We start from the raw sequence: 98,644 nt of genomic DNA, 5'->3' as shown, positions 1-98,644 counted from the left end.
GCCCTGTGAGGGGTGGAGCTGACTGGTACTAATAGGCCGAGGGCTTGTCCATTGTTGCTCGCGTTCACTGTGTGGTTCTGAAACAACCAGCCCACCACCATGCCCCCTTCACCGGGGGTGTGGGGTGTGTGTTTCATGGTGTTTCGGTGGTCATAGCGTTAGGGAAACGCCCGGTTACATTCCGAACCCGGAAGCTAAGCCTTTCAGCGCCGATGGTACTGCAGGGGGGACCCTGTGGGAGAGTAGGACACCGCCGAACAATTTTATGGAAGAGGCCCGGCCTCGGATCTTAGGATCCGACGCCGGGCCTCTTTTGCGTCTGCGGTAGAGTCTGGCCCGAAACGTCAGGACATACATACAGGAGGGGCCCCGGTGGAGGTCCAGGAGACAAGGGTGCAAACGGATCGGATCTTCACGATCCCCAACATCCTGAGTATGGCCCGCCTGGTGGGCGTACCCGTGTTCCTGTGGCTGATTCTGTGGCCCGAGTTCGGCGGACCGAAGGCTGACGGCTGGGCGCTGCTCGTACTCGCCCTGAGCGGCATCAGTGACTATCTGGACGGCAAGCTGGCCCGGCGGTGGAATCAGGTCAGCAGTCTCGGCCGGGTTCTCGATCCCGCGGCGGACCGGCTGTTTGTACTGTCCACGCTGGTAGGACTCACATGGCGCGACATCCTCCCACTGTGGGTAACGGTCCTGCTGCTGGCCCGTGAGGCCGTGATGGCGGTGATGCTGCTGATTCTGCGGAGGCACGGGTACGGACCTCCCCAGGTGAACTTCATCGGGAAAGCGGCTACCTTCAACCTCATGTACGCCTTTCCGCTGCTCCTCCTGAGCGACGGAAGCGGATGGCTTGCGACACTGGCGTCTATTTTCGGCTGGGCGTTCGCAGGTTGGGGTACAACCCTGTACTGGTGGGCAGGGATCCTCTATGTGGTGCAGGTCCGCCGACTTGTGCGGGCGGACACCACGGCTGACTGAGTCACGAGGAGGACGTTCCGACATGAAGGCGGTTGTCATGGCCGGCGGTGAAGGCACTCGCCTTCGCCCAATGACCTCGAGCATGCCCAAACCTCTGCTGCCAGTGGTGAATCGCCCGATCATGCAGCATGTTCTGACACTGCTCAAGCGGCATGGACTCACTGAGACGGTGGTGACTGTCCAGTTCCTCGCCTCCCTGGTGAAGAATTATTTCGGGGACGGCGAAGAATTTGGAATGGAGCTCACCTACGCCAACGAGGAGAAGCCGCTGGGGACGGCCGGAAGCGTCAAGAACGCCGAAGAGGCGTTGAAGGACGACTCCTTCCTCGTGATCTCCGGTGATGCCCTGACGGACTTCGATCTCACCGAGCTGATCGAATTCCACAAGGAGAAGGGAGCCATGGTCACGGTCTGCCTGACCCGGGTCCCCAATCCCCTCGAATTCGGTATCACCATCGTCGACGACGAAGGCAAGGTGGAACGCTTCCTGGAGAAGCCCACCTGGGGCCAGGTGTTCTCCGACACGGTGAACACCGGCATTTACGTGATGGAGCCCGAGGTCTTCGACTACGTCCAGGCCGACGTGTCCGTCGACTGGTCGGGCGACGTCTTCCCGCAGCTCATGAAGGAGGGCAAGCCCGTCTACGGCTTCATCGCCGAGGGCTACTGGGAGGACGTCGGCACCCACGAGAGCTACGTGAAGGCCCAGGCCGACGTACTCGAGGGCAAAGTCGACGTCGACATCGACGGCTTCGAGATCTCCCCCGGCGTGTGGGTCGCGGAAGGCGCCGAGGTGCACCACGACGCCATCCTGCGCGGCCCGCTCTTCATCGGCGACTACGCCAAGGTCGAGGCGGGCGCCGAGATTCGCGAGCACAGCGTCATCGGCTCCAATGTGGTCGTGAAAACAGGCGCTTTCCTGCACAAGGCCGTCATCCACGACAATGTCTACATCGGCCAGCAGACCAATCTGCGCGGCTGCGTCATCGGCAAGAACACCGATGTCATGCGGGCCGCGCGAATCGACGACGGCGCGGTCATCGGCGACGAGTGCCTGATCGGCGAGGAATCGAACATCGCCGGCAACGTACGCGTCTATCCGTTCAAGACGATCGAGGCCGGCGCCTTCGTCAACACCTCGGTCATCTGGGAGTCGCGCGGGCAGGCGCATCTGTTCGGCGCCCGCGGGGTGTCCGGCATTCTGAACGTCGAGATCACCCCCGAGCTGGCCGTACGGCTGGCGGGCGCGTACGCGACCACGTTGAAGAAGGGCGCGACGGTCACCACCGCGCGTGACCACTCACGTGGTGCGCGTGCGCTCAAGCGCGCGGTGATCTCCGCGCTCCAGACCAGCGCGATCGACGTGCGCGACCTGGAGAACGTGCCGATGCCCGTGGCACGACAGCAGACCGCGCGCGGCAGCGCGGGCGGCATCATGATCCGGACCTCGCCGGGGCGGCCGGACTCGCTGGACATCATGTTCTTCGACGAGCGGGGCGCGGACCTGTCCGCGGCCGGGCAGCGGAAGCTGGACCGGGTCTTCGCCCGTCAGGAGTACCGCAGGGCGTTCCCCGGCGAGATCGGAGACCTGCGGTTCCCCGCCACGGTCTTCGACTCCTACACCGGCGCGCTGCTGCGGGCCGTGGACATCTCCGGGATCGCCGACGCCGGTCTGAAGGTCGTGGTCGACGCGGCCAACGGCAGTGCCGGGCTCGTGCTGCCCAGCCTCCTCGGACGGCTCGGCGTGGACGCGCTCACCGTCAACCCCGGTCTGGACGAGGCCCGTCCGACCGAGACCACCGAGAGCCGGCGGGCCGGACTCGTACGCCTCGGTGAGATCGTCGCCTCGGCGCGGGCCGCCTTCGGCGTGCGCTTCGACCCCGTGGGCGAGCGGCTGTCACTGGTGGACGAGCGGGGCCGGATCATCGAGGACGACCGGGCGCTGCTGGTCATGCTCGACCTCGTCGCGGCCGAGCGCCGCAGCGGCCGGGTGGCACTGCCCGTGACCACGACCCGGATCGGCGAGCAGGTCGCCGCGTACCACGGCACCCAGGTCGAGTGGACGACGACGTCGCCCGACGACCTGACCAGGGTCGGCAGGGCCGAGGGCACCATCTTCGGCGGCGACGGGCGCGGCGGCTTCATCATTCCGGAGTTCAGCAGCGTCTTCGACGGATCGGCCGCCTTCGTGCGGCTGATCGGACTGGTGGCGCGTACGCAGCTCACGCTCAGCCAGATCGACGCCCGTATCCCGCGCGCTCATGTCATCAAGCGGGACGTGCCGACACCGTGGGCCGTCAAGGGTTCCGTGATGCGGCGCGTGGTGGAGTCGGCGGGCGACCGCTCGGTGGACACCACCGACGGCGTGCGCGTGGTCGAGGCGGACGGACGCTGGGTGATGGTGCTGCCCGACCCGGCGGAGGCCGTCACGCATCTGTGGGCGGAAGGGCCCGACGACACCTCCGCGGAGGCACTGCTCGACGAGTGGGCGGAGGTCGTGGAGAGCGCCGGGCGCTGATCCTTCGGCCGAACGGCGCGCCGTGAGGGGGCCATTCGAGTGTGGCGGCCCCGACGTGCGACGATGTGCGGCATGCCGCAGCAGCAACCCGATCGGAGCAGCCCCGTCCCCGGGGCTGCCCGGCGGCGTCCTGACGCCTCGATGTCGTTGCTCACCAACGTCATGGAGCACAGTCTCGACGACGGGTACGCGGAGGCCGCCGCGCGCCGCGGCGAGGTCGGCACCTCCAGGCTGCCGAAGCGGCTGAGCGGAAAGCTGGGCCTGGCCGCGGGTCTCGTACTCGCCGCCATCGTCGTCACGGTGGGCGCGGCCCAGACGCGGGTGGCCGCGCCCACCGAGGCCAAGGAGCGCCAGAAGCTCATCGACCAGGTGAAGACCGAGACCGACAGCGCCGACAAGCTCCAGAGCAGTGTGGACGGCCTGCGCGACACCGTGGCCGCCGAGCAGCGGGCCGCGTTGGAGGACCACGGCGGCGACAGCAGCGCCTTGGTCGAGTTGCTGTCGGGCGCGACCCCGGTGGACGGTCCCGGCGTCAAGCTGGTCGTGGACGACGCCAAGGAGGCGTCAGAAGGCGGCACAGGCGGCCCGCGGGAGAGCAGCGGCTTCTCCGACACCGGCAGGGTCCGCGACCGCGACATGCAGCGCGTGGTGAACGGGCTGTGGTCCTCGGGAGCCGAGGCGATCACCGTCAACGGCCAACGGCTCACCGCACTGTCCGCCATCCGGGCCGCCGGTGACGCCATACTGGTCGACAACAAGCCGCTGGCGCCGCCGTACACGGTGCTGGCGATCGGGGACGGGGAGCGGTTGAGCGCGGCATTCCAGGACAGTGCGGACGGTCAGTACCTGCACGTCCTGGAGCAGAACTACGGCATCCGCGCGAGCATCTCCGTCCAGGGCACGCTGCACCTGGCCGCCGCGCCCAGTCTGATCGTGCGGTATGCCAAGCCGGTCCCCGGCCAGCAGAAGGCGGACTCCGCCACAACAGGGAAGGGTTCGAAGTGATCGCCGTACTGGGCCTCGTCGTGGGAGTCGTGGTCGGGCTCGTGGTCCGTCCCGTGGTGCCGACCGGGGTCGAGCCGTATCTGCCGATCGCCGTCGTCGCCGCTCTCGACGCGGTCTTCGGCGGCCTGCGGGCGATGCTGGACGGGATCTTCGACGACAAGGTCTTCGTGGTCTCCTTCCTGTCCAACGTGGTGGTGGCGGCGCTGATCGTCTTCCTCGGCGACAAGCTCGGGGTGGGCGCGCAGCTCTCCACCGGCGTCGTGGTCGTCCTCGGCATCCGGATCTTCTCCAACGCGGCGGCCATCCGCCGCCACGTCTTCCGGGCGTGACGACGGTATGAGCGACGAGCACCACGGGTCCGCGGACGACGGGCGGGACCGCCAGCAGCACGGCCCGGCCCACGCCGCGCACGATCACGAGCCCGCCCACGCCGCGCACGCCCATGAGCCGGAGCACGCCGCGCCGCCGGTCACCGGGCGGCAGCGCCTGGTCGCCGGGCTGTGGCCGCCGAGGCTGTCACGCGCCCAGCTCACCGTGGCCGTCCTGCTGTTCGTCCTCGGCCTCGGGCTGGCGATCCAGGTCAGCTCCACGAGCGACAGCGGCGGCGCGCTGCGCGGCGCGCGCAAGGAGGACCTGGTCCGCATCCTGACCGAGCTGGACAACCGCACCCAGCGGCTCGAGGACGAGAAGCGGGGTCTGGAGAGCCAGCGGTCGGAGCTGGAGACCAGTTCCAACCAGGCCGCGGAGGCGCTCAAGCAGACCCAGGCCAAGGCGCAGCAGCTCGGCATCCTGGCGGGCACGGTGGCCGCCCAGGGGCCGGGTATCACGCTGACGATCACCGACCCCAAGGGCGGTGTCCAGGCAGACTCGCTCCTGGACACTCTTCAGGAACTCCGGGCGGCCGGTGCGGAGGCGATCCAGATCAACGATGTACGGGTCGTCGCCGACACGTACTTCACGGAGGGTACGGACGGTGTGCTCATCGACGGCCACAAAGTGTCCCAGCCGTACGAGTTCAAGGTGATCGGAAATCCGCAGGATCTGGAGCCCGCCCTCAACATCCCGGGCGGGGTCGTGCAGACGCTGGAGAAGGAGCAGGCCACGGCCGATGTCGTCAGGTCGCAGAAGATCGTTGTGTCCGCCTTGCGGCCGTCGAAGCAGCCTGACTACGCTCGGTCGTCATCCCAGTGAGGCGGGGGGTCGGGGCATCTGTGGGGTGCTGTGTGGTGGAAACTGTGTGTAGCGAGGGTTCGTCCTGCCCCACGGGCGGGTCTGTTTCTTTCAAGGGGAATCGCCCGTGAAGTTGTTTGGGAAGTTTTTCGGCAAGAGCGCGCGGCAGTCGGGTGACCCGGCGACGGCGCGCCACCGTGCTCCGCGGAACACCGGGGAGGAGAGCCAGTCCGGCGACCGCCCGCTGTTCCGGCACGAGGACCAGCAAGGCGGCGGTGACTTTTCCGGTGGCCCCGGCGTGGCGCCTGTTGACCCTGCCTCGTCCCCCCGCATAGGTTTCGGGGAACCATCAACCTCAACCCCGGGTGGAGGGTTCGGCTTGCCGGTTTGTACGAGGTGCGGGCACACGAACGCGGAGGCGAGCCGCTTCTGCAACAACTGCGGCGCGCCGCTGCGCGGCTCAGGGGCCGGGCAGGAACGCGCGTCCGAGACCACCTCCACGATCTCCATCTCGGGCCTCGAGGCGTACGAGGCGGAGGTCACCGGCCAGCATGTGACGCCGTCGCTCTCCTCCGAGGCGCAGTCGGCCGTGGACGCCCTGCCGATGGGCTCCGCGCTGCTGATCGTGCGACGGGGGCCGAACTCGGGCAGCCGCTTCCTGCTGGACGGTGAGCTGACCACGGCCGGCCGCCACCCGCAGAGCGACATCTTCCTGGACGACGTCACGGTCTCCCGCCGCCATGTGGAGTTCCGCCGCGGCCCGGACGGCGGCTTCACCGTCTCCGACGTCGGCAGCCTCAACGGCACGTACGTCAACCGGGAGCGGATCGACGCGGTGCCGCTGTCCAACGGTGACGAGGTCCAGATCGGCAAGTACAGGTTGGTCTTCTACGCGAGCCAGCGGGGGATCTAGCTCTTTATCCCCCGGACCCGGTCCGGGGGACCCCAGGGAAGGTGTTCATGCCGAGAACGCAGGGCGGTGCCGGAGACGGCACCGCCACCGCCGACAGCGCGCTGTTGAGCATCGGCGCCGTCCTGGGGCAGCTCCAGGACGAGTTCCCCGAGGTCACCATCTCCAAGATCCGTTTCCTGGAGGCCGAGGGTCTGGTCGAGCCGCAGCGCACCCCGTCCGGATACCGCAAGTTCGCGGCCCGTGACGTCGAACGGCTCGCCTACATCCTGCGCGTGCAGCGCGACCACTACCTGCCGCTGCGGGTGATCAGGGAGCACCTGGACGCGCTCGACCGCGGCGAGCACGTGGCGCTGCCGGGTCCCGCGGAGTCCAGGGAGGCCCAGGAGGCCGCCATCGAACCCCAGGCGCCCGCGGAGCTGCGGATCGGCCGTACGGAGCTGCTGGCGGCCACCGGGGCCGACGGCGAGGAACTGGACCAGTGGGAGTCCTACGGCCTGGTCGAGGCGGGCCGGGACGGCGGATACGACGCCGACACGGTGAACATCGGACGGCTCATCGTCGACCTCGGCCGTTTCGGGCTCGAACCGCGCCATTTGCGGGCGGTGAAGGCCGCTGCCGACCGGGAGGCGGGTCTGGTGGAGCAGGTCGTGGCGCCGCTGCGGCGGCACCGCAATCCGCAGACGCGCACCCACGCCGAGGTCACCGCGCGCGAGCTGGCCGCGCTCTCCGTTCGGCTGCACGCGGCGATGGTGCAGTCCGCGCTGCGGGTCAAGCTCCTCTGAGCGGTTTTTCGGTTTTTCCCACGCCCTGTAAAGGCGCCGGTACCGGGCGGGTACGGGCTTTTCAGCGGTCTCCCGCGGGGCTCGTGCCGACTTTGTGCCGGGCTTCACGAAGCCGCCGAAGTCCGGCCCAGGGGGTGCCCGACTACCCAAACCCGGCAGGCACGTCCTAGGGTTGCTGTGTGAACGAGCTCGACGTTGTGGGTGTCCGGGTCGAAATGCCCTCCAATCAACCGATCGTGCTCCTGCGTGAAGTGGGAGGCGACCGGTACCTGCCCATCTGGATCGGGCCGGGAGAGGCGACGGCCATCGCTTTCGCGCAGCAGGGCATGACGCCTGCGCGACCGCTCACGCATGACCTCTTCAAGGACGTACTCGAAGCGGTCGGACAGACGCTGACCGAGGTCCGTATCACCGACCTGCGCGAAGGCGTCTTCTACGCCGAGCTGGTGTTCGCCAGCGGCGTGGAGGTCAGTGCCCGTCCGTCCGACGCCATAGCCCTCGCGCTGCGCACCGGTACGCCGATCTACGGCAGTGACGGGGTGCTCGACGACGCCGGGATCGCGATCCCGGACGAGCAGGAGGACGAGGTGGAGAAGTTCCGCGAGTTCCTCGACCAGATCTCGCCCGAGGACTTCGGCACGAGCAACCAGTGAGCCGTTCCCGATACCGGGACACGCCAAACCACTCGTGGGGTGAATATCACTCGGCGTGCCGAGTGTGGCGATCGTTGACGCACCCCTGGCGACTGCCTACCTTCGGAGAGGAAAGTCCCGATGGCACGTGCACGCGGCCCCGGGACGCGAAGGGACGGAGGGCGGCGTGAGAAGCACCGGCGACGGTCTGGCGACCGGCGGCCCGTATCCGACCCAGGGGGCACTGGCGCGCGCCACCGCTGACGCGGGCGGCGGCGGGGCGGCACAGGACGTACCGCCCGAGCAGATCGGCTACCGCGGGCCCACCGCGTGCGCGGCGACCGGCATCACCTACCGCCAGCTCGACTACTGGGCCCGTACCGGCCTGGTCGAGCCCAGCGTCCGCCCCGCCTACGGCTCCGGCACGCAGCGGCTCTACAGCTTCCGGGACGTCGTCGTCCTGAAGATAGTGAAGCGGCTGCTGGACACCGGCGTCTCGCTCCAGAACATCCGGACGGCGGTACGGCACCTGCGCTCCGTCGGGCCGACGGAGCTGGCCAGGATGACGCTGATGAGCGACGGTGCCACGGTCTACGAGTGCACCTCGCCCGACGAGGTGGTGGATCTGCTCCAGGGGGGCCAGGGGGTCTTCGGCATCGCCGTGGGCGTGGTCTGGCGGGACGTGGAGAGTTCGCTGTCCCAGATGCACGGGGAGCGGGTGGACACCGGCGAGACCCTGGTCGGCGACAATCCGTCCGACGAGCTGGCGAAGCGGCGCAATCGGGCGGTCTGAGCGGCTCACCGACGCCGTGCCGTACACGTGTACGGCGATTGTCGGTGTCGTGCGGCACGATCGGTACTTGTGAGAAGTGCGCCGACGATCCTGCATCTGGACATGGACGCGTTCTTCGCCGCGGTCGAACAGGCGTCGAAGCCGAGCCTGCGGGGCAAGCCGGTGGTGGTCGGCGGCCTCGGCCCCCGCGGCGTCGTATCGACCGCGTCCTATGAGGCGCGCGTCCACGGCGTCCACTCCGCGATGGCGATGGCCCACGCCCGCCGCCTCAGCCCCAACGCCGCCTATCTCGTACCGCGCTTCGGCATCTACCGGCAGATCAGCGAGGCCGTGATGGCGCTGCTGCACGAGGTGTCACCCCTGATAGAGCCGCTGAGCCTGGACGAGGCGTTCGTGGACCTGGAGGCGGGCGGGCACGGCGCGGACCCGCGGGCGGTCGCCCGGCGGCTGCGCGCCGAGATCCGGGCCAGCACCGGGCTCACCGCCTCGGTGGGGCTCGCCGGGTCGAAGCTGCTGGCGAAGATCGCCTCCGAGCAGGCCAAGCCGGACGGCCTGGTCGTCGTCGAGCCCGGCACCGAGCGCGCGCTGCTCGAACCGATGCCGGTACGCACCCTGCCCGGCGTCGGGCCCGCCACCGCCGAGCATCTGCGGCGCGTGGGCATCACCACCGTCGGCGAGATCGTGCACGCGGGGGAGCCGGAGCTGGTCCGGCTGCTCGGCAAGGCGCACGGCACGGGCCTGCACTCGATGGCCGCCGGCCTCGACAACCGCCCCGTGGTCGCCGACCGCGACGTCAAGTCCATCTCCGTCGAGGACACCTTCGACGCCGACCTCACCGACCGCGCCCATGTGCGGTACGAGATCGACCGGCTCGCCGAGCGCTGCGTGCAGCGGCTGCGCGGCGCGGGCCGCTCCGGGCGGACGGTGGTCGTCAAGGTCCGCAGATACGACTTCTCGACCCTGACGCGCTCCGAGACGCTGCGGGCGCCGACCGACGACCCGGGACTCGTACGGGAGACCGCCAGGCGGCTGATGGAGGCTGTCGACACCACCGGCGGTGTGCGGCTGCTCGGGGTGGGCGTCGCCGGGCTCGCCGACTTCACGCAGGAGGATCTGTTCGCGCACGCGGCGGGGGAGGGCGAGGAGGACGAGAACGCGCCCGAGGAGCTGCCCTCGGCGCCGCCGCCCGCGCCGGAGCGGGCCAGGCTCTGGTGGCCGGGCCAGGACGTGGAGCACGAGACGTACGGCTCCGGATGGGTGCAGGGAAGCGGGGTCGGGCGGGTCACCGTGCGCTTCGAGGTGCCCTCGGACACCGTGCCCGGCCGGGTGCGGACCTTCGCCGTGGACGACCCGGCGCTCGCGCACCGCGATCCGCTGCCGCTCGACCCGGGGGAAGCGGCGGGTGCGGGCCGGGGGAAGGAAGGGGGCGCAGGGCAGGGGGAGGAAGAGGGCGTGGGGCAGGGGGAGGAGGACGCTCAGTCCTCGCCCGCGAGCCGCCCGAAGTCCCGGTCGGGGGGCGGCGGCGGCTCCGAGCCGGACGTCGGCACGTCCATCCCGTAGTGGTGGTAGAGCTGCAACTCCTGCTCCGGCGACAGGTGGCGCCCCACACCGAAGTCCGGCGCGTCCCTGATCAGCGCCTTCTTGTACGGCACCCGCAATTCGTCGTCCACCACTTCGCTGGGCTCCAGCGGTACGAACGCGTCGCGCGTGAACAGCCCGGTCCTGACGGCCGCCCACTCCGGTATGCCGGTCGCGTCGTCGAGGTACACCTCGTCCACCGTGCCGATCTTCGTACCGTCATGGTCGAAGACGCGGCGGCCGATCAGGCTGCGCGGATCGATGTCGGTCTGCACGGTCCCTCCAACCAATGACGAGCGATGTCTGGGTACAGCCAAAGGCACATCCTGGCCGGTGTCGACTCGGGCGGTGATCACCGCCCCCCGCCCCCGCCGGGTCCCGCCGCCTCGCTGGTAGGCTGGTGATCGGCCGCAGACCCCGTGCGGGAGAGCCTCCGAGACAGTGTCGGAGGCGCCGAAGGAGCAAATCCTCCCCGGAATCTCTCAGGCATCCGTACCGCATGGACGAGGTCACTCTGGAAAGCAGGGCACGCACCGGGAGCGGTTTTCCGGCACGGGCCCTCACCGACGGTGAAAGCCGCTCCCACGGGGGCGGTGAAGCTCTCAGGTTCTGATGACAGAGGGGGAGGCCGTACGGGTGTCCGCGCGTCGCGGCACCCCCCGAAGGTCGTCGCAGACCAGGAGGCCTCCGCAGATGACTTCCCGTCGCATTCCCCTCGCCGAGCTGGAAGCGGGCGTGCCGTTCGCCAGGCGCCACATCGGACCCGACGCAGCGGCGCAGGCGAAGATGCTCGCCCAGGTCGGCTACGGCTCCCTGGACGAACTCACCGAAGCGGCCGTGCCCGACACCATCAGGAGCGCGCAGGCCCTGGCGCTGCCCGAGGCCCGCACCGAGGCCGAGGCGCTGGCCGAGCTGCGGGCGCTGGCGGACCGCAATCAGGTGCTGGCCCCGATGATCGGCCTGGGCTACTACGGCACCTTCACCCCGCCCGTCATCCTGCGCAATGTGATGGAGAACCCGTCCTGGTACACGGCCTACACGCCGTACCAGCCGGAGATCTCGCAGGGCCGCCTGGAGGCGCTCCTCAACTTCCAGACCGTCGTCGCCGACCTCACCGGGCTGCCCACCTCCGGCGCCTCGCTGCTCGACGAGAGCACCGCGGCGGCCGAGGCGATGGCGCTGTCCCGCCGGGTCGGCAAGGTCAAGCAGGGCGTCTACCTGGTCGACGCCGACACCTTCCCGCAGACCGTCGCGGTGATCCGGACCCGCGCGGAGCCGACCGGCGTCGAGGTCGTCGTCGCCGACCTGTCCGAGGGCATCCCGGCGGAGATCGCCGAGCGTGGCGTCTTCGGCGTCCTGCTCCAGTACCCGGGCGCCTCGGGCGCCGTACGGGACCCGCGCCCGGTCATCGAGCGCGCGCACGAGCTGGGCGCGGTCGTCACCGTCGCCGCCGACCTGCTGGCGCTGACGCTGCTCACCTCACCGGGCGAGCTGGGCGCGGACATCGCGGTGGGCACCACCCAGCGCTTCGGCGTCCCCATGGGCTTCGGCGGACCGCACGCCGGATACATGGCCGTACGCGACTCCTACGCCCGCAATCTGCCCGGCCGCCTCGTCGGCGTCTCCGTGGACGCCGACGGCAACCGCGCCTACCGGCTGGCCCTCCAGACCCGCGAGCAGCACATCCGCCGCGAGAAGGCCACCAGCAACATCTGTACGGCGCAGGTCCTGCTCGCCGTGATGGCCGCGATGTACGCGGTCTACCACGGCCCCGACGGGCTCGCGCAGATCGCCGGTCGCACCCACCGCTACGCCGCGGTGCTCGCCGCGGGTCTGCGCGCGGGCGGCGTCGAGATCGTGCACGACGGCTACTTCGACACGCTCACCGCGCGGGTGCCGGGACGCGCGGCCGAGGTCGTGGCCGCCGCCCGTCAGGCCGGGGTCAATCTGCGGCTGGCCGACGCCGACCTGGTCGGTATCGCCTGCGACGAGACCACCGACCGGGCCCGCCTCACGGCCGTCCTCGACGCCTTCGGCGTCCAGGGAAGCGCCGCGGACCTCGACGCGCTGGACGCGGCCACCGAGGACGCGCTGCCCGCCGGACTGCTGCGCACCGACGCGTATCTGACCCACCCCGTCTTCCACCAGCACCGCAGCGAGACCGCGATGCTGCGCTATCTGCGGCGGCTGGCCGACCGCGACTACGCGCTGGACCGCGGGATGATCCCGCTGGGCTCCTGCACGATGAAGCTCAACGCGACCACCGAGATGGAGCCGGTCACCTGGCCCGAATTCGGCGCGCTGCACCCCTTCGCGCCGGTCGAGCAGGCCGAGGGCTACCTGACGCTGATCCACGGCTTGGAGGACCAGCTCGCCGAGGTCACCGGCTACGACAAGGTCAGCCTCCAGCCCAACGCGGGCTCCCAGGGCGAACTGGCCGGGCTGCTCGCGGTCCGCGCCTACCACCGCGCCAACGGCGACACCGGCCGTACCGTCTGCCTGATCCCGTCCTCCGCGCACGGCACCAACGCCGCGAGCGCGGTGATGGCGGGCATGAAGGTCGTCGTGGTCAAGACCGGCGAGAACGGCGACGTGGACGTCACCGACCTGCACGCCAAGATCGAGCAGCACCGTGACCAGCTCGCCGTGCTGATGGTCACCTACCCGTCCACGCACGGCGTGTTCGAGGACAACATCACCGACGTCTGCGCGGCCGTGCACGACGCGGGCGGCCAGGTGTACGTGGACGGCGCGAATCTCAACGCGCTGGTCGGTCTGGCCAGGCCCGGCCGGTTCGGGGCGGACGTCTCGCACCTGAACCTGCACAAGACCTTCTGCATCCCGCACGGCGGCGGCGGCCCCGGCGTCGGCCCGGTCGCGGTCCGCGCGCACCTGGCGCCGTACCTGCCGAACCACCCGCTCCAGCCCACCGCGGGACCTGCCACCGGCGTCGGCCCCGTCTCGGGCGCGCCGTGGGGCTCGGCGGGCATCCTGCCGATCTCCTGGACGTATGTACGGCTGATGGGCGCGGAAGGGCTCAAGCAGGCCACCCAGATGGCGGTACTGGGCGCGAATTACGTCGCCAAGCGGCTGGAGCCGCACTTCCCCGTGCTCTACACCGGCCCCGGCGGGCTGGTCGCGCACGAGTGCATCATCGACCTGCGGCCGTTGGCCAAGGAGACCGGCGTCAGCGTCGACGACATCGCCAAGCGGCTGATCGACTACGGCTTCCACGCGCCGACGATGTCCTTCCCGGTGGCGGGCACGCTGATGATCGAGCCGACCGAGAGCGAGGACCTGGCGGAGCTGGACCGTTTCTGCGACGCCATGGTCGCGATCCGCGGCGAGATCGACCGGGTCGGCGCGGGCGACTGGCCGGCCGACGACAACCCGCTGCGCAACGCCCCGCACACCGCGGCGGCGCTCGGCGGCGACTGGGCGCACCCGTACAGCCGCGAGGAGGCGGTCTTCCCCGCCGGGGTCGTCGCGGCCGACAAGTACTGGCCGCCGGTACGGCGGATCGACGGCGCTTTCGGCGACCGCAATCTGGTCTGCTCCTGCCCGCCGCTGGACGCGTACGAGAGCTGAGCGCGTACGAGAGCTGAGCGCGTTGGGCCGACCGGGTCCGGTGGTACGGGCCCGGCGGTCTCGCGCGAGGCTGCCCGCACATGACGAAGCCGGTTCCGCTGTCAGCAGTGGAACCGGCTCTGTGTGTGGGGCGGTGCGCGGTGCGGCGCGGTCTCGTGTGCGGGCGGCCCCGTACCGGTCAGGCCGCGGCGGTGATCTGCTCGGTGCCCAGGGGGCGGTGCGGCGCGATGATCTGCCCGTCGGGCAGCAGCTCGCCGGTGTCCTCGAAGAGGAGCACGCCGTTGCACAGCAGGCTCCAGCCCTGCTCCGGGTGGTGGGCCAGGGTGTGCGCGGCCTCACGGTCGGGGCACTCTGCGGTGGGGCACTGGGGCTTGTGCTGGCACATGGATGGTGTCTTTCGCTGCGAGAGGTGGCTGGTGCGGATGATTGCGCTGCCTGACTGGTTCATATCCGTTCCCCCGTTGGTACGGCCGTTCCCAGTGTTGCTCTACTGACGTCGATCCGCAGGGATTTCACGCAGGCAATCCCTTGGAGGACAGGACGCGTCACTCCGCCGGACGGTTGCGAGGGCGGGACGCGACGGTGCCCCCGCGGCCCAGTGGCTCGCGGGGGCACCGTGGAGAGGCGGCGACAGGCCGTCAGGCGGGCGACCCCAGCAGCGGCGGCGGCGCCATCCGTACCGAGAGCAGCGGCATCAGCTCCGCCAGCCGGTGCAGGCGGTGCGGGGCGATGCCGGGCGGCGCGGGGGCCAGCGGCACCAGCACGTCCGCCGGGGTGGGCTGGGCCGTCGAGGCGTCGGCACGCGGGTCGCAGTGCAGCCACAGCGCCAGCATGTACAGGCTCGGCACGGAGAGCAGATGCGGTTGGTAAGTGGCGGGCAGCGTGTCCCCCTGGCGCAGCGCCCGCTCGGTGGAGGCCAGGAACGGCCCCTCGGAGAAGCGCGAGAAGACCCAGCCGTCAGCCGTCGCCACGGTCTCGCCCGCGGCGACGGTGCCTTGCGGCCAGCCCCCGGCGAGGATGTGGAACCGCCAGCCGGTCAATCGTGCGCGAGGCAGGCCGCCGGGGACGTCCGCCGGTTCGAACACATGCACAGGGAGCGGGTGTTCGGCGGTGAGGGGCCCTTGGGCGTTCCGCAGCGCGGGCGTCCGGGCCTCCTGGACCGCGGTGGGAGAGCTGAGCGCGGCCAGGATGCTCCGCAGGGCGGGAGCAGGTGCTGGGGGGACAAGCAGCGGCATGGTGTCGCCTCTCACTGGGAGACAAACAGTGGTGCGGGGGCAGGGATGCGGACGGCGCATGAGGGCGGAAAGGGGATCGGCTCAGGCGCGTCCGGCGAGGGCGGATGCTTTGCCTTGTTCACGGAGTTTATACGACGTGTGTTCGCTCCGTGTTTCGTCTAGTCGCAGCCAGTATTACGCGCAAGGCGAGAAATCGCCTTCTTCTGCGATGGCCCACGAAGCATTCGTGCAGGGTGCGCGGTGTGTGCCGCTTATTTCTGCCCGCTGCGGACGGCTGGATCCCGCCGGTCGTATTCACGAAGTTTTTACGCCGCGCCGTGACCGTGGTATGTGCCACAGGAACCCACTGTGTTAGCCGTTGTGCACAGCCTAGTGGCAGACGCGGGGCCGCCGTGGCGTTATCGATCATTTGGGTGGGCATCCTCCCGTGAGTATCCGTACGAGGAAGGACGCGTCGATGGGCGAGAAGGTCGTTGCCAACGGGTTCGACCTGGCCGACCGGAGGCTGTACCGGCGCAAGCTGCGGCAGTGTCTCGTGGGGCTGGAGCGGCTGTTGGACGAGAAGCGATTCGACCGGCCGCGCAATCTGATGGGTCTGGAGATCGAATTGAATCTCGCGGATTCCGACGGGCTGCCGCGCATGATGAACGAAGAGGTGCTTGAGCGCATCGCGAGCCGGGATTTCCAGACCGAGCTCGCGCAGTTCAATATTGAAGTAAACATCGCGCCGCACCGGCTTTCCGGCCGGGTCATGGACCGCCTCGCCGAGGAACTGCGGATCGGTCTCGGGTATGCCGACCGGATGGCCCGCGAGGTGGGCGCGCACATCGTGATGGTGGGAATTCTGCCCACCCTGGAGGCCCAGGACCTGGTCTCCGCCAACCTCTCCCGCGCCGACCGGTACACGCTGCTCAACGAGCGGATACTGGCGATGCGCGGTGAGGACATCACCCTCGACATCGAGGGCGCCGAACGCCTGCTCTACACCTCCGCGTCCATCGCGCCCGAGGCCGCCTGCACCTCCACCCAGATGCACCTCCAGGTCACCCCCGGCCGCTTCGCCGACGTGTGGAACGCGGCGCAGGTCGTGTCGGGACCGCAGGTGGCCGTCGGCGCCAACTCGCCGTTCCTCTTCGGCCGTGAGCTGTGGCGCGAGACCCGCGCGCCGCTGTTCCTCCAGGCCACCGACGTCCGCCCGGAGGAGCTGGTGGCCCAAGGGGTGCGGCCCATCACGTGGTTCGGCGAGCGCTGGATCGACTCCGCCGCCGACCTCTTCGCGGAGAACGTACGGTACTTCCCCTCGCTGCTGCCGATCTGCGACGAGGAGGACCCGTTGCGGGTGCTGGACGACGGGGGAGTGCCGCAGTTGCGCGAACTCACCCTGCACAACGGCACGATCTACCGCTGGAACCGTCCCGTCTACCAGGTGGTCGACGGCGTCCCGCACCTGCGCGTGGAGAACCGGGTGATGCCCGCCGGTCCCACGGTGGCCGACGTCGTCGCCAACACCGCCTTCTACTACGGTCTGGTCCGCGCCCTGGCCGAGGCGTCACGCCCGGTCTGGCACAAGCTGCCCTTCGCCGCCGCCGCGGCCAACTTCGAGGCGTCCTGCCGCGACGGCATCGGCGCGGTCCTCCAGTGGCCGCGCGGCCGCAACGGCGGCCTCGCGGAGATCCCCGCCACCGACCTGATCCTCGACGAACTGCTGCCGCTGGCCGCGGCGGGGCTCGACGCGTGGGGCATCGAGGCCGTCGACCGCGACCACTACCTCGGCATCATCGAACAGCGCTGCCGCCGCCGTACCAACGGCGCCGAATGGCAGTCGGCGGTCTTCCACCGGATGCTGGAACGCGGCCTCGACCGGCGGCCCGCGCTCGCCGCGATGACCCAGCGGTACCGCGAACTCATGCTGGACGGCGAGCCGGTGCACTCCTGGCCGGTGGCGTGAGCCGTGGCGCACGGGGGCCTCGTGCGGCGCGGGCCCGTACAGCGGCCTCAGGGCGCCTTCGCGGCGGCGCTGGTGGCCGCCGCCACGACGGCCTTCAGCAGGACCGCCTGGATCTCCGAGGGGTCGTTGACCTGATACGCGGCCCCGCCGGTGGCCTTCGCGATGCGGTCGCAGGCCGCCTTGTCGGCGTTCGCGCCGACCGCGATGGCGATCAGCGGCACCGGCCGCGCCGGGTCGTCGAGCGTCTTCAGCCTGGACGTCAGGGCGTTGAGCGAGATGCTGCCCGGGTCCTCGTTGGCGCCGTCGGTGAGGATCACCACCGCGTTGAACTTGCCGGTCCCGTACGAGGAGACGGCGCTTTGGTAGACCGCGAGCGCCGTGTCGTACAGGCCGGTCGAGCCGCCCGGCACCGGCTGGAGGTCATGGAACGCGCTGTCGAGCTGCTGGCGGCGCGTGACACCCTTGGCGACGGTGCCGCCGAGCGGGCCGGTGCGGACGATCTCCTGGTAGTCGCGCGAGCCGCTGAGCCGGGTGGAGAAGCGCCACAGCCCGATCTCGTCCTTCGGGGTGAACTGCGACAGCGCCTGTCGCAGCGACTCCTTGGTGATGTCGAGGCGCGACCTGCCGCCCGAACCGGGGACGACGTCGGCCATCGACCCGGACACGTCCACGACCGTGGTGATCCGCGCGCTCTGCACGGTGATCTGCCACATCAGCCGGAGCTTTTGGAGCTCGGGCGCGGAGGGTGAGGGCGCGGGCGTGGCCGACAGGGGCTGCGGCGACTGGCCGCCCGCGCGCCGCACGGTCTCCGTGTCCGGATCGCCGCCGGGCGTACGGAAACCCGCGTCCGCGATCGTCCGCACGCCCTCGTCGTTGCCCAGCAGGGTCAGGAAGCGGTTGGCGGCCCGGCCCTGATCGGTGCTCAGATGCAGGTCGTCGACCATCGTGTACGGGTAGTCCAGGGTCGCCGCGCCGTCCGAGGGGTAGAACAGCCGCAGCGGCGGCGCGGAACCGCCGTTGTGCGCGAACGCGGCCTGTTCGGACAGGATCAGCGCCTGGCTCCGCTTGGGGTCGGCCAGCTCCGCAGGCGTCGTGTCGCGCGGCAGCGTCGCGACCGCCTGCTCGTCGCTGGGCTCGGTGCGCTGCGCGAGGGCCTTCGCGGCAGCCGCCGACTCCGTGTCGGAGTCGGTGCCCTCGCTCCCGCCGGCCCGCGCGATCGACGCGTTGATCATCGCCAGCGCCAGCATGCCGGTGGAGTTGAGCGCCGGATCGGCCGTACCGAACCGCAGGTCCGGTCTGCTGCCCGCCACCCCGGCCAACTCCGCCCAGGTGTACGTCTTGGACGGCCAGCCCAGCGTCTTGGCCTGCGACTGGAGCGCGCCGACCACCACCGGGGACTCGGCGACCGACCGCAGCTTCGTCAGCGCCCTCGCGCTGCCGGTGGCGGACGTCTGGGCCACCCACAGACTGTCGTCCGGCACCCACACCGCGAAATCCGGCTTCTTGGTGTTGTCGACCAGTTCCGCGGCGACGTCGGCGGAGTTCCGCGCGGTCACCCGGACGTCCAGACAGCGGCCGTCGGTCGTGTCGTGCTCGCGGCGCGCCCGGTCGGCGACGGCGGTCAGCGCGGGCGCGATGTCGGGCGAGGCGACCGCGCCGATCCGTACCGTGCCGCCGCGGCACGCGCCGCTCAGCGGCAGCAGTCCGCCGCGCAGCACCGCGAAGGTGCCCGCGCCCGCCGTGATCACCAGCGCGGTGGCCGCCGCGGTGGCACGGCGCCGGGTCCTGGCGGGCGGCGCTCCACCCGTCGATTCCCGGCCATCGGATATGCGGTGACGACCCATCGCTCCGTGCCTCTCCTGGGGTGGCTACGAACAGTAGACCCCGGCCTTCGTATCTTTGCCGGAGACCATAGCCATGCGCGGACGGCGCTGAAGCGGGATGACGTAAATGGAGGTCCGCGTGCACGCAGAGTCATACGAGGTGGAGGCAGGGTTGCAGCGGCGGACGCTGCGCAGCGAGACCCTGATCGTCTTGGCGCTGTCGCTGGGAGCGAGCGGCGTTGCCGCGCTGATCGACTTCATCGGTTCCGTGACGAGGCCGGGCGCGCTCAAGGACCAGGCGGCCACCCTCGTCGGCTCCCAAGCACCGGGCCGGCCGTGGCTGGATCTGGCCTGGCAGGTCTTCTCCATCGCCACCGCGCTCGCCCCGGTGGCGCTGGTCGCCCACCTGCTGGCCAGGGAGCGGGTCGGCATGCCCGTGATCGGCTTCGACCGCACCCGGCCGCGGCTCGACCTGGCCCGGGGCGCGGCCGTCGCGGCCGTCATCGGCGGCACCGGGCTCGCCTTCTACCTCGGGGTCAGGGCGGCCGGCTTCAACCTCACCGTCGTGCCCGAGTCGCTGCCCGACGTGTGGTGGAAGATCCCGGTCCTGATCGCCTCCGCCGTGCAGAACGCGGTGCTCGAAGAGGTGATCGTGGTCGGCTATCTGCTGCGCAGGCTCGGCCAGTTGGGCTGGAGCCCGGCCGCCGCGCTGGCCGCGAGCGCGCTGCTGCGCGGCTCGTACCACCTCTACCAGGGCGTCGGCGGCTTCGTCGGCAACATGGTGATGGGCGTCGTCTTCGTGCTGCTGTACCGGCGGTGGGGCCGGGTGGGGCCGCTGGTGGCGGCCCACTCCCTCATCGACACGGTGGCCTTCGTCGGCTACGCGCTGCTGGCCGGGAAGGTGGGGTGGCTGCCCACGGGGTGACGCGCGAGCGGAGCCCTTGCGACAGCGTTTACGGCGTTCACGGTCTTACGGCACCGCGGCCTTACGGCACCGCGCCGTGACGCACCGCGGCCTTACGGCACCGCGTGCAGCTCGCCGTCCACCACGGTGACCGCGGTGCCGGTCAGCAGCACCCGCTCGCCGCGCACCCGGGTACGGACCAGCCCGCCGCGCGGGGACGCCTGGAAGCCGGTGAGCGTCGTGCGGCCGAGCCGCTGGGACCAGAACGGCGCCAGCGCGGTGTGCGCGCTGCCGGTCACCGGGTCCTCGTCGATGCCGACGGCGGGGAAGAAGCCGCGCGAGACGAAGTCGTATCCGCGCGAGTCGTCCTGGGCCGCCGCGGTGGCGATCACTCCGCGCCGCGAGTGCCGGGCGAGCGCCGCGAAGTCGGGCGCCAGTGCCCGTACGGTCTTCTCGTCGGTGACCTCGATCAGCAGGTCACCGCAGTCGGGGCCGGTGTCCAGCACGGTCAGCGGCTTGGCGCCGAGCGCCGCCGCGACACCCGTCGGCGCGGCCACCGGCGTGAGCGGGGCCGCCGGGAAGTCCAAGGTGATCGAGCCGTCCCCGGCCGCCTCCGCCGACAGCACACCCGCGCTGGTACGGAACCAGACCGTGCCCTTGTGCGCGCCGCTGGTGCGCAGCACATGGGCGGTGGCCAGCGTGGCGTGGCCGCACAGCCCCACCTCCGTGACCGGGGTGAACCAGCGCAGCGCCCAGTCCGCTTCCGGCGCGTCGGCCAGCCGGTGCGCGAACGCGGTCTCTGACAGATTCAGCTCCGCCGCGACCTGCTGAAGCCACCGGTCCGGCGGAAACTCCTCCGAGTCGAGCAGCAGCACCCCCGCCGGATTGCCGGTGAACGGGCGGTCGGTGAAGGCGTCGACTATTCGGATGCGCATGGCGAGAGCGTAGCGGCGCGCCCCACGCCCGGCGGGCGGTGTTCGGCGGATTCCGCTTCCGGTGACCGCGCTCGCTCGTGACGCGTGACGCGCCCGCCCCGCGGCCCCCCTGTCGCCCTCCCGTCGCCGCCGTCGACCTGGGGCCTTGCCATCCGAACAGTTCCGATATATCGTTGAGCCATCGCGAACGATCAACGATGAAAGGAGCGTCATCATGCGTTCCCAAGGACACGAACATGGACACCGCGGCCCCGGACATCACGGTTGGGGCGAGCGGGACGAGCGACGGTCGGCCTTCGGGCCGTTCGGACCGCCCTTCGGCGGAGGCCCCTTCGGGCCCGGCGGCCGGGGGCGCGGCGGACCGCGCGGCAGGGCACGGCGGGGCGATGTACGCGCCTCGATCCTGGCGCTGCTGAAGGACCGCCCGATGCACGGCTACGAGATGATCCAGGAGATCGCCGAACGCAGTGGCGGCGCGTGGAAGCCGAGCCCCGGCTCGGTCTACCCGACGCTGCAACTGCTGGAGGACGAGGGCCTGATCAGCAGCGCGAGCGAGGGCGGCAAGAAGCTCTTCACGCTCACCGACAACGGCAGGACAGAAGCCGACGCGGGCCCCGAGGCCCCGTGGGAGGACGCCGGCCGCGGCGTCGACTGGGATGCCATGAACGAGATAAGGAAGGCGGGCGGCGGTCTCATCGAGGCCTTCCGCCAGGTGTGGGCCACCGGCACCCCCGAGCAGCGCGCGAAGGCGCTGACCGTGGTGAACGACGCCCGCAAGAAGCTCTACCTGATCCTGGCCGACGAGGACGTCACCGACCTCACCAAGGAGTGACGTCGGCGGTCACCGGGCGCCCGGTCCCGTACCGGCGCCGCCCGCGAATCATCGAGTCGGCCCGGGGCGTCACGCTCCGGGCCGACTCGATCCGCGTATCAGGAGGCGGGTCGGGATGATCCGCGGCTCCGCCGTGTCGACCGGCGCGGCGTCGATCAGCTCGCGCAGCGCCTCCACGGCCGCCTCACCGAGCCCGCGCTGGTCCTGCGCCACCGTGGACAGCGCCGGGCGCACCAGCGCGGCGGCGTCGATGTCGTCGAAGCCGACCACCGCCAGATCGCGGGGCACCGAGAGGCCGGCGTCCGCCGCCGCGTGCATCGCGCCGACCGCCATCTGGTCGCCCGCCGCGAAGATCGCCGTCGGCGGCTCGGCCACCGCGAGCAGCCTGCGGGCCGCCTCCTCGCCGCTGTCGAGGAAGAAGTCGCCCTCGGTCACGTACTGCGGCGGCACCGGGAGCCCCAGCCGGGCGCAGGCCCGCTCGTAGCCCGCCAGCCGCTCGGCGGCCGGGGGAAGGTGCAGCGGACCGGTGATGGTGGCGATCCTGCGGTGCCCCAGCGCGTACAGATGCTCCACCGCCGCCTCCGCGCCCGCCGCGTTGTCGGAGCTGACCCGTACCGTGCGCGGCCCGGTGAACGCGGTGTCGATGCCCGCGCAGGGCACGGCGGACGCGGCCAGGACGCGCAGGCAGCGGTCGTCGGCGGGGGTGGTCAGCACGATGACGCCTTCGAGATTGTGCCGCCGCACCGCTTGCAGATGCGCGGCGTCCGGGTCCTCGGGTCCCGGCGTCGTCAGCAGCATCAGGTGGTAGTCCGCCTCGGACAGCGCGGTGCGCACCGCGCTCAACAGGCCGAGCAGAAAAGGGTTGTGGAGTCCCTGTGCCTCCTGTCCGCTGTCCCAGATCAGACCGATGGTGTCCGAGCGGCGCCTGACCAGGGTGCGGGCCGGTTCATTGGGCGCGTAACCCAACTCGATCGCCAGTTGCCGGATTCGCGCGCGGGTGGCCTCGCTCACCTCGGCGCGGTCGTTGAGAGCCCGGGACACGGTGGCGGTCGACACACCACTGCGGCGGGCGAGTTCACGAATGTTCACGGCGTACCTGATTCTGCGCGAGGGGAACAACGTGGAAACTTGGGACAGGTGAAAGGTGACTCCTGCGTACAGTCTTGACGATCAGTCAAGGCGAGGACAGACTTCCGGCCGATCGGAAACGTTTACGGCACTAGGTCCCGACAACCGGCCGGGACCCCGACAGGAACGGGACGCCTGCGATGCCTACGAACGCACGACGACGACCACGCCTCAGAGTCATTCTGACACTCGCCACCGCCGCGGCGTGTGTGGCCGCGGTCGCTTCCGTACCGGCGGAGGCCGGGGACAATCCGACGTACACCAACGCGAAAGCACCGGTCGACGTCCGGGTGAAGGATCTGCTGAAGCGGATGACACTGGCCGAGAAGATCGGTCAGATGGACCAGATCTCCGTGGTCAGAATGCAAGGCGACTGCGAGTGGAGCGGTGGCGAATTCACCGAATCCTGCATGAAGAGCGTGCTTCTCGACAACGCGGCCGGATCCGTACTGTCCGGCGGCGGCGCGGGACCTGCGGTCAACACGCCCGAGAACTGGGCGAAGATGGTCAACACGGTGCAGAAATACGCCGTCGAGAAATCCCGGCTGCACATCCCGATCATCTACGGCGTCGACGCCGTGCACGGCCACAACAACGTGCTGGGCGCCACGATCTTCCCGCAGGAGATCGGCCTCGGTTCCGCCTGGGACCCGACGCTGGCCAAGAACTCCGCCGCCTCCACCGCCAAGGCGGTCGCTGCCACCGGCATCGACTGGAACTTCGCGCCGGTCACCGACATCGCGCGCGACCAGCGCTGGGGCCGCTACTACGAGACCTTCGGCGAGGACCCGCTGCTCGCGGGCACGCTCGCCGCCGCGGCGGTCGACGGCATCGAGGGCGCCAACGGCGCCAAGAACGTGGCCGCCACCGTCAAGCACTTCCCCGGCTACGGCGAGCCCGGCAACGGCCACGACCGCGTGCCCGGCGACGTCTCGATGCGCTACCTCCAGGACACGCTGCTGCCGTCGTACAAGCAGGCCATCGACGCGGGCGCGCAGTCGGTGATGATCAACTCCGGCGCCGTCAACGGCATTCCGGCGACCGCCTCGCACTACCTGCTCACCGATGTGCTGCGCAAGCAGTGGGGCTTCGACGGCGTCGAGGTCAGCGACTGGGCGGACGTCGCGGCGTTGCAGACCGCGTACCACGTCGCCGCCGACTACCCCGAGGCCATCGCCAAGGCCGTCAACGCGGGCCTGGACATGGCGATGGAGCCGTACGACGCGCAGGGCTGGAGCACCGGCCTGAAGACCGCCGTGCAGCGCGGCCTGGTCACCGAGAAGCGCATCGACCAGTCCGTGTCCCGCATCCTGAAGATGAAGTTCGAACTCGGCCTGTTCGAACACCCCTACGTGGACGCCTCGAAGGCCGACGGCCGGGTGCTCGGCGCCGACACCGCGCTGGCGCGGCAGGCGGCCGACGCGTCGCAGGTGCTGCTGCGCAACGACGGCAATGTGCTGCCGATCTCGTCCTCCGCCAAGAAGATCGTGGTCGCCGGTTCCTACGCCGACGACATCAACGACCAGGTCGGCGGCTGGACGGTGGGCTGGCAGGGCGTGCCCGACGGGGTGACGCTGCCCGGCACCACCGTGCTCCAGGGCATCAAGAAGGCGGCGCCCTCGGGTACGGAGGTCGTCCAGGCCAAGACCGCGGACGACGCGGTGGCGCAGGCCAAGAACGCCGATCTGACCGTGGTGGTCGTCGGCGAGAAGGCGGCGGCCGAGGGCGCGGCGGACAGCCCGCGGCCCGCACTGACCGCCGACCAGGTGGCGTTGGTGAAGTCCCTCAAGGCGACCGGCAAGCCGGTGGTCACCGTGGTCCTCGCCGGACGCCCGCTGGTGCTCGGCGAGGCGGACGGCACCCAGGGCCTGCTGATGTCCTGGCTGCCCGGCAGCGAGGGCGGCAACGCCGTCGCCGACGTGCTGTTCGGCAAGGTCAACCCGAGCGGCCGGCTCAACGCGACCTGGCCCAAGGACATCGGCAACGAGCCGATGTACTACCAGCAGTTGCCCGGCACCAACGGCGGCCCCGAGTCCTTCGTCGACGCCGCCTACCCCTTCGGGGCGGGCCTGTCGTACACCACCTACGGCTTCGACTCGGTCAAGGCCGACTCGTCCACCGTGCGGGCCCGGGACACCGTCCACCTGAAGGTGAAGGTCTCCAACTCCGGTGGCCGTGACGGCGATCTGGTGGTGCCGGTGTTCGTGTCGCAGCCGTCGAGCGACGTGCTCGCCCCGTCCCGGAAGCTGGTCGCCTTCACCAAGGTGCACCTGAAGGCCGGGCAGTCCCGTACCGTCGCGCTCGACGTGCCGCCGAGCCGTCTCGCCGTCACCCCCGGTGACGTCAACGGCGCGGGCAAGCAGGAGGTGGCACGCGGCGCCTACGTCTTCACGGCGGGGACGCAGACCGCCACGGTGACGGTCCGCTGATCCACGCACACCGCCGGGCCGCGTGAGGGACGACCCCCTCGCGCGGCCCGGCGCTTCGCGTACGGGCGGACCGTCACGCGCCCGGCGCGGGGGGCTCGGCCGGTTCGACGAGCCCGGCGATGGCGCGCAGCGAGTCGTTGAGCGCGGTCGTCGCCGAGTCCTTCAGCTTGCCCGCCATGAGGGAGACGGCGGCCCCGGTGAAGGTGCCGTCGATCCGTACCTCGGTGGCGTCGCCGTCGGGCGTGAGCGCGTACCGCATCCCGAGGCTCACCCCCATCGGCCCCTTGCCGCTGCTGCCCAGCACCCGCTCGGGCTCGAACTCGTCGACCGTCCAGGTCACGTCCGCGGGGAAGCCCATCATCCGCAGGCTCTCCTGGTACGTGGCCCCGGCCGCCAGCGGCCGCGGGCCGCCGTCGGGGAAGGCGGTGTGGGTGGCGTTCCACTCGCCGTAGGAGGAGAAGTCGGTCAGCAGGTCCCAGATCTTCCCTGCGGGGGCCGCGATACGCGCCTGTGCGGAGACTTCGGCCATGCGATCACTCCCTGAGTACCGGTCCACTCCCTGAGCACCGGTCGTGCCGCGCACCGTAACCGCGGGCGCCGCAACACTCAATACTGATGGACCGTCAGATACGGGGAGTGCGGCCTGCCGACGCTGCGCGACAGCGTCGGGGGAGCGGCCAGCAGCCGGTTCACGTGCGCCCGCGGCAGACCGTGCGCCGGATTGACCGGCAGCAGCAGCCGGTCAGGACGGAACCTGGCCCTGCGGACCAGGCGGCGCGGGATCACGTCGTCGGTCCAGGCGAAGGGCCGCCCCGCCGCGTACCGCAGGATCGGCGCCCACTTGCGCGCCGAGTACCGCTCCGCCTCGCGCAGCGGCGGATCGCCGGGCCGCGGCCGGTAGCCGCTGAATTCCACCACCGGCAGCGGCGGCAGACCCAGGCGCGGGGCGATGTGCGTGTTCGCCTCGTGCTCCCAGGTGGTCGCCCAGACGAGGTCGTACATGTCCGCCAGTTCGCGCAACCACACGCCGTGCCGGGCGGACAGCAGCACGGTGTGGGTCAGGATGTCGTGCACGGTGAAGTCCGGCGAGGGCAGCACCGGATTGAGCACACCGTCGACATCCAGGAAGAGCAGCGGTCGGACCATGGAACTCCTTCCCCGGTGGCGGGGCAGGTCGGTGTGTGTCGCCAGAGAGGGACGAGGCGACGGCCGGTACGGTTGCGGGTCGGACGGGAGGACATATGCGCGAAGACGACGGTCCGGCTACCCCCGACGGCGGAAGCGACGCGTCACCCGGGGGCGCGTCACCCGATGATGCGGCACCCGACGGGGCGGCAGTCGGTAACGCGCCGCCGGACGAGGCGGCACCCGGCGGACCGGGACGCGGGCGAACGTCGCCCGGCGACCCCACGCCGGGCGACGCGGCACTGCTCGCCAGGCTGCGGGCCGCCCCCGTACTGGCCGGGCCGCTGCCGGAATTCGACCCGGGCGACGCCCCCGACACCCCCGGCCCGCTCTTCGCGACCTGGCTGGAACTGGCGCTTTCCGACGCACTGCCGGAACCGCACGTCATGACGCTCGCCACGGTCGGCGCCGACGGCACGCCCAGCGCCCGCGTCCTGATGCTGCGCGGAGTCGACACCGCCGACTGCGCCGTCGACTTCGCGTCCGACGCGGTCAGCCGCAAGGGCCGCGACCTGGCCGCGCACCCCGTCGCCGCGCTGACCTGGTACTGGCCCGCGCACGGACGGCAGATCCGGATGACGGGACCGGTCGACGTACTGGACGAGGAGACCGCCCGGCGGGACTTCCTCGGCCGCTCCCCGGCCTCCCGCGCCGCCGGCTTCACCGGGCGGATGAGCGGCCCGCTGACCGGAGCGATGGAGTACGAGCGGGCGCGCGCCGCGGCGGACGCCCTGGTGGCCGCGGAACCGGAACGGATTCCCGAGGGCCACACCGTGTACCGGCTGCGTGCCCAGGAGGCGGAGTTCTTCCAGGCCGACCCCGGCCGCTTCCACGTACGGCTGCGCTACACCCGCTCCGGTCAGGCGGGGGAGGGCCGGGACGGGCGCGGTGACGGGGACACGGACGGCGGTTGGACCCGGACCCTGCTGTGGCCATGACTCATCCCTGGGGATGACGCGGGAACCGGCCAACCCCCTCCATGGGCGGAGGCACGGATGGCCCCCGGTGCGGATGCGCCACACCGGGGCCGCCTGATGAAGTGGATGGCGTGTACAGCAACCACGGGCCGCCGCTCGACCTGAGCCACCTGGCGGACGACCTCCGCCTCACGGTCGAACTGCGTTCCGTGGCGGCCAGCGCGCGCCGCCGGGCCACGCGCGACGGCGACCAGCAGATCGACACCGCCCACCTGCTGCACTCCCTGCTGGAGATCGACCCCCTGGCGCGGGCCGCCTGCGACGCCGGGACCGGACAGGTCGTCCGCGTGCTCGGCTACCTGGTGCAGCGCAGCATCGGCTACGGGCTGCGCTGGCGCGGCACCGTCGAGGACTCCGGCGCGCTGCCCACCGTCCAGGCCGTCGCCGGCACCGGCTGGAGCCCGGCCGCCGCCGCCGCGATCCGCAACGCCGTCGCCCTCGCCCGCCGCCGTGGCCGCACCCAGGCCGACGGCATCGACCTGCTCGACGCGCTCGCCTCCGACCCCGAATGCCGCGCCGTGGACGTGCTGCGCGCCGCCGGACTCGACGTCAGCGGCTACCGGGATGACGGTCCTGTCGCGAGCTGACATCATGACCCGATGCACGTAACTCAGCGGCGAAACGGGGGCCTCGGGCTCGCTCTGGTGTCCGCCTTCGCCTTCGGCGGCTCGGGCGTGGCCGCCAAACCGCTGATCGAATCAGGGCTCGACCCGCTGCACGTGGTCTGGATGCGCGTCGCGGGCGCCGCGCTCATCCTGCTCCCCATCGCCCTGCGCCACCGCGAACTGCCCCGCCGCAGGCCGGGACTGATCCTCGGGTTCGGCCTCCTCGGCATCACCGGCTGCCAGGCCCTGTACTTCGTGGCCATCTCCCGCATCCCGGTCGGCGTCGCCATCCTCGTCGAATTCCTCGGCCCCGCCCTGCTGTTGGGCTGGGTCCGCTTCGTCCAGCGCCGCCCCGTCAGCCGGTCCGCGGCCCTGGGTGTCGTGCTCGCCATCGCCGGCATGGCCGCCGTCGTCGAGATCTGGTCCGGCCTGGCCTTCGACCCGCTCGGCCTGCTCCTCGCCTTCGGCGCCGCCTGCTGCCAGGTCGCCTACTTCGTCCTCGCCGACGACGGCGCGGAGAGCGCGGACGCGCCGGAACCCATCGCCGTCATCGCCTACGGCCTCCTCGTCGGCACCGCCGTCCTCTCGGTCGTCGCCCGCCCCTGGAACATCGACTGGGCGATCGTCTGGCAGCAGTCCGCGCTCGGTGAGCGCGAGGTCCCGGCCGTTCTCCTCGTCGCCTGGATCGTCCTCGTCTCCACCGTCGTCGCCTACCTCGCCGGCGTCCTCGCCGTCCGCCGCCTCACCCCTCAGATCGCCGGGGTCGTCGCCACCCTCGAAGCCATCGTCGGCACCGTCCTCGCCTGGGTCCTCCTCGACGAGCACCTGGGCGCCGCCCAGGTCGTCGGCGGCGCCCTCGTCCTGGCGGGCGCCTTCACGGCCCAAACGGCCAGCCGCGCCAAGCCGGCGGCGACGCCGGACCCCCTCCCAGAACCCGACTTGGCCGACGCCTAGCGCCAAACGGCTCCCCACCGAGCACCGCTCCGCGCCGGGGTTCGCCGGTGGGGTGCGTTTGCGTGAGGGGCTGGGCTCCTGGGGTGCGTTTGCGCGGGGGCTGCGCCCTTACGGCACCGCTGCGCGGTGGGGTTCGCCGGTAGCCAGCGAGCCAAAGGCGGCGCCGGTGTCGAAAGCGACGATGAGCAGGGAGCGAGGAACGAGCGACCGTCGAAGAGGAGCGTCGACACCGGATCTAAGCCGCCGGAGGCGAGAGGGCGGCAAAAAAAGGGAAGGACGGTGCGCCTGCGCAAGAGGGCTCCCACGCACGGTTCGCCGTACTGGTGACCTGACGCGAGTGGGCGACCCGCACCCCTGCCCCCCGCAAGAGAGCCACCCGCACCCCCGCCTCTCCCCCCCCGCAAGAGCCCCCGCCCCCCAACCCGCCTCCCTCCACCGCCCTGCCCTCACCCTTCCCCCCCCCCGAGCCCACCACCCCCGACCCCACCCCCCTCACGTAAGCTTCCCCCATGCATCTCACCGTTCTCCCGCCTCCTGCCGTCTGACGCGGGCGGCGACATTTCGGAAGACCTGGGGCCGGACCCGGCGCGGTGACTCGCGTTCGAGGTGAACGGCCGGGTCGCCGCTGTCCGCATATGGCGACCGGCGACCTCACCCCACCTCTTCCGCGGGAGAATTCTCGTGTCACTCACGCATGTTCACACCCCGGTCGACGCTGCCCTGTCGACGAACCGGGGCCTGATCTATGTCGTTTTCGCGGCCACCGCCTGGGGCACGGCGGGCGCCGCGGCGGCGCTGTTGTACGACGGGAGCGGGCTCGGCCCGCTGTCGCTGACCTTCTGGCGGGCGGCCGGCGGCTTTCTGCTGCTGTCGGCGGTGCGCGCGGTGCGTCCGGCCGCCGCGGTGCGGGTGGTGCGGGCGGAGCCGCGGCGGCGCAAGGCGGTGCGGATCCTGGTCACCGGCGCGGGCCTGACGCTCTTTCAGACCGCGTACTTCTGCGCGGTGAAGTCCACCGGGCTTGCGGTGGCCACGGTGGTGACGCTCGGGTCGGGCCCGGTGCTGATCGCGGTCGTGGCGCGGCTGGCGATGGGGGAGCGGCTCGGGCGCGGCGGTACGGCGGCCGTGGCGGGCGCGCTCGGCGGCCTCGCGGTGCTGGTGCTGGGCGACGGCGGTACGGGCGTACGGCCGCTCGGTGTGCTGCTCGCGGTGCTGTCCGCCACGGGGTACGCGGCGATCACGCTGCTCACCCGGTGGCTGGGGCGCACGGGCTCGGCGGGCGACCCGCTGGACACCTCGCTGTGGTCGTTCGGCATCTGCGCGGTGGCGCTGCTGCCCGCGGCCTGGGCCGAGGGGCTGTTGCCGCAGGCGGCGGGGCTCGGCCGTACGGTGCTGCTGCTCTGCTACCTGGCGTCGGTGCCGACGGCCGCCGCGTACGGACTGTACTTCGCGGGCGCCGCGGTCCTGCGGGCCGCGACCGTCTCGGTGATCGCCCTGATCGAGCCGGTCTCGGCGGCCGTCATCGCCGTGGCACTGCTCGGTGAACATCTCACGGCCGCGACGGTGACGGGCACCGTGATCCTGCTGGCGGCCGTGACCGGTCTCGGTCTCGAGGAGGCCAGGTCCGCGTCGGCGCAGCGGAGGGCGGCGCCCGTGGGGTGAGCCCTCAGGCGCCGGTCCCGGCGTCGGCCGCCGCGGACAGGCGGCGGATCTGATGGGTACGGGCCGCCGCGTCGTGCGGCCCGTCCCGGTCCGCGAGCAGGTCCATGACGCGCCGTCGCATCCGCTCCGGTTTGTTGCCGCCGTACTTGAACTTCGCCCGTACGTCGGTGACGTCGAGGCGGACACCGCGGATGCCGGGCAGCATGCGGCCGAACGGCTCCTGGCCCGGTTCCACGGGCGCGGTGCCGCCGCGGGGCTGGAAGTGACCGACCTGGCGCCGCAGGAGGTCGGCCTTGAGCTGCGGGTCGTCCACGATGTGGGCGGTGCAGTACAGCAGGACGGCGGCGTAGAAGCTGGTCGGTGTGCCGTGTTCCGTGGGGGCGCCCTCGGGCGTGTGCCAGGGGCCGGGGATGAACGTGTAGTCGTCCACGACGCTGAGCGTGACCCGCGGGCTCGCCTCCAGGGCTCGCCAGATCGGGTTCGGGCGGGCGAGGTGCGTGACGGCCTTGCCCAGCCCGGCCGGTCCGGGGCCGTCGGCGCCGGCCCGCGGGTCGTAGGCGAAGTGCAGCGGCTGGACGAACGGCGGCTCTCCGTCGAGGCCGTTGACGGTGAGCTGGCCGAAGTCGTGGACGGCCAGCCACTCCTGCCACTCGCTGTCGGAGGTGGGCGCGTCCCAGGGGTGGATCAGCATGCCGCGGCCCTCACTTTCCCGGTCGGCCGGGCAGGTAGCCGGGCAGCGGTATCGACGGGTCGAGGTCGTCCGCCGGGATCGGGGCGCCGTAGGTCCTGGCGACCGGGACCACGCCGGTCCAGTAGGGGAGCGAGATGTCCTCCGGCTCGTCGTTGGGGCCGCCGGTGCGGAGCTTCGCCGAGACCTCCAGCAGGTCGAGCCGGATGACGGCGGTGGCGGCCAGCTCCTTCGCGTCCGCCCGGCGGGAGTCGGCGGCGCGTCCGGGCACGGCCTGCTCGACGATCGCGTCCAGCGCGAGCGACCGCTCGGCCGGGTCGGTCACCTGGTGGGCGATGCCGTGCACCACCACTGAGCGGTAGTTGATCGAGTGGTGGAAGGCGGAGCGGGCCAGCACCAGGCCGTCGACGTGGGTGACGGTGAGGCAGACCGCGAGCCCGTCGTCGGCCCGCGCCCCGCGCAGCGGCCGGGACCCGGTCGAACCGTGCACGTACAGCCGCTCGCCCGACCTGGCGTAGAGCGTCGGCAGCACGACCGGCGCGCCGTCGCGGATGAAGCCGAGGTGGCACACATAGCCCTCGTCCAGGATGCCGTGCACCATCTCCCGGTCGTACGCGGCGCGTTCGCGGCTGCGGGTCGGGACGGTGCGGTCGGTGGGCGGATATCCGACGGGAGGTGCGGAGGCCATGGCGAGATCCTTTGCACTAGTGCATAATAAGGTTTGTGCTAGGAGATTACCGGATCACAGGTCGGGGCGCATCGGATATCGCCGCCAGCGTCGAGAGCGCGGTCGGCACGGGCGCGCTGCGTCCCGGTGAGGCGCTGCCGCCGCTGCGGGAACTGGCCCAGGAGTTGGACGTCAACCCGAACACCGTGGCCGCCGCCTACCGGCTGCTGCGCGACCGCGGGGTGATCGAGACGGCGGGGCGGCGCGGCAGCCGGGTACGGTCACGGCCCGCCACCGCGCCCCGTGACGAGATCCGGATCGACGTCCCGGCGGGCGTCCGCGACATCGCCTCGGGCAACCCCGACCTCGCGCTGCTGCCGCCGCTCGACGGGGCGCTCGCCGCCGCCGCAGCCCGCCACGCGGAGGCACCCGCGCTCTACGGCGCCGTCCCGGTCGATCCCGAACTGGCGGCGGCGGCCCGCGCCGCGTTCGACGCGGACGGCGTTCCCGGCGGGCCGATCGGCATCACCTCCGGCTCGCTGGACGCCATCGAGCGCCTCCTGGCCGCCCATCTGCGGCCCGGCGACGCCGTGGCCGTCGAGGACCCCGGCTGGGGCAGCACCCTCGACCTCGTGCCGGCGATGGGGCTGCGCGCCGTCCCCGTCGGCGTGGACGACGAGGGACCGCTCACCGAGGACGTGGCGCGGGCCGTCCGGGCGGGCGCCCGGGCGCTCGTCGTCACCGACCGGGGACAGAATCCGACCGGCGCGGCCGTCTCGGCCGCCCGCGCCGGCGAGTTGCGCGCCCTGCTCGCCGACCACCGGCAGGTGCTGGTCATCGACGACGACCACGTACACGGTCTGGTCGACCTGCCGCTGCACTGCCTGTCCGGGGTCACCGACCACTGGGCGCTGGTCCGATCCACCGCCAAGGCGTACGGCCCCGACCTGCGGCTCGCGCTCTACACCGGCGACGCCGTGACCGTCGACCGCGTGCGCGGGCGGCACCGCCTCGGCGCCGGATGGGTCAGCCACCTGCTGCAACGGGCCGTCGTCCATCTCTGGGAGTCCGGCGCCGTCGATCCGGCCCGCACCGCGCGGTCCTACGGGGAGCGGCGCGACGGTCTGGTGCGGGCGCTGGCCGAGCGCGGGATCACGGCGCACGGCCGCAGCGGCATGAACGTATGGGTGCCGGTCAGTGACGAGACCGGCGCGGTGGCCGGGCTGCTCCAGCGCGGCTGGGCGGTGGCGCCGGGCGCCCGCTTCCGGCTGGCCTCACCGCCGGGCATCCGGCTGACCGTCTCCGCGCTCGCCCCCGCCGACGTCGTCCCGCTGGCCGACGCCGTCGCCGCCGTACTGCGCCCCGCGGGGCCGGGCGCGGCGTCAGGCGCGGGCCGCTACGGCTGAGCCCTGACGGCCGAAGCGGTCGCGTTCGCCTCGGGCTCGGCCGCGGACCGGGGCTCCGCGGCGGGCAGCGCGTCCTCCGTCCGTATCAGCGTCTGGAGCCGGACCTCGGCCTCCACGGGCACGGCGGCCGGGTCCGGTTCCGGTGCGGGCGCGGCCTTGGGGCGGCGCTGGGTGAGGGCCGCGCCGATCAGGATGACGGCGGCGCCGACCGGCTCGTTCCAGCTCAGCGCCTCGCCGAGCAGCAGGACGCCGGCGGCGGTGGCCACGATCGGGATGAGGTAGGTGACCATCGAGCCGATCGTCGGCCCCTTCTCCGCGACCAGGCCGTACTGGATGAGGAAGGCGACCCCGGTGCCGAGCGCGCCCAGCGCCAGCACCGACAGCACCGACTTGAGCGGGTACGCGTCGGGCATCGAGGTGAAGAACGGCGTGACCAGCAGCAGTTGCGCGGTGCCGAGGCTCAACTGGCTCGCGGACATGGCCAGGTGGGAGCTGTCCGTGCCGGACAGGGTGCGGCGCACGTACGCCCAGCCGACCGCGTAGCTGAAGGCCGCGGTGAGCGCCATGATCGTGCCCTTGGGGTCCTGTCCCGAGAAGCCCTGCCAGGCGCCGAGCACGGTCAGCACGCCGATGAAGCCGAGGCCGACTCCCGCGAAGCGCTGCCGCGAGGGCCGGTCCTCCGACAGTGCGACCACGGACACCAGCATCGAGAACAGCGGTGTCGCCGCGTTGCATATCCCCGCCAGCATCGACGGGATGGTCTGCTCGGAGTAGGCGAAGAGCGAGAACGGCAGCGCGTTGAGCAGTACCGCGGCGACCGCCAGGTGCAGCCAGACGCGCGGTCCGCGCGGCAGCCGCTCCCGCTTGACCGCGACGGCCACGGCCAGCACCGCCGTGCCGAAGACCATCCGGCCGAGCGTGACCTGGAGGGGCGCGAACGCCTCGTTGCCCACCTTCATGAACAGGAAGCTGAAGCCCCAGACCAGGCCGAGCGCGGCGAAGCGGATCCGCCAGTCGACGGTCCTGCGCGGTATGCGGCGCGAGGTCCGGCCGGAGCGGGGCGAAGAGGAGGCGGGTGTCGGGGAGACGGGAGCGGAAGCGGCTGTCCTGGGCTCGGCGGGTGCGGTCATGCGACTACGATGGCGCGTTCGACCTCGTAGAACAAGCGAGAATTTGTACACGGACGACGTAGGATTACTAACATGTTGAGTCTGGAGCGCCTGCGCGTCCTGCACGCCATCGACACCTACGGCTCGGTGTCCGCCGCCGCGGACGTGCTGAGTGTGACGACGTCCGCCGTGTCGCAGCAGATGGCGAAGCTGGAGCGGGAGACCGGCCAGTCCCTGCTCACGAAGAACGGCCGCGGGGTACGGCTGACCGACGCGGGACGGCTGCTGTCCGGGCACGCCGACCGGATACTGTCCCTGGTCGAGCTGGCGCACGCCGACCTGGAGGCGCACCGGGGCGCCGCCGTCGGCGAACTGCGGGCCGGCGCCTTCCCCACCGCCGTCCGGGGCCTGTTCCCCGACGCCCTCAACGCGCTGCGGCGCGAGCACCCGCAGCTCAGGACCGTCGTGCACGAGCTGGAGCCGCAGGAGTCGCTGGCCCGGCTGGCCCGCGGCGACATCGACCTCGCGGTCGTCCTCGACTGGTACAACAAGCCGCTGTCGCTGCCCGGCGGCCTCGCCAAGGCGCCCCTCGTCGACGACATCGCCGACATCGCGCTGCCCGTGGGGCACCGGCTGGAGGGCTGCGACCAGATCGAGCTGGACGAACTGATCGACGAGGACTGGATCGCCTGGCCCGACGGCGGCTTCTGCAACGAATGGCTGCTGTTCACCCTGCGCGGCAAGGGCATCGAACCGCGGATCGCGCACCACGCCGAGGAGCACGCCACCGTGCTCGCGCTCGTCGCCGCCGGTCTCGGCGTCGCCGTCATGCCCCGCCTCGGCCGCGACCCGATGCCCGGGGGCGTCCGCATCGCCCCGGTCCAGCACACCATGCGCCGCCATGTCTACGCCGTCTGGCGCGAGGACGCGGACCGCCGCCCCGCGATTCGCGTGGCGGTCGAGGCCCTGCGCCGCTCGGCGGGACGCGTGGGCGACTGACCCCGGCGAAGCGGTACGGAGCCCGGCCCGCAGCGGCCTCCTGAGTCCGGTCCGACGGTGGGGCTCGCACCGGCCGGCGGATTCAGGAGCGCCCCGGCTCCGGCCTGGCCGCCGCGGCGGCGGCCATCTTCGTGAAGTCCCACGAGACGACCCGCTCCGGTGTCAGCCGCAGCCACGCGTGCCGTCCGTCGTGCGGCATCGCGGGCAGGCCGAAATTCCGCTCGGAGAAAAGGCGTTCCGGTGTGTCGAGTTCGGGGTGCGGCACGCCGGTACGGGGGGCCTCGCCGACGAAGTCGACCGAGCCGGACAGCTCGACGCCGCGCAGCTCGCCGTAGTCCTCGCCGTCGTCCACGACCACGGCGATCCGCGGGTCGCGCCGCAGGTCGGCCCAACGGCGGCTGCGGACCAGGGAGTAGAGCCAGAGCGAGGTGCCGTCCCAGGCGAACCACAGGGCGCCCGCGTGCGGACGGCCGTCCGGCGAGACGGTCGCGACCCGGCAGGTGCGGTGTCCGGAGAGGAAGACGTCGATCTCCGCAGCGCTCATCATGATCCTGCGGCCCCGACGCTGGGTGGCGGTCATGGCACCTCCGTGCGCATCGCCCATGGCTGACGAGGAGCTGATCTCATGTCAGGTCCTCCGCCGGAATCATCCGGCACCGGACCGCGAGGGTCCATCCCCTGGTCCCTTCCGATCTGACGGACCGTCAATTATGGTGCGCGCCATGACCTCCGCCGACCGCCTCGCCGCACTGCTGCGGCCCGCGACCACCGCGCTGCTGACCGTCGAGTGCCAGCGCGGTGTGGTCGGGAGCGACAGCGCGCTGCCCGAACTGGCCGCCGCGGCACGCGACTCGGGCGTGCTGGACCGCGTCGGCCGCCTGGTCGCGGGCGCGCACGCCGCGGGCGCCGCCGTCCTGCACGCCGTCGCGATCCGCCGCCCGGACGGGCGCGGCGCCAACCGCAACGCCCGGCTGTTCCGCGCCGCCGACCGGCTGCCGGTCAAGCAGCTCGACGGCACCGACGCCGTACGGCTCACCGAGGAGATCCCGGTCGCCGATACCGACCTGACGGTCACCCGGCTGCACGGCCTCTCGCCGATCGCGGGCACCGACGTCGACGCGCTGCTGCGCAACCTCGGATGCCGGACCCTGATCGTCACCGGGGTCTCGCTCAACATCGCGGTCCCCAACGCGGTCTTCGACGCCGTCAATCTCGGCTACGACGTGGTGCTGCCCGCCGACGCCGTCGCCGGAGTCCCCGCCGACTACGCGGCGGCCGTCGTCCGGCACAGCCTGTCGCTGGTCGCCACGGTGACGACGACCGACGACATCCTGGCCGCCTGGAAGCGGTGACGCGAGCGCCACAACACCGTTGCCCCGAAGCGCTGTTGGCCGTCTCGGATTCCGGTCGCCGCCCGGCGCCGGACGCGGCACCCACCCGCCGCGCCCGGCACCGCAGCCGACGACGTAAACCCGTAAGCCCGTAGACCCGTGAGCCCGTGAGCCCTTGAGCCGTACGTCCGGACCGATCAGCTACCGAGCATCACCTGGTCACCCGACACCGTCACGTTCTCCGAAGGCAGCGGCCTCGTCGCCGGGCCGCTGGCGACGCTGCCGTCGGCCACGTGGAACTTGCTGCCGTGGCAAGGGCAGTTGATCGTGCCGTCGGACACGCTGCCGACCTGGCAGCCCGAGTGGGTGCAGGTCGAGGAGAACGCCTTGTACTGCCCGGCAGTCGGCTGGGTGACGACCACCTTCTGGTCGGCGTAGATCTTCCCGCCGCCGACCGGGACGTCCGAGGTCTTGCCGAGCGCGGTGCCGCCGCCACCGGAGGCCGCGGACGAGGTGGGCGCCGTGCCCGCGTCCGACGTGGTGGGGTCCGCGCCGGCCGAGGTCGTCGGCGCCCCGGCGTCCGACGGCGACGCGGAGTCGGAGGCGGCGTTCGACGAGTCGTCCGAGCTGCCGCAGGCGGCCAAGGCCGCGGCGAGTCCCACGCCGCCCGCCGCCGCTACGAAGCCGCGACGCGTGGGAGGCACGGAGAATCGGGGGGTCTCTGCCATGAGGTGCGTCCTGTCCGTTCGTGGGGCCGGGCGGCGGAGGGACACCGCCCGGCAGCGTGGTGTCACGCGTGCTGTCTCATACGGGCGTCCGCTCCGGAACGTTCAACGCCGCACGCAAGAAGTTCACCTGGTGCCTCAGGAGTCCCTCCACCACCGTCTCGTCCGTCGGCGAGTGCGTGACGTTCGACAGCGGCAGCACCTGGTGCGGGCGGTGCGCCGCGAGCAGGGCCGCCGACATCCGCAGCGTGTGCGCCACCACCACGTTGTCGTCCGCCATGCCGTGCACCAGCAGCAGCGGGCGCCGCAGGTCCGCGGCCTCGCCGATCGGCGACGAGCGGTCGTACGCGGCGGGCTCCTCGTCCGGGTGGCCGAGGAAGCGCTCCCGCCAGTGCGTGTCGTACAGCCGCTGGTCGCTCGGCGCCGCGCCGCTGACCGCCGCGTGGAAGACCTCGGGCCGGCGGATCACCGCCGCGGTGGCCAGGGTGCCGCCGTACGACCAGCCGCGGATCCCGACCCGCCCGAGGTCGAGGTCGGGGCAGTGCTCGGCCGCCGCGCGCAGCGCCGTGACCTGGTCCTCGATCGGCGCGCTGAGCGAGTCGCCGCGCACGGTCTTCTCCCAGGCCGGGCCGCGCGCGGGTGTGCCGCGCCCGTCCGCGACGACCACCGCGAAGCCCTCCTCGGCGAACCACTGCGCCTCGTACATCGACCAGCCCCCGCCGCGCGTCACCAGCCGCATCGCGGGCCCGCCGTAGGAGGCGACCAGCACCGGCAGCGGCCCGCCGCCCGGCTCGTACCAGGACGGCAGCAGCAGCGCCGTACGGATCTCCCGCTCACCGGCCCGCAGCCAGGTCACGCGCGGGGTCAGGACGGGCTCCGCTGCCAGGCAGCCGACCGCGGTCTGCTGACCGCCGTCGCGCAGCAGCGTCGTGCGGTGGCCGCGCTCGGTGCGGGAGTCGAGCAGCAGCGTGCCGCCCGCGCGCAGGCCGGTGTGCACGCCGGGTCCGGAGCTGAGCCGTACGGGGCCGCGCTCGCGGTCGTACGACCACAGGTGTTCCTCGGTCGGCTCGTCGCAGGCGGTGAAGAGCACCGACTCGCCCGCCGCGCCGAGGACTTCGCGGACGTGCAGACCGTCCGGCGTCACCGGCTCGCCGCCGACCGTCAGCCGCCGGGACCCGCCGGTGTCCGCGGTGTGCACCAGCGCGCCGGACCCAGTCCTGGCGGGCGTGCCGGGGATCAGTTGCACCCACGCCGGGTCGCGCTGTTCGTGCAGCAGCCGCGTCCCGCCGCTGCCGGGGTCGGCGGCGAGCACCCGTACCGTCCGCTGGTCCCGGCTCTGGACCGCCAGCAGCGGGCCGTGCGCGTCCCAGTCCGCGCTCGTCAGATATTCGTACGCCGCGCGGTCCCAGCGGACCTCGGTGCGCGTCCCGTCCAGACCCAGCAGGTGCAGCGAGACGTCGGCGTTGGCCGTGCCCGCCGTCGGGTAGGGCACCGCGCGCGGCGGCTTGGCGGGATCGGCCGGGTCGGAGATCCACCAGCGTCGGACGCGGGCGGTGTCGACGCGGGCGGTCAGGACCGCGGCGCCGTCGGGCGACCACCAGTGGCCGCGGTACCGGTGCATCTCCTCCGCCGCCACGTGCTCGGCGAGCCCGTACGTCACGTCCCCGGTCTCCGGCGCGGCGAGCAGCAGATCGGCGCCGCCGTCGAGGTCGGCCACCCGCAGCGCGCCCTGCGTCACATACGCCACGCGCCGCCCGGCCGGGTCCGGCCGCGGGTCGACCACGGGCCCGGCGGTGGCGACCGGGCGCGCCGCGCCGCCGTCGGTCCGCACCGTCCACAAGGCGCCGTCCAGCGCGAAGACGACGGTGCGCGCGGCGGCGTCGGTGGCGTACGCGACGATGCCGCCGCTGCGTTCCCTGGTCCGCTCGCGCCTGACCAGCTCCGCCTCCGGCACCTCGCCCGGCGCGGCGCCGAGCGCGTCCGGATCGGCCAGCAGCCGCTCCTCGCCGTCCGCGAGCAGCCACAGACAGCTCGTACGGTCCTCGCCGCCGCGGGTGCGCAGGAAGAGCAGCCTCCCGCCGTCGGGGGAGAGGGTGAAGGAGCGGGGCACGCCGAGCGAGAAGCGCTGGGTGCGGGCGAGTTGGCGGGGCAGGTCGCCGGAAGGGGTACGGAGCGGGGCGCGCGCCGGGTCACGCGCGAGGTCAGGTGCCGGGTTATCGGTGTCCATGAGGGGACTCTGGCCCATTAGCCTGGAGCGATGTTGAGAGAAGTGACGGGCATCCGCTATGTGACGCCGCTGCGCGAGGGCGGCTCGGTGCCCGGTGTCGTCGAGGCCGACGATCTCGGTACGTACGTCGTGAAGTTCACCGGCGCGGCCCAGGGCCGCAAGGCGCTGATCGCCGAGGTGATCGCGGGCGAGCTGGCCAGGCGGCTGGGGCTGCGGGTGCCGGAGCTGGTGCGCTTCCACTTCGATCCGGCCATCGCGCCCGGCGAGCCCGACCAGGAGATCCAGGATCTACTGAAGGCGAGCGGCGGGCTCAATCTCGGAATGGACTTCCTGCCCGGATCTCTCGGCTTCGATCCACTGGTCTTCCCCGTGGACACCGCGGAGGCGAGCCGCATCGTCTGGTTCGACGCGCTCATCGGCAACGTCGACAGATCGTGGCGGAATCCTAACATGCTGGTCTGGCACCGGGACTTGTGGCTCATCGACCACGGCGCCTCACTGATCTGGCACCACAACTGGCGTACGGCGCGAGCCGCTTCCGACAAGCCGTACAACGCCGCCGACCACGCGCTGTCCCGCTTCTCGCCCGATCCGGCCGCGGCGGCGGCCGAGTTGGGGCCACTCGTCACCGACGAGCTGCTCGCCGAGGTGACGGCGCTGGTCCCCGACGAGTGGCTGACCGACGAGCCGGGGTTCGACTCGCCCGACGACGTACGCCGCGCCTACCGCGAGCTGCTGCTGGCCCGCGCCGGGGACGTACACCTGCGGACCACGCTCGCGCCCCGGCAGGAGGAGAAACAGCCGCCGCCGGAGTGGCTGCGGACCTGGGTCGAGGGGAAGAACGCCCAGTGACCGGCCGGGACGTCTTCGAGTATGCGCTGGTGCGCGTGGTGCCGCGGATCGAGCGCGGAGAGATGATCAACGCGGGCGTGCTGGTGTACTGCCGCGCGCAGGGCTTCGTCGGGGCCCGTGTGCACCTGGACGAGGCCAGGCTGCGCTGCCTGGACGCGGAGGTGGACGTGCTCGGCGTGCGGGTGGCGCTGCGCGGCTACGAGGACATCTGCGAGGGCGGCGAGCGGGCGGGACAGGCGGCGGGGGACGACCCCGGACGCCGTTTCCGCTGGCTCACCGCGCCGCGCAGCACCATCGTGCAGCCGGGCCCGATCCACACCGGTCTCACCGCGGACGCGGGCCGGGAGGCGGACCGGCTGCTGGAGCTGTTGGTGCGCTGAGTCATCTCGTCAAAGCCGTGCCCTGAGCCACATCGGCCGTGGTGGCGTTGACACAGGGTCACGGCGCTCCTACGGTTTCGGCAACGGGACCTACTAAGCGGTCGCTCATGTGCCAGGCGCGGGCCGGGCACGGACGGCACCGCACCACAGGGTTGAGGAGATCAGATGTCCACCACCGAGCAGCGCGTCGCGATCGTCACCGGTGCCGCGCGCGGAATCGGCGCCGCCACCGCGGTGCGCCTGGCCGCCGAGGGCCGCGCCGTCGCCGTACTCGACCTCGACGAGAGCGCCTGCAAGGACACCGTCGAGACGATCACCGCGGCGGGCGGCAAGGCCATCGCGGTCGGCGCCGACGTGTCCGACGAGGCGCAGGTCGAGGCGGCCGTCGCCAAGGTGGTCCAGGAGCTGGGCGCGCCGACGATCCTGGTGAACAACGCGGGCGTGCTCCGCGACAATCTGCTGTTCAAGATGAGCGCGTCCGACTGGGACACGGTCATGAACGTGCACCTGCGCGGCGCCTTCCTGATGACCCGCGCCGTCCAGAAGCACATGGTGGACGCCGCGTTCGGCCGCGTCGTCAACCTCTCCTCGTCCTCCGCGCTCGGCAACCGCGGCCAGGTCAACTACTCGGCCGCCAAGGCCGGTCTCCAGGGCTTCACCAAGACCCTCGCCTTCGAACTCGGCAAGTTCGGCGTCACCGCCAACGCCGTCGCGCCCGGCTTCATCGCCACCGACATGACCGCCGCCACCGCCGCGCGCGTCGGCATGGGCTTCGACGACTTCAAGGCCGCCGCCGCCACCCAGATCCCGGTCCAGCGGGTCGGTGTCCCCGACGACGTCGCGAACGCCATCGCCTTCTTCACCGGCGAGCAGGCCGGCTTCGTGTCCGGCCAGGTCCTGTACGTGGCCGGTGGCCCGCTCGACTGACGCGCGCCGCGCCGACCGAGTGACACCCCACAACCGACAGGCCGGAGGCCCCAGACCATGACCCAGCCCCCCGACAGCGGGCGCGTCGCCCTCGTCACCGGCGCCAGCCGGGGCATCGGCTACGGCATCGCCGAAGCCCTCGTCGCCCGCGGCGACCGGGTGTGCATCACCGGGCGCAACGAGGACGCGCTCAAGGAAGCCGTCGAGAAGCTCGGCGCCGACCGCGCCATCGGCGTCGCGGGCAAGGCCCACGACGAGGCGCACCAGGCCGTCGCCGTGGAACGCACCATGGAGGCGTTCGGCCGCGTCGACTACCTCGCCAACAACGCGGGCACCAACCCGGTCTACGGGCTGCTCGCCGACCTCGACCTCGGCGTCGCCCGCAAGGTGTACGAGACCAACGTCATCTCCGCGCTCGGCTTCGCCCAGCAGACGTGGAAGGCGTGGCAGAAGGAGAACGGCGGCGCGATCGTCAACGTCGCCTCCGTCGCGGGCCTCGCCCCCTCGCCGCTCATCGGCGCCTACGGCATCAGCAAGGCCGCGATGATCAACCTCACGGTGCAGCTCGCCGCGGAGATGGCGCCCGGCGTCCGGGTCAACTCCGTCGCGCCCGCCGTGGTGAAGACGAAATTCGCCGCCGCGCTGTACGAGGGCCGGGAGGCGGAGGCCGCGGCCGCGTACCCGCTCAAGCGGCTCGGTCTGCCCGAGGACATCGGCGGCGCCGCCGCCTTCCTGTTCTCCGACCAGGCGAGCTGGATCACCGGGCAGAATCTCGTCCTCGACGGCGGGCTCTTCCTCCAGGCGGGGGTCGCGTAGCGGCGCCGTCCGAGGGGTCCGCGAGTCGGCCCGTACGGACGCGGCCCGGACGCGCGGGCTTGCCTTCGTCCGTACTCCAACGTGCACAGTCCTCGTGTGGGTGACCGCGACGGTCGCCCGCCGAGGACTTCCCACGTTACGGATTACGGAGACCGCACATGCGTTACCGCACACTCGCAGGAGGCGCGGGGCCCGAGGTCAGCGCCCTGTGCCTGGGCATCCTGCCGTTCGGCACGACCGTGGACGAAGCCACGTCCTTCGCGATCCTGGACCGCTTCGCCGAGGCGGGCGGCACCTACGTCGACACCGCCAACAACTACTCGGTCTGGGCCCCCGGCGGCACCGGCGACGAGAGCGAACTGCTGCTCGGCCGCTGGCTGCACAGCCGCGGCGCCCGTGACCGTACCGTCGTCGCCACCAAGGTCGGGGCCCGGCCGCCCGTCGGATCGACCGCCGTGTGGCCCGACGCCTGGGAAGGGCTGTCGGCCAAGGTGATCGAGGCCGGGATCGAGGGCAGCCTGCGGCGGCTGGGCACCGACCACGTCGACGTGTACTACGCGCACGTCGAGGACCGCGACGTGCTGATGGCCGAGACCGTCCAGGCATTCGCGGACGTCGTGCGCGGCGGCAGCACCCGCGTCCTGGGGTGCAGCAACCACGCCGCCTGGCGCGTCGGCGCGGCCCGGCAGTACGCCGCCGACCACGGGCTGCCCGGCTACACGTGCGTGCAGCAGCGCTACACCTACCTGTGGCCCGTGCCGGGCGGCGAGTGGGGCGCGCAGTGGTACGCCCGCGACGACATGCAGGACCTGGTCGCCTCGAACGACGACATGACGCTGATGGCGTACGGGCCGTTGATGAGCGGCGCGTACACCCGCACCGACAAGGAACTGCTCGCGCAGTACGACCACCCCCTGTCGCACCGCAGGCTCGAAGTGCTGCGGGAGGTCGCGGCCGAGGCGGGCGCGACGCCCAACCAGGTCGTCCTGGCCTGGCAGATGGGCGGCGCGCTGCCGGTGGTTCCCGTGGTCGGGGTGAGCAGCCTCGCGCAGCTCGAAGAGGCCCTGGGCGCCGTGGAGTTGGACCTGGACCCGGAGCTGCGGGCCCGGCTGGACGCCGTCTGAGCGAGGCGGGCGGGTGAGGCGGCCGACGCCGACCGGCGAGCTGATCGGCGGGCCGGCCGGTGAGTTGGCCGGGGGTGCGGGGATGTCAGTGGGTGGCGGTACGTTCTGGGGCAGTAGCAAACGGATCGATTGCCGGAGGTTCCTGACGTGCCCAGCATGCTGCCCGACTCCTGGGAGACCGTTCTCGGCGAGGAGTTGGACAAGCCGTACTTCCAGCAACTCACGGAATTCGTCGAGGCCGAGCGGGAGGAGCACCGGATCTTCCCGCCGCGCGACGAGGTCTTCGCGGCGCTGGAGGCGACGCCGTTCGACCGCGTCAAGGTGCTGATCCTCGGTCAGGACCCGTACCACGGCGCGGGACAGGGGCACGGGCTGTGCTTCTCGGTGCGGCCCGGCGTGAAGACGCCGCCCTCGCTGCGGAACATCTTCAAGGAGATGAAGGAGGAGCTGGGCCACCCCATTCCGGACAACGGCTATCTGATGCCGTGGGCCGATCAGGGTGTCCTGCTGCTCAACGCGGTGCTGACGGTCCGCGAGGGCGAGGCCAACTCGCACAAGGGCAAGGGCTGGGAGAAGTTCACCGACGCGGTCATCAAGGCCGTGGCGGCCCGCCCCGACCCGGCCGTCTTCGTCCTGTGGGGGAACTACGCGAAGAAGAAGCTGCCGCTGATCGACACCGAGCGGCACGCCGTCGTCCAGGGCGCGCACCCCTCGCCGCTGTCGGCGAAGCTCTTCATGGGCAGCCGCCCCTTCACCCAGATCGACAAGGCCGTCGCCGACCAGGGGCACACCCCGATCGACTGGCGCATCCCCGATCTCGGGGCGTCCGCGAGTTAGCTTCGTGGGTGAGGCGAGGAGGCTCGGGTGGAGCGACGGGACGAGCCGGGTGGACCGGACGCGATCATGACCAGGATCGGACAGGTCGTGATGCTGCTGCACGCCGGGGACCGGGAGGAGGCCAGAACCCGGTTCGGCGCGCTGTGGGACGAGATCGGGGAGCGGGGCGACCCCCTGCACCGCTGCACGCTGGCGCACTACATGGCCGACACGCAGGACGACCCCGAGGACGAACTGGCCTGGGACCTGCGGGCGTTGCGGGCCGCCGACGCCGTCACGGCGCGCGGCGGCACCGAGCCCCGCGGGGGCCCCGACAGCCCCGGTCGCTCCACCGGCGCCGCGCAGATCCGCGGCTTCTACCCCTCGCTCCACCTCAATCTCGCCGCCTCCTACGCGAAGGTGGACGAGGACCGGCTGGCCCGCAGCCACCTCGGCCTGGCCCGCAAGGCGTGCGACGCGCTCGCCGAGGACGCGTACGGGGACGGGGTGCGGGCCGCCGTGGCCCGGATGGAGTTGCGGCTGCTGGGCTCCGACCAGCTTCCGTAGCCGTGAGCCGTGAGCCGTGAGCCGTGAGCCGTGAGCCGTGAGGGGGCAGCGGTCCCCCGTCAGCCGTCAGCCGTCAGCCGTCGCGAGCCGTGCCGTCTGTCCGGCCCGGCTCACCGGCCGTAGGACTGACGGCAGATCCGGGCCGCGTCCCCGTCCTTCGCCCAGCCGCCGTAGGTCTCGCCCAGCGCGCAGACGTCGGCGGCGCCGGGCAGCGCCGCTGCCGGTCCGCGCGGGAGGGACGTCGGCGGCGGCACCGATTGGGAGCGCGGCACCGGCCGGTGCCGCGGCTCACGGCCAGGCCGCGACCCTGAACCCGCGGAGTACGGGCCCGTGCCCGGTCGGCCGCCCGACTCACCGGCACCGCGCTCCGGTTCGGGCGAGGGCGTCCTGGAAGGGGCCGGGTCCGGCTCGGCCGTCTCCAGCAGCACATGGTCGGGCCGCGGCACCAGCGGCCCGCCGTCCGGCGCCGCCACCCGCGGCGCGGCCCTGCCGGGCACGGGAGCGGAGACGGGGACGGGGGCCGGGGGAGCGGAGACGGTGGTGCACCCGGCCGCGGCGGAGGCCGCCACCAGGAACACGACCACGGGTAGGCGGCGCATTCCGACAACTGTGCCGAAACATGGCGGAGCCGGGTATGCCCCGCAGGGGTGAGCGGCCGGGCGGGGCGTACCGCGCGCTCACCCGTCCGGGGCCGGTCCGCCGCGGGGCCGCGCCGTACACCCGCTCCCCGAAGGCCCCGGAAGCGTCCCCGAACCGTCCCCGTATGCTGCGGGGACACCGCGAGAAGGAACGACAGGAGCAGCGCATGGCATCCGGCAGCGCCCCACGGAAGATCGGCGTGATCGGGCTCGGTGACATCGCGCAGAAGGCGTATCTGCCGGTCCTCGCCTCGCAGCCGGACCTCGAACTGCACCTCCAGACCCGCACCCCGGCGACCCTCGACCGGATCGGCGACGCCTACCGGCTGCCGCACCGCCACACCTCACTGGACACGCTGCTCGACCAGGGCCTCGACGCCGCCTTCGTGCACGCGCCCACCGACCTCCACGTCGAGATCGCCGGACGGCTGATCGAAGCGGGCGTCCCCGTCTACGTCGACAAGCCGCTCGCCCGCGATCTGGACGGCGCACGGCAACTGGTGGCCCTCGCCGAGGAGCGCGGCGTCCCGCTCATGGCGGGCTTCAACCGCCGTTACGCGCCCGCCTACGCGCAGTGTCTCGACCACCCGCGCGACCTGATCCTCATGCAGAAGAACCGCGTCGGCCTCCCCGAAGAGGCCCGCGGGATGATCTTCGACGACTTCATCCACGTCGTCGACACCTTGCGCTTCCTGGCCCCCGGCACCGTCCGGGACGTCCACGTCTCCGCCAAGGTCCGTGCCGGCCTCGTCCACCACATCGTGCTGCACCTGTCGGGTGACGGTTTCACCGCGATCGGCTCCATGAACCGGATGAGCGGATCCACCGAGGAGAGCCTGGACGTCAGCGGTGACGACACCCGCCGTCAGGTGCTGAATCTCGCCGAGGTCATCGACCACAAGGGCCAGCCGACGGTACGCCGCCGGGGCGACTGGGTGCCGGTGGCCCGGCAGCGCGGCATCGAGCAGATCACCCTGGCCTTCCTCGACGCCGTCCGCGCGGGCAAGCACCTCGACGCCCAGGACGCGCTGCGCACCCACGAACTGTGCGAGCGGGTCGTCACCGAGGTCCGGGAGCTGACCGCCTGACCAGCACCACGCGCCGGATCTCGTAGGCGGCGGCCAGCACGACCAGCAGCAGCGCCAGACGCGGCACCCAGTCGCCGAACCGGTCGTACGGGCTGCGGCCGGTGGCCAGCGGCACCGCGTAGACCCGCGCCGTACTGCCGCTCTCGCTGATCCGCTGCCCGACCGGTTGGCCGTTCGCGTTGTAGACGGCGCTGATCCCGGTCAGGGTCGCGTGCACCATCGGCCGCCAGCTCTCCGCAGCCCGCAGTGCCGCGAGCGAGGCGTGCTGCGCGGGCGCCCACGACCCCTGGAACGACGACGTGGACGACTGCGCCACCAGCACCTGGGCGCCCTTGTCCGCGAGATTGCGGCTCATGTCGGCGAAGGCGGACTCGAAGCAGATCAGCGGCCCGATCCGTACCGTCCCGGTGTCCATCACGACCTGGTGGTCGCCGCGCTGCCGGTCCTCACCCGCGGCCTTGCCGACCGAGGTGGCCCAGCCGAGCAGCGACCGGAAGGGGATGTACTCGCCGAACGGCACCAGCCGCATCTTGTCGTACGTGGGTCCGGTGACGCCGTCCGGGCCGATCAGCACCGACGTCTTGGAGATGCCCGTGCCGTCCGCGCGCTCCGCGTCCACATTGACCAGGATGTCGGCGCCGACCTGCTGGGAGAGGGCCGCCAGCTCCTCCGCCAGCTGGGGCCGGGAGGTGAGGTCGAAACCGACGCTGCTCTCACCCCAGACCACGAGATCCGGGTGGCTGCCCACCAGGCCGCGGGTGAGCGCCACCTGCCGGTCGATCCGGGCCTCGGGGCCCACGACGACGCCCGGCTGGACGACCGCGACCCGGACGGCGCCGGACTGCTGCGGGTGCGGCGCCCACAGCCACACCATGCCGGTCAGCACGGCGGCCGTGGCCAGCGCGGTCGCCGCGGGCCTGCGGACGGCGGGCACCGCGACGAGCGCGGTCAGCGCGGTGTTGACGAGCACCACCAGGAGGCTGACCAGCCACACCCCGCCGACGGAGGCCAGCCGCAGCGCGGGCCGCACCTGCCACTGGCTTGCGCCCAGCAGTCCCCAGGGGCCGCCGAGATACTGCCAGGAGCGCACCAGCTCCACCATCAGCCAGCCGCACGGCACCAGCACCATCGCCGCCGCGGCCCGCCGCGACCCGGTGCCCTCGCCGAGCAGCCTGCGCACCAGCCAGCCCCACGGCGCCCACAGCGCGCCCAGCAGCAGGGCGAGCACGACGATGAACACGTTCAGACTCGCGAAGAGCCAGTGGTGCACCGCCAGCATGAAGCCCGCGCCGCCCAGCCAGCCGTCCAGCGCCGCCCGCCGCGCACTGCCCGCGGAGCGCACCAGCAGCATCCACGGCACCAGCGCCACGTACGCCAGCCACCACAGCGACGGCGCGGGGAAGGCGAGCGCCGGGAGCGCCCCGGCGGCGGCGGCGCCCAGCCCGCGCGCCCACGGCGAGGACAGCCGTGACCGCTGCTCCTGGGCCGTCACCGTCATGCGTGCTCCCTCGCCGCCGTTCACTGTCGCTCTGTTCCGCCCTGTTCCGTCCGCACGCCGCCATCCGCGCCGAATCCGCTCCGGCGTTCCTGGCTCCGGCCTACCCTGCGCGGTTGGCGGCATGCGGACGACGGCGTGTCGTCCGCATGCCGCCGTCCCCGTGCCGCCGTGTCCCTGCCGTCGCCCGCGCGTCGCCGCGCACCCCGCCGGTGGCCGCCGCGCGTGCCGCTGCCCCGGTCGGTACGGCGTTCCCCGCACCGGTCCGCGGGCGGCTCAGCCGTCCTGGTCCTCCAGCACGGCGAGATCCTCGGGCGCGGGACCGTTGCCGACGGCGCGGCGGCGTACGACCGTGAAAGCGGCGGCTGCCGAGCCGGTGAAGGCGGCGGCCACCACCCACGGGCGGTTCAGGACATGGCCGGTCAGATGGTCCAGAGAGTAGCGGCCGGGTCCCGTGACACCCAAAGCGGCGGCGCAGAAGCCGAGGAAGGCGGGGTACTCGTAGCCGCCGGACGTGTTGAAGAAACCGGCGGGGGCGTGGACGGAGACCGCGCCCGCCATGGCGCCGGCCGCCGCCGCGCCCGCGGCCGGGGTGGCGATCCCCAGGGCCAGCAACAGCCCGCCGCCCGCCTCGCCGAGCCCGGCCGCGACGGCGCTCGCCCGCTCCGGCTTGAAGCCCATCTGCTCCATGGCCGCCGAGGTGCCGTCGATCCCACCGCCGCCGAACCAGCCGAAGAGCTTCTGCGCGCCGTGCGCGAAGAGCACCCCGCCGGTCCCCGCGCGCAACGCCAGCAGTCCGATGTCCTTGCGGTGCGCGAGTGCCATGACCGGGTCCTCTCCTGGTGCCGGGCCCCGGTCCCGGTCCGACTCCGGACCACCGGGCTGCTCCCAGTCTTCGCGGACCCCACCGGATGCCGCCGCTCCTGGCGGTCCGTCCGGGCTACACGGCTGCCACGGGCTACACGGCTCGTACGGAGACCACCGCCCGGACGGACACCGGCGCCCGTACAGAGACCACCGCCGTCGCAGACGTCACCGCCCGATCAGGGCAGCCGGTTCCACGCGGTCAGCACATGGCGGCCGTGTTCCAGGCCGAGTCGGCTGACGGTGCCGGTGGCGAGCTGGAACAGGGCGCCGTCGGCCGGGGGCAGCCCCAGTCTGCGGGCGGTCAGCACCCGCAGGAAGTGGGCGTGCGCGACCAGCACCACATCGCCGCCGTCGCTGTTGGTGAACGCCGCGTCGGCGAGGGCCAGCACCCGGTCGGCCCGCTCGCCGACCTGTTCCGCCGTTTCCCCCGGATGGCCCTCGGGGCCCTCGGGGACCCCGTCGGTCCACAGATCCCAGGAGGGACGGGTGCGGTGGATGTCACGGGTGGTGACGCCCTCGTAGCCGCCGTAGTCCCACTCGCACAGGTGGGCGTCGACCCGTGTGCGCTCGAGCCCGGCCAGCTTCGCGGTGTCCCGCGCGCGCCGCATGGGGCTGGTGATCACGGTGGAGATGTGCCTGCTGGCCAGCATCGGAGCCAGTGTCCTGGCCTGCTCCTCGCCGTTCGGGGTGAGGGGCAGATCGGTGTAGCTGGTGTGCTGGCCGGTCAGCGTCCACTCGGTCTCGCCGTGACGGATCAGTACCAGTTCGCCCATCGGTACACCTCCCGCGGCGCCCCTCGGCGCCCCGAAGTGATCATACGTCCGCCCGGTCCCGTCAGTAGGATGACGGCCTGGCCACCCCTTCTCCGCGCGTGACCCGGATGTGTGAACACCGACATGTGAGTACAGATGTGTGTGCACAGACGTGTGCACACCACCGCGTGATTCAGACAGCAGCCCAGGAGCCGGTATGAACGACGCTGCCCGTACCTACGACGTGATCGTCATCGGAGCCGGACCGGTCGGTGAGAATCTCGCCGACCGCACGCAGGCCGCAGGGCTCAGCACGGTCGTCGTGGAGAGCGAGCTGGTCGGCGGCGAGTGCTCCTACTGGGCGTGCATGCCGAGCAAGGCACTGCTGCGCCCGGTGGTCGCCCGCGCCGACGCGAGCCGGCTGCCGGGGCTGGCCCGCGCGGTCGCGGGACCGCTGGACGCCGCTGACGTCCTCGCCCGCCGCGACGAGTTCACCTCGCACTGGAAGGACGACGGCCAGGTGGGCTGGCTGGAGTCGGTCGGCGTCGATCTCGTACGCGGCCAGGGCCGCCTGGACGGTCCCAAGCAGGTCGCGGTGCTGACGCCGGAGGGCGAGACCGTACGGCTGACCGCGCGGCACGCCGTCGCCGTCTGCACCGGCACCTCCGCCGCGCTGCCCAAGCTGCCGGGCATCGCCGACATCAACCCGTGGACCAGCCGTGAGGCGACCAGCGCCAAGGAGGTCCCCGGCCGCCTGGTCGTGGTCGGCGGCGGTGTGGTGGCCGTCGAGATGGCGACCGCCTGGCAGGCGCTCGGCTCGCGGGTGACCATGCTCGTGCGCGGCGACCGCCTGCTGGAGCGCATGGAGCCCTTCGTCGGCGAACTGGTCACCGACGGCCTGCGCGAGGCGGGCGTGGAGGTGCACTTCGGTACGAACGTGCCGATCGTCGAGCGCGACGGCGCGGACGGCGAGGTACGGGTCGGCCTGGAGGGCGGCCAGCGCGTCGTCGCCGACGAGATCCTCTTCGCCACCGGCCGCTCGCCGCGCACCGGCGACCTCGGGCTGGAGACGGTCGGCCTGCGCCCCGGGGACTGGCTTGGCGTGGACGTCACCTGCCGGGTCACCGGTGTGCCGGACGGCTGGCTCTACGCGGCGGGCGACGTCAACCACCGCGCGCTCCTCACCCACCAGGGCAAGTACCAGGCCAGGATCGCCGGGGCCGTGATCGCCGCCCGCGCCAAGGGCGAGCCGGTCGACGACGCGCCCTGGGGTCCGCACGCCGCCACCGCCGACGACGCCGCCGTGCCGCAGGTGGTCTTCACCGACCCCGAGGCGGCCTCCGTGGGCCTCACGGCGAGCGAGGCGGAGCGCGCCGGACACCGGACCAAGGTCGTGGACTACGACCTCGGCCAGGTCGCGGGCGCCTCCCTCTACGCCGACGGCTACCGCGGCAGGGCCCGCATGGTCGTGGACCTCGACCGGGGCATCCTGCTCGGCGTCACCTTCGTCGGCCCCGGCGTCGGCGAACTCCTGCACTCCGCGACGGTCGCCGTCGCGGGCGAGGTGCCCATCGAGCGGCTGTGGCACGCGGTCCCGGCGTACCCGACGATCAGTGAGGTGTGGCTGCGCCTGCTGGAGGAGTACCGGGGCTGACCGCGGTCATGGCCGCGGCGCGCCGCCGCGATATTCGCCGGGGCCGCCGCGCTGGCGGGCGCGGCCGTCCTCAGCGTGGCGTCGCCCGCGTCCGCCGCGGGCTACTCCTGCTCGCACGACGGTCACGCCCTATGGTGCCCCACCGTGACGGCCGTCGACCCCGGCTCGTATCTGGCCTCGCACCACGGGCCGAGCTACGGCTCCGGTCAGACCGGGCGGCGATACTACAACGGCGAGGAGAGGGAACTCGCCTGCTGGACGACCGGCGAGGGCGACGCCGACGGGCACGGCGACCACTACTGGTTCATGCTCGACTTCGACGGCGACAGCGGCTACGTCAACGACTGGTATCTGACGACCGGTTCCGCCGCCCAGTGGCAGCCGCACGTCCCGCACTGCTGACTGACGCATCCTCAGAAGCGTTCAGCGTTCAGCGTTCAGCGTTCAGCGCGCGGCGAGTTCGGCGTAGAGAGCCGAAGGGTCGGCGGCGAGGCCGGCCTTGACCTGACGGCTGGTGTCGTCGGCCAGCACCTCGTACAGCCCGGCCTCGACGCCGTCGAGCGCGATGCGCGCGATCTTGGCGGGGTCCGACTTGGGGGCGTCGACGCGCGCGGCCATGTCGGTGTCCATGTAGCCGACGTGCAGGCCGGTGACGAGGGTGCCCTGGCCGTGCAGCGCCAGGCGGGTGGCGTTGGTCAGGGACCACTCGGCGGACTTGGCGGCCGAGTAGACGGCGCTGCCGGGCGTGGTGAACCAGGACAGGGCCGACAGCACGTTGAGCACCGCGCCGCCGCCGTTGCGGGCCAGGATCGGCGCGAAGGCGCGGCTGACGGCGAGCGTGCCGAAGACGTGGGTCTCGAACTCGTTCCGGACGACGTCCATCTCGCTGGTGAGCAGGTCCACCCCGTTCGACGCGCCCGCGTTGTTGATCAGCAGGGTGACGTCACCGGCCGCCTCGGCCGCCGCCCGTACCGACTCGGGGTCGGTGATGTCCAGCGCGAGCGGTACGGCGCCCGGCACGGTGACCGATGCCGGATTGCGGGCGGCGGCGTAGACCTTGGCCGCGCCCCCGTCGAGCAGGGCCTGGACGAACTTCTCGCCGAGGCCGCGGTTGCCTCCGGTGACGAGGGCGACAGCGCCGTTGATCTGCATGGGAGTGCCTTTCGGGAGGAGAGCGGTCCGTGGCCGGTACGCGCGCGGCCCGGGGGGTCGCGTGCGGTCCGCACGGATGCGGCCGACCATGGAAACCGATCGGTTTCCACCACCGTATACCGATCGGTTTCCGATGCCAAGCCGGAGCGGTAACCTCGGGGTATGACCACGACACAGAAGTCCGGCGCGACGGAGAAGTCCGGCACGCGCGACCGCCTGCTCGACGCCGCGGCCGGGCTCTTCTACCGGGAAGGCGTCGGCACCGGCATCGACGCGCTGTGCAAGGCCGCCGGAGTGTCCAAGCGCTCGATGTACCAGCTCTTCGCGAGCAAGGACGAGGTGCTGGCCGCCGCGCTCGACCGGCAGGGGCCGCCCGTCGAGGCCCGGCTGCTGCCGCCGCCCGGCGCGCCCGCGGCGCCGCGCGACCGCGTCCTGTACGTCTTCGAGCGGCTGGAGGAGACCGCCGCCTCGGCCGACTACCGCGGCTGCCCCTTCCTCGCCACGCAGGTCGAGCTGAAGGACCCGGAGCACCCGGCGAGCGTCGTGGCCCGCCGCAACAAGCAGGTGCTCACCGACTTCTTCCGCGCCGAGGCCGCGCGCGGCGGGGCCGCCGACCCCGCACTGCTGGCCCGCCAGCTCACCCTGGTCTTCGACGGCGCCAGCGCCCGCGCCGGAATCAAGGCGGAGGTCCTGGACGGCCTGGCGCTGAGCACAGCCGTCGCCGTCCTGGACGCGGCGGGTCTGACGGCTCCTCGGGCCTGACGGCTCCGCGGGCCTGACGGCTCCTCGGGCCTGACGCTGAGGAGGGTCTGACAGCGCGGCGGATCACGAACGGCCCCTTCGGCAGCTGGCACGCACGGCCGCCGCGTTGCCGGGATGCCCGAGTAGCTCTGCTATTAGGGCATCCCGGTGCGTTGCGCTCAGCGGGTCCCCCCGGACGGAGTCCGGGGGGGGCACCGGGCACCGCCTGGACCGCCCATGATCCGCCGGACAGGCCCTAGTCGGGCAGTGCCACCTCCGCGAGCCTGCCGCTCGCCACGTCGAACACGAAGCCGCGCACCGCGTCGGTGTGCGGGATGAACGGGCTGTTCCTGATCCGGGCCGCGGACTGGCGGACGTCGGTCTCCAGATCGGTGAACGCCTCGGCCGCCCACGGCGGTTTGATGCCCGTCTCCTCGCGGATCGACTCGCGGAAGGCGTCGTCGCCGAAGGTGAGCATGCCGCAGTCGGTGTGGTGGATCAGCACGATCTCCCGTGTGCCCAGCAGCCGCTGACTGATCGCCAGCGAACGGATCGCGTCGTCGGTGGCCACCCCGCCCGCGTTGCGGATCACATGCGAGTCACCCTCGGCGAGACCGAGCGCCCCGTACACATTGAGCCGGGCGTCCATGCACGCCAGAACCGCGGTGTGCCGGGCGGGCGGCAGCGGCAGCGGACCCTCGAAGGCCGCCGCGTACGCCGTGTTGTTCTCCAGATAGCCGTCGGTGGCGGTGGGGTGGTCGGTCATGGGAGCCTCCTGGTCGCGCTGAGCGGTGACGTCATGCGTGACGTCATACGGGTGAGGTCATGCGGTCCGCCGCCAGGCGTCCGCCAGCAACTCGTGGGAACGGACCCGGTCCCGGTGGTCGTGGGTGATGGTGGTGACCAGCAACTCATCGGCGCCCGTGGCCTGTTGGAGCACCCGCAGCCGGTCCGCGACACTTTCGGGTGTGCCGGTGAACTGGGTGCGCACCCGGTCCTCGACCAGCGCCCGCTCGTCCGCCGTCCACGAGTGGACCGCGGCCTCCTCCGGACTCGGGAAGGGGATCGCGCCCTGACCCGAGCGGATGCTGTGGACCCACAGCGCGTACGGCGACGCCAAGTGCCGCGCGGTGGCGTCGTCCTCGGCGACCACGACATCGGCCGAGACCAGCACATGCGGCTCGTCGAGCGTGGCGGAGGGTACGAACGCCTTGCGGTACGCGTCCACCGCTTCGAGGACGGCGGCCGGACTCACGTGGTAATTCGCCGCGAAGGGCAGGCCGAGCGCGCCCGCCGCCTGCGCGCTCGCCCCGCCGCTGCTGCCCAGCACCCACACCTGGAGATCGGCGCCCTCGCCGGGCACCGCGTGCGCGTCGAGTCCCTCCGGGGTCCGGTAGTCCCCGCGCAGCAGTCCGAGGATCTGGTCGAGCTGGTCGCGGTACTCGGGCAGTTCGGCCCCCGGGTACTGCACGAGCTGTGTGTAGCGGGTCAGCAGCGGAGAGCCGATCAGCCGGCTGAAGTCGTACGGCGCGGGGATCAGCAGCCCCTCCGGTGTGTACCGGGCCTCGGTGCGGCGCGGCGCCGGGGGAGCGGCGGGCGCGCCGCCGGACGCGGACGGCTTACGGAATCCGGTACGGCCGAGGCCCAGGTCGATCCGGCCCGGGTACAGCGCGTCGAGCAGCCCGAACTCCTCGACCACCGACAGCGGTGTGCGGTGCCCGAGCTGCACCGCGCCCGCGCCCACCCGGATTCGTGCGGTCGCCGCCGCCACGAGCTGGATCACCAGCGCGGGCGACACCCCGGCGACCCCGGTCGTCAGATGGTGCTCGGCCAGCCAGTAGCGCGCGTATCCGGCGGCCTCCGCGCGCTGTGCCAGGTCCACGGTGTTGCGCAGCGCCTGCGCGGCGGTGGAGCCCGAACTGATCGGCGACAGGTCGAGAATCGACAGCGGCACCGACGCCGAGTTCGAAGAAGCCGAAGAGGCGGAAGGGTCCGGGGAACTCGAAGGGTCCGACGGACGTGAGGGGTTCGATGAGCCGGAAGCTGCGGGAACGCTCATGCGGCGTCGCCCTCCTTTGCGATGGTGCCTGCGCCGACGGTGTCCTTACGCGGAGAGGCCGTGTTCACCGGCCCCCAGTCCCACGGCGGATCGGGTATCTCCGCGCGGAGCACGGGCGCGACCTCGGACTGGAAACGCTCCAGCGACGTACGGTGCTCGGCCTCGCCGAGCCCGCTCGCGTCCGCGTGCAGATGCAGCACGGTGTGCCCGAACTCCTCGTGATAGCGGTGCACTTTCTCGATCACCTGCTGCGGGCTGCCGATCAGCGCCGAACTGCGCTCCACGAAGTCCTCCAGCGTCCCGAAGACCACCGGCAGGCCCACCTCCTTCTGGAACGCCAGATTGCTCTCGAAGATCGGCCGGTAGACCTCCAGCGCCTCCTGCGAGGTGCGGGCCACGTACAGCCCCGCGGAACCCGCGCCCACCGCGATGTCCGCCGGATCGTGCCCGTAGTGCTCCCAGCGCTCCCGGTAGTAGCGGATCAACTCGGCATACGGCTCGATGGGGTTGGTGACATTCGCCGAGAACAGCGGATCGCCGTAGCGGGCGGCGAGGTCCACGGACTCCTTGCTGGTCGCGCTGCCGTGCCAGACCCGGATCGGCCGCTGGTACGGCCGCGGCCAGACCTCCGCGTCCTTCAGCTCGGGGCGGAAGCGGGTCCGCGCGGTCACCTTGTCCTGCCGCCAGATCTGCCGGAACACCTCGTAGCTCTCGGCGTTGCGGTCCCACTGGTCCTCGGGTGTGACGTGGAACAGCTCGCGCTGCGCCGTGCCGTTGCCCTTGCCGATGATCAGGTCCAGGCGGCCTTCGGAGAGATGGTCGAGCGTCGCGTAGTCCTCGTACGCCCTGACCGGGTCCAGCAGGCTCAGCGTGGTGACCGCGGTGAAGAGCCGGATGCGCCGGGTGATCGCCGCGACATGGCTGAGCACCACCGTCGGCGAGGAGGAGATGAACGGCCGCTCGTGCCGCTCTCCCACCCCGAACCCGTCGAAGCCCAACTCCTCGGCGAGCACCGCGTTGTCGAGGACTTCCCTGAAGCGCTCATGAGTGGACTTCAGGACGCCGGTGACCGGGTCGGGCCGGTGCACGATCAGCGTGATGGCGAGGAACTTCATGCCACCGACTCCCGTACGTCCGCGGCGTCGCCCCCGGCGTCCGGGTGGGCCAGGCCGAGGTGGTCCCGCAGCGTGCCGCCCTCGTACTCGGTACGGAACACACCGCGTTCCTGGAGCAGCGGCACGACGGTGTCGGCGAAGACGTCGAGACCGCCGGGGGTGATGTGCGGGACGAGGATGAAACCGTCGCTCGCGTCGGCCTGCACAAAGGAGTTGATGGTCTCCGCGACCGTCGTGGGGGAGCCGACGAACGACTGGCGGTTGCCGGTCTCGATGACCAGGTCGCGGATGGACCACTTGTTGGCCGCCGCCAGCTCCCGCCACTCGCGGGCGGTCGCCAACGGGTCGCGGTACATCCGGACTTGAGCCCGGCCGCGGGCGATGGTGTGCTCGCCGAGATCCGGGTCGATCTCGGGCAGCGGGCCCTCCGGGTCGTACCCGGACAGGTCGCGGTTCCAGACGAATTCCAGGTGCTTGATCGCGGTGGCACCGCTGACCTGCGCGCGGCGCACCTCGCGGGACAGCTCCTCCGCCTCGGCGTCGGTGTCGCCGAGCACGAAGGTGGCGGCGGGCAGGATCAGCAACTGGTCCGCCCTGCGGCCGTGCCGGGCCAGGCGCCCCTTGACGTCCGTGTAGAACTCCCGCCCCTCCTTGAGAGTGCTGTACCGGCTGAAGATCGCGTCCGCGCTCGACGCGGCGAATTCGCGTCCCTCTTCCGAGTCCCCCGCCTGGAAGATCACCGGGCGGCCCTGCGGGCTGCGCGGGACGTTGAACTGCCCCTGGATGTCGAAGTGCTGGCCCTTGTGGACGAAGGCCCCGGCCCGCGCGTCCCGCAGGAACGTCCCGGTCTCCCGGTCGGCGACGATCTCGTCGCCGTGCCATGAGTCGAACAGCTCATTGGCGGTGGCCAGGAACTCCCGCGCCCTGGAGTACCGCTCGTCCTGCGGAAGGAAGCCGCCGCGCCGGAAGTTCTCGCCCGTGAAGGCGTCCCAGGAGGTGACGACGTTCCACGCGGCGCGGCCCGCGGACAGGTGGTCGAGGCTGGCGAACTGCCGGGCCACCTCGTACGGCTCGTTGAACGTCGAGTTGATCGTGCCGGTCAGGCCGATCCGCTCGGTCACCGCGGCCAGCGCGGCGAGCACGGTGAAGGTGTCCGGGCGGCCGACGACGTCCAAGTCGTAGATATGGCCGCCCTGTTCGCGCAGCCGCAGGCCCTCGGCGAGGAAGAGGAAGTCGAACTTGGCCCGCTCCGCGGTGCGCGCGAAGTGGGCGAAGGAGCTGAACTCGATGTGGCTGCCCGCGGCCGGGTCGCTCCACACGGTGGTGTTGTTGACGCCGGGGAAGTGGGCCGCGAGATGGATCTGCTTCAGGGGCTTGCTCATGACGGTCGGATCCTCCGGCTCAGGCGCTGGTGGTGGCGTAACGGTTCGCGGGGCGCGCGAGCCCCAGCAGGCCGCGGAGCGTGCCGGCCTCGTACGCGCGCCGGAAGGCGCCGCGCGCCTGCAACTCGGGCACCAGGCCGCGGGTGATCGCGGGCAGGTCGTGGCCGAGCGCCGCCGGCCGCAGCCGGTAACCGGTGAGCCCGGCGTCCTGCCACTCCAGCAGCAGGTCGGCCAGTTCGGCGGGCGTCCCGGCGAAGACGGTCGCGTCGCTGGTGTACGGCTGGTCGAGCAGCGCGTCCAGCCGGTCCCTGCGGGCCTCGGCCGCCGCGCGGTCGGTGTCGAGGAAGACCACCAGATCGCCGAAGACATGGACCGGTTCGGCCTCCCGGCCCGCGGCCCGCTGCTCGGCGCGGATCTCCGCGACGATCGCCGCCGCCTGCCCCGCGTCGTGCGGGGTCACATAGCCGATGTCCGCGGCGCGCCCCACCAGCCGGTACGGCACGGTCGCGTGCGCGAGCGCGGTCACCGGCGGCTGGCCCTGCGGCGGGCGCGGTGTGATCGAGGGGCCCTTGACGCCGAAGTGGCGGCCCTGGAAGTCGATGTAATGGAGCTTGTCGCGGTCCACGAAACGGCCGGTGGCCACGTCCCGGATCTCCGCGTCGTCCTCCCAGCTATCCCACAGCCGCCGCAGCACCTCGACGTAGTCCGCGGCCTCGTCGAAGAGGTCGGTGACCAGGTCCTGGACGTGCGGCTGGTCGTACTCCTCGATGCGGAACGGCGGGAATTCGCGGCGGCCGAAGTGCGCGGCCTCGTGCTGACGCGCGGAGATCTGGATGCGCAGCCCGGCCCGGCCGCCGCTCACGTAGTCCAGGGTGGCGATGGCCTTGGACAGGTGGAACGGCTCGGTGTGCGTGGCGATCAGGGTCGGCACCAGACCGATGTGGCTGGTCAGCGGCGCGACCCTGGACGCGATGAGCACGGCGTCCAGCCGGCCGCGCACCTGGTCGGTGCGCTCGTCGGGGTCGCCGTACCCGGTCGACTGGAGCCCGAGGGAGTCCTCGATGGTGACGAAGTCCAGCAGGCCGCGCTCGGCCTCGGTCACGGCGTCCGCCCAGTAGGCGGCGTCGAACAGTTCGCCGGGTCGCGCGTCCGGCTCCCGCCACGCGGCCGGGTGCCAGCCCGCGCCGTCCAGTGCGACCGCGAGGTGCAGCGGCGGACGGGCGGCGGACGCCGACGGAACGGACGAAGGTGATGAAGCGGGCTCGGGGGAGGCGGAGGAGGACAGGGATGACGGGTGTGCGGACACGGCGAAGTGCCTTCCTGATCGACCGGAGGAGGACACGGCCGCCCCATGGCGGTCGCGTCGGCGGGGTCAGATCAGGCGCAACAGAGCGCGCCGGCGACGCGCTGGAGATCGATGTGCTGGCGCCCGTACAGATGCACGACGGGTCCGCGCGGGACGAGGGTGCGCACGTCGGCGCGGTCGAAGTCCGCTCGCACTGTCGTCACCCCCGTCCGGGCGGTACGGCCGGGGGCCGTACCGGAGTCGCGCTTGCGGGTCCGGTCGGGACCCGCCTGGTTGTCACCTGGAGCACCCCGCCGCGAGGGAGGGTTGCCGGTCAGCCAGCCAGGGCTTGTCGCTGACACTCATCACCTGAATTCGACGCTATCTCGCGGATACCGTCCCGCGCAATGGCGTCCGTCACCGGTGTCCGTCACCGGCGTTCATTCGCCCGCGCCGCCGGTGCCTTCCGCGTCGCCGTCGCCGCCCGGCACCCGTACGCCACGGAAGTGCGTAGTGCGGCGCAGCGCGAAGCCGATCGACTCGTAGAGCCGGATGGCGTTGACGTTGCTGCCCGCCGCGTGCAGGAACGGGCGGTCGCCCCGGCCGCGGATCCCGGCCGCCGTGTGCCGCACCAGCCGGGACGCCAGGCCCTGGCCGCGGAACGCGTCGTCGGTGCACACGGCGCTGATCTCGGTCCAGCCGTCGAGCCGCAGCCGCTCACCGGCCATGGCCACGAGCTTTCCGTCGCGGCGGATGCCGTAGTAGGCGCCCAGTTCGATGGTGCGCTGCCTGAACGGACCCGGCTTGGTCCGCTCGACCAGGTCCAGCATCTCCGGTACGTCCGCAGGGCCGAGCGGGCGCGCCTCCGGATCGGCCTCGTCCAGCAGCGCGTCGGTCCCGACGAGCTGCACGCCCTCGGCTCCCCACTCGCTGCGCCACCCGTCGGGCGTGGCCGGGACGCCGGCCAGCGCGAAGGTCGCGCCGGGACCCATGAGGGCGGCGAGGTCCGCCCACGCGGCCGGATCGGCGGGGTCGGCGAGCGCAACGAAGGGCGAGACGTCCTCCGGGTAGCGCGCGGCGGAGCCGACGATCTGCGCGAGATGGCGGTGCGCCCCGGTCAGCGCGGCCCAGGCGGGGTTGTCCAGAGGGTGCGGCGACGCGGGAAAGACCTGGTCGCCGGTGGGTCCGGGGTTCTGGGGCTGCTGCTGCGGGTGCTGAAGGCTGGTCGACATGGTCGCCGTGACTCTCCGTTCTGCTGTCGTACGGCGTGTCGCCGTCACTGCGCTGTCGCCGGGCGGTACGGACGGCCGATCGCGAACCGTCCTGACCCCGGACGGCCGTCCACGAGGTCGGCGGCGATTTCGCCGACCACTGATGCGAACTTGAATCCGTGCCCGGAAAATCCCGCGAGGACGGTGAAAGGTCCCACACGGTCGATCACGAAGTCATGATCGGGGGTCGTGGTGTACAAGCAGGTCACCGGGGTGGGCCGGGTGTGATCGACACCGGGCAGCCACCGGGCGGCGTACTCCTGGAGCCTGCCGAGGACCACGGGATCGGGCGTGCGGTCCCGGTCGTCCGGGTCCACGACCGGGCCGATCCCGTGGAATCCGGCCTTCACCCCGTCGGCGCTGCCGAGGCCGTACACGCCCGCGGCCTCGTCGAGACCGGCCCCGCCGTGGTGGATGAAGGCGGGCCAGTCCGGCGCGTCGGGGGCGGGGAAGTGCACCGGCTGCTCCTGGGTGACGCGCAGCGGCGGCGGGCCCTCGGTGACCTGGCCGAGCGTGCGGGCCGCCCAGCCGCCGACGGCCACGACCACGGCGTCCGCGGCGATCACCTCGTCCCGCGCGGTGACCACCTCGGCGCCCGAGCCGCGCCGCCGCAGCGCGCCGACCTTGACGCCGTGCCGTACGGTCGCGCCCTTGGCCCGCGCGGCCTGCTGGAAGGCGGCCACCGCGTCGTCGGCGTGCAGCCGCCCGGCCTCGGGGTGGAACAGCGCGGTGGTGTCCGCGACGAGCCCCGGCCAGCGCTCGGCGGCGGCCCGCGCGGTCAGCTCCTGGCTGGGCCGCCCGGCCCCGCGCAGCGCGTCCCGCAGCGCCGCGACGGCCTGCGCGGGCCCGTGGTCGACGGCCCCGGTCAGGGTCAGTACGGTGCTGCCCGTCTCGTCCTGGAGCCGCCGCCACAGCGGAAGCGCCCGTACGGCGAGGCCGACGTAGAACGGATCGGCGTACGCGAGCCGGAAGATCCGGGAGCTGCCGTGCGAGCTGCCCCGGTCGTGGCCGGGCGCGAACTGTTCGAGCAGCGTGACCTCGGCGCCGCGCGAGGCGAGGTGCCAGGCCGCGGACGAGCCCATGGCCCCGCCTCCGACGACGACGACTTTCCTGCGTGTCATGGCGGTCGACTTCCTTTCGGTCGGTGCGGGGCCGTGCCGCGGCCGGTACGGGGTCAGGAGTTGGTCAGCGGCAGCCCCGGCGGGTTGACCAGCGAGGCGGGCACCGCTTCGTTGGCCAGATTCCACGCGGCGAGCCACTGCGCGTACTGACCATTCTTGATCAGGTGGTTGATCGCGTCGGCGAGGGGCTTGGCCAGGCCGCTGTCCTTCTTCGCCGTGGCGCAGATCAGCCCTTGCAGGGACGCCCCGGCGCCGGAGAACTTGCCCGCGCTGCGGGTGGCGTTCGGCGAGCCCGCGGTCTGCGTGCCGTGGTAGGCGATGCTCGGGTTGGGCGCGAAGTAGGCGTCGATCCGGCCGGAGTTGAGCGCCAGATAGGTGCTGTTGGAGTCCTGGAAGTACTTGATCGTGAGCTTCTTGCCGTCGGCCTTCAGCTCGCTCTGCCACTTCAGCAGGATCTTCTCCTGGTTGGTGCCCGCGCCGACCGCGACGGTCTTGCCCGCCAGGCTGCGGTAGGTGCCGTCGAAGTTCCAGGTGTCGCTCTTCTTCACCTCGAAGCCGAGGTTGTCCTGCCGGTAGCTGGCGAAGTCGTACTTCTCCTTGCGCTGCTCGGTGTCGGTGATGTTGGAGAAGCCGACATCGGTCTTGCCGCTGTCGATGCCGACGAAGAGGTTGTCCCAGGTGGCGTTGGACAGCACGGGCTTGAGGCCGAAGACGGCGGCGATCAGCCGGCCGAGGTCGGGCTCGGAGCCGGTGATGGTCTTCTGGTCCGCGCCGACGTAGCCGATCGGCGGCGAGCCGGCGGGCAGGAAGCCCAGGCCGATGACGAGTTGCTTGCTGTCGAGCACGGACTTGGGCAGCTCGGCGCGGATGGCGGCGACCTCAGGGACGGTGAGCGTGATCTCCTTGGCGGCGCCGTTGGACTGCGCGCCGACCACGACGGTGCCCTTGGCGTCTGCGGCGGCCGGTGCCGCGGCGTCCGAGCCGCTGTCGCTGCCGCAGGCGGCGAGGCCGAAGGTGAGGGCGGCGACGGCGATGCCCGCGGCGACGCGTCTGGTGGCGGTGGTACGGATGTCGGGCATGGTGAACCTCGCTGATGGTGAGCGGATGTGCTGGGGGTGACGTATCGGGCGTTCGCGGGCTGGCGGCCGTCGCTGTGGAAGGCGCCTGTGTCCGCGCCTTGGCCCGCGGCGTACGGGGGTTCGGAGGAGGGTTCAGAGGACCTTGCTGAGGAATTCGCGGGTCCTGGGGTGCCGGGGGTTGTCCAACACCTGGTCGGGCGGGCCCTGTTCGACGATCCGGCCGCCGTCCAGGAAGACGACGGTGTCGGCGACCTCGCGGGCGAAGCCGATCTCGTGCGTGACGACGATCAGCGTCGTACCGCTGGTGGCGAGATCCCGGATGACGGCCAGTACCTCGCCGACGAGTTCGGGGTCGAGCGCCGAGGTCGGCTCGTCGAAGAGGATGACGCCGGGTTCGAGGGCCAGCGCGCGGGCGATGGCCACCCGCTGCTGCTGGCCGCCGGAGAGCTGCCGGGGATAGGCGTCGACCTTGTCGGCGAGCCCGACCCGGCCGAGCAGCGCGCGGGCCAGTTCCTCCGCCTCGGCCCTGGTCTTCTGCCGGGCCGCGACCGGCGCTGCGGCCACGTTGTCCAGCACGCTGAGGTGCGGGAAGAGGTTGAAGCCCTGGAAGACGAAGCCGATCCGGCGGCGCTGGGCGAGGATCGCCCGCTCGCTGATCTCCTTGAGCCGGCCGCGGTGGTGCCGTACGCCGATCGGCTCGCCGTTGAGGCTGACGTAGCCGATGTCCAGCTTCTCCAGGTGGTTGATCGCCCGCAGCAGCGTCGACTTGCCGGAGCCCGACGGGCCGAGGATCACCGTCACCTGTCCGGGCTGCACGGTCAGATCGACACCGGAGAGCACCTGGTGCGTGCCGTACCACTTGTGCGCGTCGTGGACGGTCACGGCGGCGGGGCGCGCGGTCACCGCGGTGACCAACGTGTCGGCGGGGACGCGGTCGGCGCTCATGCGATCGATCCGATCTCGGCGCGCGCCCGCAGATCGCGCACTGCCGTACGCAGCCGTTGCAACGGCGTCGGCGGTACGGTCCGCAGCGCGCCGCGTGAGAAGTACCGCTCGACGTAGAACTGGACCACCGAGACGACGCTGGTCAGGATCACATACCAGACGGTCGCCACCAGCAGCAGCGGGACGACGTCACCCGGATACGTACTGCCCATGCTCTCCACCTTGCCGAAGAGGTCGAGCAGGGAGACGTAGAAGACCAGCGAGGTGCTCTTGATCAGCCCGATCAACTGGTTGACGTACGAGGGCACGATCGCCCGCAGCGCCTGCGGGAAGACGATCCGGGTGAACTGGTAGCCGCGCGGCAGGCCGAGCGCGGCGGCGGCCTCGTGCTGTCCCTGGTCCACCGAGAGCACTCCGGCGCGCACCACTTCGGCGGCGTAGGCGGCCTCGTTGAGGCTGATGCCGACCACGGCCACCACCATGTCGGTGGCCAGCCGCGACTCGTCGAAGTGCACGAAGCCTGGGCCGAAGGGCACGCCCAGACTCAATGTGGCGTACAGCGAGGAGAAGTTGAACAGGAACAGGAGGATGACGATCAGCGGCACCGAGCGGAACAGCCAGATGTAGATCCAGCTCACCGAGCGCAGCACCGGGCTCCTGGACAGTCGGCACAGGGCGAGCAGGATGCCGCCGAGCAGCCCGAACAGGGCGCTCCAGGCGGCGACTTGGAGCGTGACCAGCAGCCCGTCCAGGATCACCGGCCGCAGGAACCAGTAGCGGAAGCGGTCCCACTGGAAGAAGGGGTTGGTGACCAGGCCGTGCGTGATCTGCGCGACGAGCACCAGGGCGACGGCGGTCAGCGCCCAGCGCCAGGGATGCCGCAGCGGGACGACGCGCTGCGCCGACCGGCCGACGCGTCTGTCGTCGGCGGGCGGGGTGCGCGGCGGCGGTGGAGCAGGGGTGGTGACGGTGTCGGTCGTGCCTTCCGGCACGGCGGTGTCGGTCGCGCCCGCGGGCACGGCGGGGCGGGGTGGCTCGCTCATCGGGGAACTCCAGCGCGAAGGGAGACGTCGGCAGCCGCCCCATGAGAAGGGGCGGTGGAGTGCGCGGGGGCCCGATGTGACAACGCGTCAGAAGCGTGGGGCGGGCCCGGGATTCAGCGTCGACACAGAGCGCTGCTGACACGCAGCAGGTCGATGTGCCGGTTGCGGTACGCGTCGTCCCGGAGATGACGGCGCCAGGCGGCGGCCGTCCTCGAAGCTGCGTACACCCTGGTCACCTCCCCTTGTGCCGGCCCGTAGGGGCCTCGCGTCGTGAGTCCGGGCCGGACAGCGGTCCGGCCTGGGCGTAAGTCAGCCAGGTGGCGCGTGCCACGTCAATGAACGCGTTGTGAATTCCGCCAGGTGGGACGCGCGGTCCGCCGACCGCCACGCGCGGATCTCCGCGTCCCCCGGCGGTCGGCCGGGACGGGACACGGGGATCGGCGGGGAGGGGGTCTTCCGCGGGACCGGAGGGGGACGCGGTCTTCTACGCGATCAGCGGGGACGGGCCGGGGCTCGTGGGATCAGCGCGCGGGCGCGCCGGTCATTCGGCGGTCAGCCAGACGCAGGTGTCGGAGGGCAGCAGGCCGTCCTCCAGCGGGCCGCTGGCCAGCAGCACCCGGAGCCCGGCGGGGAGCGCGACCGGCTCGGCGGACAGGTTGACCAGGCACTGGAAGCCGCCGTCCCGGCGGAAGGCCACCGTGCCGGGACCCGCGTCCACCCACTCCAGCGTCTCCGGCAGCCACCGGAGGTACTCCCCGCGCAGCGCGAGACCGGCCCGGTACAGGGCGAGCACGGAGTGCGGATCGCCCTGCTGGGCCGCGACGGACCGCCCCGACCATTCGGCGGGCTGCGGCAGCCACGGTCCGGCGCTCGCGCCGTCCGGCGAGAAGCCCAGCGAGCCCGGCTCCGCCGACCACGGCAGCGGCACCCGGCAGCCGTCCCGGCCGCGGTCGCGGCCCCCGGAGCGGGCATACGTCGGGTCCTGGATCAGGTGGTCGGGTATGTCCTCGACCTCGGCGAGGCCCAGCTCGTCGCCCTGGTAGACGTACACACCGCCCGGCAGGGCCAGCGTGAGCAGCGCCGCGGCGCGGGCCCTGCGGCGGCCGAGGACGGTGTCGCTCGGCGAGCCGAGCCGCTTGTCGCCCATGTCGAAGGACGTGTCCTCACGGCCGTACCGCGTCACGTGCCGGATCGTGTCGTGGTTGGACAGCACCCAGGTGGGCGGCGCGCCCACCAGCCGGTGCGAGGCGAGCGTGGCGTCGACGACCTCGCGCAGCCCGGCCGCGTCCCAAGCGCAGCACAGGAACTCGAAGTTGAAAGCGGAGTGCAGCTCGTCGGGGCGCAGATAGCGGGCGAACTGCTCGGGCGTGGGCAGCCACACCTCGCCGACGAACACCCGCTCGCCGGGCGCCCCGCCGGGCCGGGGGCTGCGCGCGTAACCGTCCGCGATCTTCCGCCAGTCGCGGTAGATCTCGTGCACCGCGTCGCAGTCCTGGTAGGGAAGGTCGGTGACGTCCGGGTCCCGGCCGACGTCGGGCAGCCCCGGCTTCTTGGCCAGACCGTGCGCCACGTCGATCCGGAAGCCGTCCACGCCGCGCTCCAGCCAGAACCGCAGGATGCTCTCGAACTCCGCCCGCACCTGCGGGTGTTCCCAGTTCAGATCGGGCTGCTCGGGCGCGAACATGTGCAGGTACCAGGGGCCCGGCGTGCCGTCCGCCTCGGTGATCCGGGTCCAGGCGGCGCCGCCGAAGTACGACTGCCAGTCGTTGGGCGGGAGTTCGCCGTCCGCGCCCCGGCCCGGCAGGAACCAGAAGCGCTCCCGCTCGGCCGCGTCCGGACCCGCCGCCAACGCGGCCCGGAACCAGGGGTGCTGGTCGGACGCGTGGTTGGGCACCAGATCCACGATGACCCGCAGGTCCTGCTCGTGCGCCTCGACGATAAGCCGCTCCGCCTCGGCGAGCGTCCCGAACATCGGGTCGATGTCACGGTAGTCGGCGACGTCGTAGCCGCCGTCGGCCATCGGGGAGACGTACCAGGGGTTGAACCAGAGCGCGTCGACCCCGAGATCCCGCAGGTAGGGGAGGCGCTCACGGACCCCGGCGAGGTCTCCCATGCCGTCACCGTTGCCGTCGGCGAAGCTGCGCAGATAGATCTGGTAGATCGCGGCGTGCCGCCACCAGGCGGGTGCGGTGGGGGAGGCGGGCAGTGTCACGGGAGTCTCCTTGACGGTCGTGGAGAGCCAGGGCCCGGAGGGCCGCAGGGCATGCGCGGGGGCCGGTCCGCCCCGTCAGGGGTGCGGGGCGGACCGGGGTGTGCGGGGGCGTTACCAGCCGGTGTTGCCGGAGCCCCGGTTGATGGTGAAGGTCCCGGTGGTGCTGAGCCCGCCGGAGGCCGCGCCACTGACCGTGACGCCGCCGAAGCTGCCGGAGCCCTTCGAGTCGATCTCCAGGCCGTACGCGCCGGCCGTCTGGATCTTGACGTTGTTCAACGTCAGCCCGGTGACGGTCTTCTGATACGAGATCAGGACCGCGCTGTAGGTGCTGTCGGTGATGTCGAGGTCCTTGACCACGACGGGCGCCGTGATGTCGGAGCCGTCGGCGTAGATCCACAGCGCGCCGAGCTTGCTCTGCCAGTTCGGCTCGTAGCCGCCGGTGCGCAGCAGGGTGTTGCGCGCGACGGTGGTGGTGCCGCTGAACGGGACCGGCGCGGGATTGAAGTTGCGGGTGCTGACCGCGATGCCCGAGGCCCCGGTCACCGTGTCGGCGACGACGCTGTCCACGATCCGGTTGCCGTTGCCGCCGTAGATCGCGGCGGCGTTCGCCAGCAGCGGCATCTGCACGGTGTCGAAGCGGAAGGCGCAGTTGGTGACCGCGCTCGCCTCGGAGTACATCGCGAGACCGTCGTCCCCGGTGTTGCGGACGCTGGTGTTCCACACCTCGGTGCTCGCGGTGCCCTTGTGCAGGTTGACGCCGTCGGCGGCGGTGTCGCGGATTCGCAGGCCGCCCACGTACAGGCCGTTGGTCGGCGCGTCGATCCACAGGCCGACCTTGGTGTGCTCGATCCACACGTCCTGGATGGTCGAGCCGTTGCCGAAGTCGCCCTCGATCGCGGCGTCGAAATTCGCGTCGTCGCGGTACGACACGTCACCGGAGATCGTCAGGTCCTGGACGGTGTTGGTGCCGCCCTGCCCGAAGAGCCCGCCCTTGCCGTTGAGGCCCTGGAGCACGGTGGCCCACTCGCCCGCGCCGCGCAGCGCGACCCCGGTCAGATTGACGTGCCCGGAGATGTTGTACGTGCCCGCCGGCAGCCACAGGCCCTTGCCCTGCGACGTGGCCGTCGCCACCGCGCTGTTGAGCGCCGAGGTGTCGTCGCTCCCGTCGTTCGGGGTGACGCCGAGCGTCGTCGCGGAGACGAAGCCGGTCGCGGGCATGGCCTGGTCCGCGGCGACCTGCTCGGTCTCCATCAGGTCCAGGGTGTACGAGGCGGCGGTGCTGCCCGCGTCCTTCTGGAGCTTGAGCACCGTCCCGGCCGGGAAGTCCCCGATCTTGAACCGCGACTCGTCGAAGAAGTGGTGCGCCGAGCCCTGCGAGGGGTCGTTGTTGTACGGGTAACCGCCGTACACCCAGGCGTACTTCGACGACAGGTCCAGATCGCGGACCTTGCTGCCGTTGGCGTAGAGGCTGAGCTGCGCCGAGGTGCCGGTGCCCGCCGCGTTGTCCGGGATCGAGTAGCGCAGCGTCATCGCGTTGGCGGGCTTGGTCAGGGTGAACTGCACATACTGGCCGGTGCTGTTGAGCACCACCGCCTTGCGTCCCGACGCCTCGGACGCCACCGTCAGATAGGTGCGGTCGGGGCCGATCGTGCTCGCGTTGGTGGTGCCGCTCTCCGCCTCGTAGGACGTGTACGGCACCGTGGCACCGCGCGTGGCGTTGGCGACCGAGCCGGTCACCGCGACGCCGTCGATGTCGGGCGCGCCCGAGTCACCGGATTCGGTGCGCAGCGTCAGCGTGTTGAGCCCGGACCGCAGCGGCGCGCTGACCGTGGCCGTCGACCACGCCCCGCCCGTACCCGGCAGCGCGACCTGCGCCACCTTCAGCCCGTTGGCCGTCAGCGTGATCGACGCGGCGGAACCGCTCCCGGTCCGGTACGCGACCGCCACCGGATAGCTCGCCGCGCCGGGCGCGCTGACGGCGAAGACCACCCGCGCGCCCTGCGCCCCGAAGCCCGTCAGATACCCGCTGCCGCTGAACCCCGAGGCGGTCGTGGCCACGCTCGGCCCGCCCGAGAAGTACGCGTCCTCCGCCTGGTGCGTGAGCGAACCGGCCGGGGGTGTGGTGGGCGGCGTCGTGGGAGGTGTGGTCGGCGGCGTCGTGCCCGTCGGCGTCGTCACCACGACGTTGTCCAGGTTCACGTTGCCGCTGTCGGCGGTGGTGAAGGTCAGGGCGATGGTGTTGGTGCCCGCCGTGTAGGTGATGGCCTGGTCGGTGGTGGTCCAGGTGTCCCAGTTGGCGGTGGCGGGGAGGCTGATCTGGCGGATCTTGGCGCCGTTGACGTAGAGGCTGAGTGTCATGGTGGCGCTGGTGCCGTTGGTGTAACGGATGGTGACGCTTCCGGCGCCCGCGACGGCCGAGCTGACCGTGAAGCCGGTCGAGGCCGTGCCCTTGTTGGCGTCGGTGTAGCCGCTGACGAATCCGCTGCCCGTGTAGCCGGTGTGGTCACTGCTGACGACGGCCCCGCCGCTCAACGACGCGGACTCCGCCTCCAGTTGACCGGTCGTTGCGGGCGGTGTGGTGCTGCCGCTGGGCGTCGTCGCGGTGATGTTGTCGACGTTCACGTTGCCGCTGTCGGCGGTGGTGAAGGTGAGCGCGATCGTGTTGGTGCCCGCCGTGTAGGTGACGGCCTGGTCGGTGGTGGTCCAGGTGTCCCAGTTGGCGGTGGCCGGGAGGCTGATCTGGCGGATCTTGGCGCCGTTGACGTAGAGGCTGAGTGTCATGGTGGCGGTGGTGCCGTTGGCGTAGCGGATGGTGACGCTTCCGGCGCCCGCCGAGGTGGCGGTGACCCGGAAGGCGGTGGACGCGGTGCCCTTGTTGGCGTCGGTGTAGCCGCCGACGAAACCGTTGCCCGTGTAGCCGGTGTGGTCGGTGGCGACGACCGCGCCGCCGGACAGCGTCGCGGACTCCGCCTCGACAACCGTGGTCGCGGCGTGCGCCGACGGCGACGCCTGCCAGACCAGCAGTGCGATCAGCACCGCGAGCACCGCGGGCAGCACCGCCGCGAGCGTTCTGGCGCGGTGGGTTGGGGCGCTTGGAGACATGGGTGATCCTTCCCTGAGCACCGCACGACGTCGTGCGGCGGGGGTTGCCATGCGTGGGGGGTGAGCGCGGGCCCGCGCCCGGTCAGCCCTTGAGGCTGCCCGCGGTGAGGCCGTTGATGATGCTGCGCTGGAAGATGAGGAAGAGGACGAGCAACGGAATGCTCGCCATCACCATTCCGGCCAGCAACTGGTTGGCGGGCATGTCGTCCGCCAGCCGGTTCAGGGCGACCGTGATCGGCTGCTTCGCGGGATCGGGCAGCACGAGCATCGGCCAGAGGAAGTCCTTCCAGACACCGACCACCGCGAAGATCGACACGACCGCGAGCACCGGCCGGGACAGCGGCAGCACCAGCGACACGAGGATCCGTACCGTGCCCGCGCCGTCGATCCGGGCGGAGTCCAGCAGTTCGGTGGGGATCTGGTCGAAGAACCGCTTGAGGATGAAGATGTTGAAGGCGTTGGCGCAGGCCGGCAGCCAGACGGCCATCGGCGTGTTGATGAGATTGACGTGGATCAACGGCACGTCCACGACGGTCAGATACGTCGGCACCAGCAGCGCCGACACCGGCAGCATCAGCGTGGCCAGCATCATGGCGAGCACCACATTGCCCAGCACCGGCCGCAGCTTGGACAGCGAGTACGCGGCGGCCACGTCGACCACGAGCTGACAGGCCCACGCCCCGGCCGCCAGCAGCAGCGTGTTGAGGAAGTAGTGGCCGAGCCCGACCGACGACCAGGCTTCGGAGTATGCCTCCGGATGCCAGGAGTGCGGCACCATCGTCGGCCTCGGCTGGGCCAGTTCCGACGACGACTTGAGCGCGCCCGAGGCCATCCAGTACAGCGGGAAGAGAAAGGCGGCGGTGAAGCCGAGCAGCGTCGCGCCCAGCACGAACCGGTAGAGGAACCTCCCCGTGCGGCGGTTCATCTCGGTCGGCGCGATCAGCGTGCGGACAGCGGTCTGTGCGGCCATGGTCGTTCCCCTCTCAGCCCTTGCTGCGGGTCAGCCGCAGGTACACCCCGGCGAAGATCCCCAGCACCACGAAGAGCACCGTGCTCATCGCGCTGGCCAGGCCGAAGTCGTTGTAGACGAACGCGTAGCGGTACAGCAGGAGCAGTACGGTCACGGTCGCGTCGTCGGGTCCGCCGCCGGTCAGCACGAACGGCTCGATGAACACCTGCATGGTGCCGATCACCTGGAGCAGCAGCGTGATCATCAGGATGAACCGCATCTGAGGGATCGTCACATGCCACAGCCGCTGCCGTACCGTCGCGCCGTCGAGCTCGGCGGCCTCGTACAGCTCGCCCGGCACACCGCCGAGCGCCGCGAGGTAGATCAGCGTGGTGGTGCCCATGTTGGCCCAGGTGGAGACCAGGACCAGCGAGATCATCGACAGATTCTGCGACTCCAGCCACGACTGCGCGGGCAGGTGCGCGATCCGCAGCACGTTGTTGAACAGGCCGGGCCCCGGATCGTAGAACCAGCGCCACAGCAGCATCGTGACGATCGGCGGCAGCATCACCGGCAGATAGACCGTCATCCGCAAGTACGCCTTGCCGTGCCGCAGTTCGTTGAGCACGACCGCGGTCACGAACGGCGCCGCGAAGCCGAAGACCAGGGCCAGCATGCTGAAGTACGCGGTGTTGCGCCACGCGGTGACGAACAGCGGGTCGGCGAACAGGCGGTGGAAGTTGTCCAGGCCCACCCACCGCGCCGGTTCCGCGTAGTTGACCTGCTGGAAGCTGAGCAGCACACCGCGGACGATCGGGTACCAGGAGAACACCGCGAAGGCGGCGACGCCCGCGACCAGGAAGAGATACGCCACCAGGTTGTCGACGACGGCCCGGCGCAGCCGGTCCCGCGAGGGGCGGGACCGGCCGGACCGCCCCGCCCCGGCAGGCGCCTTCGGCGTCCGCGCGGTGGCGGCGCGGGCCGACGTCAGCGGTTCGGCTGTCACTTGACCGTGGCCAGGATGGTGTTGACCTTCTTCTCGGCGTCGCTGAGAAGCTGGTCGATGTCCGCGTCCTTCTTGGTGAGCACCGCCTGCATGACACCGTCGAGCACGGTGTAGATCTGCTGGGCGTTCGGCGGCTCGACCTTCACCGCGACCTCGCCGCTGCGGTCCACGAACGGCTGGTAGTTCTTCTGCGGCACGTTCGCGTACTTCTTGTGCGCCGCGTCGACCTTCGCCTGGCCGGTCCCGCTCCACAGGTTCGGCTGCGGCAGGCCGATCGGTATGTCGGTGCCCGCCGACTTCTTGGTGATCTCCTCCTCGCGGTCCGGGTCGAGGTACTTCCACTGGATCCAGGTGAGACCGGCCTTGATCTTCGCCGGGCTGTCCTTCGGGTTGAACATGAAGCCGTCACCGCCGCCGAGCGTCGCGGTGCCGGGCAGCGCGGCCAGCCCGTAGTCGTCGTACTTCCGCTCGAACTGCTTGACGATCGTGGGGATGTTGTCGGGGCCCGCCATGTACATCCCGAGCTTGCCCGCGCCCATCATCTTCTGCACGTCGGGGATCTCCAGGAGCTGCCTGGTGCCCATCGACCGGTCGGTCCAGCGCATGTCGTGCAGCGTCTGGAGCGCCTTGCGGCCCGCGTCGCTGTTGAACGCGGCCTTCCAGGCGCCGCCGTCCTTCACCGCGACGTCGCCGCCCTCGGAGTAGATCCACGAGGTGAGGTGCCAGCCGCCCTGGTTGTTCTTGCTGAACTCGGCGTAGCCGGTGGTGCCGTCGCCGAGCGCGCTGATCTTCTTGGCGTCGGCGCGGACCTCGTCCCAGGTGGTCGGCGGCTTGTCCGGGTCGAGCCCGGCCTTGGTGAACAGCGCCCGGTTGTAGACCAGTCCGAGCGAGTAGTTGCCGGTGGGCAGGCCGTAGACCTTGCCGCCCGCGTCCTTGAAGACGCTCTGCAATTCCGGCCGCACGTCGTTCAGGGCGGGGAAGTCCTTGAGCTGCGCGGTGATGTCGGCGGCCTGGTGGCGCTGGATGAGCCCCGCGGGATCGGTGAAGTAGACGTAGTAGACGTCCTCCAACTGCCCGCCCGCGAGCTTCGCGGCGAAGGTCTTCGGGTCCATCAGACCCTCACGGGCGTCGATCCTGATCTTCGGGTGGCTCGCTTCGAAGGCTTTGATGTCGTCCTCGAAGTTCTTCCGGTCGACGGTCTGGGTGGCCGGAGGCAGCCCGTTCACGCTGATCGTGACCACGCCGTCCTTGTCCGCCCCGGAGGAGTGGGACGAGCCGCCGCCGCATGCGGTGACGCCGAGGACCAGCGAGATGGCGATGGCGGTGACGCCGAGGGCGGGGCGGGTTCTGGAGCCGTCCATGGGGATCGGACCTTCCTGGGAAACGGCAGCGGACGTACCCGTCCCGAGGGGCGAGTGCGCTTGCGTCCGCTTGCGTAACGGCGGGGTTACCAGGACGTCCGGCCGCCTGGCGTTGGCGCCGACAGTAGGATCGGGTCACGCAAGATGTCAATCAATCTGCGCAAGAAAGTAATCCGGAGGATTTGTGTCCGTAACGCAGTGTCATCGACACGCGGGCCGACCGGGGTGTCCGGACGGGCGGCGGTACGCGTCCGCCCGTCGCCGGACGCGGGCCGGCGCGGGACCGGCCGAGGGTGCGAGCGCATAAGCGGAGGGCGGGGCTCCGGGACCGTGAACCGGTCCTGGCGCCCCGCCCTCGCGCGGAGTCGGAAAGCCGTCGCCCTACGGACGACGGTGCAGGTCAGCCGCTTTTCACGACCTTGCGCATCCGGGTGGAGCCGCGCACGATCAGCTCCGGTTCGAAGAGCATCACCTCGTCGGTGACCGCGTGGCCGTCGATCTGTGTGACGAGCGACGCGATGGCCGCGGCGGCCATCGCCTGCACCGGCTGGCGCGAGGTGGTCAGCGGCGGATCGGTCGCCACCATGTACAGCGAGTCGTCGAAACCGATCACCGACAGATCGTCCGGGACTTTCATCCCGTGCCGCCGGGCCGCCCGGATCGCGCCCAGCGCGAGCGCGTCACTCGCGCACACCACCGCGGTGACCCCCTCCGCGAACAGCCGGGGCATCGCCGTCGCCCCGCCCTCCATCGAGAACATCGCGTGCGCCACCAGGGGCCGCCAGTCCGCGGGCGACAGCCCCCGCTGCTCCCAGAAAGCCGCGTAACCTGCGAGTTTGCGGGCCGAGGGGACATGCCCCACCGGTCCGAGCACCAGGCCGATCCGCTCGTGGCCCAGCCCCGTCAGATGCGTCAGCGCCTGCTCGGAGGCCGCCGCGTCGTCCACCGAGACCTGGGATATCTGCCGGTTCTCGTCCGCCGCGTTGATCAGCACGATCGGCACCTGGCGCTCGCGCAGGTCCCGCCCGTGCTCCGGGCCTGCGTCCGCGTAGCTCGCGCCGACGAAGATGATCCCCTCGATGTTCTGCTCCAGCAGCATCTGGATGTAGTGCGCCTCCGAGACGCCGTCCGCGGTCCTGGTGCACAGCACCGGGATCAGCCCCCGCTTGTTCAGCGCCCCCGCCAGCGCCTCGGTGAACGCCGGGAAGATGGGATTTTGCAGGTCAGGGACGACAAGGCCGACCAGCGGCGCCCGCGCGCTGCGCATCCGCGCGGGCCGCTCGAACCCGAAGACGTCCAGTGCGGTGAGCACGGAGTCCCGCGTCGACTGCGCCACGTCAGGGCTGCCGTTCAGCACGCGGCTGACCGTCGCCTCGCTGACACCCGCGAACCTGGCCACTTGGGAGAGTCGTTTCGTCACAGAGGCAATCTACAGGATGGTGCGCAAAAACAAAGATCAGTAACGCAAGAAAATGACGCGACTTGCGCAGAGGAAGATCATGCGGGGAGGGGAGTGAGGCCGTCCGGAAGCGCGGGGCCGCGCGGGCTCGCGCGGGAGGCCGGGTCCGGGCGCGCCTCGCGGACGGACGGGCGGATCAGGGGCCGACCGGGGACGGGGTTCGCGTCCCGGCGGCGGATCAGCCCGCCTTCCGCCGCGAAGCGGCCGTCTTCTTCGCGGCGGCGGTCTTCTTCGTGGCCGCGGTCTTCCGCGCGCCCGCCTTCGAGGTGCCGCCCTTCGCGGCGGCCGTCTTCGACGCCGTCGACTTCGTCCCCGCCGACTTGGCGCTCGCGGACTTCGCCCCGGCCGACCGCGTACCGCTCGACCCCGTGCCACTCGACCCCGTGCCGCCCGATCGCATACCGCTCGACTTCGAGGCGGTCGCCTTCTTCCCGGCCGCCGTCTTCTTCGCGCCGGACCTGCGGGACGACTTCAGTTCGGTGACGCTGGCGTGCCCGGTGCGGTCGTCGCCGTCCGCCGCCTCGTCCGTAGCGGAATCGCCGGAAGCACCGGACGCACCGGAGGCACCCGAGGTGCCCGACCCCGCGCCCTCGCCGCGCCCGCCCTTCGCCTGTTCCACCGACGCGCGCAGCGCGGCCATCAGGTCGACCACCTTGCCCGGTCCGGCCTGTTCGGCCGCCGGAAGCTCGGAACCCTCCAGCTTCGCGGTGACCAGCGCCTCCACGGCCTGCGCGTACTCGTCGTGATAGCTCGTCAGATCCGCCTCGCCGAGCGCGGAGATGAGGGTGTCGGCGAGCTTCAGCTCCGAATCGCTGATGCTGACACTGCCCTTGGGGGCGGCCTCCGCGGGGGAGTTCAACTCGTCGGGCCAGCGCAGGGTCTGGAGCAGCAGGACGTCGTCGTGGGCGCGGATCAGCGCCAGATGCTCGGAGTTGCGCATGGCGAATTTGCCGACCGCGGCCTTGCCCGCGCGCGCCAGCGCCTCCCGCATCAGCACATACGGCTTGTTCGCGGCGGGGGAGGCGGGGGCCAGGAAGTACGGGGTGTCGAGCTGCATCGCGTCGACGGAGGCCGCGTCGAGGAAACCGCTCACCTCGATGGTCTTCGCGGTCGGCAGCGGCAGCGCCCTGAGATCGGCGTCGGTGATCTCGACCAGCTGCTCGTCCGGCGTCTCGTACGCGCGGCCGATGTCGGCGGCGGTCAGGACCTCCTCGTCCAGCTCACAGGTCTTCTGGTACCGCACCCGGCCCTGGTCGGTGAGGTGGACCTGCCGGAAGCTGATCTTGTGGCTGGACACGGCGGAACCGAGCTTCACGGGTATGGAAACCAGCCCGAAGGCCAGATTCCCCGACCAGACACTGCGCATAGCGAGTCCTTTTTGTCAGGCTATGGGACCTTTATGATATGCCGATCACGGAAGTCGAGGGTCGTCGGATCAAGGTCAGCCACCTCGAACGGGTGCTCTGGCCGGAGACCGGCACCACCAAGGGCGAGCTGCTGCACTACTACGCGAGCGTCGCCACCGGCCTGCTGCCGTACGTCAGCGGCCGTCCCGTCAGCTTCGTCCGCACCCCGGACGGTGTGGACGGCAAGCGTTTCTTCCAGAAACGGCCGCCCGCCGGTACGCCCGACTGGGTGACCGTCTCGCAGTCCGTCAGGCGCAGCGGGGAATTCATGGAGCAGGTCCAGGTCAACGACCTGCCGACGCTGATGTGGGCGGCCAATCTGGCCTGCGTCGAACTGCACACCCCGCAGTGGCGCGCCGACGAACCCGGCGTCGCCGACCGGCTGGTCCTCGACCTCGACCCCGGCGACGGCTGCACGGTCGTGGACTGCTGCCGGGTGGCACTGCTGCTCAGGGAACGGCTGGCGGAGGACGGCATCGAGATCTGGGCCAAGACCAGCGGTTCCAAGGGCCTGCACCTGCTCGCCGCGCTGCGGGACGGGACCCCGGCGACGGCGACCGCCTACGCCAAACGGGTCGCGCAGGAACTGGAGGCCCGGCACCCGGACCGGGTGATCTCCCGGATGACGAAGGCCGCGCGCTCCGGCCGGGTCTTCATCGACTGGTCGCAGAATTCGGGGAACAAGACCACCGCGGCCCCGTACACCGTCCGCGCCCGCCCGACGCCGACCGTCTCCGCGCCGCTGTCCTGGCCGGAGATCGCCGCCGCGCACACCCCGGACGACCTCACCTTCACCCTGGCCGACCTGCCCGCGCGGCTCAGCGTCGAGGGCGACCTGCTCGCGCCGCTCCTCGACCCCGCCCGCGCGGCCCCGCTGCCGCCGCACTGAACGGAGGCGGGGCCGCGCGGGGCGGTGTCACTTCTGCTGGGCGCCCGCCAGGTGCTCCGACAGCTCCTCCTCGTCCTCGTCCGAGAGCGAGGTCTTGAGCAGCGTGCCGCCGTAGGCCTGCATGGCGTCGGCGAACTTGTCCTCGGTGATCTTCGAGGCCATGATCACGACCGCGGTCGTGCCCGGCGTGAGCAGCGCCTGCACCTGGCCGCGGAACTGGTCGTCGATCCCGGACTTCCCCAGCTTGCCGAGCAGCCCGCCCATCGCGGCGCCCATGAGCAGGCCCAGGCCGGGGACGAGGAAGAGGATGCCGAAGACCATGCCCCACAGCGCGCCCGACGCGGCGGACACGCCGACGATCTTGCTCGGGGTGTCGACGTGCGTCTTGCCCTCCTCGTCCACCGAGACGATGGCCAGACCGGTCAGATTGACCACGTAGTCGTTCTGGAGATTCTGCACGGCGGTGTAGGCGTCTTTGGCGACGGACGGGTCCTCGTAACCGATCACGATGAGTTCGGACATCACGGGCCTCCTAGTGGCGTGGGGCGACAGGATGCACGATATGTCCGTTTCGAGGTTCGGGCAGGGGGAGAGGCGCCGCCGGGTACGGGGCGGCGGGTTACGGCCGGGGCGCGCCGTACCAGCGCCAGGACGTGACGCGCGGGTGGTCGGGGAGGTCGATCCGGCCGGTGGCCCACAGCAGGGTGGACCAGGGGTCCGCGGTCAGCGGGACGTGCGGAAACAGCCGGGCCAGCGCCCTCGCGCACACATCGGCGGGCGGATTCCAGGCGAGGCCGAGCCCGGCCGCCAGGTCGTAGGTGTGGACCAGGGTCTCCACGATGCCCATCGCGGCGAAGCCCTCGGGGTCGGAGACGCCGTAGCTGTGGTGGGCGCGGACCTCGGGCGACGCCGTACGCGCCATGGCCACCAGCAGCGCGCCGGTCGCCTCCAGCACCTGCAACAGGCCCTCCGGGCCCGCCTTCCGGTCCGCGTGGATGGCGTTGGGCGGGCCGCCCGGCCGGCGCGGCGACCAGGAGAAGGGCACGTCCGTGCTCAACGGGGGCTGCCTCGGGCCCAGTTGGGCCGCGTACGCGAACAGGTCATCGGCCAGGTGCTCCACCGTCTCCCAGCAGTCCCACTCCAGCGACCCGGCCTTGCGGTCCTCCCACGCCGACGCGGGCGCCTCGCGCAGGGCGGCGACGGCGAGCTGGACGGAGCGGTCGAGGTCGTCGGCCGTGACGGGCCCGGTCGTGTGGTCAGCGGTTTCCGGCATGCCAGGCACCGTACCGCGCGGACCCGGCCGCCCCGCGAGGCATTTTCCGCGCGCCGGATACGTGTCGTGGGCGGCTCACGAGGCGCGGTCGCACCCGGCGTCGAGGCGGTGGCGCACTGAGCACCGAGGCACTCACGCGCAGGCGGCGTCCTTGTCCTTGCCCGCCGCGCCCCGCGCGAGCTCCAGGGAGAGCGCGAGCCCCGTACCGTCGGTGCGCGCGCCGGTCAGCCGTACGCCGTCGGGCAGTTCGGGGAGGGCCACGGTGCGCGGGCCCAGGCGCCCGGCCAGATCGCCGCCGCCGGGCAGCGACGCCAGATCGGCGACGGCCACGTCCCGGCCGAGCACGCGGACGGTGGTCGGGGTGACCGTGAGACCGTCCTTCCCGGTCGTGACGCGGGTGTGCACGGTGATCGGCAGGCGCAGACCGCCGATGCTGCCGGTGAGTACGAGCCCGCCGCCGTCGCCGCCCACGGCCAGCCCCGCGACCTTGCCGTCCCGCGCGGCCAGCCGCTTCTGCAACTCGGCGTAGGCGATGGTCGCGGTCGCCGTGCCGCCGCTGGTCGTGCCGTCGGTCGACACGTCGTGCAGGTCGACCGCCACATTCACCTCGGTGTCGCCCCTGCGCACACCGTCGGCGGCGATGTGCGCGCTGCCGAGATTCCCCGTGAGCACCCGGAGCCCGGCGAAGGCGCTGGTCAGCTCGGCGGTCACCGGCCCCGTGGGCTTCAGGCGGCAGGCCACCGCCTCGGCGATACGGCCGCGCGCGGTGTGCTCGACGGCCAGGTCGACGGCGGTCGCGGCGCCGGTGAGCAGCGCGGCCACGACGGCCGTGACGACGAGCCGCCTGCGGCGCGGCGCCGACCGCCGGTCGGCACCGGATTCCCCGCCGGGCTCCGCGCCGGATGCGCTGGCCGCCGCCGTACGTCCGGGCGGACGTGCCGACGCGCGGTCGGGCGTGGCGGTACGACGTGCCGGGCGGGGCTTCACGATGCGCGGTGTCCGATCCGATGGTGCGGGGGCGGCGGGTGCGGGTGCGGGTGCGGCGGGTGCGGGGCGGGCGGCGGCCGGGCCGGACCCGTGGCCGATCCACCGTGCCGCGCCCGCCGGTCGGCGGCTCCGCCGGTCTCAGCCTACGGGCCCGCCCGAATCGTCGGCGCCGCCTGCCGGGCCGTCCCGAGCGCGCCCGCGGTCATGACCCGCCCGCCGTACCCGTCCCGCGCCCCACCGCGCCCGGGACACGCCTCATTCCTCCTCCCGGCCCGCGCTCACCCGGCGCCGCACCTGCAACAGGTAGTCCTTGCGGTTCAGCGGGTCGAGGTCGGTCCGGGGCCGCTCCGGCACCGCGCCGACCACCGGCTCGTAGTGGTCGAAGGCCGACTCCAGGACGCCCTCGCCGTGCGTGAGCGTCGGCAACGACTGCTCCAGTTCATGCACCCGCGCGGCCGGGACCACGCCTTCCAGGACGTACGAGTCGCCCTGCGGCTCGGGTGCGCGCGGTACGGCGCGGAGCCGGGACAGGACGGCCAGCAGCGCGCCGAAGGTGTCGGCGGGGACGTCGAGCCGGAAGAGGTGCATCGGCTCGTGCACCCTGGTCCCGGCCCCGCGCAGCGCGTCCATCAGCACCAGCGGCGTCAGATTGCGGAAGTCGCCCGACGTACTGGACATGCTCTTGTCGAACACGGCGTGCGCGTGGCTCTGCCGGGGCGAGTAGCCGGAGTGCGTCATCGTCACGACGCAGTCGATCACCTCCCAGCCGTGGACGCCCTGGCGCAGCGTCTCGCGCACGGTCTCCTCGACGGCCTTGAAGAACGAGTAGGGCATGGAGCCGAGTTCGACCCCGAGGCGGAACGCCACCCCTGACCCCGGCGGCGCGGGCTCGACGCGCAGCCCGACCGTCGCGAGGAACGGATTGGCGTCCTTCTTGTTGAACTCGACGGCCTCCCCGGAGCCCACCACGCGCTCGACGCAGATCGTCGTGGTCTCGCGGAAGGTGACATCGACCCCGAACTCGTCGGCCAGCGTGGCCTGGACGACCTCCTTCTGCACCTCGCCGTAGAGCGAGACCGAGATCTCCTGCCGCACTCCGTCCAGCCGCAGATTGATCAGCGGGTCCTGCTCGGCGAGTTGGGCGAGCGCCCCATGCAGCGTCCCCCTGTCGGCCGCGCGGGTGGGAACGACCACCGTCTCCAGCGTCGGCGGCGAGAAGTGCCGGCCGTCCGGGGGAGCGGCGCCCGGATCGCCGACCGTGTCACCGATCCTGATGTCGGCCAGGCCCTTGAGCAGCGCGATCCGCCCGGCCGAGACGGACGCGGCGGCCACGGCGGCGCCCCGCTCGAAGACGCTGATGCTGGTGACCTTGGCCTCGCCGGCCGACGCGGCCCCGTCGGGACCGTCGGCACCGTTGTCCCTGTGCCCCTTCTCGCTGCTCACCGCGGAGTCCGGGCCGAACGGCAGCCGGTCCCGTGTGCGTACCATCCCGGAGAACAGCCGTACGTACGCGGTCCGTTCACCGGTCGGTCCGCGCTCGATCTTGAACACCCGCCCCGAGACCGGGCCGTGGGCGTCACCGGCCGCCGCGGGCAGCAGTTCGGTGAGACCGGCCGTCAGCGCGGCGACGCCCGCGCCGGTGATCGCGGAACCGAAGAAGACCGGATGCACCTGTCCGCGCGCGGTCTGCGCCGCCAAGTCGGCGCGCACCCGGCCGTACGAGACCGCGGACTCGTCGGCCACGTAGTCGGCGAGGAACGCGTCGTCGTGCTCGGCGAGCAGGCCGGCCAGACCGGCGACGAAGTCCGGGTCGGCGGCGGTGAACGGCACGCTGCGCGCGCCCCGCGTGCCGGATTGCTCAACCCGGCCCATCGGGAAGGCCGTTGGCGCGAGCTTGCCCCGGACGCTCCGCAGCACCTCGTCGCAGCGGGCGCCGCGGCGGTCGGTCTTGTTGACGAAGATCAGGACGGGGATGCGCAGTCGTCGCAGCGTCCGCATCAGGACGCGGGTCTGCGCCTGCACGCCCTCGACCGCGGAGATCACCAGCACCGCGCCGTCGAGCACGCTCAGCACGCGCTCCACCTCGGCGATGAAGTCCGGGTGGCCGGGGGTGTCGATGAGATTGACGGTGACGTCGTCGACCTCGAAGGAGACGACGGCCGATTTGATGGTGATGCCGCGTCGGCGCTCCAGCGCCAGGGTGTCGGTCCGCGTGCTGCCGTCGTCGACGCTGCCGACCTCGTCGATGACTCCGGCGGCGAACAGCAGCCGCTCGGTCAGGCTGGTCTTACCGGCGTCGACGTGCGCCAGGATGCCGAGGTTCAACGTACGCAAGAAGCTTCAAGTCCTCTAGATCGGTGGGAATTGCCGTCTGGGTGGGGACTGAAGTTCCGCGCATGATCATCTCCTGGGTACGGTCGGCCGGTCCGGTCGTACGGGGGCCGTTGGACTGTCGTCGGGAGTACAGCAGAGCCGTACGCGACGGACAACCGGTTTTGTCCGCGTACGAGGGCGTCCGTGCCTCGTCCTCCGCCGTTTCTTCACGTACTGGTGGGGCTCAGGAGTCTCGATCACACCTCCGTTGTCAGTATCATCAGCGGGACGACTTTGGATGCAATTGCATCTGGAATTGCATCCGCAGTTGCGGTCGCGGGCATGCTTGTGACTGCGAGCGATCGAGTACAACTCACAGAGGAGTGGTGCCGGATGAAGCAGTTCGACAACGGAGTGCGGGCGGACGAGATCCCGGGTGTCGAGTGGGTCAAGAGCGGGCGGAGCAATCAGAGCGGCAACTGCGTCGAGGCGGCCAAACTGCCTGATGGCGGCGTTGCGTTCCGCAACTCCCGTGACCCGCACGGTCCCGCGCTCGTCTACACGCACGACGAGATGGTCGCCTTCATCGGTGGCGCCAAGGACGGGGACTTCGACTTCCTCACCGCGTGAGGCGGTTACGCTCAGGCGCGTCCGTCTGAGTGAATGACGACAAGAACAGTTGACGGCTGAGCGCGACGGCGTGAAGTCGGGAATTCGTGACTCCGGTAGGGGCGCGACAGCGCGCCTCGCAGTGCAATACTGGCGTGCGTCCAGTTTCTACCGGGAGCCCGCATGTCCGCTCAGCCGCAACTCGTATCACCGCTGCAACTGCTGGAGCGCCGCCCGGACATGGGCGCCAAGGCGTTGGCACGTGTGCTCGGCAACTATCTGCGTGCCCTGCGCGAGGCCGCCGGGGTCAGCCCGGCACAGGCCGGAGAGCGTATCCGTGGCCACGCCTCGAAGATCAGCCGCATGGAGACGGCGCACGTCTCCCTCAAGTTAAGGGACGTCGACGACCTCCTCGCGCTCTACGGCGTCGCGGAGCAGGAGCGGGCGGAGATCGCCTTCCTGGTCCAGCGCTCGGCCAAGCCCGAATGGTGGCAGCCGTACGGCGAGGTCGTTCCCGACTGGCTCCAGGGCCTGATCGGTCTGGAGCGCGACGCCCACGTGATCCGTACCTACGAGACGCAGTTCGTGCCCGGCCTGCTCCAGACGCCCTCGTACGCGCAGGCGGTCGTGCGCAGCGGCCACCGGCTCGCCTCGCCCGAAGAGGTCGAGCGGCGCGTGGAGTTGCGGCTGGAACGCCAGCGCAGGATGGCGGAGCCCGGCGCTCCCGTGCTGTGGGCCCTGATCGACGAGGGCGTGCTGCACCGCCCGGTCGGCGGTCCCGCGGTGATGCGCGAGCAGTTGGAGTATCTGCTGGTGGTGCTGCGCCAGCCCGGTGTGCGGCTCCAGATCGCCTCCTGGTCGGCGAGCGCGGCGGCGACGCCCGGCTCCGCGGTCACGTATCTGCGGTTCGCCCAGGGCTTCCTGCCCGACGTGGTCTATCTGGAGCACATGACGAGCGCGATGTACCTGGACCGGCTGGAAGAGCTGGACAAGTACCGTGCCGCGCTCGATGAGTTGAGCGCGCTGGCGGCGACGCCGGTGGAGAGCCGCGTGCTGCTGGAAGAGGCGCTGAAGCGCTACAAGTAGAGCGGCCCCCGAGAACGACGCCGGCCCGCATCCCCCTCGCCGGGGGTGCGGGCCGAAGCTCTGCCGTGGGCGTTGCTACACGCGGGCCACGCCGCCGTACTCGATCCATTCCTTGCTGGGCTGCTTGAGGCCGAGGTCGCTGTCGGGGCGCCAGGTGGAGACCTCCACCAGGCCCGGCTCGATGATCTCGTAGCCTTCGAGGAAACCGGCGAGGTCGCTGGGCTTGCGCACCTCACCCCAGTGGCCGCCGGTGGACTGGTCCATGAACTCGGTGACGAACCGGCGGGTCTCGGGGTCGTCGCTGACGAGCTGACAGACCACCAGGAAGCTTCCCTTGGGCAGCTTCTCGGCGACGCGCCGGACGACGCCCGCGGGGTCGTCGGTGTCGCGGATGCAGTGCAGCACCGACACGAAGAGCGCGGCGACCGGCTCGTTGAGGTCTATCAGCCGCGTCAGTTCTTCGTGCTGCCAGATGCTCTCGGTGTCGCGGAAGTCCGCCTGGATCACCGAGGTGTTCTCGTTCTGCTGGAGCAGCGCGCGGCCGTGGGCGAGCACGATCGGGTCGTTGTCGACGTACACCACGCGGGCGTCGGGGTTGATGCGCTGCACGATCTCGTGCACATTGTCCTGCGTCGGCAGACCGGAGCCGTGGTCCACGAACTGCTTGATGCCGTAGTCCTCCGCGAGCCTGCGCACCACCCGGCGCAGGAACTGACGGTTGTTCAGGGCCAGGATCTTCATGCTGGGGACCTGGAGGAGTAATTGCTCCGTGGCCTCGCGGTCGGCCGGGTAGTTGTCCTTCCCGTCCAGCAAGTAGTCGTACATGCGTGCCACAGCGGGCACCGTCACATCTATCTTGTCGGAAAGCGGTGCGTCCCGGTGCTCCATCGGGCCCCTCACGGTGGTTCGTTGATCGAAAGCTGCGGTGACGACTTCCATCCTAGGGAGACGTGATCGTCCGGTCGAGAGCGCAGACCAGGAGGTTGTGCCGGACGCGCGGGCCGGCTCCGGTCCGGCCGTCCTCGGGCCCGGCCCGGTTCCGGGGCCGCGCCGGTCCTAGCCCGCGGTCTCTGTGTCCTCGGCGTCCACGGCGTCCACGGTGTTCCCGGTGGGCAGCGGCGGCTCGGTCTCCATCCGCTCGACCTCCTCGTCCGTCATCAGCCGGGAGCGCAGGAGGAAGCGGACGCCCTCGGGGGCCTCAAGCGAGAAGCCGCTGCCGCGGCCGGGCACGACGTCCACGGTGAGGTGGGTGTGGCTCCAGTACGCGTACTGGCTCGCGCTCATCCAGAACGGGGTGTCCCCGGCGACCCGGCCGAGCAGGACGTCCGCGCCGCCCACCCGGAACTCACCGCGCGGGTAGCACATCGGTGAGCTGCCGTCGCAGCAGCCGCCGGACTGATGGAACATCAGGGGGCCGTGCTGCCGGGCCAGTTGGTCGACCATCGCTTCGGCGGCCGGGGTCATTTCGACGCGCCCCACGGGACGTCCGGGCGAGGCGGGGCCGGGCAAGGCCGTGTCGGACCGTGCGGTATCGGACCTGGTGGCGTCCATCACGGGGGCTCCCATCCGCCGACCGCCGGATGCGTCGGCGTTCTCGTACCAGCCTCCCGCCCGCGACGGCTTTCGTCCAGGGACGGGACCGCGCCCGGCGCCGGGCGTCAGACGGGCTGGTGGTGGGCGAGGAGCACGTGCGGGTCCCCGGCGCCGTGGACGTGGGCACCGGCCGGTGCGTGGTCGATGTGGACGGTCGCGGCCCGCAGCCGCGGCACGGCGTGCAGCAGCGCGTGCTCGGCCCGCACGGCGACGGCGTGCGCCGCGACGACGCTGATGCCGGGGTCGACCACGACCGCGGCCTCGGCCCGCAGCGCGTGCCCGATCCACCGCATCCTGACCGGCCCGACCCCCTCCACCCCCGGCACCGCGCCGAGCGCCCGCTCGGCCCGGTCGACCAGCTCGGGGTCGACGGCGTCCATCAGCCGCCGGAACACCCCGCGCGCCGCGTCCCGCAGCACCGCCAGAATCGCCACGGTGATCAGCAGCCCCACGACCGGGTCCGCGAGGCGCCACCCCAGGGCCGTACCGGCGGCGCCCAGCAGGACCGCGAGGGAGGCGAAGCCGTCGGTACGGGCGTGCAGGCCGTCGGCGACCAGGGCCGCGGAGCCGATGTCGCGCCCGACGCGGATCCGGTATCCGGCCACCCACTCGTTGCCCACGCATCCGGCCAGCGCCGCACCGGACACCGCCCACAGGTGGGTGACCGTACGCGGATCGAGCAGCCGGTCCACCGCCGTCCAGGCCGCGAAGGCGCTCGACGCGGCGATGGCCAGCAGGACGGCGACCCCGGCCAGATCCTCGGCCCGCCCGTAGCCGTACGTATAGCGGCGGTTGGCGGCCCGGCGCCCGAGGACGAAGGCGATGCCCAGCGGCACCGCCGTCAGCGCGTCCGCCGCATTGTGCACGGTGTCGCCCAGCAGCGCCACCGACCCGGACACCGCGACGATCAGCGCCTGGACGAGCGCGGTCGCGCCCAGCACCGCGAGCGACACCCACAGCGCCCGCATCCCGCGCGCCGACGACTCCAGCGCCGCGTCCACGCTGTCCGCCGCCTCGTGCGAATGGGGCCGCAGGAGATGTCCGAGCCGGTGCCGCAGTCGCGATCCGGGGTGCGTACGACCGCCCGTCGCGTGTGCGTGGCCGTGCGCCCGGTCAGGGCCGTGGCCGTGGTCGTCGGCATGGTCGTGGTCGTGTGGGTGACCGGCGCCGTGCGCCTCGCCGTGGGTGTGCTCAGTCCCCGCCATGTCGGACACCGTGGCACACCGAACCCCTTGCGGCCACTCCCGAAATACCATCTGTGACCAGCTGCGATGCCCTCGCAACAGCCCCGGCTGGGCGACAGGGGCCGCTCACAGGCTCAGCCGGTACGGAATCGTGCACACCACGACGTCGGTACGGGCTCTGAGCGCGGAGGCCAGCAGCAGGCCCCGCTGATTCTGGAGGATCTGGTAGCGCCGGTGGCGCGGCACCACCTCGGGGATGAGGACGGAGACGTGCTGCCCCTTGGCCACCTCGCGCTCGACGTAGGAGACGATCGGCTGCACCAGCGAACGGTGCGGGCTCTCCACGATGTCCAGCCGTACGCCCGGATTCCAGCGGTCCCAACTCTCCCGCAGGGCGCGGGCCTTGTCGGGGTCGCCCTGCACGGCGACGGCGACGACGGCGGTGCCGAGGTTGAGGGCCGCCGTCAGCGCCTGCTGGGTGAGCCTGCTGACCTCGCCGACCGGCACGATCACCAGGGACACGGTGCGCCGGACCGGCGGCGGGACCTCACCGAGCCCCAACTCCTTCCCGACCTCGGTGTAGTAGCGCTGGATACGGGCGAACAGCAGCATCAGCAGCGGCACGGTGACCACCACCACCCAGGCCCCGGCGAGGAATTTGTCGGCGAGCAGGACGGCGGCGGCGATCGCCGTCAGCACCGCGCCGAAGCCGTTGAGCGTCGCGCGCTGGCGCCAGCCGCGGGGACGCTCCCCGCGCCAGTGCCGTACGAGGCCGATCTGGCTGATGGTGAAGCCGATGAACACGCCGATCGCGAACAGCGGCAGCATGCGGTGGGTGTCGGCGTCCACGGCGATCAGCAGCAGCGCGGCGAGCAGCGCGAGGGCGCCCACGCCCCAGCGGTACACCGGGCGCTCCGTGCGCAGACCGAACAGGTGGGGCAGCCGGTGGTCGCGGGCCAGCAGGCTCATCAGGACCGGCAGCCCGCCGAAGCTGGTGTTGGCGGCCAGCGCCAGTGCCAGGGTGACGACGAGATTCGTCGCGTCGTACGGCCAGCCGGTCCCGAAGGAGCCCGCGGTGAGCTGCGCCAGGACGGTCACGTCGCCGCGCGGCGCCACATGGTCGCGGCGGATCAGCACCGCGAGCCCGACCAGCATCAGCGCGAGCAGGCCGCCCAGCATCAGCTCGGTGCGCTGCGCCCGCCTGACCCGCGGGTCGCGGAAGGCGGGCACCCCGTTGGCGATGGCCTCCACGCCGGTCAGCGAGGAGCAGCCGGCCGAGAACGCCTTCAGGAGCAGCAGCAGCCCCAACGACTCGGTGATGTGCACGGGTTGGGGAGTGCCGACGACGGCCACGGGGTGCGAGCGCACCAGGCCGAAGACGATGATCCCGAGGACGCTCGCGATGAACAGCGCCGTCGGCAGCATCAGCACCCGGGCGCTCTCGGCCACACCCCGCAGATTCACGGCCGTGAGCACGGCGAGCCCGAGTAGACACACCGGCAGCAGATGCGGCGCGAGGGAGGGGTAGGAGGAGGCGAGGCTCGCGGCGCCCGCGGCGAGGCTGACGGCGACGGTGAGCACGTAGTCGACGACGAGGCTCGCGGCGGCGAGCAGACTGATGCCCTGCCCCAGGTCCTTCTTCGCCACCGCGTACGCGCCACCGCCGTCCGGGTGCACGGCGATGACCTGCCCGTACGAGACCACCAGCACCGCGAGCAGCCCGGCGATCACCAGCGTCACCGGCAGTGTCGCGCTGAGCGCCCCGGAACCGGCGGCGATCAGGACCAGCACGATCGCCTCGGGGCCGTACGCGACCGAGCTGAGCGCGTCCAGCGACAGTGCCGCCAGCCCTTCGATGCTGGTCAGGTGCTGCTTGTCCCCCTCGCCCGGCCGCAGGGGGACTCTCGGCCGCAGTTCGCGGCGGGCCAGACCGAAGGTCATCGGTACCTCGGGGTGCAGGGGACGACACGCGGGGACGCGTCATGCCCAGTCTGACGGACCGTCACCGGAGGACGGCTGAGGCGCGGCCGTGGACCCCCGAGCGGCCGTGGACCCCCAAGCGGCCGTCGCACCCCGGCCGGGCGTCGCCTCCCCGGCCGGGTGTCGCCTCCCCGGCCGGGTGTCGCCTCCCCGGCCGGGTGTCGCTCGCTCCCGTGCGGCCCGTCAGTCGTGCGGCGGCGGGGGTCAGCGCTCCATCATGCGCATCTGGGCCTCGTTGTGGGTGTCTCCCGCGGCCGGGGGGAGGCTGCTGAGCCTGTCGAGCTGTTCCGCGCTGAGCCGGACGGCGTCGGCGGTGGAATTCTCCTCGACGCGGGTGACGCGCCGGGTGCCGGGGATGGGAGCGATGTCGTCGCCCTGGGCCAGCAGCCAGGCCAGCGCGACCTGCGCCGGGGTGGCGTCGATCTCGGCGCCGACGGCGGCGACCTCGTCGGCCAGCCGCAGATTGTGCTGGAAGTTCTCCTTCGTGAACCGGGGGTTGTCAGCCCGGAAGTCGTCGGCGTCGAACTGGTCGGTGGAGCGGATCGCGCCGGTCAGGAAGCCGCGCCCGAGGGGTGAGAAGGGCACGAAGCCGATGTTCAGCTCGCGCAGCACCGGCAGCACGCGCGCCTCGGGGTCGCGGGTGAACAGGGAGTACTCCGACTGGACGGCCGTGACCGGGTGGACGGCGTGGGCGCGGCGGATGGTCTCCGGGCCGGCCTCGGACAGGCCGATGTGCCGGATCTTGCCCTCGGCGACCAGCTCGGCGAGCGCCCCGACGGTGTCCTCGATCGGGGTGCCGGGGTCGACCCGGTGCTGGTAGTACAGGTCGATGCGGTCGGTGCCCAGCCGGGTCAGCGAGCCCTCGACGGCGGCGCGGATGTTCGCGGGAGTGCTGTCCGCGCCCTGGCGGCCGGTGTGCGAGATCAGCCCGAACTTCGTGGCCAGCACGACCTCGTCGCGGCGGCCCCTCAGCGCGCGGCCGACGAGCGTTTCGTTGGTGTAGGGGCCGTAGACCTCGGCGGTGTCGATGAACGTGACGCCCAGTTCCAGGGCGCGGTGCAGCGTACGGACCGACTCCGTGTCGTCGGTTCCCGCGCCGGTGTAGGCGTGGGACATGCCCATCGCGCCCAGGCCGATCCGGGCAACGTCCAGGTCACGCAGGGTGATGTGCTTCATCGCTTCTTCTCTCCTGGCGGACGGCGGCGATCTTGTCCTGTCCGGCCAAGCCTGCCTCTTCCCGCCCGCCGACGACAGGCCGGGACAGGCGGAGGGCCGACAGCGGGGGTGTGACAGGGCCCCTCTCCGCCGCCCGGCCATCGCGGCCGGGCGGCGGAGAGGGGCCGAGGTTCGGGTCAGGGCCGTTTGAAGGCTTCGGGGCCGCCCGCGCCGCAGGGGGCCAGACGGACGCCGGTGCCGTTGTCGACCTCGCTCAGGCACAGGGCCGCGTGAGCGGAGTAGACGGTGCTGCCGCGCAGCGAGAACTTCTGCGCGACGTTGCCGCTGCAATTCGCGACCTGGACGACCGTGCCGGGGGTGGTCCCGCCCCAGGCGGCGTCCATGCACAGGTCGTTGGCGCGGATGGTCCCGTCGGGGCTGATGTGCCACCGCTGGACGAGGCTGTCGTCGCACGCCGCGAGCGCCAGCGGGGTGCCGTCCGTACCCGCGCCCGCGGTGAGGCACTTGCCGGTCGCCGCGTTCTTCAGCGGAGCCCCCGGCGGCTTCGGCGCGTTGGCCGCCGACGCCGGTCCCGAGGCCGGAGCGGACGCGGGCGGCGCGGACGCGGGCGGCGCGGACGCGGGTGGCGCCGAGCCCGGCGCGGCACCGGACGGCGAGGCCGCCGACGGCGACGGACCGGCCGTGGTCGGCGCGGGCGCCGTCGTGGTGTCGGAGGCGTGCGCGACCGTGGTCGAGGGCGAGGAGGAGCCGTGCAGCGCGAGCCCGAGCCCGACCCCCGCGAGGCAGAGCACGGCGACCGACGCGACGACGACCCGGCCCCGGGTGACGACGGGTTTGGTCCGCGGGCCGGGCTCGGCGGGCCTCCCGGCCGTGCGGCCGACGGGAATGTCGTCGCCTTCCTGGGACGGGGGCAACTCCGCGTCCGGGTCGAGCCGGTGCGCGACCCGCTCGTCCAGCAGCCCGGTGTCCACGACGCCGGCCGAGTCGATGGTGAAGCGCCAGCGGGGCTGATCGGTGCGGCCGACGACGACGACCGTCCACCGGCCGTCCGGGTCGTCGGCCAGCCGCTGGAAGCGTTCGCGGTCCCGGCCGCCGGGCGAGCCGCCCAGCAGCAGCACCCCGCCCGCCTCGTCCTCCAGCGCCGCGTCGGTGTCGGCCGGGTCCTGCGGCTCGGCCGGCGCCCCCGCGCCGGGGACCGGTTTGAAGCCGACACGGACCACGCGCACCTCGCGGGACCAGGGGCTGGCGGCCAGTTCGCGGGCCCAGTCGTGGGCCAGGGCCCGCGCCTGCCGGGCGTCGCCCTCCAGGCCGATGAGCCCGCCGACCTCGCCCAGGTTGAGCAGCACGAAGCCCTTGCCGGTGTTGCCGAGCGGGACCAGCCGCGGATACGGCTCCGGCAGCGACTCCGCCACGCTCGCGCTCTGGAGCCAGCGCAACTGGGCGTGCCAGGTCCGCCCGTCCTGGTCCGCGGTCCACCCGGCCGGTGGCCGCTGATCGGGCGTCCTGAGGTGGAACCAGACGGTCTCGGGCCCGACGACCACCACATGGGCCACCGGAACGGCACGGTTCTCGCGGTCGCAGGCGGTGGCCAGGACGCGGATGACCCGGTCCACGGTCCACAGACCGTGATCGGCACGCGGCGCCGAACCCGGTCGCTGCCCGGACCTTCGCGACCGGCGCAGCCGGGCGCTCCAGTCGGTGCGGCGAGGAAGGCGATCGGCGGATCGGGACGGGGGTGTCACCTGTGTCTCCTTCACTCACGTCTTCACTCGCGTCCGCCCACGCCGTCAGCACGTTCACTCACGTCGTCACAGGGACGGTCGCGCCGCGCCCGCGGTGTGCCGCGCACGCTGTGTCCTGTGAACGGTGGTAGCCCGCCACGGGGGTGTCAACGCCGGGCGCGGGGCGGCGGCGCCCCCTTGGGCCCAGGGGCCCAAGGTCGCCCGCGAGCCCTGGACCAGGCATCGGAGCCGTTCCTAGCATCGACCGCGTCCGGGCCCGGCGTGCCGCCGCGTACCGGCAAGCCCGGCAACGTCAGAAGGGACGCACGATGACGAATCTGAACATCACGTATCAGGAGATGTCGGACAGCGCGAGCAAGATGCGCAACAACAAGGCCGACATCGACCAGAAGCTCACCGAGTGCAAGAACATCGTCGACAACCTCACCGGCTCGGGGTTCGTCACCGACCAGGCGTCCGGCAGGTTCGACGAGGTGCACACCGAATTCGTCACGTCGGCCAACCAGGCCATGGAGACGCTGGACCAGTTGTCGCAGTGGCTCGACAAGGCCGTGGACGCGATGCAGGACATGGACACCCAGCTCGCCAGCTCGCTCAACCAGAAGTAGCGGGCCGCGGCCGGTCCACCGGCGCCGCCCGCACCCCGCGCCGGGCGTGCGGGCGTCCGATCCACGAGGGGGGAACCATGCCCATGATGATCACCATCGCCCGATCCCCCGACTGGTCGGCCGACGTCGCGGTGGACGCCGATCCCACCACCCCGCTCCGCGATGTCGTCAAGAATCTGCTGGACAGTCTCGACGGGTCGCGGCCCCCGGCGCTCGGTGGTCCGGCGGAGGCGGCGGTCTACCTCGCCGACCAGCCGCTCGACCTCTCGCTGCCCCTGGCCGGCAGCGGCATCCACGACGGCACCGTGCTCTGGCTCGACCGGCCCGGACCCGCGGAGACCCCGCCCGTCGGCCTGGTGACCGTCCGGGCCGTCGCGGGCGCGGGCGCGGGACGGATCTGGTTCCTCGGCGCGGGCGAGTACCGCGTCGGATCGGGCGCCGACTGCCAGGTCGACGTGGGCGGCGGGCCGCCGGTGGCCGCCGTCGTCCGGATCTCCCTCGACGCCTCGGTACGGGTGCGCGCCGTCGGGCACTCCGCGCTGCTCGACCGCGTCGCCCTGCCCGACCACGACGTGGCCTGGCCCGAGACGGTCCAACTCCTGGTCGGCGAGACCTTCCTGGAGGCCCACCCCCTGCTGCGCCCCGACGCGGTCGTCGAGCCCTCGCCCGACGGCGAGTACCTCGACTACAACCGCCCTCCCCGGCTGCTTCCCCCCGTGCAGCACACCGTGTTCCGGCTGCCGTCCCAGCCCAGGCCGCCCTCCCTGAACGCGCTGCCGTGGCTGACCGCGGCCCTGCCCGCCGTCCTCGGCAGCCTCATCGCGGTGATGTTCCACAACCCCATGTTCCTGATGATGGCGGCGATGTCGCCGGTCATGATGCTCGGGAGCTGGTTCACCGGACGGCGGCAGGGCCGGATCAGCCACCGCCGCCAAGTGGCCGAGTACGGAGCCCAGTTGGAGGCGACCGAGGCCGAGATCGCGACGGCGCTCGAACAGGAGCGCCGCGACCGCCGCGCCGCGAGCCCCGACCCCGCCGAACTGCTCGTCATCGCCACCGGCCCGCGGTCCCGGCTCTGGGAACGCCGCCGCACCGACCCCGACCACCTGCTGGTCAGGGTCGGCATCGCCGACCTGCCCACGGCCATCGCCGTCGAACAGGGCGACGGCACGCGGCGCGGCCGGGACCTGCGGGCGGCCCCCGACGTACCGGCCGCCTTCTCCATCGCGGAGGCCGGAGTCGTCGGCGTCGTGGGACCCGAGGGCTGGCCGCGGCACATGGCGCGCTGGCTGACCGGACAGCTCGCCGTCCTCCAGAGCCCCCGCGACGTGCAGTTGTACATCCTGACCGACCCGGCGGGCGAGTCCCTGTGGGAGTGGGCCGCCTGGCTGCCGCACTCCCGGCCGCTGCTGGGCCAGCAGGCCCTGTCCCTGATGGGCGCCGACGCCGAGACCCTCGGCCGCCGGGTCGCGGAACTGAGCGAACTCATCCACGTACGCCAGCAGGCCCGGCTCAACGCCGGGGTCGGCGCCGCGTTCGCGGACCCCGACGTCGTCGTGCTGATGGACGGCGCCCGGCGGCTGCGGGCGCTGCCCGGAGTGGTGGCGATCCTCCAGGAAGGCCCCGCGGTCGGCGTCTACAGCATCTGCGTGGACGCCGACGAGCGGACACTGCCCGAGGAGTGCGCGACCGTCGTCATCGGCGGCGGCTCGCGGCCGGCCACCCTGCGCAGACAGCGCGCCGCGCAGGTCGACGGCATCGTCTCCGACGAGGTCCCGGAGAGCTGGTACGCCTCGGCCGGACGCAGACTGGCGCCGCTGCGCGACGTCAGCGAGAACCAGGGCGACGCCGCCCTGCCCGCCTCCGCGCGGCTGCTGGAGATCCTGGGCCTCGAAGAGCCGACCCCCGCGGCGATCGCCGCCCGCTGGCGTTCCTCCGGCCGTGGCACCAAGGCCGTCGTCGGCTACTCGCTCAACGGGCCGTTCGCCCTGGACCTGGTCAACCACGGCCCGCACGGACTCGTGGCGGGCACCACGGGCTCGGGCAAGTCCGAGTTCCTGCAGAGCCTGGTGGCCTCGCTGGCCGTCGCCAACCGCCCGGACGCCATGACCTTCGTCCTGGTCGACTACAAGGGCGGCGCCGCGTTCAAGGACTGCGTCGACCTGCCCCACACCGTCGGCCTGGTGACCGACCTCGACCCGCACCTCGTCGAGCGGGCCCTGACCTCGCTGAGCGCCGAACTCACCCACCGCGAGCACCAGTTGGCGGCGGCGGGCGCCAAGGACCTGGAGGACTACCTCGATTACGCGGGCCGCAGGCCGGAACTGCCCCCCATTCCCCGACTGGTCATCGTCATCGACGAGTTCGCCTCGATGGCGCGTGAACTGCCCGACTTCGTCACCGGCCTGGTCAACATCGCCCAGCGCGGGCGCTCCCTCGGCATCCACCTGATCCTGGCGACGCAGCGCCCGTCCGGCGTGGTGTCGGCGGAGATCCGCGCCAACACCAACCTGCGGGTCGCCCTGCGGGTGACCGACGCGGGAGAGAGCACCGACGTCATCGACGCCCGGGAGGCCGCGGCCATCACGACGGCCACGCCCGGACGGGCGTACGCGCGGCTCGGGCACAGCTCGCTGATCCCGTTCCAGACCGGCCGGGTCGGCGGCCGCCGTCCCATGGCCGACAGGACCGCCGCGACGGCCGCGCCCTTCCTGCGCCCGGTCTCCTGGCTCGACCTCGGCCTGCCCGCGCCCCAGCGCCCGCGCACCGTCGCCGAGACCGACGAGGTGACCGACCTGTCGGTCCTGGTGTCGGCCATCGGCCAGGCCAACGCCATGCTGGGCATCGCCGCGCAGCGCCGCCCGTGGCTGCCGCCGCTGCCGCTGTCCGCGGTGGTCGACCTGACGGCCGACCCGGTCCGCGGCTCCCGGCAGGACCCGTCCTTCTCGTGGGCCATCCAGGACCTGCCGATGCGGCAGCGCCAGGAGACGGTGACGGTGGACCTGGCCACCTTCGGCCACCTGCACATCGTCGGCGCGCCCCGCTCGGGCCGCTCCATGGCGCTGCGCACCTTCGCCGCCGCGGCGGCCAGCCAGTCCACCGTCGCCGACCTGCACCTGTACGGGCTCGACTGCGGCAACGGCGCACTGCTGCCGCTCACCCGGCTGCCGCACTGCGGCGCGGTGGTGCAGCGCTCGGAGACCGACCGCGCCGCCCGGCTGCTCAGGCGGCTGCACGCCGAGGTGCAGAACCGTCAACGACTCCTCGGCGAGGGCGGGTTCGCCGATGTGACCGAGCAGCGCGCGGCCCGGCCCGAGGCCGAACGGCTGCCGCACATCGTGCTGCTTCTCGACCGCTGGGAGGGGTTCATGGGCACCCTCAGCGAGTACGACAGCGGGTCGCTGACCAATCTGATCCAGACCCTGCACCGGGAAGGCGCGAGCGCCGGGGTGCACCTGGTCATCGCGGGCGACCACATGCTGCTGAGCGGCCGGATGAGTTCGCTGTGCGACGACAAGCTGGTGCTGCGGCTCTCCGACCGCAGCGACATGGGCCTGGCGGGGTTGAACTCGCGGAAGATCCCGGAGAATCTGCCGCCGGGCCGCGGCTACCGCGCGCCCAGCGCGATCGAGACCCAGGTCGGGCTGGTGGCGGACGACCCGGCGGGCCCCGCGCAGGCCGCCGCCGTGCACGCGCTGGCGGCCCGGCTCACCGAACGCGAGGCGGGAGTCCCCAAATCGGCCCGCCCCAACCGGATCGCGGTGCTGCCCACCCAACTCTCCTTCGACCAGGCGTGGGAGATGGTGGAGGAGACGCCGAAGCCCATGTGGGCGCTGGTGGGCGTCGCGGGCGACGACCTCGAACCCGTCGGCGCCGACCTGATGGGCGATCAGCCGACCTTCCTGGTCGCGGGACCGTCCAGGTCGGGGCGGAGCACCGCGCTGACCGTCATGACCGAGTCGCTGCTGCGCGGCGGCGTCGAGATCGTCATCGGCGCTCCCATGAACTCACCGCTGCGGGCCTTCGAGGGCAGGACCGGGGTGCGCGGTGTCATCACCGCGGACGCCCCCACCGAGCAGCAGTTCTCCGATCTGCTGAACCCCGGTGACGGGCCCGTCGTCCTCGTGGTCGACGACGCCGAGACCTGGCGCGACCTGCCGTGCCGCGACTGGCTGAAGGCGTTCGTGAAGAAGGCGTCGGGAAGCAGGCGGGGCGTGGTCCTCGGCGGGGACGTCGCCTCGGTGGCGATGGGCTTCTCCGGCTGGCAGTCCGAGGTCAAGCGCAACCGGCGCGGCGTCCTGCTGTCGCCGCCCACCTTGAACGACGGCGACCTGGTGGGGGTGCGGCTGTCCCGCTCCCAGCTCGCCGCCAGGGTCGTACCGGGCGCCGCCCTGGTGCACCTGGGCAGCGGCAGCCTGCTGCCCGCCCAGATCCCGCTGCCGCCGGCCGCCGGCGAGCCCGCACGCGACAACTCCGCACACGACAACAGGGAGCAGTGATGGCGGACCTCGTGGTGAAGGACCTCCAGAGCCTCGCGAGCGACCTCAGCGAGCTGATCGGTCAGTTCGAGGGAGCGCTGGACTTCCAGAACGACGACAAGGGCCTGTGGGGTCAGCTCAACGCCAACCTGTCGATGGGCGACTTCGCCGACAACTGGACCGTGCACCGTGACGCGATGGTCAAGTCCATGAAGAGCCTGCGCGACAAGGTCAACAAGGTCGACGAGGCGTGGGCGCAGGCGGACCAGCAGTTGCTGGACTCGTTCGAGGACGGCTGAGCCGATGACTGGGTCCACGGCTGGTTCCACGGCGGGGCCCGCGACTGGGTCCATGGCCGGGCCCGCGGCCGGGCCCACGGCTGGGTTTACGGCTGAGCGCCAGGACGGCTGACGAGCGTCACAAGGAGAACCGCATGTCCATCAGAAACCTCGACTGGTCGCCACTGGACCGGCACTCGGACCCGATCCACACCGACCTCGACGTGGTGAGCGGCGCGCAGACGCGCTACCAGCACATCGCCGACACCATCGACGACGCGATCACCAAGCTCCAGCGGATCGTCGACACCGACAGCGACAGCCTGGCGGGCCAGTACGTGGAGGGCCTGAGGTCCGAGGCGACCAGCGTCAAGGACAGCCTCACCAAGGCCGCGGTGCGCTACCACGACGTCGCCGCGGAGATCAAGAAGTACGAGCCCGACCTCGAACAGGGGCTGAACGAGACGGCCGCCGCGCGCACCGACGCCGAAGAGGCCAAGAACGACCAGACCAAGGCGCACGCCATGCCCGACCCGCAGAAGCAGCCGGACGGCACCACCACCCCCGAGGAGCAGCAGAAGGGCTCCGACAAGGACAAGGCGACCGCCGACGCGGACGGGAAGCTGGCGGCGGCCAAGACGCGGCTGACCAACGCGATGGACGCGCTGAACGTCGCGGGCAAGCGCTTCGGCGACGCGGTCAACTGCAAGAAGTACGACGACGGCCTGACCGACTCCTGGAAGGACAAGCTCGACGCCGTCATGGCCAAGATCAGCCAGATCTTCGCCATCATCGGCATGATCCTCGGAGTCCTCGCGATCCTCATCCCCGGCGTGAACGCGCTGATCATCGCGGGAGTGGTGGCAGGCGCGATCACCCTGGTCGCCAACATCGTGCTGTACGCGCACGGCAAGGGCAGCCTGGCCGACGTGATCCTCGGGGCGGTCGGTCTCGGCCTCGCGGGCATCGGCGCCATCGCCTCGCTGGCCGCCAAGGGCCTGGCCAACGCGGCCAAGACGCTCGGCCAGCTGGCCGGCCGGCCCCGCCCGGTGACGACCAACCCCCCGCAACTGCACTGGGGCCCCGGTGCGCCGATCGAGCTGACCCCGATGGGGCCCGCGGCGGGCGCGGGCACCCGCACCGGGCCGAGCGTGATCGGCGGGGTGAACACCGTGCCCGGCGACTTCGTCATGCCGATCAACCCGGCCACCGGCTGGACGAACATGTCGGACTGGTTCAACAACCCCGCCACCAACTGGCTGTTGGGCAAATTCGGGGCCATCACCCCCGAACTGGGCTTCTGGGAGTCGGCGGGACTTCAGTTCAAGGGCGCCGGCGCGATGTGGGGAAAGCTGTTCACCGATCCGCTGAACTTCGCCAAGGACTGGGCGGGCGTCATCGGCGGTCTGAGCGGCTTCCGCGACCTGTCGGCCGTCATGGCGGCCATCGGCGGCAAGATCTCCCCGCTCTGGTACGTCTGGGGCGGCCTCAACGGCGCCTTCGGCATGGGCGGTCTGATCTACACCGGCGGACGCCTGGTCGGCTGGATTCCCGCGGTCAACCCGCCCGGTGTGGCCGCCTCATGACCAGGGGAGACGACATGAGCGACGACCTGGCCGCGCCGGACGGACTGCCCTGGCACTGGGAATGGGTGCCCGACATCCGGCCGGACGACGAGGAGTACGCGGCCTGGACCGCGCACATCGTGGCGCTCTTCGCCGACTGGACGTCCGAGGGCCTGGACGCGGCGCGGCTGGCCTGGCCCGCCGAGGCGGGCGTCGAATTCCCCTTCACGTCCGACATGGTGGGGCAGGGCGCCGCCGCATGGCTGCTGCACCGGGCGGGCCAACTGCCCGCGTGGTCCCGGCTCGCCTGGGGCGCGGCGTTCGTGCAGGGCAGCGCGCGCTGGGCGCCGGTCCCGGTGGTGGTGGAATTCCGCCGCCCCCGGGAGGAGGACCCCAACTACCTGATGGAGGTCGTCGGCGCCTCCGGCCGCGACGGCGACGCCCGGCAGCCGACGATCGACTACGTGACGACCCCGATCGGTGACGGAGTGCA

Annotated in this window: 88 protein-coding genes, 1 rRNA gene and 2 riboswitches (1 of these 91 only partly in view); of the genes, 42 read left to right on the top strand and 47 right to left on the bottom strand. The window is 71.9% G+C overall.

The features are described 5' to 3' along the window. Positions 1–142: 142 nt before the first annotated feature. The 11 genes from rrf (at position 143) to ACIP4Z_RS15360 (ending at position 10,354) form a co-directional block, all read left to right on the top strand. Positions 143–259 (top strand): 5S ribosomal RNA (rrf, locus tag ACIP4Z_RS15410). Between the two features lie 113 nt (positions 260–372). Continuing rightward, positions 373–981 (top strand): CDP-alcohol phosphatidyltransferase family protein, encoded by a 609-nt coding sequence (locus ACIP4Z_RS15405; RefSeq protein ID WP_355335745.1) that lies wholly within the window; start codon positions 373–375, stop codon positions 979–981. Positions 982–1,003: 22 nt separating this feature from the next. After that, a complete protein-coding gene (locus ACIP4Z_RS15400) occupies positions 1,004–3,499 on the top strand; it encodes a mannose-1-phosphate guanyltransferase (RefSeq protein WP_355335743.1) in 2,496 nt (831 codons plus the stop codon). 63 nt (positions 3,500–3,562) lie between these two features. Continuing rightward, positions 3,563–4,504 (top strand): DUF881 domain-containing protein, encoded by a 942-nt coding sequence (locus tag ACIP4Z_RS15395; RefSeq protein ID WP_391051111.1) that lies wholly within the window; start codon positions 3,563–3,565, stop codon positions 4,502–4,504. Continuing rightward, a complete protein-coding gene (locus ACIP4Z_RS15390; protein WP_033175851.1) occupies positions 4,501–4,833 on the top strand; it encodes a small basic family protein in 333 nt (110 codons plus the stop codon). Before ACIP4Z_RS15395 ends, ACIP4Z_RS15390 begins: the two co-directional genes overlap by 4 nt. A gap of 7 nt (positions 4,834–4,840) precedes the next feature. After that, positions 4,841–5,695: a DUF881 domain-containing protein gene (locus tag ACIP4Z_RS15385; RefSeq protein WP_401308122.1), complete on the top strand. Its 855-nt coding sequence runs from the start codon at positions 4,841–4,843 to the stop codon at positions 5,693–5,695. A 358-nt stretch (positions 5,696–6,053) separates the two neighbouring features. Then, the gene (locus ACIP4Z_RS15380) at positions 6,054–6,587 is read left to right on the top strand and encodes an FHA domain-containing protein (RefSeq protein WP_355335734.1); all 534 of its coding nucleotides are present in this window, start codon (positions 6,054–6,056) and stop codon (positions 6,585–6,587) included. 47 nt (positions 6,588–6,634) lie between these two features. Next, the gene (locus ACIP4Z_RS15375) at positions 6,635–7,369 is read left to right on the top strand and encodes a MerR family transcriptional regulator (protein ID WP_355335731.1); all 735 of its coding nucleotides are present in this window, start codon (positions 6,635–6,637) and stop codon (positions 7,367–7,369) included. A gap of 179 nt (positions 7,370–7,548) precedes the next feature. Beyond that, a complete protein-coding gene (locus tag ACIP4Z_RS15370) occupies positions 7,549–8,022 on the top strand; it encodes a bifunctional nuclease family protein (RefSeq protein ID WP_031518684.1) in 474 nt (157 codons plus the stop codon). Between the two features lie 166 nt (positions 8,023–8,188). After that, positions 8,189–8,794 (top strand): MerR family transcriptional regulator, encoded by a 606-nt coding sequence (locus tag ACIP4Z_RS15365; RefSeq protein ID WP_355335727.1) that lies wholly within the window; start codon positions 8,189–8,191, stop codon positions 8,792–8,794. Positions 8,795–8,863: 69 nt separating this feature from the next. Continuing rightward, the gene (locus ACIP4Z_RS15360; protein ID WP_401308116.1) at positions 8,864–10,354 is read left to right on the top strand and encodes a DNA polymerase IV; all 1,491 of its coding nucleotides are present in this window, start codon (positions 8,864–8,866) and stop codon (positions 10,352–10,354) included. Here ACIP4Z_RS15360 and ACIP4Z_RS15355 read toward each other — a convergent pair. After that, a complete protein-coding gene (locus ACIP4Z_RS15355; protein ID WP_355335723.1) occupies positions 10,270–10,647 on the bottom strand; it encodes a PRC-barrel domain-containing protein in 378 nt (125 codons plus the stop codon). The genes ACIP4Z_RS15360 and ACIP4Z_RS15355 overlap by 85 nt on opposite strands. A 137-nt stretch (positions 10,648–10,784) precedes the next feature. Further along, positions 10,785–10,880: riboswitch (glycine riboswitch) on the top strand. Positions 10,881–11,065: 185 nt separating this feature from the next. On the opposite strand from ACIP4Z_RS15355, the gene gcvP reads away from it, so the two are divergent. Then, positions 11,066–13,960, top strand: coding sequence for an aminomethyl-transferring glycine dehydrogenase (gcvP, locus tag ACIP4Z_RS15350; RefSeq protein WP_401308112.1), 2,895 nt, complete (start codon positions 11,066–11,068; stop codon positions 13,958–13,960). Positions 13,961–14,138: 178 nt separating this feature from the next. On the opposite strand, the gene ACIP4Z_RS15345 is transcribed toward gcvP, so the two are convergent. Further along, positions 14,139–14,345, bottom strand: a complete 207-nt coding sequence (locus ACIP4Z_RS15345) for a DUF5999 family protein (protein WP_355335718.1) — start codon at positions 14,343–14,345, stop codon at positions 14,139–14,141. 253 nt (positions 14,346–14,598) lie between these two features. Then, on the bottom strand, positions 14,599–15,195 hold the full coding sequence (locus tag ACIP4Z_RS15340; RefSeq protein WP_355335715.1) for a hypothetical protein: 597 nt from the start codon (positions 15,193–15,195) through the stop codon (positions 14,599–14,601). Positions 15,196–15,652: 457 nt separating this feature from the next. On the opposite strand from ACIP4Z_RS15340, the gene ACIP4Z_RS15335 reads away from it, so the two are divergent. After that, the gene (locus tag ACIP4Z_RS15335) at positions 15,653–17,143 is read left to right on the top strand and encodes a glutamate--cysteine ligase (RefSeq protein ID WP_355335712.1); all 1,491 of its coding nucleotides are present in this window, start codon (positions 15,653–15,655) and stop codon (positions 17,141–17,143) included. Positions 17,144–17,190: 47 nt separating this feature from the next. On the opposite strand, the gene ACIP4Z_RS15330 is transcribed toward ACIP4Z_RS15335, so the two are convergent. Beyond that, entirely contained in the window at positions 17,191–18,987 is a 1,797-nt protein-coding gene (locus tag ACIP4Z_RS15330) for a substrate-binding and VWA domain-containing protein (protein ID WP_401308107.1), read from the bottom strand. A gap of 106 nt (positions 18,988–19,093) precedes the next feature. Here ACIP4Z_RS15330 and ACIP4Z_RS15325 point away from each other — a divergent pair, with 106 nt between their 5' ends. After that, entirely contained in the window at positions 19,094–19,891 is a 798-nt protein-coding gene (locus ACIP4Z_RS15325) for a type II CAAX prenyl endopeptidase Rce1 family protein (protein ID WP_391051129.1), read from the top strand. Positions 19,892–19,983: 92 nt separating this feature from the next. Here ACIP4Z_RS15325 and ACIP4Z_RS15320 read toward each other — a convergent pair whose 3' ends face one another. Continuing rightward, a complete protein-coding gene (locus tag ACIP4Z_RS15320; protein WP_401308105.1) occupies positions 19,984–20,805 on the bottom strand; it encodes a PhzF family phenazine biosynthesis protein in 822 nt (273 codons plus the stop codon). Between the two features lie 214 nt (positions 20,806–21,019). Here ACIP4Z_RS15320 and ACIP4Z_RS15315 point away from each other — a divergent pair, with 214 nt between their 5' ends. After that, complete coding sequence (locus tag ACIP4Z_RS15315) at positions 21,020–21,637, top strand: PadR family transcriptional regulator (protein ID WP_188283150.1); 618 nt, start codon at positions 21,020–21,022, stop codon at positions 21,635–21,637. Positions 21,638–21,706: 69 nt separating this feature from the next. Here the strand turns inward: ACIP4Z_RS15315 and ACIP4Z_RS15310 are convergent, their stop codons facing one another. Continuing rightward, complete coding sequence (locus ACIP4Z_RS15310) at positions 21,707–22,726, bottom strand: substrate-binding domain-containing protein (RefSeq protein ID WP_391051132.1); 1,020 nt, start codon at positions 22,724–22,726, stop codon at positions 21,707–21,709. A gap of 248 nt (positions 22,727–22,974) precedes the next feature. On the opposite strand from ACIP4Z_RS15310, the gene ACIP4Z_RS15305 reads away from it, so the two are divergent. Then, the gene (locus tag ACIP4Z_RS15305) at positions 22,975–25,194 is read left to right on the top strand and encodes a glycoside hydrolase family 3 N-terminal domain-containing protein (RefSeq protein WP_401308100.1); all 2,220 of its coding nucleotides are present in this window, start codon (positions 22,975–22,977) and stop codon (positions 25,192–25,194) included. A 73-nt stretch (positions 25,195–25,267) separates the two neighbouring features. On the opposite strand, the gene ACIP4Z_RS15300 is transcribed toward ACIP4Z_RS15305, so the two are convergent. Then, positions 25,268–25,723, bottom strand: coding sequence for an SRPBCC family protein (locus tag ACIP4Z_RS15300; RefSeq protein ID WP_401308097.1), 456 nt, complete (start codon positions 25,721–25,723; stop codon positions 25,268–25,270). Between the two features lie 77 nt (positions 25,724–25,800). Further along, positions 25,801–26,340: an HAD domain-containing protein gene (locus tag ACIP4Z_RS15295; protein ID WP_355335693.1), complete on the bottom strand. Its 540-nt coding sequence runs from the start codon at positions 26,338–26,340 to the stop codon at positions 25,801–25,803. Positions 26,341–26,435: 95 nt separating this feature from the next. On the opposite strand from ACIP4Z_RS15295, the gene ACIP4Z_RS15290 reads away from it, so the two are divergent. The 4 genes from ACIP4Z_RS15290 (at position 26,436) to ACIP4Z_RS15275 (ending at position 30,574) form a co-directional block, all read left to right on the top strand. Further along, entirely contained in the window at positions 26,436–27,317 is an 882-nt protein-coding gene (locus ACIP4Z_RS15290) for a pyridoxal 5'-phosphate synthase (protein ID WP_401308093.1), read from the top strand. Positions 27,318–27,427: 110 nt separating this feature from the next. Then, the gene (locus ACIP4Z_RS15285) at positions 27,428–27,943 is read left to right on the top strand and encodes a Clp protease N-terminal domain-containing protein (RefSeq protein WP_401308090.1); all 516 of its coding nucleotides are present in this window, start codon (positions 27,428–27,430) and stop codon (positions 27,941–27,943) included. Between the two features lie 12 nt (positions 27,944–27,955). Further along, entirely contained in the window at positions 27,956–28,915 is a 960-nt protein-coding gene (locus ACIP4Z_RS15280) for an EamA family transporter (RefSeq protein WP_355335685.1), read from the top strand. 681 nt (positions 28,916–29,596) lie between these two features. Continuing rightward, positions 29,597–30,574 carry a DMT family transporter gene (locus ACIP4Z_RS15275; protein WP_401308087.1) on the top strand — a complete coding sequence of 326 codons (978 nt, stop codon included), beginning with the start codon at positions 29,597–29,599 and terminating at the stop codon, positions 30,572–30,574. 4 nt (positions 30,575–30,578) lie between these two features. On the opposite strand, the gene ACIP4Z_RS15270 is transcribed toward ACIP4Z_RS15275, so the two are convergent. Together ACIP4Z_RS15270 and ACIP4Z_RS15265 are read right to left on the bottom strand one after the other, a co-directional pair. Next, positions 30,579–31,265: an FMN-binding negative transcriptional regulator gene (locus tag ACIP4Z_RS15270; RefSeq protein WP_401308084.1), complete on the bottom strand. Its 687-nt coding sequence runs from the start codon at positions 31,263–31,265 to the stop codon at positions 30,579–30,581. Between the two features lie 10 nt (positions 31,266–31,275). Further along, the gene (locus tag ACIP4Z_RS15265) at positions 31,276–31,950 is read right to left on the bottom strand and encodes a pyridoxamine 5'-phosphate oxidase family protein (protein ID WP_355335677.1); all 675 of its coding nucleotides are present in this window, start codon (positions 31,948–31,950) and stop codon (positions 31,276–31,278) included. 35 nt (positions 31,951–31,985) lie between these two features. Here ACIP4Z_RS15265 and ACIP4Z_RS15260 point away from each other — a divergent pair, with 35 nt between their 5' ends. Then, the gene (locus ACIP4Z_RS15260) at positions 31,986–33,335 is read left to right on the top strand and encodes an aminotransferase class I/II-fold pyridoxal phosphate-dependent enzyme (RefSeq protein ID WP_401308081.1); all 1,350 of its coding nucleotides are present in this window, start codon (positions 31,986–31,988) and stop codon (positions 33,333–33,335) included. Here the strand turns inward: ACIP4Z_RS15260 and ACIP4Z_RS15255 are convergent. Next, a complete protein-coding gene (locus ACIP4Z_RS15255; RefSeq protein ID WP_401308078.1) occupies positions 33,326–34,465 on the bottom strand; it encodes a DMT family transporter in 1,140 nt (379 codons plus the stop codon). The genes ACIP4Z_RS15260 and ACIP4Z_RS15255 overlap by 10 nt on opposite strands. A 72-nt stretch (positions 34,466–34,537) precedes the next feature. On the opposite strand from ACIP4Z_RS15255, the gene ACIP4Z_RS15250 reads away from it, so the two are divergent. Then, positions 34,538–35,443 carry a LysR family transcriptional regulator gene (locus ACIP4Z_RS15250; RefSeq protein ID WP_355335669.1) on the top strand — a complete coding sequence of 302 codons (906 nt, stop codon included), beginning with the start codon at positions 34,538–34,540 and terminating at the stop codon, positions 35,441–35,443. Positions 35,444–35,525: 82 nt separating this feature from the next. Here the strand turns inward: ACIP4Z_RS15250 and ACIP4Z_RS15245 are convergent, their stop codons facing one another. Further along, complete coding sequence (locus ACIP4Z_RS15245) at positions 35,526–36,023, bottom strand: pyridoxamine 5'-phosphate oxidase family protein (protein WP_401308074.1); 498 nt, start codon at positions 36,021–36,023, stop codon at positions 35,526–35,528. A 142-nt stretch (positions 36,024–36,165) separates the two neighbouring features. On the opposite strand from ACIP4Z_RS15245, the gene ACIP4Z_RS15240 reads away from it, so the two are divergent. Then, entirely contained in the window at positions 36,166–36,795 is a 630-nt protein-coding gene (locus tag ACIP4Z_RS15240; protein ID WP_355335663.1) for an isochorismatase family protein, read from the top strand. A 176-nt stretch (positions 36,796–36,971) separates the two neighbouring features. On the opposite strand, the gene ACIP4Z_RS15235 is transcribed toward ACIP4Z_RS15240, so the two are convergent. Then, entirely contained in the window at positions 36,972–37,502 is a 531-nt protein-coding gene (locus tag ACIP4Z_RS15235) for a Rieske (2Fe-2S) protein (protein WP_355335660.1), read from the bottom strand. Between the two features lie 76 nt (positions 37,503–37,578). Continuing rightward, complete coding sequence (locus ACIP4Z_RS15230) at positions 37,579–39,726, bottom strand: prolyl oligopeptidase family serine peptidase (protein ID WP_401308070.1); 2,148 nt, start codon at positions 39,724–39,726, stop codon at positions 37,579–37,581. A 30-nt stretch (positions 39,727–39,756) separates the two neighbouring features. On the opposite strand from ACIP4Z_RS15230, the gene ACIP4Z_RS15225 reads away from it, so the two are divergent. The 7 genes from ACIP4Z_RS15225 (at position 39,757) to ACIP4Z_RS15195 (ending at position 45,208) form a co-directional block, all read left to right on the top strand. Beyond that, the gene (locus tag ACIP4Z_RS15225) at positions 39,757–40,578 is read left to right on the top strand and encodes a HipA family kinase (RefSeq protein WP_401308067.1); all 822 of its coding nucleotides are present in this window, start codon (positions 39,757–39,759) and stop codon (positions 40,576–40,578) included. After that, positions 40,575–40,958, top strand: coding sequence for a DUF3037 domain-containing protein (locus tag ACIP4Z_RS15220; protein ID WP_355335651.1), 384 nt, complete (start codon positions 40,575–40,577; stop codon positions 40,956–40,958). Before ACIP4Z_RS15225 ends, ACIP4Z_RS15220 begins: the two co-directional genes overlap by 4 nt. A gap of 165 nt (positions 40,959–41,123) precedes the next feature. Further along, positions 41,124–41,885 (top strand): 3-oxoacyl-ACP reductase FabG, encoded by a 762-nt coding sequence (fabG, locus tag ACIP4Z_RS15215; protein ID WP_391125570.1) that lies wholly within the window; start codon positions 41,124–41,126, stop codon positions 41,883–41,885. Positions 41,886–41,942: 57 nt separating this feature from the next. Continuing rightward, on the top strand, positions 41,943–42,701 hold the full coding sequence (locus tag ACIP4Z_RS15210) for an SDR family oxidoreductase (protein WP_401308063.1): 759 nt from the start codon (positions 41,943–41,945) through the stop codon (positions 42,699–42,701). A 158-nt stretch (positions 42,702–42,859) separates the two neighbouring features. Next, on the top strand, positions 42,860–43,825 hold the full coding sequence (locus ACIP4Z_RS15205) for an aldo/keto reductase (RefSeq protein WP_401308061.1): 966 nt from the start codon (positions 42,860–42,862) through the stop codon (positions 43,823–43,825). Between the two features lie 156 nt (positions 43,826–43,981). Beyond that, positions 43,982–44,662 (top strand): uracil-DNA glycosylase, encoded by a 681-nt coding sequence (ung, locus tag ACIP4Z_RS15200; protein WP_355335794.1) that lies wholly within the window; start codon positions 43,982–43,984, stop codon positions 44,660–44,662. Between the two features lie 27 nt (positions 44,663–44,689). Beyond that, complete coding sequence (locus ACIP4Z_RS15195; protein WP_401308059.1) at positions 44,690–45,208, top strand: hypothetical protein; 519 nt, start codon at positions 44,690–44,692, stop codon at positions 45,206–45,208. A gap of 110 nt (positions 45,209–45,318) precedes the next feature. On the opposite strand, the gene ACIP4Z_RS15190 is transcribed toward ACIP4Z_RS15195, so the two are convergent. After that, entirely contained in the window at positions 45,319–45,807 is a 489-nt protein-coding gene (locus ACIP4Z_RS15190) for a hypothetical protein (RefSeq protein ID WP_401308056.1), read from the bottom strand. Positions 45,808–46,013: 206 nt separating this feature from the next. On the opposite strand from ACIP4Z_RS15190, the gene ACIP4Z_RS15185 reads away from it, so the two are divergent. Further along, positions 46,014–46,934 carry a Gfo/Idh/MocA family oxidoreductase gene (locus ACIP4Z_RS15185; RefSeq protein ID WP_355335634.1) on the top strand — a complete coding sequence of 307 codons (921 nt, stop codon included), beginning with the start codon at positions 46,014–46,016 and terminating at the stop codon, positions 46,932–46,934. Here the strand turns inward: ACIP4Z_RS15185 and lnt are convergent. The 3 genes from lnt to ACIP4Z_RS15170 all read right to left on the bottom strand — a co-directional run bounded on the left by lnt (position 46,906) and on the right by ACIP4Z_RS15170 (position 50,069). Then, positions 46,906–48,432 carry an apolipoprotein N-acyltransferase gene (gene lnt / locus ACIP4Z_RS15180; RefSeq protein ID WP_401308053.1) on the bottom strand — a complete coding sequence of 509 codons (1,527 nt, stop codon included), beginning with the start codon at positions 48,430–48,432 and terminating at the stop codon, positions 46,906–46,908. The two genes, ACIP4Z_RS15185 and lnt, sit on opposite strands and share 29 nt — an antisense overlap. A 273-nt stretch (positions 48,433–48,705) precedes the next feature. Continuing rightward, on the bottom strand, positions 48,706–49,254 hold the full coding sequence (locus ACIP4Z_RS15175) for a DoxX family protein (RefSeq protein WP_355335630.1): 549 nt from the start codon (positions 49,252–49,254) through the stop codon (positions 48,706–48,708). 218 nt (positions 49,255–49,472) lie between these two features. After that, on the bottom strand, positions 49,473–50,069 hold the full coding sequence (locus ACIP4Z_RS15170) for a histidine phosphatase family protein (protein ID WP_391051170.1): 597 nt from the start codon (positions 50,067–50,069) through the stop codon (positions 49,473–49,475). A gap of 196 nt (positions 50,070–50,265) precedes the next feature. Here ACIP4Z_RS15170 and ACIP4Z_RS15165 point away from each other — a divergent pair, with 196 nt between their 5' ends. After that, positions 50,266–51,702 (top strand): FAD-dependent oxidoreductase, encoded by a 1,437-nt coding sequence (locus tag ACIP4Z_RS15165; RefSeq protein WP_391162909.1) that lies wholly within the window; start codon positions 50,266–50,268, stop codon positions 51,700–51,702. 144 nt (positions 51,703–51,846) lie between these two features. Beyond that, positions 51,847–52,104: a hypothetical protein gene (locus ACIP4Z_RS15160; RefSeq protein ID WP_401308048.1), complete on the top strand. Its 258-nt coding sequence runs from the start codon at positions 51,847–51,849 to the stop codon at positions 52,102–52,104. 42 nt (positions 52,105–52,146) lie between these two features. Here the strand turns inward: ACIP4Z_RS15160 and ACIP4Z_RS15155 are convergent, their stop codons facing one another. After that, complete coding sequence (locus tag ACIP4Z_RS15155) at positions 52,147–52,854, bottom strand: SDR family oxidoreductase (protein ID WP_391162907.1); 708 nt, start codon at positions 52,852–52,854, stop codon at positions 52,147–52,149. A gap of 162 nt (positions 52,855–53,016) precedes the next feature. Between ACIP4Z_RS15155 and ACIP4Z_RS15150 the strand changes: the two genes are divergently transcribed. Next, a complete protein-coding gene (locus ACIP4Z_RS15150; RefSeq protein WP_391051178.1) occupies positions 53,017–53,616 on the top strand; it encodes a TetR family transcriptional regulator in 600 nt (199 codons plus the stop codon). A gap of 235 nt (positions 53,617–53,851) precedes the next feature. Here the strand turns inward: ACIP4Z_RS15150 and ACIP4Z_RS15145 are convergent, their stop codons facing one another. The 18 genes from ACIP4Z_RS15145 to ACIP4Z_RS15060 form a co-directional block, all read right to left on the bottom strand. Next, positions 53,852–54,361, bottom strand: a complete 510-nt coding sequence (locus ACIP4Z_RS15145; protein ID WP_355335616.1) for a carbonic anhydrase — start codon at positions 54,359–54,361, stop codon at positions 53,852–53,854. Positions 54,362–54,418: 57 nt separating this feature from the next. Beyond that, positions 54,419–55,549 (bottom strand): LLM class flavin-dependent oxidoreductase, encoded by a 1,131-nt coding sequence (locus tag ACIP4Z_RS15140; RefSeq protein ID WP_391051181.1) that lies wholly within the window; start codon positions 55,547–55,549, stop codon positions 54,419–54,421. Positions 55,550–55,650: 101 nt separating this feature from the next. Further along, complete coding sequence (locus ACIP4Z_RS15135; protein WP_391051183.1) at positions 55,651–56,769, bottom strand: LLM class flavin-dependent oxidoreductase; 1,119 nt, start codon at positions 56,767–56,769, stop codon at positions 55,651–55,653. Further along, complete coding sequence (locus ACIP4Z_RS15130; RefSeq protein ID WP_391051185.1) at positions 56,766–58,151, bottom strand: NtaA/DmoA family FMN-dependent monooxygenase; 1,386 nt, start codon at positions 58,149–58,151, stop codon at positions 56,766–56,768. Before ACIP4Z_RS15130 ends, ACIP4Z_RS15135 begins: the two co-directional genes overlap by 4 nt. A gap of 19 nt (positions 58,152–58,170) precedes the next feature. Beyond that, positions 58,171–59,361, bottom strand: a complete 1,191-nt coding sequence (locus tag ACIP4Z_RS15125; protein WP_391162944.1) for an LLM class flavin-dependent oxidoreductase — start codon at positions 59,359–59,361, stop codon at positions 58,171–58,173. 167 nt (positions 59,362–59,528) lie between these two features. Further along, entirely contained in the window at positions 59,529–59,660 is a 132-nt protein-coding gene (locus ACIP4Z_RS15120) for a putative leader peptide (protein WP_355335606.1), read from the bottom strand. A gap of 34 nt (positions 59,661–59,694) precedes the next feature. Continuing rightward, a riboswitch (SAM riboswitch) is annotated at positions 59,695–59,806 on the bottom strand. 70 nt (positions 59,807–59,876) lie between these two features. Further along, positions 59,877–60,668, bottom strand: a complete 792-nt coding sequence (locus ACIP4Z_RS15115) for a GNAT family N-acetyltransferase (RefSeq protein WP_355335604.1) — start codon at positions 60,666–60,668, stop codon at positions 59,877–59,879. Positions 60,669–60,712: 44 nt separating this feature from the next. Beyond that, positions 60,713–61,828 carry an FAD-dependent oxidoreductase gene (locus tag ACIP4Z_RS15110; protein WP_401308041.1) on the bottom strand — a complete coding sequence of 372 codons (1,116 nt, stop codon included), beginning with the start codon at positions 61,826–61,828 and terminating at the stop codon, positions 60,713–60,715. Positions 61,829–61,881: 53 nt separating this feature from the next. Beyond that, the gene (locus ACIP4Z_RS15105) at positions 61,882–62,907 is read right to left on the bottom strand and encodes a transporter substrate-binding domain-containing protein (RefSeq protein WP_355335599.1); all 1,026 of its coding nucleotides are present in this window, start codon (positions 62,905–62,907) and stop codon (positions 61,882–61,884) included. A gap of 132 nt (positions 62,908–63,039) precedes the next feature. Then, entirely contained in the window at positions 63,040–63,852 is an 813-nt protein-coding gene (locus ACIP4Z_RS15100; protein WP_391051191.1) for an ATP-binding cassette domain-containing protein, read from the bottom strand. After that, complete coding sequence (locus ACIP4Z_RS15095; protein WP_355335595.1) at positions 63,849–64,895, bottom strand: amino acid ABC transporter permease; 1,047 nt, start codon at positions 64,893–64,895, stop codon at positions 63,849–63,851. Before ACIP4Z_RS15095 ends, ACIP4Z_RS15100 begins: the two co-directional genes overlap by 4 nt. Before the next feature lie 541 nt (positions 64,896–65,436). Further along, positions 65,437–67,107 carry an alpha-amylase family glycosyl hydrolase gene (locus tag ACIP4Z_RS15090; RefSeq protein WP_401308036.1) on the bottom strand — a complete coding sequence of 557 codons (1,671 nt, stop codon included), beginning with the start codon at positions 67,105–67,107 and terminating at the stop codon, positions 65,437–65,439. Between the two features lie 111 nt (positions 67,108–67,218). Next, positions 67,219–70,209, bottom strand: coding sequence for a carbohydrate-binding protein (locus ACIP4Z_RS15085; protein ID WP_401308033.1), 2,991 nt, complete (start codon positions 70,207–70,209; stop codon positions 67,219–67,221). Between the two features lie 82 nt (positions 70,210–70,291). After that, positions 70,292–71,179 (bottom strand): carbohydrate ABC transporter permease, encoded by an 888-nt coding sequence (locus tag ACIP4Z_RS15080; RefSeq protein WP_355335587.1) that lies wholly within the window; start codon positions 71,177–71,179, stop codon positions 70,292–70,294. Between the two features lie 13 nt (positions 71,180–71,192). Then, positions 71,193–72,164: a carbohydrate ABC transporter permease gene (locus ACIP4Z_RS15075; RefSeq protein ID WP_401308030.1), complete on the bottom strand. Its 972-nt coding sequence runs from the start codon at positions 72,162–72,164 to the stop codon at positions 71,193–71,195. Next, a complete protein-coding gene (locus tag ACIP4Z_RS15070) occupies positions 72,161–73,525 on the bottom strand; it encodes an ABC transporter substrate-binding protein (RefSeq protein WP_401308027.1) in 1,365 nt (454 codons plus the stop codon). The genes ACIP4Z_RS15075 and ACIP4Z_RS15070 overlap by 4 nt, the downstream gene beginning before the upstream one ends. A 400-nt stretch (positions 73,526–73,925) precedes the next feature. Beyond that, on the bottom strand, positions 73,926–74,945 hold the full coding sequence (locus tag ACIP4Z_RS15065; RefSeq protein ID WP_355335582.1) for a LacI family DNA-binding transcriptional regulator: 1,020 nt from the start codon (positions 74,943–74,945) through the stop codon (positions 73,926–73,928). Between the two features lie 217 nt (positions 74,946–75,162). Then, positions 75,163–76,350, bottom strand: a complete 1,188-nt coding sequence (locus ACIP4Z_RS15060; protein ID WP_401308024.1) for a Ku protein — start codon at positions 76,348–76,350, stop codon at positions 75,163–75,165. Between the two features lie 38 nt (positions 76,351–76,388). Here ACIP4Z_RS15060 and ligD point away from each other — a divergent pair, with 38 nt between their 5' ends. Continuing rightward, the gene (ligD, locus tag ACIP4Z_RS15055; RefSeq protein ID WP_401308021.1) at positions 76,389–77,279 is read left to right on the top strand and encodes a non-homologous end-joining DNA ligase; all 891 of its coding nucleotides are present in this window, start codon (positions 76,389–76,391) and stop codon (positions 77,277–77,279) included. Between the two features lie 27 nt (positions 77,280–77,306). On the opposite strand, the gene ACIP4Z_RS15050 is transcribed toward ligD, so the two are convergent. The 4 genes from ACIP4Z_RS15050 to ACIP4Z_RS15035 all read right to left on the bottom strand — a co-directional run bounded on the left by ACIP4Z_RS15050 (position 77,307) and on the right by ACIP4Z_RS15035 (position 81,873). Then, positions 77,307–77,801 carry a DUF1269 domain-containing protein gene (locus ACIP4Z_RS15050; RefSeq protein WP_401308018.1) on the bottom strand — a complete coding sequence of 165 codons (495 nt, stop codon included), beginning with the start codon at positions 77,799–77,801 and terminating at the stop codon, positions 77,307–77,309. A 97-nt stretch (positions 77,802–77,898) separates the two neighbouring features. Continuing rightward, a complete protein-coding gene (locus tag ACIP4Z_RS15045) occupies positions 77,899–78,552 on the bottom strand; it encodes a hypothetical protein (protein WP_401308015.1) in 654 nt (217 codons plus the stop codon). A 132-nt stretch (positions 78,553–78,684) separates the two neighbouring features. Continuing rightward, entirely contained in the window at positions 78,685–79,539 is an 855-nt protein-coding gene (locus ACIP4Z_RS15040; RefSeq protein WP_401308012.1) for an LmeA family phospholipid-binding protein, read from the bottom strand. A gap of 255 nt (positions 79,540–79,794) precedes the next feature. Then, positions 79,795–81,873: a GTP-binding protein gene (locus ACIP4Z_RS15035; RefSeq protein ID WP_401308009.1), complete on the bottom strand. Its 2,079-nt coding sequence runs from the start codon at positions 81,871–81,873 to the stop codon at positions 79,795–79,797. A 372-nt stretch (positions 81,874–82,245) separates the two neighbouring features. Here ACIP4Z_RS15035 and ACIP4Z_RS15030 point away from each other — a divergent pair, with 372 nt between their 5' ends. Both ACIP4Z_RS15030 and ACIP4Z_RS15025 read left to right on the top strand, forming a co-directional pair. After that, positions 82,246–82,482, top strand: coding sequence for a DUF397 domain-containing protein (locus ACIP4Z_RS15030; RefSeq protein WP_355335565.1), 237 nt, complete (start codon positions 82,246–82,248; stop codon positions 82,480–82,482). Positions 82,483–82,644: 162 nt separating this feature from the next. Beyond that, positions 82,645–83,547, top strand: a complete 903-nt coding sequence (locus ACIP4Z_RS15025) for a helix-turn-helix transcriptional regulator (protein WP_355335562.1) — start codon at positions 82,645–82,647, stop codon at positions 83,545–83,547. A gap of 75 nt (positions 83,548–83,622) precedes the next feature. Here the strand turns inward: ACIP4Z_RS15025 and ACIP4Z_RS15020 are convergent, their stop codons facing one another. The 6 genes from ACIP4Z_RS15020 to ACIP4Z_RS14995 all read right to left on the bottom strand — a co-directional run bounded on the left by ACIP4Z_RS15020 (position 83,623) and on the right by ACIP4Z_RS14995 (position 91,093). Then, on the bottom strand, positions 83,623–84,435 hold the full coding sequence (locus tag ACIP4Z_RS15020) for an SAM-dependent methyltransferase (protein WP_355335559.1): 813 nt from the start codon (positions 84,433–84,435) through the stop codon (positions 83,623–83,625). Between the two features lie 168 nt (positions 84,436–84,603). Beyond that, on the bottom strand, positions 84,604–85,011 hold the full coding sequence (locus ACIP4Z_RS15015; protein ID WP_401308168.1) for a DUF779 domain-containing protein: 408 nt from the start codon (positions 85,009–85,011) through the stop codon (positions 84,604–84,606). Between the two features lie 194 nt (positions 85,012–85,205). Then, a complete protein-coding gene (locus ACIP4Z_RS15010) occupies positions 85,206–86,345 on the bottom strand; it encodes a cation diffusion facilitator family transporter (RefSeq protein ID WP_401308004.1) in 1,140 nt (379 codons plus the stop codon). A gap of 105 nt (positions 86,346–86,450) precedes the next feature. Next, positions 86,451–88,265 (bottom strand): amino acid permease, encoded by a 1,815-nt coding sequence (locus tag ACIP4Z_RS15005; RefSeq protein WP_391162888.1) that lies wholly within the window; start codon positions 88,263–88,265, stop codon positions 86,451–86,453. 243 nt (positions 88,266–88,508) lie between these two features. Continuing rightward, positions 88,509–89,480 carry an aldo/keto reductase gene (locus ACIP4Z_RS15000; RefSeq protein ID WP_401308001.1) on the bottom strand — a complete coding sequence of 324 codons (972 nt, stop codon included), beginning with the start codon at positions 89,478–89,480 and terminating at the stop codon, positions 88,509–88,511. Between the two features lie 176 nt (positions 89,481–89,656). Further along, complete coding sequence (locus tag ACIP4Z_RS14995) at positions 89,657–91,093, bottom strand: ricin-type beta-trefoil lectin domain protein (RefSeq protein ID WP_401307998.1); 1,437 nt, start codon at positions 91,091–91,093, stop codon at positions 89,657–89,659. Positions 91,094–91,530: 437 nt separating this feature from the next. Here ACIP4Z_RS14995 and ACIP4Z_RS14990 point away from each other — a divergent pair, with 437 nt between their 5' ends. The 5 genes from ACIP4Z_RS14990 to ACIP4Z_RS14970 all read left to right on the top strand — a co-directional run. Beyond that, complete coding sequence (locus ACIP4Z_RS14990) at positions 91,531–91,830, top strand: WXG100 family type VII secretion target (protein WP_188285763.1); 300 nt, start codon at positions 91,531–91,533, stop codon at positions 91,828–91,830. A 77-nt stretch (positions 91,831–91,907) separates the two neighbouring features. Then, positions 91,908–96,329 (top strand): FtsK/SpoIIIE domain-containing protein, encoded by a 4,422-nt coding sequence (locus tag ACIP4Z_RS14985; RefSeq protein ID WP_401307995.1) that lies wholly within the window; start codon positions 91,908–91,910, stop codon positions 96,327–96,329. Continuing rightward, entirely contained in the window at positions 96,329–96,607 is a 279-nt protein-coding gene (locus ACIP4Z_RS14980) for a hypothetical protein (protein WP_355335544.1), read from the top strand. The genes ACIP4Z_RS14985 and ACIP4Z_RS14980 overlap by 1 nt, the downstream gene beginning before the upstream one ends. 134 nt (positions 96,608–96,741) lie before the next feature. Beyond that, positions 96,742–98,172 carry a hypothetical protein gene (locus ACIP4Z_RS14975; protein WP_401307992.1) on the top strand — a complete coding sequence of 477 codons (1,431 nt, stop codon included), beginning with the start codon at positions 96,742–96,744 and terminating at the stop codon, positions 98,170–98,172. 14 nt (positions 98,173–98,186) lie between these two features. Beyond that, positions 98,187–98,644, top strand: the 5' portion of a protein-coding gene (locus tag ACIP4Z_RS14970) for a hypothetical protein (RefSeq protein WP_391051226.1). Its footprint extends 271 nt past the window's final position; only the first 458 of its 729 coding nucleotides appear in the window; its start codon is at positions 98,187–98,189; its stop codon lies beyond the right edge, outside the window.

The organism is Streptomyces sp. NPDC088910 (assembly GCF_044749865.1).
Taxonomy (GTDB): Bacteria; Actinomycetota; Actinomycetes; order Streptomycetales; family Streptomycetaceae; genus Actinacidiphila.
Note: the sequence above shows the minus strand (reverse complement) of the source record. Positions and strands in the feature narration are given on the sequence as shown.

Coding starts and splice junctions, on each gene's coding strand:
- ACIP4Z_RS15400 (WP_355335743.1), top strand. CDS start 1,004: ATGAAGGCGGTTGTCATGGCCGGCGGTGAAGGCACTCGCCTTCGCCCA.
- ACIP4Z_RS15395 (WP_391051111.1), top strand. CDS start 3,563: ATGTGCGGCATGCCGCAGCAGCAACCCGATCGGAGCAGCCCCGTCCCC.
- ACIP4Z_RS15385 (WP_401308122.1), top strand. CDS start 4,841: ATGAGCGACGAGCACCACGGGTCCGCGGACGACGGGCGGGACCGCCAG.
- ACIP4Z_RS15375 (WP_355335731.1), top strand. CDS start 6,635: ATGCCGAGAACGCAGGGCGGTGCCGGAGACGGCACCGCCACCGCCGAC.
- gcvP (WP_401308112.1), top strand. CDS start 11,066: ATGACTTCCCGTCGCATTCCCCTCGCCGAGCTGGAAGCGGGCGTGCCG.
- ACIP4Z_RS15345 (WP_355335718.1), bottom strand. CDS start 14,345: ATGTGCCAGCACAAGCCCCAGTGCCCCACCGCAGAGTGCCCCGACCGT.
- ACIP4Z_RS15340 (WP_355335715.1), bottom strand. CDS start 15,195: ATGCCGCTGCTTGTCCCCCCAGCACCTGCTCCCGCCCTGCGGAGCATC.
- ACIP4Z_RS15335 (WP_355335712.1), top strand. CDS start 15,653: ATGGGCGAGAAGGTCGTTGCCAACGGGTTCGACCTGGCCGACCGGAGG.
- ACIP4Z_RS15330 (WP_401308107.1), bottom strand. CDS start 18,987: ATGGGTCGTCACCGCATATCCGATGGCCGGGAATCGACGGGTGGAGCG.
- ACIP4Z_RS15325 (WP_391051129.1), top strand. CDS start 19,094: ATGGAGGTCCGCGTGCACGCAGAGTCATACGAGGTGGAGGCAGGGTTG.
- ACIP4Z_RS15320 (WP_401308105.1), bottom strand. CDS start 20,805: ATGCGCATCCGAATAGTCGACGCCTTCACCGACCGCCCGTTCACCGGC.
- ACIP4Z_RS15315 (WP_188283150.1), top strand. CDS start 21,020: ATGCGTTCCCAAGGACACGAACATGGACACCGCGGCCCCGGACATCAC.
- ACIP4Z_RS15300 (WP_401308097.1), bottom strand. CDS start 25,723: ATGGCCGAAGTCTCCGCACAGGCGCGTATCGCGGCCCCCGCAGGGAAG.
- ACIP4Z_RS15295 (WP_355335693.1), bottom strand. CDS start 26,340: ATGGTCCGACCGCTGCTCTTCCTGGATGTCGACGGTGTGCTCAATCCG.
- ACIP4Z_RS15290 (WP_401308093.1), top strand. CDS start 26,436: ATGCGCGAAGACGACGGTCCGGCTACCCCCGACGGCGGAAGCGACGCG.
- ACIP4Z_RS15280 (WP_355335685.1), top strand. CDS start 27,956: ATGCACGTAACTCAGCGGCGAAACGGGGGCCTCGGGCTCGCTCTGGTG.
- ACIP4Z_RS15270 (WP_401308084.1), bottom strand. CDS start 31,265: ATGCTGATCCACCCCTGGGACGCGCCCACCTCCGACAGCGAGTGGCAG.
- ACIP4Z_RS15265 (WP_355335677.1), bottom strand. CDS start 31,950: ATGGCCTCCGCACCTCCCGTCGGATATCCGCCCACCGACCGCACCGTC.
- ACIP4Z_RS15255 (WP_401308078.1), bottom strand. CDS start 34,465: ATGACCGCACCCGCCGAGCCCAGGACAGCCGCTTCCGCTCCCGTCTCC.
- ACIP4Z_RS15250 (WP_355335669.1), top strand. CDS start 34,538: ATGTTGAGTCTGGAGCGCCTGCGCGTCCTGCACGCCATCGACACCTAC.
- ACIP4Z_RS15245 (WP_401308074.1), bottom strand. CDS start 36,023: ATGACCGCCACCCAGCGTCGGGGCCGCAGGATCATGATGAGCGCTGCG.
- ACIP4Z_RS15240 (WP_355335663.1), top strand. CDS start 36,166: ATGACCTCCGCCGACCGCCTCGCCGCACTGCTGCGGCCCGCGACCACC.
- ACIP4Z_RS15235 (WP_355335660.1), bottom strand. CDS start 37,502: ATGGCAGAGACCCCCCGATTCTCCGTGCCTCCCACGCGTCGCGGCTTC.
- ACIP4Z_RS15230 (WP_401308070.1), bottom strand. CDS start 39,726: ATGGACACCGATAACCCGGCACCTGACCTCGCGCGTGACCCGGCGCGC.
- ACIP4Z_RS15225 (WP_401308067.1), top strand. CDS start 39,757: ATGTTGAGAGAAGTGACGGGCATCCGCTATGTGACGCCGCTGCGCGAG.
- fabG (WP_391125570.1), top strand. CDS start 41,124: ATGTCCACCACCGAGCAGCGCGTCGCGATCGTCACCGGTGCCGCGCGC.
- ACIP4Z_RS15210 (WP_401308063.1), top strand. CDS start 41,943: ATGACCCAGCCCCCCGACAGCGGGCGCGTCGCCCTCGTCACCGGCGCC.
- ACIP4Z_RS15205 (WP_401308061.1), top strand. CDS start 42,860: ATGCGTTACCGCACACTCGCAGGAGGCGCGGGGCCCGAGGTCAGCGCC.
- ung (WP_355335794.1), top strand. CDS start 43,982: ATGCTGCCCGACTCCTGGGAGACCGTTCTCGGCGAGGAGTTGGACAAG.
- ACIP4Z_RS15190 (WP_401308056.1), bottom strand. CDS start 45,807: ATGCGCCGCCTACCCGTGGTCGTGTTCCTGGTGGCGGCCTCCGCCGCG.
- ACIP4Z_RS15185 (WP_355335634.1), top strand. CDS start 46,014: ATGGCATCCGGCAGCGCCCCACGGAAGATCGGCGTGATCGGGCTCGGT.
- lnt (WP_401308053.1), bottom strand. CDS start 48,432: ATGACGGTGACGGCCCAGGAGCAGCGGTCACGGCTGTCCTCGCCGTGG.
- ACIP4Z_RS15175 (WP_355335630.1), bottom strand. CDS start 49,254: ATGGCACTCGCGCACCGCAAGGACATCGGACTGCTGGCGTTGCGCGCG.
- ACIP4Z_RS15170 (WP_391051170.1), bottom strand. CDS start 50,069: ATGGGCGAACTGGTACTGATCCGTCACGGCGAGACCGAGTGGACGCTG.
- ACIP4Z_RS15165 (WP_391162909.1), top strand. CDS start 50,266: ATGAACGACGCTGCCCGTACCTACGACGTGATCGTCATCGGAGCCGGA.
- ACIP4Z_RS15155 (WP_391162907.1), bottom strand. CDS start 52,854: ATGCAGATCAACGGCGCTGTCGCCCTCGTCACCGGAGGCAACCGCGGC.
- ACIP4Z_RS15150 (WP_391051178.1), top strand. CDS start 53,017: ATGACCACGACACAGAAGTCCGGCGCGACGGAGAAGTCCGGCACGCGC.
- ACIP4Z_RS15145 (WP_355335616.1), bottom strand. CDS start 54,361: ATGACCGACCACCCCACCGCCACCGACGGCTATCTGGAGAACAACACG.
- ACIP4Z_RS15135 (WP_391051183.1), bottom strand. CDS start 56,769: ATGAAGTTCCTCGCCATCACGCTGATCGTGCACCGGCCCGACCCGGTC.
- ACIP4Z_RS15130 (WP_391051185.1), bottom strand. CDS start 58,151: ATGAGCAAGCCCCTGAAGCAGATCCATCTCGCGGCCCACTTCCCCGGC.
- ACIP4Z_RS15115 (WP_355335604.1), bottom strand. CDS start 60,668: ATGTCGACCAGCCTTCAGCACCCGCAGCAGCAGCCCCAGAACCCCGGA.
- ACIP4Z_RS15110 (WP_401308041.1), bottom strand. CDS start 61,828: ATGACACGCAGGAAAGTCGTCGTCGTCGGAGGCGGGGCCATGGGCTCG.
- ACIP4Z_RS15105 (WP_355335599.1), bottom strand. CDS start 62,907: ATGCCCGACATCCGTACCACCGCCACCAGACGCGTCGCCGCGGGCATC.
- ACIP4Z_RS15100 (WP_391051191.1), bottom strand. CDS start 63,852: ATGAGCGCCGACCGCGTCCCCGCCGACACGTTGGTCACCGCGGTGACC.
- ACIP4Z_RS15095 (WP_355335595.1), bottom strand. CDS start 64,895: ATGAGCGAGCCACCCCGCCCCGCCGTGCCCGCGGGCGCGACCGACACC.
- ACIP4Z_RS15085 (WP_401308033.1), bottom strand. CDS start 70,209: ATGTCTCCAAGCGCCCCAACCCACCGCGCCAGAACGCTCGCGGCGGTG.
- ACIP4Z_RS15080 (WP_355335587.1), bottom strand. CDS start 71,179: ATGGCCGCACAGACCGCTGTCCGCACGCTGATCGCGCCGACCGAGATG.
- ACIP4Z_RS15070 (WP_401308027.1), bottom strand. CDS start 73,525: ATGGACGGCTCCAGAACCCGCCCCGCCCTCGGCGTCACCGCCATCGCC.
- ACIP4Z_RS15060 (WP_401308024.1), bottom strand. CDS start 76,350: ATGCGCAGTGTCTGGTCGGGGAATCTGGCCTTCGGGCTGGTTTCCATA.
- ligD (WP_401308021.1), top strand. CDS start 76,389: ATGCCGATCACGGAAGTCGAGGGTCGTCGGATCAAGGTCAGCCACCTC.
- ACIP4Z_RS15050 (WP_401308018.1), bottom strand. CDS start 77,801: ATGTCCGAACTCATCGTGATCGGTTACGAGGACCCGTCCGTCGCCAAA.
- ACIP4Z_RS15045 (WP_401308015.1), bottom strand. CDS start 78,552: ATGCCGGAAACCGCTGACCACACGACCGGGCCCGTCACGGCCGACGAC.
- ACIP4Z_RS15030 (WP_355335565.1), top strand. CDS start 82,246: ATGAAGCAGTTCGACAACGGAGTGCGGGCGGACGAGATCCCGGGTGTC.
- ACIP4Z_RS15025 (WP_355335562.1), top strand. CDS start 82,645: ATGTCCGCTCAGCCGCAACTCGTATCACCGCTGCAACTGCTGGAGCGC.
- ACIP4Z_RS15020 (WP_355335559.1), bottom strand. CDS start 84,435: ATGGAGCACCGGGACGCACCGCTTTCCGACAAGATAGATGTGACGGTG.
- ACIP4Z_RS15015 (WP_401308168.1), bottom strand. CDS start 85,011: ATGACCCCGGCCGCCGAAGCGATGGTCGACCAACTGGCCCGGCAGCAC.
- ACIP4Z_RS15010 (WP_401308004.1), bottom strand. CDS start 86,345: ATGGCGGGGACTGAGCACACCCACGGCGAGGCGCACGGCGCCGGTCAC.
- ACIP4Z_RS15005 (WP_391162888.1), bottom strand. CDS start 88,265: ATGACCTTCGGTCTGGCCCGCCGCGAACTGCGGCCGAGAGTCCCCCTG.
- ACIP4Z_RS15000 (WP_401308001.1), bottom strand. CDS start 89,480: ATGAAGCACATCACCCTGCGTGACCTGGACGTTGCCCGGATCGGCCTG.
- ACIP4Z_RS14990 (WP_188285763.1), top strand. CDS start 91,531: ATGACGAATCTGAACATCACGTATCAGGAGATGTCGGACAGCGCGAGC.
- ACIP4Z_RS14985 (WP_401307995.1), top strand. CDS start 91,908: ATGCCCATGATGATCACCATCGCCCGATCCCCCGACTGGTCGGCCGAC.
- ACIP4Z_RS14980 (WP_355335544.1), top strand. CDS start 96,329: ATGGCGGACCTCGTGGTGAAGGACCTCCAGAGCCTCGCGAGCGACCTC.
- ACIP4Z_RS14975 (WP_401307992.1), top strand. CDS start 96,742: ATGTCCATCAGAAACCTCGACTGGTCGCCACTGGACCGGCACTCGGAC.